Annotated in this window: 107 protein-coding genes and 1 pseudogene (2 of these 108 running past the window's edge); 60 read left to right on the top strand and 48 right to left on the bottom strand. The window is 34.4% G+C overall.

Annotation, left to right across the window (positions count from 1 at the left end; translation table 11 throughout):
* Window positions 1–295, top strand: the end of a protein-coding gene (locus P177_RS18860; RefSeq protein ID WP_036157331.1) for a glycerol-3-phosphate dehydrogenase/oxidase. 1,373 nt of this gene lie to the left of the window's left edge; the window shows 295 of its 1,668 coding nt (coding positions 1,374–1,668); its start codon lies beyond the left edge, outside the window; it ends in the stop codon at window positions 293–295.
* On the opposite strand, the gene P177_RS18855 is transcribed toward P177_RS18860, so the two are convergent.
* On the bottom strand, window positions 292–1,293 hold the full coding sequence (locus P177_RS18855; RefSeq protein ID WP_036157330.1) for an NAD(P)H-dependent glycerol-3-phosphate dehydrogenase: 1,002 nt from the start codon (window positions 1,291–1,293) through the stop codon (window positions 292–294). The genes P177_RS18860 and P177_RS18855 overlap by 4 nt on opposite strands.
* A 110-nt stretch (window positions 1,294–1,403) precedes the next feature.
* Here P177_RS18855 and P177_RS18850 point away from each other — a divergent pair, with 110 nt between their 5' ends.
* Entirely contained in the window at window positions 1,404–2,318 is a 915-nt protein-coding gene (locus P177_RS18850; RefSeq protein WP_036157327.1) for a hypothetical protein, read from the top strand.
* Between the two features lie 49 nt (window positions 2,319–2,367).
* Here the strand turns inward: P177_RS18850 and P177_RS18845 are convergent, their stop codons facing one another.
* On the bottom strand, window positions 2,368–2,895 hold the full coding sequence (locus P177_RS18845) for a DUF421 domain-containing protein (RefSeq protein WP_036157325.1): 528 nt from the start codon (window positions 2,893–2,895) through the stop codon (window positions 2,368–2,370).
* 124 nt (window positions 2,896–3,019) lie between these two features.
* Window positions 3,020–3,868, bottom strand: a complete 849-nt coding sequence (locus P177_RS18840) for a helix-turn-helix domain-containing protein (RefSeq protein WP_036157322.1) — start codon at window positions 3,866–3,868, stop codon at window positions 3,020–3,022.
* Window positions 3,869–4,014: 146 nt separating this feature from the next.
* On the opposite strand from P177_RS18840, the gene P177_RS18835 reads away from it, so the two are divergent.
* Window positions 4,015–4,989, top strand: coding sequence for a phytanoyl-CoA dioxygenase family protein (locus P177_RS18835; protein WP_036157320.1), 975 nt, complete (start codon window positions 4,015–4,017; stop codon window positions 4,987–4,989).
* Window positions 4,990–5,071: 82 nt separating this feature from the next.
* Window positions 5,072–6,703 (top strand): SulP family inorganic anion transporter, encoded by a 1,632-nt coding sequence (locus P177_RS18830; RefSeq protein ID WP_167333130.1) that lies wholly within the window; start codon window positions 5,072–5,074, stop codon window positions 6,701–6,703.
* Window positions 6,704–6,724: 21 nt separating this feature from the next.
* Here P177_RS18830 and P177_RS18825 read toward each other — a convergent pair whose 3' ends face one another.
* Window positions 6,725–7,000: a hypothetical protein gene (locus P177_RS18825; protein ID WP_036157318.1), complete on the bottom strand. Its 276-nt coding sequence runs from the start codon at window positions 6,998–7,000 to the stop codon at window positions 6,725–6,727.
* Window positions 7,001–7,161: 161 nt separating this feature from the next.
* Between P177_RS18825 and P177_RS18820 the strand changes: the two genes are divergently transcribed.
* Window positions 7,162–8,265: a lactonase family protein gene (locus P177_RS18820; RefSeq protein WP_036157316.1), complete on the top strand. Its 1,104-nt coding sequence runs from the start codon at window positions 7,162–7,164 to the stop codon at window positions 8,263–8,265.
* Here the strand turns inward: P177_RS18820 and trxA are convergent.
* The 5 genes from trxA to P177_RS18795 form a co-directional block, all read right to left on the bottom strand.
* Window positions 8,262–8,558, bottom strand: a complete 297-nt coding sequence (trxA, locus tag P177_RS18815) for a thioredoxin (protein WP_036157315.1) — start codon at window positions 8,556–8,558, stop codon at window positions 8,262–8,264. The genes P177_RS18820 and trxA overlap by 4 nt on opposite strands.
* Before the next feature lie 44 nt (window positions 8,559–8,602).
* Window positions 8,603–9,292, bottom strand: coding sequence for a DsbA family oxidoreductase (locus P177_RS18810; protein WP_036157313.1), 690 nt, complete (start codon window positions 9,290–9,292; stop codon window positions 8,603–8,605).
* A 135-nt stretch (window positions 9,293–9,427) separates the two neighbouring features.
* Window positions 9,428–9,907 carry a c-type cytochrome gene (locus tag P177_RS18805; RefSeq protein WP_036157311.1) on the bottom strand — a complete coding sequence of 160 codons (480 nt, stop codon included), beginning with the start codon at window positions 9,905–9,907 and terminating at the stop codon, window positions 9,428–9,430.
* Between the two features lie 157 nt (window positions 9,908–10,064).
* Window positions 10,065–11,027 carry a YheT family hydrolase gene (locus P177_RS18800; protein ID WP_036157309.1) on the bottom strand — a complete coding sequence of 321 codons (963 nt, stop codon included), beginning with the start codon at window positions 11,025–11,027 and terminating at the stop codon, window positions 10,065–10,067.
* Between the two features lie 25 nt (window positions 11,028–11,052).
* Window positions 11,053–12,027, bottom strand: coding sequence for an NAD(P)H-dependent flavin oxidoreductase (locus tag P177_RS18795; RefSeq protein WP_036157307.1), 975 nt, complete (start codon window positions 12,025–12,027; stop codon window positions 11,053–11,055).
* A gap of 122 nt (window positions 12,028–12,149) precedes the next feature.
* Between P177_RS18795 and P177_RS18790 the strand changes: the two genes are divergently transcribed.
* Window positions 12,150–12,623 carry an acyl-CoA thioesterase gene (locus P177_RS18790; protein ID WP_036157305.1) on the top strand — a complete coding sequence of 158 codons (474 nt, stop codon included), beginning with the start codon at window positions 12,150–12,152 and terminating at the stop codon, window positions 12,621–12,623.
* 107 nt (window positions 12,624–12,730) lie between these two features.
* On the top strand, window positions 12,731–13,348 hold the full coding sequence (locus tag P177_RS18785) for a GntR family transcriptional regulator (RefSeq protein WP_036157303.1): 618 nt from the start codon (window positions 12,731–12,733) through the stop codon (window positions 13,346–13,348).
* Here P177_RS18785 and P177_RS18780 read toward each other — a convergent pair.
* Both P177_RS18780 and P177_RS18775 read right to left on the bottom strand, forming a co-directional pair.
* Window positions 13,345–14,247, bottom strand: a complete 903-nt coding sequence (locus P177_RS18780; RefSeq protein WP_036157301.1) for a DMT family transporter — start codon at window positions 14,245–14,247, stop codon at window positions 13,345–13,347. The genes P177_RS18785 and P177_RS18780 overlap by 4 nt on opposite strands.
* Window positions 14,244–14,597: an arsenate reductase family protein gene (locus P177_RS18775; protein WP_036157299.1), complete on the bottom strand. Its 354-nt coding sequence runs from the start codon at window positions 14,595–14,597 to the stop codon at window positions 14,244–14,246. The genes P177_RS18780 and P177_RS18775 overlap by 4 nt, the downstream gene beginning before the upstream one ends.
* Window positions 14,598–14,730: 133 nt before the next feature.
* On the opposite strand from P177_RS18775, the gene P177_RS18770 reads away from it, so the two are divergent.
* Window positions 14,731–15,195: a DinB family protein gene (locus P177_RS18770; RefSeq protein WP_262493323.1), complete on the top strand. Its 465-nt coding sequence runs from the start codon at window positions 14,731–14,733 to the stop codon at window positions 15,193–15,195.
* On the opposite strand, the gene P177_RS18765 is transcribed toward P177_RS18770, so the two are convergent.
* Entirely contained in the window at window positions 15,192–15,935 is a 744-nt protein-coding gene (locus tag P177_RS18765) for a DUF3298 and DUF4163 domain-containing protein (RefSeq protein ID WP_036157295.1), read from the bottom strand. The genes P177_RS18770 and P177_RS18765 overlap by 4 nt on opposite strands.
* An 84-nt stretch (window positions 15,936–16,019) precedes the next feature.
* On the opposite strand from P177_RS18765, the gene P177_RS18760 reads away from it, so the two are divergent.
* From P177_RS18760 to P177_RS18745, 4 genes are all read left to right on the top strand, one after another.
* Entirely contained in the window at window positions 16,020–17,174 is a 1,155-nt protein-coding gene (locus P177_RS18760; protein ID WP_036157293.1) for a cystathionine gamma-synthase, read from the top strand.
* Window positions 17,175–17,334: 160 nt separating this feature from the next.
* Window positions 17,335–18,678, top strand: a complete 1,344-nt coding sequence (gdhA, locus tag P177_RS18755; RefSeq protein ID WP_036157290.1) for an NADP-specific glutamate dehydrogenase — start codon at window positions 17,335–17,337, stop codon at window positions 18,676–18,678.
* A gap of 124 nt (window positions 18,679–18,802) precedes the next feature.
* Entirely contained in the window at window positions 18,803–19,531 is a 729-nt protein-coding gene (gene recO / locus P177_RS18750) for a DNA repair protein RecO (RefSeq protein WP_036157288.1), read from the top strand.
* Window positions 19,524–21,935, top strand: coding sequence for a TonB-dependent receptor plug domain-containing protein (locus P177_RS18745; protein WP_051941918.1), 2,412 nt, complete (start codon window positions 19,524–19,526; stop codon window positions 21,933–21,935). The genes recO and P177_RS18745 overlap by 8 nt, the downstream gene beginning before the upstream one ends.
* Window positions 21,936–21,988: 53 nt before the next feature.
* Here the strand turns inward: P177_RS18745 and P177_RS18740 are convergent, their stop codons facing one another.
* Window positions 21,989–22,405, bottom strand: coding sequence for a hypothetical protein (locus tag P177_RS18740; RefSeq protein ID WP_036157284.1), 417 nt, complete (start codon window positions 22,403–22,405; stop codon window positions 21,989–21,991).
* A 188-nt stretch (window positions 22,406–22,593) separates the two neighbouring features.
* Between P177_RS18740 and ileS the strand changes: the two genes are divergently transcribed.
* The 4 genes from ileS to P177_RS18720 all read left to right on the top strand — a co-directional run bounded on the left by ileS (window position 22,594) and on the right by P177_RS18720 (window position 27,744).
* Window positions 22,594–25,992, top strand: coding sequence for an isoleucine--tRNA ligase (gene ileS / locus P177_RS18735; protein WP_036157283.1), 3,399 nt, complete (start codon window positions 22,594–22,596; stop codon window positions 25,990–25,992).
* A 3-nt stretch (window positions 25,993–25,995) separates the two neighbouring features.
* On the top strand, window positions 25,996–26,379 hold the full coding sequence (locus tag P177_RS18730) for a TraR/DksA family transcriptional regulator (RefSeq protein WP_036157281.1): 384 nt from the start codon (window positions 25,996–25,998) through the stop codon (window positions 26,377–26,379).
* A gap of 102 nt (window positions 26,380–26,481) precedes the next feature.
* Complete coding sequence (locus P177_RS18725) at window positions 26,482–27,039, top strand: DUF4097 family beta strand repeat-containing protein (protein WP_051941917.1); 558 nt, start codon at window positions 26,482–26,484, stop codon at window positions 27,037–27,039.
* Between the two features lie 33 nt (window positions 27,040–27,072).
* Window positions 27,073–27,744, top strand: a complete 672-nt coding sequence (locus tag P177_RS18720) for a lipoprotein signal peptidase (protein ID WP_036157277.1) — start codon at window positions 27,073–27,075, stop codon at window positions 27,742–27,744.
* Here the strand turns inward: P177_RS18720 and P177_RS18715 are convergent.
* Window positions 27,723–28,292: a 5-formyltetrahydrofolate cyclo-ligase gene (locus tag P177_RS18715; protein ID WP_036157275.1), complete on the bottom strand. Its 570-nt coding sequence runs from the start codon at window positions 28,290–28,292 to the stop codon at window positions 27,723–27,725. The two genes, P177_RS18720 and P177_RS18715, sit on opposite strands and share 22 nt — an antisense overlap.
* Window positions 28,293–28,780: 488 nt before the next feature.
* Here P177_RS18715 and uvrC point away from each other — a divergent pair, with 488 nt between their 5' ends.
* From uvrC to P177_RS18675, 8 genes are all read left to right on the top strand, one after another.
* On the top strand, window positions 28,781–30,574 hold the full coding sequence (gene uvrC / locus P177_RS18710; protein ID WP_036157272.1) for an excinuclease ABC subunit UvrC: 1,794 nt from the start codon (window positions 28,781–28,783) through the stop codon (window positions 30,572–30,574).
* A complete protein-coding gene (locus tag P177_RS18705) occupies window positions 30,552–32,843 on the top strand; it encodes a patatin-like phospholipase family protein (RefSeq protein WP_051941916.1) in 2,292 nt (763 codons plus the stop codon). The genes uvrC and P177_RS18705 overlap by 23 nt, the downstream gene beginning before the upstream one ends.
* Before the next feature lie 358 nt (window positions 32,844–33,201).
* Complete coding sequence (locus P177_RS18700; RefSeq protein WP_036157270.1) at window positions 33,202–33,981, top strand: DUF3108 domain-containing protein; 780 nt, start codon at window positions 33,202–33,204, stop codon at window positions 33,979–33,981.
* A 7-nt stretch (window positions 33,982–33,988) separates the two neighbouring features.
* Window positions 33,989–34,960 (top strand): tryptophan 2,3-dioxygenase family protein, encoded by a 972-nt coding sequence (locus P177_RS18695; protein WP_036157269.1) that lies wholly within the window; start codon window positions 33,989–33,991, stop codon window positions 34,958–34,960.
* Window positions 34,960–36,258 carry a M23 family metallopeptidase gene (locus tag P177_RS18690; RefSeq protein ID WP_036157267.1) on the top strand — a complete coding sequence of 433 codons (1,299 nt, stop codon included), beginning with the start codon at window positions 34,960–34,962 and terminating at the stop codon, window positions 36,256–36,258. The genes P177_RS18695 and P177_RS18690 overlap by 1 nt, the downstream gene beginning before the upstream one ends.
* The gene (gene pgi, locus P177_RS18685) at window positions 36,245–37,882 is read left to right on the top strand and encodes a glucose-6-phosphate isomerase (RefSeq protein ID WP_036157265.1); all 1,638 of its coding nucleotides are present in this window, start codon (window positions 36,245–36,247) and stop codon (window positions 37,880–37,882) included. The genes P177_RS18690 and pgi overlap by 14 nt, the downstream gene beginning before the upstream one ends.
* A gap of 172 nt (window positions 37,883–38,054) precedes the next feature.
* Window positions 38,055–40,853 carry a TonB-dependent receptor gene (locus P177_RS18680; RefSeq protein WP_036157263.1) on the top strand — a complete coding sequence of 933 codons (2,799 nt, stop codon included), beginning with the start codon at window positions 38,055–38,057 and terminating at the stop codon, window positions 40,851–40,853.
* Between the two features lie 92 nt (window positions 40,854–40,945).
* Window positions 40,946–41,386 (top strand): hypothetical protein, encoded by a 441-nt coding sequence (locus tag P177_RS18675; protein ID WP_036157261.1) that lies wholly within the window; start codon window positions 40,946–40,948, stop codon window positions 41,384–41,386.
* A gap of 57 nt (window positions 41,387–41,443) precedes the next feature.
* On the opposite strand, the pseudogene P177_RS20435 reads toward P177_RS18675, so the two are convergent.
* Window positions 41,444–41,572: pseudogene (locus P177_RS20435) on the bottom strand (endonuclease/exonuclease/phosphatase family protein); the annotation flags it as partial.
* 165 nt (window positions 41,573–41,737) lie between these two features.
* Here P177_RS20435 and P177_RS18670 point away from each other — a divergent pair.
* The 4 genes from P177_RS18670 to P177_RS18655 all read left to right on the top strand — a co-directional run bounded on the left by P177_RS18670 (window position 41,738) and on the right by P177_RS18655 (window position 46,472).
* Window positions 41,738–43,060: a protein kinase domain-containing protein gene (locus tag P177_RS18670; RefSeq protein ID WP_036157259.1), complete on the top strand. Its 1,323-nt coding sequence runs from the start codon at window positions 41,738–41,740 to the stop codon at window positions 43,058–43,060.
* On the top strand, window positions 43,057–43,770 hold the full coding sequence (locus P177_RS18665) for a PP2C family protein-serine/threonine phosphatase (RefSeq protein ID WP_036157257.1): 714 nt from the start codon (window positions 43,057–43,059) through the stop codon (window positions 43,768–43,770). The genes P177_RS18670 and P177_RS18665 overlap by 4 nt, the downstream gene beginning before the upstream one ends.
* 421 nt (window positions 43,771–44,191) lie before the next feature.
* Window positions 44,192–45,094 carry a TonB-dependent receptor gene (locus P177_RS18660; RefSeq protein ID WP_051941915.1) on the top strand — a complete coding sequence of 301 codons (903 nt, stop codon included), beginning with the start codon at window positions 44,192–44,194 and terminating at the stop codon, window positions 45,092–45,094.
* Window positions 45,095–45,110: 16 nt separating this feature from the next.
* Window positions 45,111–46,472: a DUF5689 domain-containing protein gene (locus P177_RS18655; protein WP_036158805.1), complete on the top strand. Its 1,362-nt coding sequence runs from the start codon at window positions 45,111–45,113 to the stop codon at window positions 46,470–46,472.
* Window positions 46,473–46,474: 2 nt separating this feature from the next.
* Here P177_RS18655 and P177_RS18650 read toward each other — a convergent pair whose 3' ends face one another.
* The 3 genes from P177_RS18650 to P177_RS18640 all read right to left on the bottom strand — a co-directional run bounded on the left by P177_RS18650 (window position 46,475) and on the right by P177_RS18640 (window position 49,648).
* Window positions 46,475–46,882, bottom strand: coding sequence for a response regulator (locus P177_RS18650; protein WP_036157255.1), 408 nt, complete (start codon window positions 46,880–46,882; stop codon window positions 46,475–46,477).
* 156 nt (window positions 46,883–47,038) lie between these two features.
* Window positions 47,039–47,446, bottom strand: coding sequence for a response regulator (locus P177_RS18645; protein WP_036157253.1), 408 nt, complete (start codon window positions 47,444–47,446; stop codon window positions 47,039–47,041).
* A gap of 6 nt (window positions 47,447–47,452) precedes the next feature.
* On the bottom strand, window positions 47,453–49,648 hold the full coding sequence (locus tag P177_RS18640; protein ID WP_036157251.1) for a PAS domain-containing sensor histidine kinase: 2,196 nt from the start codon (window positions 49,646–49,648) through the stop codon (window positions 47,453–47,455).
* 119 nt (window positions 49,649–49,767) lie between these two features.
* On the opposite strand from P177_RS18640, the gene P177_RS18635 reads away from it, so the two are divergent.
* Entirely contained in the window at window positions 49,768–50,232 is a 465-nt protein-coding gene (locus P177_RS18635) for an ankyrin repeat domain-containing protein (protein WP_036157249.1), read from the top strand.
* A gap of 3 nt (window positions 50,233–50,235) precedes the next feature.
* Window positions 50,236–51,024: a nitrilase family protein gene (locus P177_RS18630; protein WP_036157247.1), complete on the top strand. Its 789-nt coding sequence runs from the start codon at window positions 50,236–50,238 to the stop codon at window positions 51,022–51,024.
* Here the strand turns inward: P177_RS18630 and P177_RS18625 are convergent.
* Together P177_RS18625 and P177_RS18620 are read right to left on the bottom strand one after the other, a co-directional pair.
* The gene (locus tag P177_RS18625) at window positions 51,008–52,624 is read right to left on the bottom strand and encodes an Ig-like domain-containing protein (RefSeq protein WP_036157245.1); all 1,617 of its coding nucleotides are present in this window, start codon (window positions 52,622–52,624) and stop codon (window positions 51,008–51,010) included. The two genes, P177_RS18630 and P177_RS18625, sit on opposite strands and share 17 nt — an antisense overlap.
* Before the next feature lie 51 nt (window positions 52,625–52,675).
* On the bottom strand, window positions 52,676–53,377 hold the full coding sequence (locus P177_RS18620) for a ComF family protein (protein WP_036157243.1): 702 nt from the start codon (window positions 53,375–53,377) through the stop codon (window positions 52,676–52,678).
* 40 nt (window positions 53,378–53,417) lie between these two features.
* Here P177_RS18620 and P177_RS18615 point away from each other — a divergent pair, with 40 nt between their 5' ends.
* Together P177_RS18615 and P177_RS18610 are read left to right on the top strand one after the other, a co-directional pair.
* The gene (locus P177_RS18615; protein ID WP_036157241.1) at window positions 53,418–54,317 is read left to right on the top strand and encodes a hypothetical protein; all 900 of its coding nucleotides are present in this window, start codon (window positions 53,418–53,420) and stop codon (window positions 54,315–54,317) included.
* Between the two features lie 37 nt (window positions 54,318–54,354).
* On the top strand, window positions 54,355–55,899 hold the full coding sequence (locus P177_RS18610; RefSeq protein WP_036157239.1) for a glycine--tRNA ligase: 1,545 nt from the start codon (window positions 54,355–54,357) through the stop codon (window positions 55,897–55,899).
* 1 nt (window position 55,900) lies between these two features.
* Here the strand turns inward: P177_RS18610 and P177_RS18605 are convergent, their stop codons facing one another.
* Window positions 55,901–57,988 (bottom strand): TonB-dependent receptor family protein, encoded by a 2,088-nt coding sequence (locus P177_RS18605; RefSeq protein ID WP_036157237.1) that lies wholly within the window; start codon window positions 57,986–57,988, stop codon window positions 55,901–55,903.
* Between the two features lie 26 nt (window positions 57,989–58,014).
* On the bottom strand, window positions 58,015–58,539 hold the full coding sequence (locus P177_RS18600; protein ID WP_036157235.1) for a DUF3575 domain-containing protein: 525 nt from the start codon (window positions 58,537–58,539) through the stop codon (window positions 58,015–58,017).
* 115 nt (window positions 58,540–58,654) lie between these two features.
* On the opposite strand from P177_RS18600, the gene P177_RS18595 reads away from it, so the two are divergent.
* Together P177_RS18595 and P177_RS18590 are read left to right on the top strand one after the other, a co-directional pair.
* A complete protein-coding gene (locus tag P177_RS18595) occupies window positions 58,655–59,419 on the top strand; it encodes an exodeoxyribonuclease III (protein WP_036157233.1) in 765 nt (254 codons plus the stop codon).
* Between the two features lie 70 nt (window positions 59,420–59,489).
* Window positions 59,490–60,530 (top strand): aldo/keto reductase, encoded by a 1,041-nt coding sequence (locus tag P177_RS18590; protein WP_036157231.1) that lies wholly within the window; start codon window positions 59,490–59,492, stop codon window positions 60,528–60,530.
* A gap of 104 nt (window positions 60,531–60,634) precedes the next feature.
* Here P177_RS18590 and radA read toward each other — a convergent pair whose 3' ends face one another.
* The 6 genes from radA to panC all read right to left on the bottom strand — a co-directional run bounded on the left by radA (window position 60,635) and on the right by panC (window position 65,636).
* Window positions 60,635–61,996 (bottom strand): DNA repair protein RadA, encoded by a 1,362-nt coding sequence (radA, locus tag P177_RS18585; protein WP_036157230.1) that lies wholly within the window; start codon window positions 61,994–61,996, stop codon window positions 60,635–60,637.
* Window positions 61,997–62,068: 72 nt separating this feature from the next.
* Window positions 62,069–62,239 carry a hypothetical protein gene (locus P177_RS20155; protein WP_157486616.1) on the bottom strand — a complete coding sequence of 57 codons (171 nt, stop codon included), beginning with the start codon at window positions 62,237–62,239 and terminating at the stop codon, window positions 62,069–62,071.
* A 54-nt stretch (window positions 62,240–62,293) separates the two neighbouring features.
* Complete coding sequence (locus tag P177_RS18580) at window positions 62,294–63,436, bottom strand: alpha/beta hydrolase (RefSeq protein WP_036157228.1); 1,143 nt, start codon at window positions 63,434–63,436, stop codon at window positions 62,294–62,296.
* 26 nt (window positions 63,437–63,462) lie between these two features.
* Window positions 63,463–64,428 (bottom strand): lysylphosphatidylglycerol synthase transmembrane domain-containing protein, encoded by a 966-nt coding sequence (locus P177_RS18575; protein WP_036157225.1) that lies wholly within the window; start codon window positions 64,426–64,428, stop codon window positions 63,463–63,465.
* Between the two features lie 3 nt (window positions 64,429–64,431).
* Window positions 64,432–64,782: an aspartate 1-decarboxylase gene (gene panD, locus P177_RS18570; protein WP_036157224.1), complete on the bottom strand. Its 351-nt coding sequence runs from the start codon at window positions 64,780–64,782 to the stop codon at window positions 64,432–64,434.
* A gap of 8 nt (window positions 64,783–64,790) precedes the next feature.
* Window positions 64,791–65,636, bottom strand: coding sequence for a pantoate--beta-alanine ligase (gene panC / locus P177_RS18565; RefSeq protein WP_036157221.1), 846 nt, complete (start codon window positions 65,634–65,636; stop codon window positions 64,791–64,793).
* Window positions 65,637–65,738: 102 nt separating this feature from the next.
* Here panC and P177_RS18560 point away from each other — a divergent pair, with 102 nt between their 5' ends.
* From P177_RS18560 to P177_RS18530, 7 genes are all read left to right on the top strand, one after another.
* Complete coding sequence (locus P177_RS18560; RefSeq protein ID WP_036157219.1) at window positions 65,739–66,548, top strand: glycogen/starch synthase; 810 nt, start codon at window positions 65,739–65,741, stop codon at window positions 66,546–66,548.
* Between the two features lie 5 nt (window positions 66,549–66,553).
* The gene (locus P177_RS18555) at window positions 66,554–68,476 is read left to right on the top strand and encodes a DUF4270 domain-containing protein (protein ID WP_036157217.1); all 1,923 of its coding nucleotides are present in this window, start codon (window positions 66,554–66,556) and stop codon (window positions 68,474–68,476) included.
* A gap of 148 nt (window positions 68,477–68,624) precedes the next feature.
* On the top strand, window positions 68,625–70,469 hold the full coding sequence (gene glmS / locus P177_RS18550) for a glutamine--fructose-6-phosphate transaminase (isomerizing) (protein WP_036157215.1): 1,845 nt from the start codon (window positions 68,625–68,627) through the stop codon (window positions 70,467–70,469).
* A 289-nt stretch (window positions 70,470–70,758) separates the two neighbouring features.
* Window positions 70,759–73,548, top strand: coding sequence for a TonB-dependent receptor (locus P177_RS18545; protein ID WP_036157213.1), 2,790 nt, complete (start codon window positions 70,759–70,761; stop codon window positions 73,546–73,548).
* 18 nt (window positions 73,549–73,566) lie between these two features.
* Window positions 73,567–75,195: an SGNH/GDSL hydrolase family protein gene (locus P177_RS18540; protein ID WP_036157211.1), complete on the top strand. Its 1,629-nt coding sequence runs from the start codon at window positions 73,567–73,569 to the stop codon at window positions 75,193–75,195.
* A gap of 167 nt (window positions 75,196–75,362) precedes the next feature.
* Window positions 75,363–76,871 carry a F0F1 ATP synthase subunit beta gene (gene atpD, locus P177_RS18535; RefSeq protein ID WP_036157210.1) on the top strand — a complete coding sequence of 503 codons (1,509 nt, stop codon included), beginning with the start codon at window positions 75,363–75,365 and terminating at the stop codon, window positions 76,869–76,871.
* 78 nt (window positions 76,872–76,949) lie between these two features.
* The gene (locus P177_RS18530) at window positions 76,950–77,228 is read left to right on the top strand and encodes a F0F1 ATP synthase subunit epsilon (protein ID WP_036157208.1); all 279 of its coding nucleotides are present in this window, start codon (window positions 76,950–76,952) and stop codon (window positions 77,226–77,228) included.
* 54 nt (window positions 77,229–77,282) lie between these two features.
* Here P177_RS18530 and P177_RS18525 read toward each other — a convergent pair whose 3' ends face one another.
* From P177_RS18525 to P177_RS19560, 10 genes are all read right to left on the bottom strand, one after another.
* Complete coding sequence (locus tag P177_RS18525; protein WP_036157206.1) at window positions 77,283–77,489, bottom strand: helix-turn-helix domain-containing protein; 207 nt, start codon at window positions 77,487–77,489, stop codon at window positions 77,283–77,285.
* Window positions 77,490–77,491: 2 nt separating this feature from the next.
* Window positions 77,492–78,004, bottom strand: coding sequence for a DUF2975 domain-containing protein (locus P177_RS18520; protein ID WP_084684732.1), 513 nt, complete (start codon window positions 78,002–78,004; stop codon window positions 77,492–77,494).
* 10 nt (window positions 78,005–78,014) lie between these two features.
* Entirely contained in the window at window positions 78,015–78,542 is a 528-nt protein-coding gene (locus tag P177_RS18515; RefSeq protein WP_036157201.1) for a DUF2975 domain-containing protein, read from the bottom strand.
* Window positions 78,543–78,757: 215 nt separating this feature from the next.
* The gene (locus P177_RS18510; RefSeq protein WP_036157199.1) at window positions 78,758–79,444 is read right to left on the bottom strand and encodes a hypothetical protein; all 687 of its coding nucleotides are present in this window, start codon (window positions 79,442–79,444) and stop codon (window positions 78,758–78,760) included.
* Between the two features lie 5 nt (window positions 79,445–79,449).
* The gene (locus P177_RS18505; RefSeq protein ID WP_036157197.1) at window positions 79,450–79,782 is read right to left on the bottom strand and encodes a hypothetical protein; all 333 of its coding nucleotides are present in this window, start codon (window positions 79,780–79,782) and stop codon (window positions 79,450–79,452) included.
* Window positions 79,779–80,486 (bottom strand): hypothetical protein, encoded by a 708-nt coding sequence (locus P177_RS18500; RefSeq protein WP_036157195.1) that lies wholly within the window; start codon window positions 80,484–80,486, stop codon window positions 79,779–79,781. Before P177_RS18500 ends, P177_RS18505 begins: the two co-directional genes overlap by 4 nt.
* A 166-nt stretch (window positions 80,487–80,652) precedes the next feature.
* The gene (locus P177_RS18495; RefSeq protein WP_036157193.1) at window positions 80,653–81,186 is read right to left on the bottom strand and encodes a GNAT family N-acetyltransferase; all 534 of its coding nucleotides are present in this window, start codon (window positions 81,184–81,186) and stop codon (window positions 80,653–80,655) included.
* Window positions 81,187–82,986: a M61 family metallopeptidase gene (locus tag P177_RS18490; protein ID WP_036157191.1), complete on the bottom strand. Its 1,800-nt coding sequence runs from the start codon at window positions 82,984–82,986 to the stop codon at window positions 81,187–81,189.
* Between the two features lie 75 nt (window positions 82,987–83,061).
* Entirely contained in the window at window positions 83,062–83,472 is a 411-nt protein-coding gene (locus P177_RS18485) for a response regulator (RefSeq protein WP_051941914.1), read from the bottom strand.
* Window positions 83,469–86,123 carry a PAS domain S-box protein gene (locus P177_RS19560; RefSeq protein WP_051941913.1) on the bottom strand — a complete coding sequence of 885 codons (2,655 nt, stop codon included), beginning with the start codon at window positions 86,121–86,123 and terminating at the stop codon, window positions 83,469–83,471. Before P177_RS19560 ends, P177_RS18485 begins: the two co-directional genes overlap by 4 nt.
* Window positions 86,124–86,429: 306 nt before the next feature.
* Here P177_RS19560 and P177_RS18470 point away from each other — a divergent pair, with 306 nt between their 5' ends.
* From P177_RS18470 to bioD, 3 genes are read left to right on the top strand one after another with little or no spacing between them, the layout of a single operon-like run.
* Window positions 86,430–87,587 carry an aminotransferase class I/II-fold pyridoxal phosphate-dependent enzyme gene (locus tag P177_RS18470; protein WP_036157190.1) on the top strand — a complete coding sequence of 386 codons (1,158 nt, stop codon included), beginning with the start codon at window positions 86,430–86,432 and terminating at the stop codon, window positions 87,585–87,587.
* Between the two features lie 5 nt (window positions 87,588–87,592).
* Window positions 87,593–87,976: a putative signal transducing protein gene (locus P177_RS18465; protein ID WP_036157187.1), complete on the top strand. Its 384-nt coding sequence runs from the start codon at window positions 87,593–87,595 to the stop codon at window positions 87,974–87,976.
* A gap of 6 nt (window positions 87,977–87,982) precedes the next feature.
* A complete protein-coding gene (gene bioD / locus P177_RS18460; protein ID WP_036157185.1) occupies window positions 87,983–88,600 on the top strand; it encodes a dethiobiotin synthase in 618 nt (205 codons plus the stop codon).
* Here the strand turns inward: bioD and P177_RS18455 are convergent.
* Window positions 88,595–90,031, bottom strand: a complete 1,437-nt coding sequence (locus P177_RS18455) for an ArnT family glycosyltransferase (protein ID WP_245233065.1) — start codon at window positions 90,029–90,031, stop codon at window positions 88,595–88,597. The genes bioD and P177_RS18455 overlap by 6 nt on opposite strands.
* A 108-nt stretch (window positions 90,032–90,139) precedes the next feature.
* On the opposite strand from P177_RS18455, the gene bioA reads away from it, so the two are divergent.
* The 4 genes from bioA (at window position 90,140) to P177_RS18435 (ending at window position 94,769) form a co-directional block, all read left to right on the top strand.
* A complete protein-coding gene (gene bioA, locus P177_RS18450; RefSeq protein ID WP_036157181.1) occupies window positions 90,140–91,414 on the top strand; it encodes an adenosylmethionine--8-amino-7-oxononanoate transaminase in 1,275 nt (424 codons plus the stop codon).
* Between the two features lie 8 nt (window positions 91,415–91,422).
* Entirely contained in the window at window positions 91,423–92,634 is a 1,212-nt protein-coding gene (locus tag P177_RS18445; RefSeq protein ID WP_036157178.1) for a beta-ketoacyl synthase N-terminal-like domain-containing protein, read from the top strand.
* Window positions 92,635–92,736: 102 nt separating this feature from the next.
* Window positions 92,737–93,831, top strand: coding sequence for a biotin synthase BioB (gene bioB / locus P177_RS18440; protein WP_036157176.1), 1,095 nt, complete (start codon window positions 92,737–92,739; stop codon window positions 93,829–93,831).
* Window positions 93,832–93,908: 77 nt separating this feature from the next.
* Window positions 93,909–94,769, top strand: coding sequence for a cupin-like domain-containing protein (locus tag P177_RS18435; RefSeq protein WP_036157174.1), 861 nt, complete (start codon window positions 93,909–93,911; stop codon window positions 94,767–94,769).
* Here the strand turns inward: P177_RS18435 and P177_RS18430 are convergent.
* From P177_RS18430 to P177_RS18410, 5 genes are all read right to left on the bottom strand, one after another.
* Window positions 94,766–95,242: a regulatory protein RecX gene (locus tag P177_RS18430; protein WP_036157172.1), complete on the bottom strand. Its 477-nt coding sequence runs from the start codon at window positions 95,240–95,242 to the stop codon at window positions 94,766–94,768. The two genes, P177_RS18435 and P177_RS18430, sit on opposite strands and share 4 nt — an antisense overlap.
* 26 nt (window positions 95,243–95,268) lie before the next feature.
* The gene (locus tag P177_RS18425) at window positions 95,269–96,078 is read right to left on the bottom strand and encodes a DUF3667 domain-containing protein (RefSeq protein ID WP_036157170.1); all 810 of its coding nucleotides are present in this window, start codon (window positions 96,076–96,078) and stop codon (window positions 95,269–95,271) included.
* Between the two features lie 128 nt (window positions 96,079–96,206).
* Complete coding sequence (locus P177_RS18420; protein WP_036157168.1) at window positions 96,207–97,394, bottom strand: hypothetical protein; 1,188 nt, start codon at window positions 97,392–97,394, stop codon at window positions 96,207–96,209.
* 89 nt (window positions 97,395–97,483) lie between these two features.
* Window positions 97,484–99,031 (bottom strand): Rne/Rng family ribonuclease, encoded by a 1,548-nt coding sequence (locus P177_RS18415; protein ID WP_036158795.1) that lies wholly within the window; start codon window positions 99,029–99,031, stop codon window positions 97,484–97,486.
* Between the two features lie 258 nt (window positions 99,032–99,289).
* Entirely contained in the window at window positions 99,290–99,580 is a 291-nt protein-coding gene (locus tag P177_RS18410) for an HU family DNA-binding protein (RefSeq protein ID WP_027065813.1), read from the bottom strand.
* Between the two features lie 127 nt (window positions 99,581–99,707).
* On the opposite strand from P177_RS18410, the gene mutY reads away from it, so the two are divergent.
* Genes mutY through P177_RS18385 form a run of 5 tightly spaced genes read left to right on the top strand, consistent with a single transcriptional unit; the run spans window position 99,708 to window position 104,112 of the window.
* Entirely contained in the window at window positions 99,708–100,757 is a 1,050-nt protein-coding gene (gene mutY / locus P177_RS18405) for an A/G-specific adenine glycosylase (RefSeq protein WP_036157166.1), read from the top strand.
* 27 nt (window positions 100,758–100,784) lie between these two features.
* Entirely contained in the window at window positions 100,785–101,255 is a 471-nt protein-coding gene (locus P177_RS18400) for a single-stranded DNA-binding protein (RefSeq protein ID WP_036157164.1), read from the top strand.
* 21 nt (window positions 101,256–101,276) lie between these two features.
* Window positions 101,277–102,605, top strand: coding sequence for a gliding motility-associated protein GldE (locus tag P177_RS18395; RefSeq protein WP_036157161.1), 1,329 nt, complete (start codon window positions 101,277–101,279; stop codon window positions 102,603–102,605).
* Window positions 102,595–103,155, top strand: coding sequence for a gliding motility lipoprotein GldD (gene gldD / locus P177_RS18390; protein ID WP_036157160.1), 561 nt, complete (start codon window positions 102,595–102,597; stop codon window positions 103,153–103,155). The genes P177_RS18395 and gldD overlap by 11 nt, the downstream gene beginning before the upstream one ends.
* A gap of 9 nt (window positions 103,156–103,164) precedes the next feature.
* Complete coding sequence (locus tag P177_RS18385) at window positions 103,165–104,112, top strand: pyridoxal-phosphate dependent enzyme (RefSeq protein ID WP_036157158.1); 948 nt, start codon at window positions 103,165–103,167, stop codon at window positions 104,110–104,112.
* Window positions 104,113–104,122: 10 nt separating this feature from the next.
* Here the strand turns inward: P177_RS18385 and P177_RS18380 are convergent, their stop codons facing one another.
* Together P177_RS18380 and P177_RS18375 are read right to left on the bottom strand one after the other, a co-directional pair.
* Window positions 104,123–104,545, bottom strand: coding sequence for a hypothetical protein (locus P177_RS18380; protein WP_036157156.1), 423 nt, complete (start codon window positions 104,543–104,545; stop codon window positions 104,123–104,125).
* A 1-nt stretch (window position 104,546) separates the two neighbouring features.
* The gene (locus P177_RS18375) at window positions 104,547–104,900 is read right to left on the bottom strand and encodes a heavy-metal-associated domain-containing protein (protein WP_036157153.1); all 354 of its coding nucleotides are present in this window, start codon (window positions 104,898–104,900) and stop codon (window positions 104,547–104,549) included.
* Window positions 104,901–105,057: 157 nt separating this feature from the next.
* Between P177_RS18375 and P177_RS18370 the strand changes: the two genes are divergently transcribed.
* Window positions 105,058–105,942, top strand: a complete 885-nt coding sequence (locus tag P177_RS18370) for a DMT family transporter (RefSeq protein WP_036157151.1) — start codon at window positions 105,058–105,060, stop codon at window positions 105,940–105,942.
* A 74-nt stretch (window positions 105,943–106,016) separates the two neighbouring features.
* Window positions 106,017–106,760 carry a head GIN domain-containing protein gene (locus tag P177_RS18365; RefSeq protein ID WP_084684731.1) on the top strand — a complete coding sequence of 248 codons (744 nt, stop codon included), beginning with the start codon at window positions 106,017–106,019 and terminating at the stop codon, window positions 106,758–106,760.
* Between the two features lie 70 nt (window positions 106,761–106,830).
* Here the strand turns inward: P177_RS18365 and P177_RS18360 are convergent, their stop codons facing one another.
* Both P177_RS18360 and P177_RS18355 read right to left on the bottom strand, forming a co-directional pair.
* Window positions 106,831–108,903 (bottom strand): M16 family metallopeptidase, encoded by a 2,073-nt coding sequence (locus P177_RS18360; protein WP_036158789.1) that lies wholly within the window; start codon window positions 108,901–108,903, stop codon window positions 106,831–106,833.
* Window positions 108,904–108,911: 8 nt separating this feature from the next.
* Entirely contained in the window at window positions 108,912–110,234 is a 1,323-nt protein-coding gene (locus tag P177_RS18355; RefSeq protein WP_036157149.1) for a M16 family metallopeptidase, read from the bottom strand.
* Between the two features lie 270 nt (window positions 110,235–110,504).
* On the opposite strand from P177_RS18355, the gene P177_RS18350 reads away from it, so the two are divergent.
* The 5 genes from P177_RS18350 to P177_RS18330 all read left to right on the top strand — a co-directional run.
* The gene (locus P177_RS18350) at window positions 110,505–110,873 is read left to right on the top strand and encodes a DUF4199 family protein (RefSeq protein WP_316930799.1); all 369 of its coding nucleotides are present in this window, start codon (window positions 110,505–110,507) and stop codon (window positions 110,871–110,873) included.
* A gap of 96 nt (window positions 110,874–110,969) precedes the next feature.
* On the top strand, window positions 110,970–111,635 hold the full coding sequence (gene rplU / locus P177_RS18345; RefSeq protein WP_036157147.1) for a 50S ribosomal protein L21: 666 nt from the start codon (window positions 110,970–110,972) through the stop codon (window positions 111,633–111,635).
* Window positions 111,636–111,676: 41 nt separating this feature from the next.
* On the top strand, window positions 111,677–111,937 hold the full coding sequence (rpmA, locus tag P177_RS18340) for a 50S ribosomal protein L27 (RefSeq protein WP_036157145.1): 261 nt from the start codon (window positions 111,677–111,679) through the stop codon (window positions 111,935–111,937).
* Window positions 111,938–112,140: 203 nt separating this feature from the next.
* The gene (locus P177_RS18335; protein ID WP_036157143.1) at window positions 112,141–113,736 is read left to right on the top strand and encodes a tetratricopeptide repeat protein; all 1,596 of its coding nucleotides are present in this window, start codon (window positions 112,141–112,143) and stop codon (window positions 113,734–113,736) included.
* Between the two features lie 172 nt (window positions 113,737–113,908).
* On the top strand, window positions 113,909–115,343 hold the 5' portion of the coding sequence (locus P177_RS18330; protein ID WP_084684774.1) for a TonB-dependent receptor. It continues 1,427 nt past the right edge of the window; only the first 1,435 of its 2,862 coding nucleotides appear in the window; the start codon lies at window positions 113,909–113,911; its stop codon lies beyond the right edge, outside the window.

The raw sequence follows: 115,343 nt of genomic DNA, 5'->3' as shown, positions 1-115,343 counted from the left end.
GACAATTCTTGAAAATTATAAGGGTATTGTAGAAGCGGATAAATATGTGCGTTTAGCTAAAGCAGAATTGGCTTTCGGTATTGATTATGAAATGGTGCAAACCCCTATGGATTTCTTCATTAGAAGAACAGGTAGGCTATACTTTGACATAGATAGTATTAGAACGCTAATGGAACCACTGATGGCAGAGTTTCAGAATAGGTTTAAAGTAACGGATGACGTAGTTGAAGAATGGAGAACAACCTTGAATGAAGAATTAAAAGAACATTCAGATTTTTCGTTAGAAAGACGTTAATCTAATTGATCGGTTAAATCAAGAAACACCTTTTTAGGATTTTTATTCTCATAGAGAACTTTATAAACAGCGTCAATAATAGGAGTTTTGACCTTTTTTGTAAAGTTCTCTTTTATGTTATAAGCACTTTTGGCGGCATAATATCCTTCGGCAATCATACTCATTTCCATTTGAGCACTTTTTACGGTGTAACCTTTACCGATCATATTACCGAACATTCTATTACGGCTAAAAATAGAATAACCGGTTACTAATAAATCGCCTAAATAAGCAGATTTATTAATGTTACGGTCTATTTTATGAATGCGTTTGGTATACCGTTTCATCTCACGTATAGCATTACTCATTAATACACTCTGAAAGTTATCTCCATAACCCAATCCGTGTGCAATACCCGCCGCTATAGCATATATATTCTTTAACATAGCAGCATATTCAGTACCAATAATATCTTTACTAATGCTGGTTTTAATATAATTACTGGCAAGATTATTGGCAACCAATTCTGCCTTTTCAGTATCTGCGCAAGCAATGGTTAAATAAGATAATCGTTCCATAGCCACTTCTTCAGCATGGCAAGGACCGGTAATAACACCAATATTTTCAAAAGGTATCTCGTACGTGTTATGAAAATGCTCGCCTACTATCAATCCAGATTCTGGAACAATACCTTTAATTGCTGAAAAGATGATTTTATCCTTCAACGAAACCGTTAGTTTTTCTAACTCACCAACTAAAAAAGCAGAAGGTATTGCAAAAATTAAAACATCGGCATAATTAACAGCTTCATTAATATCGCTTGTCAACACCAATTGTTCTGTCTTAAACTCTACAGAAGTAAGGTAATTTGGGTTGTGCTTTTGAGTTTTAATATGGGCAATTGCATCGGTATTACGCATATACCAGCCAATTTTTTCTTGGTTATTGGTCAGCATTTTCACAATAGCCGTAGCCCAACTTCCACCACCTAAAACCGCAAATTTCGCATTCTCGTTCATGGTGCAAATTTACCAATTATTTGTATGATCATCATATGATTAGAATCAGTCTCTTAAAAATTTTGGCATGGAGATTGTTTCTAGTTAGACAACCTATTAAATGAAATCTTATGAAAACACTAAAACTACTTACGGGATATTTCCTATTGGCAACTTTAATGGTTTCTTGTTATACAGAAGTAATTATTGAAGATGATTTTATAGAAGAGTCTGCATTCAATACCGATCAAGTTTTGCAAAGTTATGATTTATGGTATGTAGATATTAATGCAACTAGAGGTAATGGCGAGGTGCCATTTTTACAAAGGGCATTTACGGTTTCTTTTGATCGCGGAGTGCTTTATGCGAATAATAATATCGTGGGAATTGGTAAAACCGGTGGTGGCTATGGTATTGATGTAGGTACTTATGGTACACTAAGAGGTACGGTAGATATTGCTCATGATATTGACGGGTCTTGGTTCTTGGAAGTGTATGCGGTAAATAATAATACTATTGAATTGTATGATGCTAGTACAGATACCTCTTATTACTTAATAGGATATCAGACTAACAATTTTGATTATGACACGGTTTTCTATGACAATATCAATTATTTCATACAGGAATATGATGCTTGGGAGAAAATATACACCAGTGAAGCAGGAGCGTTAAATGACTTTGACAACGAAAATTACTTGCAGTTTTTACCAAACTTTTTCAGGTCTTCAGTAAATACGCCAAATACCAATGTTTCTAATTTACAGTGGGATTTTGAAGGGGAATATCAAGTCTATGATGTACAAGGAGATAACTCATTAAAAACGTTGACCTTAGATTATGATTTCTTTGGTAACGATTATTTTGAACTATATGTTATTAACGATGCTACTATAGAATTGTATCACCCAGATAGCGGTACAACTTATGAATTTAGAGGTAGAGGATACCAAGAGTATTTAAAATCTGCAAAAGGTTCAGAAAGTAAGAAAAGAATAAAATCTTCTAACCCTACTATGAATGTAGAACGTAAGAAGGAAAAATAGTTTTTAGGTTGATTGTCTCAAAAGTGCCCTATGTGTAGTAGGGCATTTTTTATACGGTAGATTTAACGTCTTCTACAATAACAGCATCAATATCAATAGGCTTATCTGAATGAAGAACCGATATATCTCCAGTAGTTTCAAAAATAACTGCTTTTACTTGTGACAATTGTAAAACATTTGCCTCTCTAAGTTTTCCCATTAGGTCTGCTTTGCTTACCAATGCTTTGTTTAAATTTTCTTTTAAAATGGCACCATTTTTCATTAGAAGAATTGGGCTATTGGTTATTACTTTTTGTGCTGCATTAGACGATGATAACAGCTTAGCGAATAAAGCTTGTAGACCCGCAAGTAATGCTATAGAAACCATAGCGGGCATTAAGCTTGCAACAGGTTTGTTGACCGCATCGGCTAAGATAGATCCCATGGCAATAGTAACGGCAAAATCAAAACTGGTCATTTTAGCGAATGTTCTTTTACCTGTTACCCGTGTAATGAACATCATGTATAAATAGATAAAAACCGCAGCTACGCATATTTGCAAAACGGTTTTTAGTGAAAGTGGGTCAAAAATTTCCATAGTTAAGTTTTAGAAGTTATACCTGGTCCTTTTGAAGGGTGTATTCAGGTTAAAAATGTACTCCTCTAAAAATAACAGTATCTCGTTTTAAATGTTTCCTCTATTACTTAGAGTTCTAGTTCGTTTAATCGCGCTGCAATCTCTTTTTAAATGCTGATGGATTTTCCCCTGTTACTTTCTTAAAGGTCCTGTTGAAGTAGGAGAGGCTTTCAAATCCGCATTCAAAACATGTTTCGCTTACATTCTTGCCAGTAAGCAATAAACGTTTAGATTGACTGATGCGATATTGATTTAAAAACTCTATAAAAGTACTACCCGTGGCTTTTTTAAAATAGCGACAAAAAGCAGGCTTGGTTAAATTACAGAATTTAGCGACCTCATCAACCGATATTTTACCTTGGTAGCGTTCATCGATCAAGGCATAAATATCACGAATTCTACTTTGCTCCTTTTTGCTGTATTTATTCTTATAAGGTTTCTTGTGTAGCAATTCAAACTCATTACTTTGAGAAAGTCTTTTAAGAATATTCATGATTGCCATAAAATATTCAAAAGGTTTTAGGGTATGTAGCTCCTTTAGTAATTCACCTACCACTTTTTTGGTTTCTCCGTGAAAAGCAATGCCGTATCTAGAAAGATCTAATAGTCTATTTAAATTTTTTAATTCAGGTATAGGATCTACAAAAGTGCTCTTAAAAGAAGGCTTAATATGTAAGACTTCTTCTCTGTAGGAAGTCTTTACTCCGTAATCGAAATTTAAATGTGGTATGTTAGATCCTATAAGAACCAAATCGGTTTCTTCGTATTCAGAAATATGATCGCCTACATGTCTTGTTCCATTAGCACCTTCAATATAAACGATTTCATATTCAGGATGAAAATGCCAATAAAATAGATGGCTCAACTTGGGGTCGTGTAATAGTCTGAACGGACTTTTAGATGCAGGGTCAATGGTTTCTAGTTCAATCTTCATGTGCTAAATGTAACAAAATTGCATATAAATTCTATATGGAGTAGCTATAAAATCAATATTGTTCAAATTTAGGTCAATATTACGGTAGCCCAAAATGCTTGCCTTCAGTAGTTTTGCTTTATACAACAACTTAAAATTAATGTACTATGCAGCAAATAAACAATAAGGTTGAACAAGGTAATAAAGCGCATAAAGAAATACCAGGAAATCCCTCAACGGCAACAAGCAGTAAGCAAAAATTGAATGATCGATCTAACGGTAAACCACTTCGTGTACTCAGCGAGGAAGATTGGAAATTCTGGATGGAAAATGGATATATCGTAATAAAGAATGCGGTACCCTCAGAGCAAGCAAAAGCTACGGCAGATTTTCTTTGGGAGTTTGATGAAAAGAGTCCTACGGATTCTTCAACATGGTATGCACCACCAAGAGCAGAAATGCAAATGAAAGAGTTGACAGGTACAGGTATGGTTGAGGTTTACAACCATCAACATTTATGGAACAATAGACAAACGCAAAGAGTATATGATGCTTTTGTAGATGTTTGGGGAACAGAAAAACTTTGGGTGACAATAGATAGGGCAAATTTAAATTTTCCGTTACCACCAGGGGTAGATAAGAAAGGATTCATTCATTGGGATTATGACCCTGAGACCAAGCCTCAAAACGTACAAGGAGTATTGGCATTAGCTGACCAAGATGACGAGAATATGGGAGGCTTTCAATGTATACCTTGGTTATACCGTAATTACGATTCCTGGAAATTGACACAGCCAGAAGATAGAGATCGCTTTCAGCCATCGTTAGATGGTTTGGAAGATAAAATAGTAAAAGTGAAAATGAAGGCAGGTGATCTGTTAATTTTCAATAGTACGGAACCTCATGGTATAAGACCCAATAAATCAAAAGATAAAGTTCGTATAGCGCAGTACATTTCAATGATGCCAGCAGAGCCTGAAAATGAAGAAATGCGTCATTGGAGAGTCAATTCTTGGAAGAACAAAATAGCCCCAGAAGGGTATGCATTTCCGGGTGACCCACGTAAATGGGAGCAAACCAAATATGATACTGCTAAATTATCACCTTTAGGAGAGAAATTACTAGGGCTAAAAGACTGGTAGAGAGATAATATGGTAATAATCTGCTAGTTAGTGGCGAGGGCAATAAATATGACTTATTTTTGCGCCCTTAAATTCATCGGGCATGCAGAAGTACCTCAATATTTTCGATTTCAACCAGAAAGTAGATTACAAAAATGAAATTTTAGCAGGATTAACAGTTGCAATGACAATGATCCCAGAATCATTGATGTTTGCTATTCTTGCTGGGTTTTCGCCATTAGTAGGTTTGTATGGTGCTTTTATCATGGGCTTGGTTACGGCGATTTTTGGTGGAAGACCAGGTTTAATTTCTGGTGGTGCCGGGGCAACGGTAGTTGTACTAATGGCATTAATGAACTCTCATGGTTTAGAATATGTTTTTGCAGCAGTTGCTTTGGCAGGTGTTTTTCAATTGGTCGTTGGTTTTTTAAAGCTTGGAAAATTTATTCGCTTAGTGCCTCAGCCTGTAATGTTTGGGTTTGTTAATGGTTTGGCCATCATTATTTTTATGGCACAAATGGATCAATTTAAAGTAGGCGTAGGCGATGCTGCGGTTTGGTTAACAGGTACAACATTGTATACTATGGTTGGCTTGGTGCTGTTTACCATTGCAATAATCGTTTTTGTTCCCAAACTTACCAAAGCGGTACCGGCTTCATTGATAGGGATCATTGTAGTTTTTCTAATAGTGTATTTTTTAGATATAGAAACCAAACAGGTAGTAGACATTATCAATCAAGATACGTTACCGGGAGAAAAATTGAAGTCGCTTAGCGGATCTCTGCCTTCTTTTCATATCCCGACTATTCCCTTTACCCTTGAAGCCTTTAAGATTATTTTACCTTACGGATTAATAATGGCAGCGGTAGGACTTACCGAAGGGTTGTTAACCTTGAACTTGGTAGATGAGATTACCAATACAAAAGGTAACAGTAACAGAGAGTGTTTGGCACAAGGTGGCGCGAATATTTTGAACGGTTTCTTTGGTGGTATGGGTGGTTGCCCAATGATTGCACAGACTTTGGTAAACCTGTCAGCAGGTTCAAGGGCAAGATTATCTGGTATCATTGCTGCTTTGACCATATTGCTGATTATATTGTTTGGTGCACCGGTAATAGAACTGGTGCCTATTGCGGCATTGGTAGGTGTTATGGTAATGGTTTCTGTTGGTACATTCGAGTGGGCAAGTTTTAAAGCTTTAAGAAGAATGCCAAGGTCAGATATTTTTGTAATGATATTGGTTACTTTAATTACCGTAGTACTTCATAATTTGGCATTAGCGGTATTGATAGGGGTAATTATATCGGCATTGGTATTTGCATGGGAAAGTGCCAAGAGAATTAGAGCAAGAAAATATGTAGATGAAAACGGGGTAAAGCATTATGAAATTTATGGTCCTTTATTCTTTGGCTCAACTACGCTTTTTAATGAAAAATTTGATGTGCAAGGTGATCCAAGTGAGGTGATTATCGATTTTAAAGAAAGCCGTGTATCAGATATGAGTGGTATAGAGGCTTTAAACAAGATTACAGAACGTTATGCTCAAGTGGGTAAAAAAGTTCATTTACGTCACTTGAGTAACGACTGTATACGTTTATTAGCTGCCGCAGATGATATTATAGATGTAAATGTTATGGAAGATCCTACCTACAAGGTGATGGTAGACAAACCTCTTTCAAAATCTAAAGAAGATGAACCCGAAACTAAAAATCCATTTAAGTTGTGGGGGCTATAAGAGCCTGCATATGGGAGCTTGTTATGATGCATACATATAGATAGCATAAAAAGCTGCTAAGACTATTGTTATGGAAAGGATATAAGCTCCTATTTCTTGAATACTGTCTTTTTTAGCTTGTGCTATTATTTTATCACGTACCACTTTACGTTCTACATCTGTAAGTTGCTTAAAATGTAATTTAGTTTCTTTCGAGTAGTCTAGATAATCTTTACGCAAATCTCTAAAGCTTTTACTTTTTTTAAGTAGCGCCCTATTTGCCTTTATTACTTTCATTGGTTGTCCGCCGTATCCCATCGTTCTTTCTTTCTTATATGTAGTAAATTCGAAGGTTTTGTTACATAAAATTGAATTATTCTTATTTTTTGAACAATTCTTTAATACATTTATTGATTTTAATGCAAGATTGATTTTTCTCTTTATGGAGTGGAGTTGTAATAGATTAGAGTATCGGAAATATGAATAGTAAAGTAAGTTTGCTTATCGCAATTATCGGATTGATTATTTTAAACAGTTGTAAGGTGGAAGAGTCTAAAAACGAAGAGGTCCTTTTCGTAGGAACGTATACGGATAATGGTAGCGAGGGAATATATAAATTCAATTTAAACTTAGGTACTGGCGAATTGACAAACCAAACTTTAGTTGCTAAGATTAAAAACCCATCTTACATATCATTTTCTCCGGATAGAAATTCTTTATATGCCGTAAGCGAAGTAGATGATTATAAAAAGGACGATGGTTCAATTACCACATTCAGAGTAAAGGATACTTCTCTTATATATGTAGAAGAACAATCTACACATGGCGCAAACCCATGTTTTGTAGGTGTTAGTAAAGATGGCAATCTAGTGGCAGCAGCAAACTATTCTGGTGGTAATGTTGCAGTGTATAATGCGTTGGAAAATGGAAATCTAAAACCTTCTCCTCAAGTTATAGATCATAAAGTTTTAGATTCTACTAGGAAAGCTCATGCACATATGGCATTATTCTTAAACGGAGAATTAGTGGTGTCTGATTTAGGTCTTGACCGAATAAAAAAGTACACAGCGTCCAATAATAATTTTGTTCCAAGCGATCAAAAAGAGTTGGTGGTTGCTGAAGGTGCAGGACCAAGACATTTTGTTGCTTCTAATGATGCAGAATTTCTTTATGTAATCAATGAATTAAAGTCTACCATAACAATGTTTCAGAAAGAGGAGGGCAAGTATTACGGTAAGCAAACGTATGATACTGTAGCATCAAATTTTGAAGGTGAGAGTTTTTGTGCCGATCTTCATTTATCACCAGATGGTAAATTTCTATATGGAACAAATAGAGGGGAGAATACAGTAGTAATATTCAAGGTTGATGATACTACCGGAAAATTAGAATTGGTAGGTAGAGCATCTGTTAAGGGCGATTGGCCAAGAAACTTTACTATTGACCCTACTGGTAAATATGTACTGGTAGCAAATCAACGTAGCAACAATATTGTTGTTTTTAATAGAGATGCAGTAAATGGCACTCTAAGTTTTGTAAGCCAAGTTGATTTGCCTAGTCCAGTATGTTTAAAATTCTATTAGTTAGAATTTATAATTTGTAATAAGTCATTTTTTGGCACTACCCCAGATTGTCTCCAAACCTGCTTTCCATCTTTAAAAAGAATCATAGTAGGCACACCTCTAACTTGGTATTGAGATGCCAATGTTTGATTTTTATCTACGTCGATTTTTACGACTTTAATAGCGTCTCCTAAATCGGTTTTCACGTCCTTTAGAATAGGAGCTAGCGTTTTACAAGGTCCGCACCAGTCAGCAAAAAAGTCTACTAAAACCGGAGTGTCCCCTTTAATGATATCAGAAAATGATGCTTTCATATCTTTTGTTTTATATTTAATAATAATTTTCAGCTAGTATTAAATTAGCAAATTCCTGTAGAAGGATCACAACTATCACCCGTAGCAATTATTTTTAATGGTGCTACTTGTTGAAAAGCTTCTAAAAAAGCTGCAGGTGGTTGTGCACCACTAATACCGAACTTGTCATTGATAATAAAGAAAGGCACACTGTTGACACCGCGTTGCTGGTAATGCGCAATTTCTTGTTTTACTGCATAGGCAATAGCGTCGTCATTTATAACTTTTTCTGTTTTTTCTGCCGTCCAAACATATTCTGCCATAATAGAGCTTAGAACGGAAACATCGTTTAAATGAAGATTTTCATCAAAGTATGCTTTCATAAAACGTTCTTTAAGAGCGTCTTTGAAGCCCTCTTCACCTGCCACATGTAAAAGTTGATGTAACGGTAATGTATTTACCGCCAACCATTCCTTTCCAAAGTTGAAGTTGATACCTTCTTCTTTTCCGCTTTCTTCTAAACGTTTCGTCATTTCCAGAGGTCCGTCTACACTACCAAATTTATTGGTAAGGTAAGTATCCCTGTCTAGTCCTTCCTTTGGTATATTTGGATCTAATTGAAATGGGTGCCACTCAATTTCTATCTCGGCGCCATCCCATTCTTTTATTGCTTTTTCTAATCTTTTCTTACCAACATAACACCATGGGCAAGCAACATCAGAAACTATATCTATTTTTATTTTATCGTTTTGCATATATCAATCATTTAATACCTAATTGGTCGTAAAAAGTAGTAAAAACATACTTTATAAAATGACAACGAGTAATGGGTAAAAGAAAACCCTTTCATGAACATGAAAGGGTTTTCGATATTAGGTTGGCGTTTAACTTTATAGCGTACGCAAATACTCTGCTAAGTTACGAGCTTCCTCTTCATTTAAATTCTGATTAAGCATAATTGCATTGTTGTATTCTTTCAATAATGCTTTAGCAATAGGATCTTCTTTCAACATTTTATCAGGATTGATAATCATGTTCATTACCCATTCTGGGCTTCTACGTTCGTAAACACCTTTCAATGCCGGACCGATCATACGTTGCTCTGCCATGTGGCAAGCCGTACATATAGCTTGAAATTTTTCTTTACCTGCAGCGGCCATTTCTTCGTTTACTGCCTCGTCAAAAGTAACACTGGTTATTGGGCCAACACCTTTGTTATCTAAATCAACAGGAACGCCTTCACTTGCCGTTTCTTTTTTAACTTCTTTTTTGGTTCTGTTCATTTCAAAACCATCTTTTTTCTCTTCCTTCTTCTCACCACAACTAATGATCATTGTGCTAAGAGCTAATAAAGTGAATAATTTGCGCATACGTTACTATCTTTTAAGTGTTGTCTGTAAATGAGCAACTAATATATGAATTTTTGCGGGTTGAAGTATGTTTTAATATGTATGTAGTTAAGTTTTTAACTAATATTTTTAAGTAAGTAACAATTTGTGCGAGCGATTTTATATTTGTGCGCTAACCTTAGTTTATATTATCTAAGAATTCTAATGTACGCCGCTCCGCGTAGGTTAAGTTATTGGTGCCGTAGAAACCAACATGACCACCATACTTAGGCATTTCAAGAAAAAGTTTGCTGTGGTGTTTGGCAATTTCTATAGGATAACACTGGGCCCCTAAAAAAGAATCGTTTAGTGCATTGATTATTAGAGTAGGTACTTTGATCTTGTCTAAGAACTGAAGACTGCTGCTTTTGGCATAGTAGTCCATTGCATCTTTAAAACCATGTGCTCTACTGGTGTAAAAATCATCAAAATCTTTAAGTGTTTTAATGTTTTCGATATCTGTATCAGAAATAAGGTCAGGATATAATTCTTGCTTTAGCTTCAGTTTTTTTATGAGGTTTCCCTTAAACCTTTTGGCATAAATTGCATTCTTAAACTGAAGTAACTGGTGCAGTGAATCTGCTAATTGGCAAGGCACCGAAATGGCAACTGCTCCTTTAATTTCATTAGCCCTTTCTCTTTTTTCACCTAAATATTTTAAAAGTAGGTTGCCACCAAGGCTAAAACCATTAAGGTAAATACTTTGGTATTCATCTAAATTTAGAACATGTTCAATAACCGCTTGTAAATCTTCGGTTGCTCCAGAGTGGTAAGATCTAAATAGTTTATTGGCTGTACCGCTGCATCCTCTTAAATTAATGGCGCAAACGTCATAGCCAGATTGTGTTAAAACTTTAGCACTACCTTTTATATACGCTCTCTTGGAACTTCCTTCCAGACCATGGATTATGATAACCAATTTTTGGGAAGGAGATGAAGCATAGCTCCAGTCCGTGTCTAAAAAATCAGAATCTGGCAGAGTGATACGAATGCGTATTTGCTCTACATCGGCTACTTTTCTAACTAAACCGGAATATATGGTAGATAGGTGTCCGTTTTTGAAAAACAACGGCGGGTCATATGTAGAGTCAATTAAAGGCATCTATTTGTAAAAGCTAAAATGATATTTACTTAGGGTATGTTTCCAAAACTTTAATTTGCTCTTCTATAGCCTCTTTAAATTCCGTTTTTAGATGGGATACTAATTCAGTAACAGCTATAGAATCGTCAATGAGTGCAGAACCTTGACCTGCAGACCAAATGGTTTTCCAAGCTTTGGCTTCAGTATTCATTTCTTTTCCAAAATCAATTTTTACATCTTTTTTAAGGTCTTCTTCTGTGATACCCGCAGCTTTTAAACTAGCACCTAAAAAATTGGCGTGTACACCAGAAATTGAAGCAGTATAAACCACATCGCTGGCACCTGCATCAATAATCATTTGTCTATATTCAGGGTTGGCTTTGCTTTCATTTGTATTTATGAATCTGGTACCCATATAAGCCAAATCAGCACCCATTTGTAGGGCAGATGCAATGTCTCTCCCTGTACTAATACAACCTGAAAGAAGAATAGTCTTATGGTAGAATTTCTTTATTTCAGCAACCAATGGCATTGGATTGATTGTACCTGCATGACCGCCGGCACCGGCAGCTACAAGTATTAATCCGTCCACACCGGCTTCGGCTGCTTTCTCTGCATGACGCTTTTTAATGATATCGTGAAAAACCAGGCCACCATAACTGTGAATAGCATCTACTACTTCAGAAACAGCACCTAACGAAGTAATGATCAATGGTACTTTGTGCTTAACACATAATTTTACATCTGCTTCTAATCTTGGGTTTGTTGCGTGTACAATTAAGTTTACACCAAACGGCGCAGCTTTCTTCCCTGTTTCTTCTTCAAAGGTCTTTAAGGCAGATTTTATTTCAATAAGCCATTCTTCAAAACCTTCGCTAGTGCGTTGGTTCAATGCAGGAAAAGTACCAACTATGCCATTTTTACAACATTCAATGACCAATTGCGGTCCAGAAATTAAAAACATTGGAGCTGCAACTGCAGGCAAGGATAACTCTTTAATGAATGTGGGTTTATTTGACATAGTGATGTAAATTTTGAACGTGATTTAAAAATAACTATAAAAAACGATGTTCTTTAGTTCTTACATTTCAAAACTATGGTATTTTTATAAAGTATTATGCATGCATAGCAAAAAATATTAGAATGTATACAAAGGATTTTGAAGTACGCTGGAGTGATATTGATGCAAATCGTCATTTGGCGAATTCGGCGTTTGTCAACTTTATGAGCCACACAAGGTTGGCTTTTTTAATGGAACTTGGTTTTGATCAAAAGACTATGGTGGACTATAAAATAGGTCCCGTGGCATTCTATGAACATATGTATTATTTTAAGGAAGCCTTCTTAGGAAATAAGATTAAAGTTTCTTTGGATATAAAAGGGTTGAGTGAAGATGGAAAGTTTTTTGAATTCAATCATGATTTTTATAATGAAAAAGGAGAGAATATAGCGCGTTGTGAAATGATGGGGGCATGGATTAATCTTGGGACTAGAAAACTAACAGGATTAACCGAAGAGTTGTTGAATAGATTTAGTGGAATAGAAAAAGGAGAAGGCTTTAGGGTGTTAACAAAAGAGCACACCAGAGAATTTTTAAAAATTCCTGAAAATTTATAAGTATCGTAATGTTAAATACTTTATTTTTAAATAATTCAAAGAATTACAGTTAGTCCCCCTATTAGACTGTTGAGTAATCAATAACCACCAATACTAACATATTTTTTATGGTCAGTCTACCAGAAGAAATTTTTCAAGATACATATGGTAAAATAAAAAAGTTGATTGTAACCAAGAAATTGGTGCCAGGGCAACTTATTACTGAACATAGGCTTTCACATACATTAAATATTAAAGACGACACTGTACCAGTAGTACTCTTACAATTAATACAAGAGAGTCTTTTAGTGGGTAGTTTAGATCAAGGTCTTTCTGTTAGAGAATTGTGTGAGCATGAAATAGTAGAAATGTTCAATTGTAGAATAGCATTGGAAACTATGGCAGTAAAGCTGTTTACATTAAATGCACCACAATCTAAAATTGACGATTTAAGAAGTCTATTGGTGCCATTTGAAAATGGACCAAAAAACGGATATGTGTTCTATAAAATTGACCGATATTTTCACGAATATATTGTTAAGAATTGTGGTAATAGAACGTTATATCAAATGTACAAGTCGGCTAAAATATTGTCATTTATGGACTTGGTCGGTTTAAATAGACCTTTACATGTAATTTTGCAAGAGCATCTTGATCTGGTATCTGCTATGCATCACCGAGATGAAAACAAAGCTGTTGAAGTGTTGTCTTTGAATTTAGAAAACGCAAAAAAATCACATATTTAATATTCCTGAGGTTGTCTTTTAGGTTTTTTGCTAGAAAGATACACGCCAACCAATACAAAACAAGCGGCAACAATTTTCAGGGTTGTAATAGAATCTTGACCTGTAAGAACTGCATAAGCTATACCTAGTAATGGTTGTACGTATACAAAGGCGCTTAATGTAGAAGCTTTCAATTGGGTAAGCGCAAAAATATTGAATAGGTACGTGCAAAAGGTGGTTCCTATAATTACAAAGCCAATTCCAAAATAAGCTTCAAAAGGTAATGTGCTCCAAGAAATTTCCATGAATTCTTGGTATCCAAAAGGAAGGCAAATGAGCACACCTAAAGAAAATAACCATTTCATAAATGTAAACGGATGATACTTGCTGATCAGCACTTTAACAAGTACTAAATAAGATCCATAAAACATAGAATTCAAAAAGATCAGAAAATTTCCAAGGGGAATATTAGGAGCGTCTTGTCTAACTTCAGCACTAAATAGTATGAGACCTAGTGCACCTAGCAGGCCTATTGTAATACCAATGACTTTTCTACTGGAAATTTTTTCCTTTAAAATGACCGCAGACAGTATAAGTACAATAATTGGTGAAGTTGTAATCAATACTGCACTATTAATAGGAGTTGAAAGCGATAGGCCTTTAAAGAAAACCAACATGTTAAAAGCCATGCCCAATAGCGCACAAACTAGCATTCTAAGATAATCTTTACGGTCTATACGTTCTTTTGGTCCTAAAGGGGAGATCAACCAAAATAAAATTGCAGCACCTAGAACTCTAAGAATAATAAACCCAAAAGGTTGCACATAATGGGGCATAACCCCTTTTGCAATGGTGTGGTTTAAAGCATATATTGTTGTAGCTCCAATAGCGGCAAATATGGCTAACAGTCTTTTACTCACGAATGAATTGCCGTTTTAGCGGCTTCAACCACTTTTTTGCTATTACCAATAAAAATTTGGTCACCAACAATGATCACTGGTCGTTTTAAAAAAGTGTATTGTTCTAAAATCAACGCTTTAAAATCGTCTTCAGAAAGGTTTTGTTCTTTAAGGTTACGTTCTCGGTATAAAACAGCTCTTTTGCTGAATAGCGCTTCATAGCTGTTAGAAAGCTTATGCATTTCTTCAAGTTGAGAAGTGGTTATAGGTTCTGTTTTTATGTCTTGAAGTTTAAAATCAGAAAGAGGTTGCAATTCTTTAATGATACGTTGGCAAGTAGAACAAGTGCTTAAGTGATATATTTTTTTCATGGGTATGATTTGTAAGGAAGATGCTTTTTAGTCTTTCCGAAAGTAAAACACCTTTGTTTGATGTATACTTTGGAAATACAAAGAAACCTAAATATCATTAATTGTGCTATTTTTACCAAGTATAAAATGTGAAATGATGACTGAGAATTTATTTGGTATAATGTTACAAAATCGTAAAAATTTGCATACGATATTAACAGAGACTCCTAAAGAAAAACTGCTTCAAATACCTGAAGGATTCAATAACAATGTTTATTGGAATATAGCTCATACGGTAGCAACGCAACAACTTCTTATCTACAAGTTAAGTGGTTTGCAAATGCGAATTCCAAATGAGCTGGTGGCAAAGTTCGCGAAAGGTACAGTGCCAGATGGTACAGCAACCGAAGAAGAGATGATGGTGGTAGCAGATTTTTTAATTTCTACGGCAGAATGGCTTGTTGAAGATTACAATACGGCACTTTTTCAAACATTTAACGAGTATACCACAAGTGCACGAGTTACGCTTAAAAATGTTGATGATGCAATAGTATTTAATTTGTTGCACGAAGGGTTACACCTTGGGCAGATTAGTCTTTTGTTAAAACAATTGTCTTAAGTTTTACTCGGGTACTTTAAAAAAGTATTTGCTTCTTCATAAGGTATGGTCAATATAATTGGACCATCTGCAAAAGATGCTATTTCGTACGGTTCATAAAATAGGAGTAGTCCGTTTTCTGTATACCCCATATTATCGGGTAAATAAAAACGCTCTGTTTCGAACATAAAACCGGTATCGTTTATAGAACCTTCTGTGGGTATGCTTTCTTGTTTTCTGAAAAGTGTTTCGGCATACGTTTTAAAATCGTCTAAGCTGTTAAACAAATCTTCTTGGTATAACTCTTTACCGCTAATTTTATCAAAGTTGAGAAATCGGTTGGTGCCGTAGCCATGAGCGCCACCCGTATAAATGTAAGATGCTAGTTTAATGGTGATGATACTGTCGTTTTCAAAAGTGATATTTCCTTCAACAGTAGCTTCCCAAGGCATGGATTCTTCTGGAAATTTTCCGTTTAACTCTTTGTAATCATCTAGAAACGCTTCTTTTGCTTCTTCAAGATTTTGAGCATTACTTTCCTCATCAAAATTCAGTAATGCTATAATTTCACCTTCTAAGGCATTGTTAATGGTTTTGCTAAGTTTTGTTGCTCCGTTCGCTTTTGGAATTTCTATACGTACAGACGTACAATTCTCACAAGAATCCGTAGTGATGGTTAACGGTTCAAAAGAAACAGAATTCTTGTTATTACAGGCAAAAAATAAAAAACAAAGGAGTAGGCAGGTAAGCTTAGATTTCATGGAGAGATTAGATTTAATGTAAAAATACAGCTTCATTGTATTCCCCGAAAGATAACTATACATTTGTGTAGTAAATACTTAATTATGGCTTCTAAAAACTCAAAATTTAATACCAAGACCATACATGGAGGTCAGCAACCAGATGAGGCTTATGGAGCGGTTATGCCACCAATTTATCAAACATCAACTTATGCACAAACTACACCAGGAGGACATAAGGGGTATCAATATTCTAGAAGTGCCAACCCAACCAGAACAGCTTTAGAAAATTCATTGGCAAGTATTGAAGGGGGAGCATATGGTTTAGCTTTTGGTAGTGGCATTGCGGCAATAGATGCGGTCATTAAATTATTGGCGCCGGGAGATGAAGTAATTTCTACAAATGACCTTTATGGAGGAACGTATAGAATATTCAAAAAGATTTTTGAAAAATTTGGTATTGTTTTTCATTTTGTAGGTATGCAAGGAACAAATGCCGTGCGAAAACAAATAAATTCAAGGACAAAATTAATTTGGGTAGAAACACCAACTAACCCAATGATGAATATTATAGATATTAAAGCGATAGCTGCTTTAACTGTGAATACTGAAATTTTGCTGGCGGTAGATAATACATTTGCTACCCCATATTTACAAAAGCCTTTAGAATTGGGTGCAGATATAGTTATGCATTCCGCTACCAAATATCTTGGTGGTCATAGCGATACCGTTGTTGGGGCTTTAGTGGTAAAAGATAAAGAATTGGCAGAAAAGCTCTATTTCATACAAAACGCAAGTGGTGCCGTTTGTGGGCCTATGGATAGTTTTTTGGTTTTACGAGGAATAAAAACGCTGCATGTACGTATGCAACGACATTGTGAAAATGGAAAAGCAATAGCAGAATATCTTAAAAACAATCCTAAAATTGAAAAAGTATACTGGCCAGGTTTTGAGGATCACCCTAATCATCTTATCGCAAAGGAACAGATGAAAGATTTTGGAGGTATGATTTCATTTGTGCCTAAAGGAGGTAGTTATGAAGATGCGATTAAGATTGTAGAAAAGTTACAGGTATTTACGTTAGCAGAGTCTTTAGGTGGCGTAGAAAGTCTGGCCGGTCACCCCGCAAGTATGACCCATGCAAGTATTCCAAAAGAAGAACGACTTAGTAGTGGTGTGGTTGATGCTTTGATAAGATTAAGTGTTGGTATTGAAGATGTTGATGATTTAATTAAAGATATAGAACAAGCGATAGGATAATGCCCTAAATGTTAAATTAAATGTAGCAAGTATAGGTAGTTTGTTGTCAAAACAACAATTTTTATCGAATTTTAAAAAAATAAGCAATCAAATTACACAAATAGCATAATTTTGACGTTATATTTTGAAATCAATAATTTAAATAAGTTTAAATAGCTTTATGGAGAATAAAATAAAAGCATTTATGGACGAGGTTATTTCCAGAAATGGACATGAGCCAGAATTCATTCAAGCGGTGCAAGAAGTTGCAGAAACAGTTATACCATATATTGCAAGTCAAGACATATATAATGGTAAGAACATTCTTTTAAGAATGGTTGAGCCAGAGCGTTTAATTTCTTTTAGAGTTGCTTGGGTAGACGATGATGGTGAAATTCACGTTAACCGAGGTTATAGAATTCAAATGAATTCTGCTATTGGACCATATAAAGGTGGTTTACGTTTTCACCCTACCGTAAATGCAAGTATCTTAAAATTCTTGGCTTTTGAGCAAGTATTTAAGAACAGTCTTACAACATTGCCAATGGGTGGTGGTAAAGGTGGTTCTGATTTTGATCCTAAAGGAAAATCTGATGATGAGGTAATGCGTTTTTGCCATGCCTTCATGTTAGAATTAAATAGACATATTGGTCCAAATACAGATGTGCCTGCTGGTGATATTGGTGTTGGTGCTCGTGAAATAGGATTCCTTTTTGGTATGTACAAGAAGATTAGAAATGAGTTTACCGGTGTATTAACTGGTAAAGGACTTTCTTGGGGTGGTTCCAAAATTAGACCAGAAGCAACAGGTTATGGTACCGTATATTTTGCACAAAGTATGTTGAAGACCAAAAACGAAAGTTTTGATGGTAAGACGGTAGTAATTTCTGGATCAGGAAATGTTGCACAGTACGCTGCTGAAAAAGCAATTTTATTAGGTGCAAAAGTGGTAACACTTTCAGATTCTAGTGGTTACATCTACGACAAAGATGGTATCAATGATGAGAAGCTTGCTTTTGTAATGGACCTTAAGAATAATAGAAGAGGTCGTATTTCTGAATATGCAGATAAATATTCATCTGCAGAATTTCATAAAGGTAAAACTCCGTGGGATGTAAAATGTGATATTGCATTACCATGTGCTACTCAAAACGAATTGAATCAACAAGATGCTAAAAATCTATTGAAGAATGGTTGTATGTGTGTTGCAGAAGGCGCAAATATGCCTTGTAATACCGATGCTGTTCATGAATTCAATAACGCAAAAATATTGTTTGCACCTGGTAAAGCTTCAAACGCTGGTGGTGTAGCAACATCTGGATTGGAAATGTCTCAGAATTCATTAAGAATTAGCTGGACACGTGAAGAAGTAGATGAGCGTTTAAAAGATATTATGGAAGATATTCATGATTCTTGTATTGAATTCGGTAAAGAAGAAGATGGTTTCTGTAACTACGTAAAAGGAGCTAACATTGCTGGTTTTGTTAAGGTTGCAGACGCAATGCTTGCACAAGGGGTAATCTAGAAATTAGATTAGCTAAAGCACACAAATTTGTAATGCGAGGTTCTGTAGTAGAGCCTCGCATTTTTTTATACCTTTTCATTACCAAACTTCAATCAACTATCTTTGTTGAAACAGATGTTATAATATGCAGGTAACCACAAAGGCGATAGTATTTTCTGCACTAAAATATGGGGATACAAGCCTAATTGTAAAAGCCTTTACAGCATCTGACGGAATTAAATCTTATCTATTACGTGGTGTGTTGTCTTCTAAAAAAGGGAAATTGAAGACTGCTTATTTTCAGCCTTTAACTCAGCTAGAGATTGTAGCCAATCACAAAAACAAGGGTACTTTAGAAACACTGAAAGAAGCAAAGGTATTCTATCATTACCAAACATTATATGCAGATATGGCTAAAAACGCCATGACCCTGTTCTTGGCAGAGCTATTGAGCAATAGTATTCGTGAGGAGGAAATGAACGAAGATTTGTTTCATTTTCTAGAAGCATCATTACAATGGTTGGATATACACAAAGATGTTGCTAATTTTCATCTCTATTTTATGCTGTCATTGACACGGTATTTAGGTTTTTACCCAGATGTATATCAGATAGATAGGCCTTATTTTGATTTGTTAGAAGGTGAATTTGCTGCAGTGGAATCATTGAATCCTATGTTGAGAGGCGAAAATATTTATTATTTCAAGACCTTATTGGGCACAAATTTTGATGCAATGCATACCGTAAAGATGAAAAAAGCCAATCGCCAAGAATTACTAAAATCCCTAATACTTTATTTTGAATTGCATTTACAGGGGTTTAGGAAACCAAAGTCGCTTGCCGTTTTAAATGAAGTTTTCAATACATATGTATAAGTATTTATTTATAGCACTTTTTTTATGTTGTTGTCTTGGAAATGCTCAAGAAATTGTCGTTTTAGATGCCGATAATGGAGAAGAGATTTCTAATGTTGCCGTATACAATAAAGACAAATCTAAGATTGCATTATCAAATTTTGATGGGGTTTTTGATGCTTCTGTATTTATGGGCAAAGAGCGCATCACCTTAAAACATATTGGGTATCAAGAATTTAAAACCACAAAAATACAACTGTTAAGGCAAGGAAAAAGAGCTTACTTGATAATGAAGGCTCAACAATTAGATGAAGTGGTAATGTCGGTTTCTAAATGGGAACAGCAAAAGAGAGATATCCCAAACAGAATAATCTCTCTAGATGCCAGGTCTATCGCCTTTTCAACACCTCAGACTTCTGCAGATTTGCTTCAAAATAGTGGTAAGGTCTTTGTGCAAAAAAGTCAAATGGGCGGTGGTAGTCCAATGATACGTGGTTTTGCTACTAATAGGTTATTATTGTCGGTAGATGGAGTAAGAATGAACAATGCCATATTTAGAGGAGGTAATGTCCAAAATGTAATATCTATAGACCCTTTTACCATTAAAAATACAGAGGTCATATTTGGACCGGGTTCCGTTATTTATGGAAGCGATGCCATTGGAGGTGTGATGAATTTTTACACTAAAAAACCAATATTATCTGAGAATGATAGTCTCTTAGTGCATGGTAATGCCAATTATAGGTTTGCATCGGCAAACATGGAAAATACGCTTCATGCAGATATTAATTTAGGAAAAAAAACATGGTCTTCGCTAACTAGTGTGACCTATAATAATTTTCAAGATTTAAGAATGGGATCACACGGTCCAGATTCTTATTTAAGAAATACATACGTGCAAACTGTAAATGGTATTGATGAGTTGGTAGTAAATGATTCTCCTAAAAAGCAAGTGCCAACGGGGTATGATCAACTGAATTTAATGCAAAAATTTCTGTATAAGCCTAATGCGAAATGGGATTTAAACTTAGGGGCATATTATACTGAAACGTCAGACTATTCTAGATATGATAGGTTGATAAGGCCATCAAGCGATGGTTTGGGTTTGCGTTCAGCAGAATGGTACTATGGTCCTCAAAAATGGTTTATGGGTAATGCCCAAGTACAGAAAAAAGGAAACGGAAAAGTTTTTGATGGTTTAAAGTTAGGTTTAGCATATCAGCATTTTGAGGAAAGCAGAATTAATAGGGATTTTCAAGATGAGATAAGAAATTCTACAAAAGAAAAAGTAGATGCTGTAAACTTTAATATGGACTTTGAGAATAAGAAAATTGGAGATTTTAAGCTATATTATGGTACAGAGTATATTTATAACAAGGTAAGGTCTACAGGAAATGACTTTAATATTGTAACTGAGGAAAAAACAAATGCGGCTTCCAGATATCCAGATGGTTCAACTTGGCAAAGTTTGGCAGGTTATGTAAATGGGGAATACAAAGCAAAACCTAATTTCACGATTATGTCCGGCTTAAGGTATAGCCATGTTTGGGTAGATGCGGTATTTGATGATACTTTCTATGATTTTCCTTTTGAGACAGCAGATTTAAGTACCGGCGCATTAACTGGGAGTTTGGGCTTTAGCTGGTTTCCAAGAGCTAATCTGCAAGTCACTTTAAATGGATCTACAGGTTTTAGAGCACCTAACATAGATGATGTAGGTAAGATATTTGATTCTGAACCGGGATCAGTAGTAGTGCCAAATCCAGATTTGGAACCTGAATATGCTTATAATGCTGAAATTGGGGTTCAGCGTAATATTAATGATAAGATAATTTTAAAAGGAACGGCGTATTACACTTATTTGGTAGATGCTTTGGTGAGAAGAGATTTTAGTTATAACGGCATTTCTGAAATAGAGTATGGTGGTGAATTAAGTAATGTACAGGCAATTCAAAATGCGGCTAAAGCCTATGTCTATGGTTTTGAATTTGGATTGGAGGCTTATTTGACCGAGCAGTGGTCATTATCGTCTAACTTAACATTGACAGAGGGCGTTGAAGAGGAAGATGATGGGTCTGACACTCCTGCACGTCATGCGGCACCAACGTTTGGTGATTTTCATGTGGTATGGAAAAATCAACGTTTACGAACAGATGTATTCTTGAATTATAACGGAGAGATAGCAAACGAAGATTTGGCGGTATCAGAACAAGCTAAAGAATATATATATGCAGTAGATGAAAACGGTAATCCGTTTTCTCCATCTTGGTATACTTTAAATTTTCGTTCTCAATATGATGTTACCAATAATTTTAAGGTCACTACCAGTCTAGAAAATATAACCGATCAGCGGTATAGAACCTATTCATCTGGTATAGTGGCGCCAGGTATAAATATTATTCTTGGAGTAGGATATCATTTTTAAACAAAAAAAAGACCCGCTATTAACGGGTCTTTTAATATTATAAAAAATGGTTGTTAGTGTTTAACCGCATTTTTTACATCTTCAGCTTTTTGAGCAGCTTTGTCAGCTGCACTATTAGCAGCATCTTTTACATCGTTACCTGCATCTTTTACAGCGTCCATACCATCTTGACCCGCTTTCTTAGCAGCATCCATAGTATCTTCACCTGCTTTTTTAGCGGCATCCATACCTTCTTGACCAGCTTCTTTTACTGAGTCAGCAGCATCACCAGCAGCATCCATTGCTCCTTCGCCAGCTTCTTTAGCTGCATCCATTGCACCTTCGCCAGCTTCTTTTAAATCTTCACCAGCATTTTCCAATGCAGCTCCAGCCTCTTCCGTTGCAGATTTTGCTTTATCGGCTGCATCTCTACATGAAACTGACATACTAAGTGCTAAAATTGCTAGTGATCCTAAAATTACTTTTTTCATTTGTGTAAACTTATAATGGTTAATTGTTCGTGGTAATATACGTAGAAATTTAACTTTTGGATGTTTATGCCATTAAAAAAGCCATTAATACATGGCTTATAGGTATTTCAGTACACTCAATACACTCCTTTTTGATCAAAATTTTATAATTTTGCAGCCTTTTAAACCCAGTACTATAAGCATTTTGTATGAAGTTCACAGAATATCAAGGATTGAATTTACCAAAGGTCGCAGAAGAAATACTTGACTACTGGTCAAAGAATGCCATTTTTGAAAAAAGTATATCTACTCGTGAGGGTAAAGATAGTTATGTATTCTATGAAGGTCCGCCATCAGCAAATGGTATGCCGGGTATTCATCATGTAATGGCTAGAACCATTAAAGATATCTTTCCGCGGTACAAAACCATGAAGGGTTTTCAAGTAAAGCGTAAAGCAGGTTGGGATACTCATGGTCTTCCTATTGAATTGGGTGTTGAAAAAGAATTGGGTATTACCAAAGAGGATATCGGAGTTAAAATTTCGGTTGAAGAATATAATGCTGCTTGTAAAAAAGCGGTAATGAGGTATACCGATGTTTGGAATTCTATGACTGAACAAGTTGGGTATTGGGTAGATATGGAAGATCCATATATCACATACAAATCCAAATACATGGAGACGGTATGGTGGTTGCTAAAACAAATTTATTCTAAAGATTTAATTTATAAGGGATATACCATACAACCATATTCCCCAAAAGCTGGTACAGGATTAAGTTCTCATGAGTTAAATCAGCCAGGTACATACCAAGATGTTACAGATACTACGGTAACCGCTCAGTTTAAAGCGGTAGAAGAAACATTACCGGATTTCTTGCAGAATGAAGGCACCGTTTACTTTTTGGCTTGGACAACCACTCCTTGGACTTTACCGTCTAATACGGCATTGACCGTAGGTTCTAAAATTGATTATGTATTGGTTGAATCTTACAATCAGTACACTTTTGAGCCTATGAATGTAGTGCTTGCCAAGAATTTGGTAGGGAAACAATTCTCAGGTAAATTTAAAGAAGTATCTGAAAAATCAGATTTGTTAGAATATAAGTCTGGCGATAAAAAAATTCCTTTCTATGTTGTAAAGGAATTTAAAGGAAAAGATTTATTAGGGATTAGGTATGAGCAGTTAATGGATTATGTACTGCCCTATGAAAATGCAGAAAACGCTTTTAGAATAATTGCAGGTGATTTTGTAACTACAGAAGATGGTACAGGTATTGTTCATACCGCGCCAACTTTTGGTGCAGATGATGCTTTTGTTGCCAAGCAGGCAGTTCCAGAAATTCCGCCAATGTTGGTGTTAGATGAAAATGCAAATTTGGTTCCTTTGGTTGATTTGCAAGGAAAGTTCAGACCTGAGTTGAAAGAATTGGGAGGAAAGTATGTTAAGAATGAATACTATGATGATGGTGAAGCTCCAGAGCGTTCTATAGATGTTGAAATTGCCATTAAATTAAAAGAAGAGAATAAAGCTTTTAAGGTAGAGAAGTATGTGCACAGTTACCCTAACTGTTGGCGTACGGATAAACCAATATTATATTATCCGTTAGATTCTTGGTTCATTAAAGTGACGGATGTAAAGGATAAAATGTTTGAATTGAACCAAACCATAAACTGGAAACCAAAAGCAACTGGTGAAGGTAGATTTGGTAATTGGTTGGCAAACGCTAATGATTGGAACCTTTCTAGATCGCGTTATTGGGGTATTCCATTACCAATTTGGAGAACAGAAGACGGTAAAGAAGAAATTATCATTGGTTCTGTAGCCGAGCTAAAGTCAGAAATGGCTAAGGCAGTTGAAGCGGGGGTGTTGGAAAAAGATATTTATGCGGACTTCATTGTTGATGATATGTCTGATGAAAACTATGATAAAATAGATCTACATAAAAATATTGTTGATCAAATTACTTTAGTTTCGGCATCAGGAAAACCAATGAAACGTGAGAGTGACCTTATCGATGTTTGGTTCGATAGTGGTTCTATGCCTTACGCCCAATGGCATTATCCGTTTGAAAATAAAGAGCTGATAGATGAGGGTAAAACATTTCCTGCAGATTTCATAGCGGAAGGCGTTGATCAAACACGTGGTTGGTTCTATACCTTGCATGCAATTGCAACTATGGTCTTTGATTCTGTTGCATATAAAAATGTAGTTTCTAATGGACTCGTTTTAGATAAGGACGGTAAGAAAATGTCTAAACGTTTAGGCAATGCCGTTGACCCTTTTGAAACGATGAACGAGCATGGTGCTGATGCAACGCGTTGGTATATGATCAGCAATGCCAACCCTTGGGATAACCTAAAGTTTGATACTGAAGGTATAGCCGAGGTGAAACGTAAATTCTTTGGAACCTTATATAATACCTATTCATTTTTTGGTTTGTATGCTAACCTAGATGAGTTTACGTATTCAGAAGAAGATGTACCAATGGAACAGCGAACAGAAATTGATCGTTGGATTCTTTCTGAATTAAATTCACTGATAAAGGTTGTAGATAGTGCTTATGCCGAGTATGAGCCAACACGGGCTGCTAGGGCAATAGCAGAATTTGTTCAAGAGAACCTAAGTAACTGGTATGTTCGTTTATGTAGAAGGCGTTTCTGGAAAGGCGAGTATGCTACAGATAAAATTGCGGCTTATCAAACTCTTTACACTTGTTTAGATGTTGTAGCCAAACTCTCTGCGCCAATTGCACCGTTTTTTATGGACCGTTTATATTTAGATTTAAATAAAGCTACCGTAAAAAATGGTTTTGAAAGTGTGCATTTGGCAGATTTTCCTGTGGCAGATGAGTCTCTAATTGATGAAAGCTTAGAGGTGAAGATGCACAAAGCGCAAGTAATATCATCTTTGGTGTTATCCATTCGTCAGAAAGAGAAGATAAAAGTGCGTCAACCTTTGCAAAAAATTATGATTCCTGTGCTAGATAACAAGGATAAGGAAGAAATTGAAGCAGTTTCAGAATTAATTAAATCTGAAGTTAACGTTAAGGAAATTCAGTTGCTAGATGATGCATCTGGTATATTAGTAAAACGTATTAAGCCTAATTTCAAGACCTTAGGTCCAAAATTTGGTAAAGAAATGAAACAAATTGCTCAAGTTGTTAATGGTTTTGGTCAAAATGATATCCAAAAAATTGAGCAGGATGGCGAATTAACAATTGAATTAGAAAATAAAAGTATTACTTTACAGTTACAGGATGTAGAAATCTCTTCTCAGGATATAGAAGGTTGGATGGTAGCAACCTCTGGTAAATTAACTGTTGCTCTAGATGTAACAATTAATGAAGAGTTGAGAAATGAAGGAGTTGCAAGAGAGTTGGTGAACAGAATTCAAAATATTAGAAAAGATTCTGGTTTTGAAGTAACTGATAAAATTGCAATTGAAATATTGAAAGATGGTTTTGTTGAAGTTGCTGTAGAAAATAATGTAGATTATATTAAAGCAGAAACATTAACGGCTAAACTAAACTTTGTAGAAAAGTTGGAAAAAGGCATAGATATTGCTTTTGACGAGGTGAACACTAAATTGTTTATTGAAAAACATTAAAATATGGCAGAAGATTTAAAAGTAAGGTATTCTGACAAAGATTTGGCAGAATTCAAAGTATTGATCGAAGAAAAGATAGAAAAGGCTAAAAGCCATTTAGAGCTATTGAAAAGTGCTTATATGAACGATGGTAATAATGGTACCGATGATACGTCGCCTACCTTTAAAGCTTTTGAGGAGGGTTCAGAGACTATGAGCAAAGAAGCGAATACACAGTTGGCTATTAGGCAAGAAAAGTTTATTCGTGATCTTAAAAATGCCATGTTGCGTATAGAAAATAAAACCTTTGGCATATGCCGTGTAACAGGTAAGTTGATTAATAAAGAGCGATTAAAACTTGTACCACATGCTACTTTAAGCATTGAAGCTAAGAATATGCAATCATAATTTAAACGCCTTTAGGGGCGTTTTTTAATAGCCTTTATTTTGAGAGTTTCCCTATTATGTTTCATGTTTTTACTTTGTTTTGGGCTAAGTGCTCAGAAGAAGATGTATAGAAATATATTAGCAGGTCATATTAGTTTGATTCAGGTCGATGCTACTAATTGTTTTGTTGTTGAGGTGAATACAAGTAAAGGTGATGAAATTAGTATTGAAGCCGAGATGGAAGGTGAATATAGTAAAGATTTGGAATTAGAAGTTTCAACGAATGGATCCACGCTAATTGTTGACACGGGCTTTGCTCCTAATTTTAAAAATCCAAATGATAAATTAAGTGCCCACAAAGTAGTTTCCATCTTATTAAGATTAACCGTACCTTCTTATAAGAATTTAGATATCTATGGTACAAATGTCAGGGTGGTTTTAGATGGTAATTATAACGAACTACAAGTGTCCTTGGCTGATGGTACATGTGTACTGAACAGTGTTGTAGGTGATGCGGACATAAAAACTCAAAGTGGGAATATTAAAGTATATTCAACAGCGGCTGCTATTGATGCTACTAGTAAATACGGAGCGGTTTCTATCAACAGAATACCAGCAGGAAATTCATCTTTTAAACTACAAACCGTAACCGGAAATATAGATCTCTTTAAAACCGAATAATATTTATATTTTTGCGCTCATTGATGAAAGCCCATGAACATTAAAAAATCTGTACTATTTATTCTATTGATATTGATTATTGATCAATGGAGTAAGATTTATATAAAAACCCATTTTGTTTTGGGTGAATCTGTTGAAGTATTTAGCTGGTTTAAAATTCTATTTATTGAAAATGAAGGTGCTGCTTGGGGTGCAAAACTAAGTGATGTGTTGCCTATTTCAGATAATATAGGGAAGTTGGTACTTACCGTGTTTAGGTTGTTTGCCATTTTTGGTATTGGATATTGGCTTTTTGATGTCATTAAAAAGAAAGCATCAAATACTTTAATTTGGGCGGTTTCTCTAATATTTGCAGGAGCATTGGGTAATATTTTGGACTCCGTTTTTTACGGAGCTATTTTCAATGAAAGTTATAATGAGGTTGCAACGCTATTTTCCCATGAGCCTTACGGTAAGCTATTTTATGGTAAGGTAGTAGATATGTTATACTTTCCTATGGTAGATTCTACTTGGCCATCTTGGATGCCTATGGTAGGCGGTCAGAATTTTAGATTCTTCGAGCCTGTATTTAATATTGCGGATACGGCAATAAGCACAGGCGTTGGTATATTATTGGTTTTTAATAAAAGAGCTTTTAATAAAGAAGAAGAATTGTCAACAGAAGAAAATGAGGCACTTCAAAATCAAGAGATCTTAAAGGAGTAGACTTTATTTGGTGTAATACAATAGTCTAAAGGTATATCTGTAGCATCTACATCTTCGATATTGCTTTCGGCTTCAAAAAATGATAAACCAATTTTAATAACGTCATCTTTACATTCACTTAGAAAACGATCATAGTATCCTTTCCCATATCCTATTCTATTTCCTAGCTCGTCAAAAGCTAAAAGCGGAATAAAAACGACATCTAATTTATTTGGTGCTATAGTAATACCATCTACGGGTTCAGGTATGTTTAAGCTATTGGTAGTGAATTTGGTGTTATCGGTAAGAAGGTAATGTTCTAAAGTGGTATCCGTAATAATTTTAGGTACAATGACATTTTTGTCTAGACCTAAAAGTATTGAAATAATACCTTCTGTGTCTATCTCGACTTTTTGTACTATAGGTAAAAAAATATGAAAATATTGATTCTCCCAAATAGGTAATTTTAAGACAGAATTCGCAACTGCAATACTTTGTGAAGATACTTGAGCGGGTGTTAGGGAACTACGAAGTTTTAAATATGTTATGCGTAAATCTTTCTTCAACATAGTGAAGTGATTTTAACATATTGATATTTCAATTTATTCCTTACCTGCAACGGCAAAAAATACTTTAAAAAATAACATTAAAATAAGGTATGTTCCTAATGTGATGATATAACTATCCATAATCTAGAATTTGTAAATGAGCCAATAATTGTTGTTGTTGAGTTAAAAATAGGTAAAATAATTAACACAACATCTTTGAAATGCACTTTTTAATCGTTGAAATACACTTTTTTATAATAAAATTAACAATTTCATTCATATAACGAAACATGTATACTTTTAATTGCTTGTAAATCAAAGTTTTAAATATTTAGGTGTTTTTTAAATTATTAATAATACAATATGAGCACCTATGTATTGTCTAGATAAAAATTTGTAAGACGATAAAATATCATATTCATAATTTATGATTAAGGGTTATCTATAGAATTATCCATGAAGACATATTTTAAAATGGCATTAATAGACTAATTTAGTAGTATTAAATTATGACAGAAATTCCTATAAAAATACAGTTGAGTGCATTGCCTTCGAGTCCGGGGGTATATCAGTTCTATGACAGCAATGACGGTATATTATATGTAGGTAAGGCGAAGAATTTAAAAAAACGGGTTTCATCATATTTCAATAAAAATCATGAATATGGCAAAACGAGGGTTTTGGTTAAAAAGATACGTTCTATAAAACATATAGTAGTGCCAACGGAGTCAGATGCGCTGTTGTTAGAGAATAATTTGATAAAGGAGTTAAGGCCTCGGTATAACGTATTGTTGAAAGATGATAAAACCTATCCTTGGTTATGCCTTAAAAATGAAAGGTTCCCAAGATTATTTCCAACCAGGAGAGTAATCAAAGATGGGTCAGAATATTTTGGTCCGTACACTAGTATGAAAACGGTACGGGTACTGTTAGATTTAATCAAGAGTGTTTATCCGTTAAGAACCTGTAATTATGATTTGTCTGCAGAGAAAATTAAAGCAGGAAAATATAAAGTGTGCTTAGAATACCATTTGGGTAATTGTAAAGGACCATGTGAGGGGTATCAATCTATAACGGAGTATGACAGGCAAATAGATGATATACGTGAAATTGTAAAGGGTAATTTTAAATCTTCAATAACTTATTTCAAAAGTCAAATGAAAGCATTGGCGGAAGAAATGAAGTTTGAAGAAGCTCAAGAGATAAAGGACAAGATAGATGTTCTAGAGAATTATCAGGTGAAATCAACTATTGTTAATCCTAAAATTAGCAACGTTGATGTGTTTAGTATAATATCCGATAATGCTTTTGCTTATGTGAATTTTCTTCAGTTGTCACATGGATCTATAATAAGGTCACACACAATGGAGATTAAGAAAAAGCTTGAAGAGAAAGATGAAGATTTGCTTGAGTTGGCTATTGTGGAAATTAGAGATCGATTTAAATCAGATTCTAAAGAGCTTTATGTGCCTTTTGATATTGCCGTTTCGCCTGGTTTGAAAGTTACGGTACCGAAATTGGGCGATAAAAAGCGGATTCTAGACTTGTCTGAGCGTAATGCAAAATTCTTTAGGCAAGAACGTTTTAATCAAATTAAGATTATTGACCCTGATCGCCATACGAATAGGATAATGGCGCAAATGAAAAAAGATATTCGTTTATCTGCTGAGCCTAGACATATAGAATGTTTTGATAACAGTAATATTCAGGGGAGTAATCCTGTAGCAGCATGTGTAGTGTTTAGGGACGGTAAGCCATCAAAAAAAGAGTATAGACATTATAATATAAAAACAGTTACGGGTCCAGATGATTTTGCGTCAATGGAAGAAGTGGTGTACCGTAGGTATAAAAGACTGCAAGAAGAACTGCAGCCATTACCACAGTTAATTGTAATTGATGGTGGTAAAGGTCAGTTATCATCGGCTTTAAAAAGTTTAGATCTATTAGGGTTGAGAGGTAAAATTGCTATTATTGGTATAGCAAAAAGATTAGAGGAAATTTATTTTCCAGAAGACCCAATACCGTTATATTTAGATAAGAAGTCCGAGAGTCTTAAAATAATTCAATATTTAAGAAATGAAGCCCATAGATTTGGTATTACATTTCACAGAAACAAAAGAAGTAAAGGAGCAATTAATTCTGAATTGGAAGGTATTGATGGTGTTGGTGAAAAAACGGCGCAACAATTATTGAAGAAATTTAAATCGGTTAAACGCATAAAAGAAGCTACTGTAGAAAGTCTAAGTGAAGAAGTAGGTGTTTCAAAAGCAAAGAAGATATATGAATCTTTTCGTAAAGAATAATTTTAGTAAAATACCAATGGTATTTTCGGTACTCTTATTAAGTGCCGGTTCTTTGGTTGCTCAAAATAAAGAGGAACAGAAAAAACCTAAAATTGGCTTAGTATTAAGCGGTGGTGGTGCAAAAGGAATGGCGCATATAGGTGCGTTAAAAGTTATTGAAGAGGCTGGTGTTGAGATAGATTATATTGGTGGTTCAAGTATGGGGGCTATAGTTGGGGCAATGTATGCGGCTGGTTACACGGCCAATGAATTGGATTCTTTGTTCAAAGCAACTAATATAGGGTCATTGATTCAGGACAATTTACCCAGAAGTGCCAAAACTTTTTATGAAAAAGAAGATTCTGAGCGTTATGCATTGACATTGCCATTCAAGAATTTTAAGGTGACAGTGCCTCCTGCAATTTCTGGAGGTCAAAATATATATAATGAATTTGTAAGACTGTTGTATCATGTTAAGGATATTGATGATTTTAATGCGCTGCCAACGCCGTTTGTGTGTATTGCGACTGATATTGAAACAGGTAAACAAGTGATTTTAGATTCAGGCTACTTGCCAGAAGCTATTTTGGCAAGCGGAACCTTGCCGTCCCTTTTTGAGCCTACGGTAATTAACGATAAAGTATTAATTGATGGCGGGGTGGTCAATAATTACCCAATAGATGAAGTTAGGGCAATGGGAGCTGATATAATTATTGGTGTAGATGTTCAGCACGATTTGTCTGATCGCGATGCGTTGTTGTCTGCGACAGAAATTTTGTTGCAGATTAATAATTATAGAACCGTTGCTGATATGGAAGTAAAGTCTAAAAAGACAGATATCTATATAAAACCGAATATTGAAGAATATTCAGTAATAGATTTCAATAGACTGGGAGAGATTGTTAAAACGGGCGAAGATGCTGCAAATTTAAAAATAGAGGAACTTAAAGAATTGACAACGGGTTATAGAAAAAATGAAAATACAATATCCGTAATAGAAGCAGATGAGCAGTTGACTGTTAATAGGTTGTTAATAGATGGTAATACCGATCATACTAGGGGGTATGTAAAAGGTAAGTTGAGGTTTAGTCTTGACGAACCTATTAATTTTAAGAAGCTACAGCAAGGTATCAGTAATTTATCTGCTACAGGTAATTTTAGGACAATCAAGTACAAGTTGTTAAATAACATGAATGGAGGTGAAGACTTAATTTTACCGCTTAATGAAACTAAAAACACATCTTTTTTGCGATTAGGCGCTCATTTTGATGATTTATATAAAAGTGCAGCGCTTATAAATATTACAAAAAAGAGAATATTGTCAAAAGATGATGTAGCCTCTTTTGATTTTATATTAGGTGATAACTTAAGGTATAATTTTGAGTATTATGTTGATAAAGGTACCTATTGGAGTTTTGGGATCAATTCTAGATTCAATGATTTTGAGCAAGAGATTGATTTTGATTTAATAGAAGGAAATTTTGAAGTAGGTACAGGAACAGCACTTAATAGGATTAATTTAAATGTATCTGACTTTACGCATCAACTTTATATACAGACGGTAGTAAAGGAAGAGTTTGCATTTACCGTTGGGGCTGAGTTTAAGCATTTACAATATAGTACAAGAACATTTGGTGACACTCCAGGTGTTATTACGCCAGGCACTACATCTAGCAATGGTAGAACATATTTTGAGAGAAGTAACTTTATAAGTACGTATGCTTCACTAAAATTAGATACCTACGATGATAAATATTTCCCTTCTAGAGGCTTATATTTTAATGGAGACATGCATTACTATATTCTGTCATCTGACTTCAATGACAATTTTAAAGATTTTTCTGTTTCAAAGGCTCGGTTGGGTATGGCGGTGCCAATAATCAATAAGTTATCTATAAATGTAGAAACAGAAGGAGGATTTAAATTAGGGACATCAAATGTAACATCGTTCGATTTTCTTCTTGGAGGTTATGGTACGGACTTTATTAACAATTTTGTGCCATTTGTAGGGTATGATTTTATTAGTTTACCGGGTAATAGTTTTGTAAAAGCCTATGCTAGATTGGATTATGAAATTTTTAAAAAAAACCATTTACTGTTTAGTGCAAATTTTGCTAATGTGGATGATGATCTTTTTAGAACAGGAGACTGGTTTAAAGCGCCAACATATTCAGGCTATGGAATAGGGTGCGGTTGGGAGTCGTTTTTGGGTCCTATAAACCTTATGTATTCTTGGACACCAGAAATAGATAAGTCTCAATTTTTTGTAAGTATAGGCTATTGGTTCTAATGTTGTCTTACTTGAGATAAGTTTTTAAAAAAGACTATTATCTTCCTTGATTTCTTAATAATTTCCCAATTATTAATTCTAAGTGTGAATAACTGTTAAGGTTATCATTAAAGTAAGTTAAACCGTACTGTGGGTAGAATAATGTGCCTTAAATTTACATCAGCTAAGGGGTGGTTCCCTTACAACTTTAAGTAGTGGTTTTTCATAATTTAAAGTTTGGTTGGTTATTTAGGAAAAGCCCAGTTTTTAAGCTGGGCTTTTTTTATACAACAATACTTTGGAATAAATTTTGTTTAAGATATTGTAATGAAAGTAATCGATAACTATCTATTACTATTTTTACATTAAACTAAGGACTATGAAAAAAATATTCTTACTTACCCTTATCTTAACATATTTTGGTGTCCAAGGTCAAAGTTCTCATTCTGCCTTTAAGACAGGGGAATGGTTAAAGTTTAGAATGCATTATGGATTCTTAAACGCAAGTTTTGCGACCCTGCAGGTAAATTCAACCACACTAGATGATAAACCTGTATATCATGTTGTTGGGCATGGGGAAACTACTGGTGTAGCTAGTTGGTTTTTTAAAGTAGATGATACTTATGAAAGTTATTTTGATAAGAAAGATGGTAAGCCATATAAGTTTGTTCGTAAAATTAATGAAGGTGGTTATACCAAAGATGTAGAGATAAACTTTGACCATAATGCGTCTAATGCAGAACTTAATGATAAGAAAAACAAGAAAAAGCTTAATTTTACATTAGAGAACAATATACAGGATTTAATATCCGCTTTTTATTTTTTAAGGAATAACTATAAAACAGAAGACCTTGAGGTAGGAAAAGCGATTACCCTGAAAATGCTTTATGACGATGATGGTATATTTAACTTTAAACTTAAGTATTTAGGTTTAGAGGTTTTAAATACAAAATATGGTAAAGTAGAATGCTTAAAATTTAGACCTCTAGTTCAATCTGGGCGTGTATTTAAAGAGCAAGAAAGTTTATCGTTATGGGTTTCAAACGATGATAATCGAATTCCTATAAGAATTAAAGCAGATTTAGCCGTAGGTGCTATAAAAGCAGATATTGATGGGTATAATGGTCTTAAGCATCAGTTTAAAATTATAATGGACTAGACCCTAAATGGAAGATAAAGAGAAGATCAAATCCCAAATCTCTAAATTAGAAGAAAAGTACAAAGATTCAGGGCAAGATCTTAGCTCTTATTTAGATGGGCTGTTGCACCAACGTTATCTTACTTATTGGGACTATATTCATCTAGATACATTATTAAGTCTACAAGTACCAAGAACGCATTTTCCAGATGAAGAGATTTTCATCATGTATCATCAAATTACCGAGCTTTATTTTAAGTTGATTTTGCATGAGCAAAAACAATTGGTAGATGATAAAAGCGACAACTTAGATTTTTTTGTTGAAAAAGTTAGAAGGGTCAATAGCTATTATAAAGTTCTAATATCTTCATTCAGTGTAATGATAAAAGGTATGGAGCGTGAGCAGTTTTTACAGTATCGTATGGCATTGTTGCCTGCAAGTGGTTTTCAATCTGCACAATTTAGAATGATTGAGCTGTATGCTACACCTTTAGAAAATTTGGTTCATGTTTCAGAAAGAGCTCAATTTTCATCAGAAACTACTATAGAAGAATTATATGAACATATCTATTGGAAAAAAGGGGCTACGGATATAGAAACTGGAGAAAAAACCTTGACCTTAAAACAGTTTGAGTATCGTTATACGCCTAGACTAATAAGAATAGCAAAACAGGTAGAGAATTCCACAATATATCATAAATACTTAAGTTTACCCAAAGAACAGAGAGAGGACAAAGCTCTGGTGGAAGGGTTAAAGACATTGGATGTAAATGCCAATATAAATTGGCAGTTAATGCACATGGGATCGGCTCATAGATATTTAAGAAAAGACACAGGGGATATTGATGCAACGGGTGGTACCAATTGGAAAGAGTATTTGCCGCCTAGTTTTCAAAAAATCGTTTTTTTTCCAGGATTATATACAGAACAAGAATTAAATAATTGGGGTAAACAATGGGTAGACCATATGCTGAACCCAGATAAATCAAGAGTAGAATAATGCAGAAGTATTGGGGGGTATTATTGGCATTAACAGTAATTGCATCATGCAAAGACGCCGATAATGAGAAGAAAGATATAGCTCAAGATGTAAAGGTCATAGAAGTACCAGAGGTCAATGAGAGATTTGGTTTCAATTTAGATGAATTCAATGTTAAATTTGATACTGTTAGGTATGGAGATAGCTTTGGTGAGTTAATGCAGGATAACAAAGTAGCTTATCCAAAAGTACTGGAGGTTTCAGAGAATTTTAGAGATAGTTTTGATGTACGTAAAATTCGCGTAGGTAAGCCATATACAATTTTACAGTCTAGAGATACTACGGCGCAAGCTCAGGTATTTATTTATGAGAACGATCCAATAAATTATACGGTAGTAGATTTACGAGATAGTGTAAAGGTGTATAAAAATAAAAACAAGGTTAAGTTTGTTCAAAGAGAGGTTTCCGGGGTTATAGAATCTAGTTTGTCTGAAGCCATATTAGATCAAGGCGTAGATTATAATGTTACGCACAATTTAGCAAACGTATATGCTTGGACTATTGATTTTTCTAGATTGCAAAAGAACGATAAGTTCAAGATTGTCTATAATGAGAGATTTATAAACGATACGGTGTATGCCGGTGCAGAGCCAATTGAAGCCGCATATTTTGAGCATAATGGTAAACCTATTTATGCTTTTGCTTATGAAAACGATTCGTTAAGAAGTTTGGTTGATTATTTCGATGAAAATGCAAACAACCTAAGGAGAACTTTTTTAAGAATGCCGGTAGAGTACGGTAGGTTATCATCTAGATATAATCTTAAAAGAAGAATTAAGTATTATGGTTACAAATTGCGCCCACATAAGGGTACGGATTATGCCGCACCTATAGGAACACCAATTATGGCCACTGCAGATGGTACTGTCGTAGAATCAACAAGAAGAGGTGGTAACGGTAAATATGTAAAGATTAGACATAACGGAACGTATTCTACCCAGTATCTTCATATGAAAGCCCAAAAAGTTAAAAAGGGAGAATTTGTGCGTCAAGGAGACGTAATTGGTTGGATCGGTATGACGGGAAATACAGGAGGACCACATGTATGTTATCGTTTCTGGAAAAATGGTAGGCAGGTTGATCCTTTAAAAGAAGAATTACCACAAGCAGAACCTTTGCATGATTCGTTAAAAGAAGAATATTTCGCATATATTTCAACATATAAAGAACAGTTGGATTGTATTATATATCCAAAAGTTTTAATTGAAGAAGAAGACGAGGATTTACTAACACTTAATCAAGAAAATGGCACTAAATAAAATAAACCCACAGCAAACTGATATTTGGAATAAACTAACGGCACATTATGAAGAAACTAAAGGTGAGCATTTAAGAAGTTTGTTTTCTTCGGATGCAAAAAGAGCTGAAAAGTTTACGCTACAGTGGAATGATTTCTTGTTTGATTATTCAAAGAACAGAATCTCTGAAGAGACCATGCAAATGTTGTTCAAGTTAGCGGATGAGGTAAATTTAAAAGGTGCTATCAAAGATTATTTTGGTGGAGATTTAATTAACGAGACGGAAGGTAGAGCAGTACTTCATACTGCATTACGTGCTAAAAAAGATGATGTGGTTTTGGTTGATGGCGAAAATGTAATGCCAGAAATCTATGAAGTAAAAGAGCATATCAAAGAATTTACGGATTCGGTAATCAACGGAGATTTAAAAGGATATACGGGTAAAGCCTTTACAGATGTAGTTAACATAGGTATTGGTGGTTCAGATTTAGGACCGGCAATGGTGACCGAAGCTTTAAAATTTTTTAAGAATCATTTATCTATTCATTTTGTTAGTAATGTAGATGGTGATCATGTTCATGAAGTTTTAAAGACATTAGATCCTGAGACAACGCTGTTTGTGGTAGTTTCTAAAACCTTTACAACTCAAGAAACGTTGAGTAATGCCACTACTATTAAGAAGTGGTTTTTAAATCATGGAACGCAGCAAGATATTGCAAAGCATTTTGCCGCAGTATCTACGAATAGTGAGAAGATTGCTGAATTTGGTATTGATGCTGCAAACGTTTTCCCAATGTGGGATTGGGTAGGTGGTAGATTCTCATTATGGAGCGCAGTAGGTTTAACTATTGCCTTGGCTGTTGGTTATGAAAATTTCGATGCTTTGTTGGAAGGAGCCAATGAAACGGACGTCCATTTTAAGGAAACTGATTTTTCAGAGAACATACCTGTAATAATGGCTTTGGTTAGTGTTTGGTATAATAATTTTTATGGTGCAGAAACAGAAGCCATTATTCCTTATGCACAGTATTTAAGTAGATTCTCTGCTTATTTACAACAAGGTATCATGGAGAGTAATGGTAAGAGCGTAGATAGGGCTGGCAATACAGTTGGTTATGAAACAGGTACTATTATTTGGGGAGAACCGGGTACCAATTCTCAGCATGCTTTTTTTCAATTAATACATCAAGGTACTAAGTTGATACCTACAGATTTTATTGGTTTTAAACATTCCTTGCATGGAGATAAAGATCATCATGATAAGTTGATGGCAAATTATTTTGCCCAAACAGAGGCTTTAATGAATGGTAAAACCAAAGAAGAAGTTGTTAAAGAATTAAAAGAAAAAGATTTATCTGAAGCGGAAATTGATAAGCTTGCGCCGTTCAAGGTTTTTGCGGGTAATAAGCCTACAAATACTATTTTAATTGATAAACTTGCGCCAAAAAGCCTTGGCTCATTGATTGCATTGTACGAGCACAAAATATTTGTACAAGGTATAGTTTGGAATATCTTTAGTTATGACCAATGGGGTGTAGAACTTGGTAAACAGTTGGCCGGTACTATTCTTAACGATATTAAAAATTCAGATATTTCTGATCACGACAGTTCTACATTGCGACTTTTACAATATTTTAAGAAATAATTTTTAATACGATAAAGATTCTTTTAAAAGGATAACTATTTCATTTTCAAGTAAATTATGTAAACTTTTTGGGTATTTTTGAAGAGCTGATTTAACGTTGTCTTAACGTTGGAGGTTTTAAAATATAGGACTTTTGCAGCAAGTTAAAATAACTAACAAATACTCGAAGAAAATGAAAAAAATGTATTTTGCATTAGCGGCATTTTTAATGACCGTAACTGCTTTTTCACAAGGACCAATAACTGGTACTGTATTAGATGGCGACTCAAATAGTCCGTTACCAGGTGCTACGGTAATAGTAAAAGGAACAACAAATGGAACATCAACTGATTTTGATGGAAATTTTACAATTAATGCAAGTGCTGACTCAGGAACTTTAGTAGTTTCTTACATCGGTTTTAATTCAAAACAAATAGCTTTCACCTCAACTGGTAGTATTGGTTCAATAGTATTGGAACCTAATGCAGAGGAATTAGAAGGTGTTGTTGTAACTGGAGTTATTGATATAGCTAAGGATAGAGAAACGCCTGTTGCTGTTTCAACTATTAGAGCTGCTGAAATACAAGAAAAATTAGGGTCTCAGGAATTTCCTGAAATATTAAAATCTACCCCTTCAATTTATGTTACTAAGCAAGGTGGTGGTTTTGGAGATGCACGTATTAATATTCGTGGTTTTGATACTAACAACTCTGCAGTAATGGTTAATGGTGTGCCAGTTAATGACATGGAAAACGGAGCTATTTTTTGGAGTAATTGGGCTGGTTTAAGTGATGTTACTTCTGCTATTCAAGTTCAGAGAGGTCTTGGGTCGTCAAAATTGGCTACATCTTCAGTCGGTGGTACTATTAACGTTGTTACTAAAACTTCTGATCAAAGAGAAGGTGGGTCGGTTTCAACTAGTTTGGGCAATGCAAATTATTTAAAAACAGTAGTGTCTTACAACACAGGATTAATGGACAACGGTCTTTCTGCATCTGTATTATTAGGTAGAACTGCGGGTGATGGTTATGTAGATGGTACAGAGTTTGAAGGTTTTAATTATTTTATTGGTTTAGGGTATAAGCCTAACGAAAAACATGACTTACAATTTATTGTAACGGGTGCGCCTCAACAACACAACCAAAGAAGTTTTGCCCCAAGTTTAAATAGTTATTTACAATTTGGAAGTAATGGAACGGATCCGAACATTAAGTATAATAGCGATTGGGGAATTAGAAATGGTAAGGAAGATACATTCGGAGGCAATTTCTATCACAAACCTGTAATTTCTTTAAACTGGGACTATGCTATTTCTGATAAATCCAAATTTTCAGCAATTGCTTATGCTTCCTTTGGTCGTGGTGGTTCTATTGGTTCTATTGGTAGAATTAATGGAAACCAATCATTCTCTTCTACTTTTCAAACTGCTGACGGTACTATTCGTTTTGATGATATTGTAAGTTACAATGGAGGTCAAAGTGTACCTGATTTTGGAACACAAAGAGAAACTTATACATCTGGCGGGCAGTTGTCTAACCAAGGGCTTTATGTAAATGGAGGTAACAGTTCTTTTGGTTTTGAAGATGATAGTGCTTTCGTTAACGGAGGTGAGAATGGTATTTCTCAAAGATCTTCTGTAAATTCTCATAACTGGTATGGTACTATTTTAAACTTTCATAATGAAGTAAATAGTGAGTGGAGTTTTGATGTTGGGGTAGATGCTAGAAGCTATAAAGGTTATCACTATAGAAGATTAGTAGATTTACTTGGGGCTGATGCTTATGTTGATAATGATAATATAAACAATACATTCCGTACGGTAACTGAAACATATGCACCAACTGCAGGTAATGCATTTAATGTATTTAGTAATATCGATGACGAAGAGAAAATCGACTATTACAATATTGGTTATGTACGTTGGTTAGGTGCTTTTGGTCAATTGGAATATAAAGCGGATAAAATATCTGCCTTTTTACAAGGGGCTTTTTCTAATCAAGGTTTTCAAAGAGAAGATTTATTCAATTATTTAGATTCTGATCCAGAACAAAAAACAGATTGGGTAAACCAAACTGGAGGTAATGTAAAGACTGGTATTAATTACAATATCAACGAAAAGCACAATGTTTTTGCAAACGCAGGTTATTATGTGAAACAACCGTTGTTTGATGCTGTCTTCTTAAATTTTGTTAATGATATTAACCCAGATTTGGAGAATGAGAAAATTTTAGGTTTCGAATTAGGTTATGGGTATAGATCTTCTGCCTTTAGTGCAAATGTTAATCTATATAGAACAAGTTGGAAAGATAGATTCCTGAGCGACGGTATAACAGTTAGTGATATTGATGGAAATATTTTGTTTCAAGGAACAGCAAACTATTCTGGTATAGAACAATTACATACAGGTCTTGAAATTGATTTTATGGCAAAAGCTACACCTATATTATCGTTTAATGGTATGGTTTCGGTTGGTAACTGGGAATATACAGGAAACCCTACTGGTACAGTATTAGATGATGGTCGTAATGTACTAGGTACTGCAGAGTTGATTCTTGATGGTGTTAAAGTAGGTGATGCTGCTCAATTCACAGCAAGAATTGGAGCAGAATTGGAGCCTGTGGAAAGATTAAAGTTTGATGCTAGTTATTACAGAGCTGATAATCTTTACGCAGATTTTGATGTATTATCTTTTCAAGATAACGATTTAGATGGAATTGCTGATAATGATGGTTTTCTTCTTGAATTACCTGGTTATGATTTAGTTGATGCTGGTGTATCTTATAAAATGTTAGTAGGTAAGGATGATGATAAGTCGATTAGTTTAAGACTTAATATAAACAATGTTTTAGATGAGACTTATATTTCAGAATCAGAAACAAATGTTAGTCCTGATGCTGATCCATTAAACAACTATAACGGTATAAATTCTGGTAACCGTGTATACTTTGGTTTTGGTAGAACTTGGAACTTTACACTTAATTACAGATTCTAAACCTAGAGTAGTATAAACATTAAACCCTGACTTTACAGTCAGGGTTTTTTTATGCTCAAAATTCATTACTTTTAAAACCTAAAATCACAACTATGTACGAAACTATTCACATGCTACATTCATACTTGGCCTATATAGCATTGGCAGTATTGATATTAGCCGTTATTAATGCTATTTCAGGACTTGTAGGTAAGCGAATCTTTAATATGGGAAAAGACCTAAGATTAAGTCTTTTTGCGCTAATTTTGTGCCATATTCAATTATTGGTAGGGCTAATATTATATTTTGTTTCACCAAGTGGACTAAGTGCTATACAAGAGTTTGGTATGGGTGGTTTAACTTCTGCTGCGCGTTTGTTGGCAGTTGAGCATCCTTTCATTAACATACTGGCAATAGCAGCTATAACCATTGGTTGGTCAAGGCATAAGAAATTTGTTGACGGGGCTAAAAAATTCAAAAGCATTGCTATTTTCTATTCAATAGGCTTACTTCTTATTCTAAGTAGAATTCCTTGGGGACAATGGTTTAACTAAGATTGTAGTATTTAAAAAATTATAAAGAACCTAATGCATTAGTATTAGGTTCTTTTTTTATTTCTGAACTTTTTTAATAAGGTGCAGGTATACAGGAAAGTGGTCGCTATAACCGCCAATATAACTTCCGCCTGCATAAGTCCGTAATGGGTAACCTTTGTATTTCCCTTTTGGGTCCATTAAATATTCTGATACTCTATTTTTTTAAAATTTTCTAAGACTCAATAACCCTGTGCTGAAACTTTATTTATAAATAAAATTTATCCATATTAATCAATTTTAAAATTTGGCACCTATAATAATTGGACATCAAGCAAAGTCTCCGTTATTTTGTATTTAAATTGAAAGAAAATGAATATTACTTTTATAAGGAATATCGGTTATGGTGGTTTCAGTATAGTCGATTTGGTTAGGGACGATGCGGGAAAGGAATATGCTAGAAAAACTTACGAATTTAATCAACAAGGTGATTTTTCAGAAGCTTTCAAAAATAAATGTAAAATTAGATTCAAAAGGGAGGCCCAATTTTTAGAAGAAATGGTTCATCCAAATATTGTCAAAATTTTACATAAAAACTTGGAACATGATCCACCTTATTATCTGATGCCTGTTGCAGAGGCAGTTTTAGCGGATGAACTAAGGGTGGATGAAACCTTGGGAGGCAATCGAATTACGGTTATTATGGATATAATAGCTGCTATCGAAGAACTTCATTCAATTAGCAAGTTTCATAGAGATTTAAAGCCAGGTAATGTCCTCAAGTTTCTTGATGATGAAGGTAATCCATATTATGCTGTATCAGACTATGGTCTTATGAGGGATAATTTAACCAAGAACACTATTTTGACAACTGTAGAAACTCAGAAAGGATCTGATGATTATACTGCACCTGAGCTGTCAAATGATATAAGAAATGGTAGTGCGCAATCCGATATTTACTCTTTAGGTTGTATATTACATGATATGTACGGCATTGATCCTCGTACACCATTTACAGAAATAAGTGAAAATTCTGAATTCGGGCCAGTTTTTAGGAGTTGTACAAAGGTTAATGACGATTCTAGATTTGATAATGTTTCAGATTTAAGGGATGAAATAATGTCCATTTATGAATCTCTTGGGTCTGAACAATCTTCAAGTGATGAAATTAATAGAATTCTTGAAATTCAGGAATTGGACGAAAAAGAAGCAAAATTTTTAGCAAAGTATATAGATGATAATAGGGGAGAGGACGAAGGGCGTTATGTTTTGGCAAGAATAAATATTGCACACATCGAGAAAATTTATCAGTTAGCGCCTAAAAGATGGCGTATTCTAGCAAAAAATTATTGTGAATGGATTTCTAACAATTCTTTTAATTTTGAATTATGTGATGGTTATGCAAATAGACTTCTTGCCTTTTATAAACTAGGTGGTTTGGATATAAAAGTAGAGTGTATTAAAGCTTTACTTTGTATGGGTACATCCCACAACAGATATTATGTAGAAAGAAAATCAGTTGCCTTAATTGATAATTCTATGGAAGAGAATTTGGCTAGAAGTCTTAAAGTGGACTATATGACAGATAAATCAGGATTCCTGCGTATTATAAATAGGCTTAAGACATCGATAAATTATGACATCGAAAAATTGCATCCACTATTAAGAATGGCATACATTGAGCTTAGTAAATGAATTACGAAATAGAAATTTATACTGAAAAAGGACCTAGGAAAGATAATCAGGATAGAATAGTTGCTAAAATACTTGACGAAGGTTATGTTGCTGCTTCAATAGCAGACGGTGTTGGCGGAAACGTTCATGGCGACTATGCAGCTGAATATGCTAATGAACTTTTTTTAGATTTAATATATAGTTCTAAAAAAAGACGTTTGTCACAAATTTTCTTGGAGATCAATAAAATTGTTAGTAATAAGGCAAACAATAATCCTGAATTTAAAGGAATGCTTACAACTCTATCTTCATGTGTGATAGGTCCCAAGAAACTTTGGTTTTCGCACGTAGGTGATACCCGGATATATGTGCTTAACTCTACAGGTGTAAAAAGGATTACAGAGGATCATTCTGAAGCGTATAAGTTAATAAGAGAAGGTAAATTAAAAGAAGAAGATTTAGAATTTTATCCAAGGAAAAATGTATTAACTGATGCGATAGGTTTAGAGAGAACGCCTACAATACAATCTGGTACTTATTCATTGTCTAAAAATGATGTTGTGTTATTGACTTCGGACGGTGTACATGGTGTTGTTGATGACAATGTGTTAAATGAAATTTTTGAGAAATCAAAAAGTCTTTTGGATTTAAAAAAGAATTTAATAAAGGAAATAAAAATCAGTAATCCAGCAGATAATTATTCTTTTATATTAGTTAAAGCACTACAATAGTTAATAAGTCTATAACCATAGGACATCTACTTTTTATATTATAATTGATTATTTACTAGGAGCAGCTTATCATCGTGACATAGATACGTTTTCAGAAACTTTAAATGATGTTTCAACGGAAACTAATAAACTAGAGGGAGAAATCTTTAATTATAATTATGATTTAAACGGAAGTAATAGCGATGTCTATATTCAGTTAAATGCCCATTATAATAAAGTAAAGGTATTTGTTGCTGGTAAGTATACTTTAGTTGATTATCAAAGAGAAGGTTTATTTAAAAATGAACGATTTATAGACAACTCATTAGGTAAGAGCGAAAAGGTCAAATTTTCAAATTGGTCATTAAAATCAGGCGCATCTTATACAATAACAGGTAGGCATTGGGTTTCTGTCAATGCCGCGATTATAAATAAAGCGCCTGTGTTACAAAATGTATTTATAAACCCTAGGGAGAACAATACTGTAGTCCCCAATTTACAAAGCGAAACCATTACTAGTGTAGATGCTAACTACTTTCTTAGAATGCCAAAATTAACGGGCAGATTTACAGGGTTTTATACTCGTTTTCAAAATACCAACGATGTCAATTTCTTTTTCGTTGATTCGGGTGTTGGCTCAGATTTCGTACAAGAAGTACTCACTGATTTAGATAAATTACATATGGGTGTTGAACTTGGTTTAGAATACCAAGTATCTAGCGCTGTTAAATTATCATTAGTTGGCTCTGTGGCAAAACATGAATATGCAAGTAACCCATTTGTGACAATTAATTTTGATACAGCAGGTGCAACCGAAGATTTAATTGATATTTCCGGTTCTAAATTTTTGGGAGAATCTGCAGTTAAAGGGTATAAGTTAGCGCAAGGTCCGCAGAAAGCAATTGCGGTAGGTATAGAATATAGAGATCCAAAATATTGGTGGGTAAGTGCTTCAGCAAATTACTTGGGTAATAATTATGCCAATATTTCTACGATAACCAGAACCCAGAGTTTTTTAATTGATCCAGAAACCCAACTAAGGTTCCCTGATGCAACAGATGAAAATGTTCAAAAATTACTAAAGCAAAAACCACTGGATAATTTTTATTTATTGAATATGGTAGGCGGTAAGTCGTGGCTTAAGAAAGGGAAGTATATAAGTGTCTTTGCGAGTGTTAATAATCTTTTTGATACCACTTATAGAACGGGTGGTTACGAGCAGAGTAGAAATGGAAATTATGGTCAGCTAAAACAAGATAATTTTAGTGGTAATCCGTCTTTTGCGCCTAAGTATTGGTATGGTTTCGGTAGAACCTATTTTTTAAATTTTGCCTTTAGTTTTTAAAAATGAAGTAATCTATATGAATTTTAAGAGTAACAAATACTTTCTGATTATTATTGTTGTCATGCTTATCTCATGTGTGAAGAATAGGGAGTTTGATGCACCAGAAGTAGAATGTTCAGATTCAGATTTTGCCTTTATAGCTATATCAGAATTAAAGAATATGTATAATGGTGAGACTTTTCAAATTCAGGAAGACTTGGTTGTAAAGGGTTATGTAATATCTTCAGACAAAGAAGGTAACTTTTTTAATACGATATATTTTCAAGATGAGTCTAGTAGCCCATCGGATGGAATGCAAATAGAGTTAGAATTAAGGGATTCTCATTTGTTCTTTAACGTAGGTCAGCAAATTATCATTAAGCTAAAGGGGTTGTATTTAGGTAAATCTAATGATACATATAAAATTGGTGGTGTGTTTACCTCTTTTGGGAATCGTAGTGTTGGTAGGTTGCCTAAAAATGTTGTTTTTGACCATGTTTTGATTTCTTGTGAACCAAATAATGGTATAGAGCCTACTTTAGCTGTTATTCCAGGATTAAACGATGCTATGTTAAATACCCTTGTAGTAATAAACAGCGTGGAAATTAAGCAAGAAGAACTAGGGGAAGCTTTTGCTGTTAAAGAAGAGGAAACATTACGTACCCTTGTAGATTGTATGGATAATGAATTGGTTATGGTAAACAGTGGTTATGCTGATTTTCAATCAGAAATTTTACCAGACAAAATGGGAGCCGCCACAGGGTTGTTGACTAAAGATAACAATCAATATCAGCTAATCATCCGTGGCGTAAATGACCTCGAATTTGAACAAGAACGGTGTGAAGATTTTATAGATGAATTTACTTCTCCGTCAATTTTTATATCTGAGATTGCCGACCCAGATAATAACGCTGGGGCAAGGTTTGTGGAGCTTTATAACGCATCAGAAGAAAGTCTATCTTTAAATGGGTGGAGTTTGGAACGTTACACTAATGATAACACTGCCATTAGTTCAAGCATAAATTTGTCTGAATATGAAATACTTGGCAGAGGTTTCTTAATAATTTCTCCTAATTCAGAAGAGTTTAAAAATGTATATGGCTTTGATGCTGATGTTACAGTAGGCACAAATTCACCGGCAGATTCTAATGGAGATGATAATCTTGTTTTAGTAGATCCCTTTGGTTCTGTTGTGGACATTTTTGGAATAATTGGTGAAGATGGTAGCAATACCAATCACGAATTTGAAGATGGAAGGGCTGTTAGAAAAATAGAAGTAGATACTAACAATGCTATTTTTAATTCAGCGGAATGGTTAATTTACAATGATACTGGTGCTGATGGTACAATTAATGAGCCGCAAAATGCTCCGTTAGATTTTAGTCCGGGTATTAGATGAAATTATGTTATGTCTTTTGAATCGATAATTTTTTGAACGATATTTTGGGTTAATGGCTTTACGATATAGTCCTTAACCAATTTGTAATCTTTGGCTTTTTCCATGTATTTAGGGCTTATGAAAGAACTGGTAATATAAATTCTAATGTGCCCTATTTTATCTTCAGGTAGTTCTTCAAATTCTTCTAAAAAAGACCAGCCATCTCTATTGGGCATATTTAAATCTAAAAAGATGATTTCGGGTAATTTAATGTTCTCAACTAGCAACCCAATAAGTCCGTCAAGAGCTTCTTGGCCACCCGAGTAATATAAAATATTATTACTGAAATTGTTAAGTTTTAAAGTATTCTTTGTGCTAATAGAAAAAAATTCGTCGTCATCTATAATACAGCAACTAGAAAATACGCTCATTTTAAATAATTCAATTGTAAATCTTATTTAGATTTGTTAATGGTTTAATTATCTATTGTGGACTAAGTTAGATAAATTATTGAATGCTATTATTGTTAAAAACCGGTTTCACCTATTCTTATTAACAATGGTGTTTTTCTGAGTGAATTATCTGGTTTAACTTTCCACTTTGGCGCCCAGTATTTTAGAAAGGTCATCAGGGGTGATGGGTTTTAGTATATACGTATCCACTTGTGCATAATTCTTTACACGTTCTAAGTCTCTAGGGTCAACTGAAGAACTTATGATATAGATTAAAATTTTCTTTGATTTGTGGTTTTGAAACTTTTTAAACTCATCTAAGAACTCCCATCCATTCATTATAGGCATGTTTAAGTCCAAGAAAATAACATCTGGTATTGGTTCTTTGTTTTTGCTTCTTTCCACTAACCCTTCAAGCGCATCTTGACCATTAGGATAAACTATCACGTTTTCTGCAAAATCTACTTCTTTAATAATTCTTTTAGTGCCGTATACAAAAATAGGATCATCATCTATTAAACAGCAAATATCAACTTTTTTCATAATTAATTAGCCTTGGTTAAGTTCAATGTACATAGTAGTGCCCATGTCGACAGTACTTTCAATATTAATAGAGCCATTCATTGATTCAATTTGGTTTTTGGTAATAAATAAACCTATACCTTTTGCTTCTTTATGTTTGTGGAAAGTTTTGTACATGCCAAAAATTTTATTGCCATGTTTGTTTAAATCTATACCTTGACCATTATCAGTGAAGGTAATTAAAATTTTATCTTTCTTAAGCCTTGATTTTATTGTAATAAGGGGTGTTCTTTTAGGTGAACTATATTTTAGCGCATTGGTAAGAATATTTAGGAATATACTTTCTAAATATGCTGGTACGGCATTTACGAAATGAGTTTTTGAAATATCAATGTCTAAACATGCATTTTCTTCTTCCAGTAAACCATTTATGCTGTTGGTTATATGATTGATGGTATTAAGAACACTAATGCTTTGTAACTTTTCAAGAGCTCCTGTCTTAACTTGAACCACGTCGTTTAAATGAGCAATTGTTTCAGCTAAACTTTCTGAGGCACTGGTTATCATTCTATTTAAATTTTTGATTTCATCTTCATCTTCTTCTTCATTTAAAAATTTAGTTAGCATTGTCATATTTGTAGAATGCGAACGAAGGTTGTGAGAAACGATATGGGCGAAATTAGTAAGACTTTCATTTTGGCTCTTGGTGACATTTACTAATGCCTCTAATTTTTTTTGCGACTCAATTCTATTGGTAATATCTAGAAATTGAGTTATTACATGGCTTAAATTGCCGTTAACGTCTTTTACAGGAGTTGCTCCAATAATGGCATGAACAATATTACCGTTTTTGTGAAAGTATCTTTTTTGAAATTGTAAATTTTCATTTGCGCCTTCAATAATTTTGTCTTTAAAAGAAAGGCTGTCCTTTAAATCATCTGGATGTGTAATATCTGTAGAAGATAATTTCAATAATTCTTCTTCAGAATAACCTAAACTATTGCACAGGCTTTTATTTACTTTTAACCATTTAAGTTTTGGACTTACTAATGCCATGCCAATAGCTGAATGCTCAAAGGTTTCGGCAAATGATTTGGTACTTTGTGCTAATTTAATTTCAGTGCTACGTAGCTCTGTAATATCCCAGTTAGCCCCAGTCATTTTAATGGCGTTGCCATTTATATCTTTAATAGTTTTGGATAGTCCTTTTATATGTTTGATTTTTCCATTTTGATGAATGATTCTAAATTCTTCGTCAAAATCTTTAATACCCTTAATCGCGTTATTGGTTGCAGCTAAGGCTATTTCTTTGTCATTTGGGTGTATGGTAGATGACCAAGCTTCAAAAGCTCCTGAGAATTGATTTTTATCTACATCGAATATTCTGTACATTTCGTTATCCCATTCTAATTCGTTTTCAATGAGATCATAATTCCAGGTACCTATTTGTGCGGTTTGTGTGGTGATTTTTAATCGTTCAGAGATTTCTTGATGAGCTAGTTCAATTTTTTTTTGCTCATCAATATCTTGAAATGTACCAACAAGCCGAACAGCTTTACCGTTTAATATTTCAACTTCGCCCTTGGCACATACCCACAATTCATTTCCTTTTGCAGTTATAATTATGAGCTCGGTATCAAAAGGTTTTCCTTCGGCAATAGCATTGCTAACTAAATAGGTGATTTTGTCACGGTGAACGCCTTCTTTATAAAAATTTATACCTTCTTCTAGATTTGGAACAAAATCTTGGTCTACTTCGTGAATGTCTTTAGTTGTTTTTGTCCAATTTACAGTATTATTCAGTAAATCTAGTTCCCAGCAACCTATACGTGCAACTTCTTCTGCTTTATGTAGTAATTCTATTTCTTTTTGTTCAGTAGTAATATCATCTAAAAATATGATAGCACCGTCAAAACCATGGTGCTCAATTTCAGAAGGTATAATTTTCCATTTTAACCATTGCAGCGTACCATCTGGCAAAATAAATTTTTGCCCGGTATTAACATGCTCTTTACCGAGTATACCATCGTTGACGGCTTTTTTGAAAGAGTTGGGTGTTTCTATTATGTTGTCAAATAAATTTTTATTGACGTTATCAGTTTTGCTTAAACTAAATTTTTCTTGCCACTGGTTAGAGTAACTAATAAAGTTTAACTTAGTATCCACGATAGCAATTGCATTGGGGGACTTTTTCAAAAGAAAGTCAACGGCTAATGTTTTCAAAAGTTATTGATTTAAAATTAAAGGTACGTATTTCCTTTAAAGTAGGAAAAAATAGTTGAATGGTAAGAAAATACTTCTTGTCAAATTCTGTTTTTTTAAATATTTAAAATTTCAAGACTATGAACGAGTTTTTTTTTAAAGTAATCAGGGAAGGTAGCATTAACGAAGTGAAGTCGATGTTAGAAAAAAATCCTGTGCTTGTCAATAGCAAAGATGCTAGAGGTTCTACACCATTAATTTTGGCTACATATTATGACCAAAAGGATATTGCCATACTACTTCTTGATAAAGGGGCAAAAATAGATGCGGTAGATGCATCTGGTAACACTGCATTAATGGGCGTTTGTTTTAAAGGGTATGCTGACATAGCCAAAATGTTGATTGAAAATAATGCGAAATTAAATGAACGTAATGCAATGGGCGCTACGTGTCTCATATACGCTGCGCAATTTAATCGTTTAGAGATTGCAAAATTGTTAATAGCGAACGGTGCAGATAAAACAATAAAGGATAACAGAGGAAATAGTGCATTTGATCATGCTAAAACACAAGGTCTAAGTGCTTTTATTGATATGTTGGAGTAAAGTATGAATGAGATTCTAAATGAAAGTCTGAAAATTGCCTTAATTCAATCTTCTTTGCACTGGGAGAACCCTTTAGCTAATAGAGAGATGTTCAATTCCAAAATTGAACAAATTAATGATTCTGTGGATATTATAGTGTTACCGGAAATGTTTACTACCGGTTTTACGATGTCACCCAGAAACATTGATAAAAGGGAAGGAATAATTACTCTAGAATGGATGAAAAAAATGGCTGCTGCTAAAAATAGTGCGGTTGTTGGTAGCATAGCATTTAGTGATAAAGGCAAAAACTATAATAGATTGTTTTTTGTAGAGCCAAACGGAGAATATCAAACTTATGATAAGCGTCATACTTTCACTTTGGCAGGCGAGAATAAAGAATATACGGCAGGTACAGAAAGGTTAATAATAAATTATAAAAATTTTTCTATTTGCCCTTTGGTGTGTTATGACCTCCGTTTTCCTGTATGGAGTAGAAATACAGAAAATTTTGATGTGTTATTGTATACGGCAAATTGGCCAACGCCAAGAATTAATGCTTGGGATGCACTTTTGAAAGCAAGAGCTATTGAAAATATGGTGTACTGTATTGGTGTTAATCGTATAGGTGAAGATGAGGTTGGGCATAAATATCCAGGGCATTCAAGTGTATATGGTCCTCTTGGAGAGTTGGTTATTCTTTCTGGTAAAGAAGAGGTTTCTGTAGTTGAAATTTTTAAAAACGAAGTTGATATTGTTAAAAATAAGCTGCGTTTTTTAAATGATAGAGATGAGTTTAATCTATCAAATTAAATGTCTCAATTTTTTCCCAATTAGCTCGTAATTCAATTAAATTTGGGTAGTAGCTAATTTTTTCAGGTTGCCTTTTTTCTAAAAAGCTACCGGTATCCCATTCACCATTTCCATTCTTGTCAAAAATAACGCGTGCTTGGTATTTGCCCGGACTTAGATTATCGAAAACGTAAGCTTGCGATTCTTTAGAGTAAATTTCGCGTTGCAAATCGCCCTTTTCATTGGTTAATTGTACAATTATGGGGTATACAATATTGTTGCCATTTAAATTTAAGGTTAGATTACCATAATCAGCAAGACTTTTAGTTCTAAATGAATATGCTACGGAGTCGTTTGTGGTTTCAAAAAAATCTGTAACGGCACCTGGTACTAATTCCATTCTATAGCTTTGGTCAGGATTGATTTTAAATTCAAAATTTATAAGGTTTTCTAAAGTGTCTAGCTTTAAGTTGTAAGCAACTTCAATAGAATCTTTGTCCATTAATTTTATTTTGGTACTGTCGTAGCGCACTATTGGAGTATTGCTTAAGAGATGTATGGGCTTATCCATTTCTATATTACCATTTTGACTCATAGAAATTTTTAAAGAGTCAAACGCAACTTTTCTGTTCTTTACCTTAAATGTGTCTTGGATTTTTAAATTTTCATTGGTAATGGTAAAAAGTAAGGAGTCCATCTCATATGGTGTAAACCAAAAGTTTAAGGTGTCTTTTTCTCTTTCTTTTAAAATTTTTGTTCTAACGGTATCTGGTATTTCGGTAATTGTTTCGATTTTGATGTCGTCACCTTTGCCATAATATCCAAAGCTTATTCTATTGCTTGCCTCCATACTAGGTACTGCAACACCGTAATCTTGCACTTCCTTGAAAAGATTCAATAAATAAATTGAATCGGTAGGTAAACTTATAGTGTCTTCTACAAAGCCTATTTTATCTGTTTTTTGGTCAAATAAATTATCACTAGAAGCATCTTTGATACCAAATAAAGCGTATTTACCTTCCTTTAAATTTTTAAGCTTAAATATTACAGCACTATCTAGTGTGTTTGTTATATAGTTAGGCGGTCTCTTGTAAACTGTAGAGTCATTATAAGTGCTATCGATCTTATAAAGCATAACGCTAACAAAATCATCTGCTTTTTTATTGAAAGCATCTTTAACAACACCAGAAAGCTCTAGTGAATCTATATAATCGCCTGTTGAGAAAACATAGGTAAAAAAGGATTTTGGATTTTCTTCGTTGTTGTCAACAATACCTTGTCCAAAATTAAAAGTATAGGTGGTATTTGGTTCAAGTGTATCTTTAATGGTAATCTCCACATATTTATTTGCATTACCAATTGGTGAAAGTACAGGTGTGTTTTTTAAAGGAGGAGATATGATAAGTTGTTTTTGAATGTCTTTTAATTTCACTAATTCGTCAAAATAGAATCTAATTTTTTGTCCGGTAAAGTTAGTGGTTAGGTTAGGAGGTTCAGCCCTAGTTAATTCTGGTGGGGTAATATCTTTTGGTCCGCCAGTAGGTGTACCTCGTTGTGCACATTGGTATGAAACCAATACAATCACAAAAATAAATATAAAACCTAGAATTTTTCTTCCCATCAGTGTGCTTATCGACCGCAAAGTAACAACATATTTTATAGAAATCTAATTCTATGGAACAACTGCCATACTAGAGATATAAATCTCAACACCTTCAATATCTTTAAAAGTGTTAGCGCATATTTCCATAGTAGCACCGGTGGTGATTACATCGTCAACTAACAGTATGGTTTTGTTAACTAATGTTTCTCCGTTTTTAATTTCATATAAAGATCTATTGTCATACCATCTGCTTATTCTATTTTTTTTGGTTTGCGTTTTTGTATTAGCGGTTTTCAACAAGATATCATCATTGTATTCGGCATTGATATGAAAAGCAATTTGCTTAGCAAAAAGTGCCACTTGGTTATAACCTCTCTTTTTAAGTTTTTTTCTGTGTAAAGGAACAGGTATTACAAAGTCGATTTTTGGTAAGTGACCTTGCTCCTTTAATATTTGACCATGCCAATCGCCTAAAAACTGCCCAATACCTTCTTGGTTCTTATATTTTAAAAAATGTATGAGGTTTTTTACGATTCCAATTTCGGTAAAGAATAAGAATGAATTTGCTTTTTTTATGTTAATTCGACCATAAAAAATACGGTCAACCGCATTTTCATCGTTAAAAGTATACTCGGTAAGCGGTAATTGATGTCGGCAAGATGTACAGATGAGAACCTCTCCTCTGTATAATCGTGCATTACATCCAAAACATGATATAGGTAAGAGTATGTTGGTAACATCCTTTAGTATATTTGAAATTCTGTTTTTCATCAAATTTTACAGATTAAATAACCTACAGCCTACTTTTTAAATGGACAGTCAAGATAATAAATTCAATTATAAAATAATACTAGCAGCATTTGTTGCGGTTCTGTTAGCATTGTTAATTGCGTTCTACTATAGTTATGCCCAGTCAAATGCTCAAATAGAATTTTTGGAGCAAGAGAAAGAGATTTTGGTAAGGGATCTAACAATAATGAAAGCTGATGTAGATCGGTTATCTGCAAAAAGCGAAATGAACGAAATTGAATTACAAGATTCTAAGTATAAAGTACAAGAGCTTTTAGATTCTGTAGGGCGTTTAAACTTTACGGTTCAAAAGTTAAGAGAGTTTAAAACAGAATTACGTAGGTTAGAATCTAAGAATGATAGTTTACTTCTAAAGAACAACTTCTTACGTTATAATAACATGTTGCTTACAGATAAGTATGATGAGTCTCGTAAGCAAATTGAAAATCTAAGGGCAAATAGTAATTCTTTGGCAGAGGCGGAAGCGCTGCAGAGAAGAAAAATTTTAGAACTTAATCAGAAATTAAAAACAAAGAGCTATTTGAAAATGGCTAATGCTGAGGGTAGTGGTTTTAGATTAATTCGTGGTACAAAACCAACTAAAACGAACAAAGCATCTATCATTGAAAAATTAAGAGGTTGTGTAACCGTTTTGGCAGATGAAAGCGAGGCTAATAGCGAGAAAGTAATTTATCTACAATTTTTAGATCCTAACAAACAAATTGTAGAAGATAATGCGAATACAATTACTGTAAATGGTAATGTCTATAGTAAAAGAGTAGAGTTTGTCTTTACTGGGCTAGACCAGTTTTTATGTGAGTCTATTACCATACCAGAAGGCTCGTTGATGGAAGGATATTATACATTAAATGTATTTGAAGATGAGCGTTTAATTACTTCTTCAGAATTTCAATTGAAATAATTATAATTTTTTTAGGCTATTACCCTATTTTTGTACAATGGCAAAGCAAGAAGACGATTTTAAGCGTGTAATTTCTCACGCAAAGGAATACGGATATGTATTCCAATCTAGTGAAATTTATGATGGTTTAAGTGCTATTTATGATTACGGTCAAAATGGTGTTGAGCTTAAAAAAAATATAAGGGACTATTGGTGGAAAGCCATGGTACAGCTCAATGATAATATTGTTGGGTTAGATGCTGCAATTTTTATGCACCCGTTAACATGGAAAGCTTCTGGACATATAGATGCTTTTAATGATCCGTTAATAGATAATAAAGATTCTAAAAAAAGATATAGAGCAGATGTTTTAGTTGAAGACTATGTCGCTAAAATTGATGCAAAAATTGAAAAAGAGGTCAAAAAAGCGGCAAAACGTTTTGGAGATGCTTTTGATAAAGAACAGTTTCTACAGACCAATCAGCGTGTAGTTGATTATCAAGAACAGGGAAAAACAATCTTGAGCAGATTGGGTAAATCTTTACAGAATGAAGATTTAGCCGATGTAAAAGCACTTATTGAAGAATTGGATATTGCATGCCCAATGTCTGGTTCTAAGAACTGGACAGATGTTAAGCAGTTCAATTTAATGTTCGGTACCAAATTAGGTGCTAATGCAGAAAGTGCGATGGATTTATATCTAAGACCTGAAACTGCACAAGGTATTTTTGTAAACTTCTTAAATGTTCAGAAATCTGGTCGCATGAAGCTTCCTTTCGGAATTGCCCAGACCGGTAAGGCTTTTAGAAATGAAATTGTAGCAAGACAGTTCATATTTAGAATGCGTGAATTTGAACAGATGGAAATGCAATTCTTTATTCAGCCAGGTACACAGAAAGAGTGGTATGAGGTTTGGAAAGAAAAAAGAATGAAGTGGCACTTGTCTCTTGGTTTAGGTCAGGACAACTACCGCTTTCATGACCATGAGAAATTGGCGCATTACGCAGACGCAGCAGCAGATATAGAATTTCGTTTTCCATTCGGGTTCAAAGAATTAGAAGGAATTCATTCTCGTACAGATTTTGATTTAAGTAGTCATGAGAAATTTTCTGGTAAGAAATTACAGTATTTTGATCACGAAGTAAATAAGAACTATGTTCCTTACGTATTAGAAACTTCTATTGGTTTAGATAGAATGTTTTTGGCAGTATTCTCTAACTCGCTTCAAGAAGAAGAATTGGAGAATAATACAACAAGAACCGTACTTAAGCTACCAGCTGTTTTAGCACCTGTAAAAGCTGCTATTTTACCTCTACTTAAAAAGGATGGTTTGCCAGAAATCTCGCATCAAATTATAGATGACCTTAAGTGGGATTTTAATGTTATTTATGATGAAAAAGATGCTGTAGGTAGACGTTATAGAAGACAAGATGCTAATGGTACACCATTCTGTATTACCGTTGATCACCAAACTTTAGAAGATCAAACTGTTACTATTAGACATAGAGATTCTATGGAGCAGGAGCGTGTTGCTATATCAGCGTTGAATGGTATCATTCATAATGCTGTAGATATGAAAACGTGGTTAAAGAAAATGGAATAGATTAAAGGGTGTAATTTAATTTTACGCCACCATAATAGTTGATATTGTTCCCAGGGTAGAAATATCTTGGGGCATTTCCACCAAAACCTGTAGCATTTATTAATACAGACTGTGCGTACTTTTTATTCGTGAGGTTGTTGATTCCAAAATCTAAACCTACACGTAATTTATCTGTAATTTGTTTTTTATAACCTGCCTTAATATGTAATAAGTTGAAGGAATCGCTGTAAAGGGAATTTGCATCTGTTAAAGGAATTTCATCTACAAATTGGTGGGTGATATTTACAAACAAACCATTTCCAAAATTAGTTTGAATTCCTGAATTCAATTTGTTTTTAGGTACACCTGTTAAAGAATTTTCAGAATAATCTTCATCGGCTTCTTCATCTGTGAAATCAACGAATTTATGGTTACTATAAGTGTAACTTATAAATGGTGAAAACATAATTTTATTGGTTAGGTTAATGCGGTAGCTCCAATCAAAATCAATACCTTGGTGTTTTGTTTTACCTGCGTTTCTGCCTATATATTGGTTGTCTCCTACACGTTTGGCAACCAAAAGATTTTTAATGGGCATGATATAAGCAGCGACTTCTAGCTTTAGTTTTTTGTCTTTGCTTTTATGTATAATGCCTAATTCATAATTAGTGCCTGTCTCTTGAAGAATGTCAGGATTGATAACCCCATTAGGGGTTAACGTTTCTTCCAAGCTTGGGTTTGAAAATCCGCGGCTAATATTTGCATACAGTTGGTTTGTTTGCGAAATAGCATAGTTTACATCTAAACTTGGTAAGAAAAGGGTGGTAAAATCCCTATTGGCACTAGTATTGCTTTCGCCTATGTTGAAAAGATCTCTAAAATCGTACTGGGTTTTATTGATATTTAACCCTAATTGAGCTGTAAGTTTATCTGTAAAAGAATAGGATGCTGTAGCAAAACCATTTAGTTGGTTTCTAAATTCTTTATTTTGAGAAATTCTTTCACCTTGCAAGCTTCCATTTCCATTATTTTCTTGATATAGGTTATCAAATGTTCCCCAAGAATATTCATCCTTATAAAGTTCGCCGCCAAAAGTGTATGCCAGTGTATTATCTAAAATAGCAACGTTGCCAGAGAACAAGGTTCTAAAACCATAACCATTGGTGTATTCATCTAAAATATTAAACGGTGCAGGTTCATAATGGTCTAAATAGGTATAGAATAGGCTGGTGGTGTTTTTTAAGTTGGAATTAGCATAGTAAGTATGAGAAAGTCCTATTAGGCTATAGTTGTTGTCTTCGTATCCTTTTGCTGCATTCCAAGTAAAGGCGGCTTGAGTAGGGTCTTCATCAAAATCTTCTTGACTTATAGAGCTGGCTATTTGAGCCGAGTAATCAATATGATTTACCAAAAGCCCAATTTCACTTTTTTCTGAAAGTTTGAAAATGGTGTTAAGAAGAAATCCGTCACGTTCAAATCTATTGTTTTCGCGGTAACCATCTATTTCCATATGACCATATTGAAAGGTCATATAAAAATCTTCTTCTGAATGAGTAAATCCTAAACTGTTTTTAAATAGTCCGTAAGAACCTACCGTAGTATTATTGGTAAACTTGGTAGATTGTTTACTTGTTTGTTTCGTGTTTAAGATAATTGCTCCGCCTAAATTAGTTCCAAATCCTGTTCCCTTGGGTCCTTTAATTACTTCAATTGAAGTAAGGTTTTCCAAATCAAAAGCTTCTATGGTTGACGAGCCTGTTCCGTTTGTAATGGGAATGTTGTTGTAGTAAAGTCTTAACTTGTCTGTGCCGTATAATGTTCTAGAACCAACACCTCTAATTGTTATTCTATTGGTATTCAGTGCTCCAGATAAGGCATAAAGACCGGAAACTTGATTGATGGAGCTAATGAAGTCTACAGGACTATAATTGGCAAACGTAGTAGCGCCAATAATTTGTGAAGGTATAATGCCAATAGCATTTTTAGCCGTTAGCGTATCTACAACAATAACTTCGTTTAATTGGGTAACACTGTCGTTTTTTATAGTGTTTTGTGCAAAAAAACTTGAGGTAAATGATATAAATAGTAATAAGGGGTATATTCTTTTCATAGGTAGTTAAACCTCAAAAATACCTATTAAAAGCGATAACCTAAAGATAAACCGGCTCTGAACATGAAGTCATCTTGAAAATCTTCTGGATTAATGTTTCTTCCCAGTCCTCCATTTAATTCAATAGTGAATTTTTGACTTCTGGTTGCCCATTTATAACCGCCACCAAGACCAAGGGCTATAGTAGAGTAATCGTAATTTCTGCTCCCCAGATTTGCAGTGCTTTCATCATCATCTTCACCAGTGTAATATAATCCGAATACTTCAGCAAAAAGACCGCTTTTTGGTCCGTAACCAAAATAAGCTCTTAAGTTAGGTCCTATTCCAAAATTACCATTGTAATCAGTTGGCTTTCCATCAAAATATAGCGTTCCTCCAATACTTGTATCTTCGTTTATGTAATATTCATAGCCAAATTCAACAGTAGTGGTTACTAGGAATTGACCAATGTTCAACTTCACTTCATGGCTATTTTCATCATTATAATAGGCTTGAGAAAAGGAAGAAGTTGTAATGAATACTAAAAGAGCTGAAAAAATAAACTTGTTCATGAGATGCGTTTTAAAATGCAAATATATTTTTAAAGCTGTGAAATTATGATTTTAATGGAAAGTATGCACCTTTAATCTTTAACTCTTTTTTATTTTTAAGCCAAAATGAATAGAGATGAAGATCATATCCTATAATGTAAATGGCATAAGGGCTGCAATAAGAAAAGGTTTTTTAGAATGGCTTAATACAGTCTCTCCAGATGTTGTTTGTCTGCAGGAAATAAAAGCAAATGAAGATCAGTTAGATATGAGTTTGTTCGAAGATGCGGGTTACAAATATAATTATTGGTATAGTGCTCAAAAGAAAGGCTATAGCGGTGTTGCTATACTCTCTAAAACTGAGCCGGATAATGTAGTTTTTGGTACAGGTATAGCGTATATGGATTTTGAAGGAAGAAATATTCGAGCAGATTTTGGAGATATCTCCATTATGAGCATGTATTTGCCCTCAGGTACAAACATGCAGCGGTTAGATTTCAAGCTTACCTATATGGCAGATTTTCAAGAGTATGCCAATAGTCTAAAAAAGACAAATCCTAATCTAATAGTTTTAGGAGATTATAATATTTGTCATGAAGCCATAGACATTCATAATCCTGTGGGGTTAAAAAACGTATCGGGATTTTTACCTGTAGAACGAGAATGGATCGGAGATTTCATGAAAAGCGGATTCATAGATAGTTTTAGAGAATTTAATTCTGAACCAGATAATTATACCTGGTGGAGCTATAGGGCAAACGCAAGAAATAACAATAAAGGTTGGCGTTTAGATTATGCTATGGTAGCTTCGACACTAAAAGACAGATTGTCTAGATCTGTAATTTTATCAGAAGCTAAACATAGTGATCACTGTCCTATATTAATTGAGTTAGAGAGTTAACGAAATAGATACCATCGCCCTGAATATATTTAGTAGTTTTGCGTTTTTATGTTTCAAAATTTTAAGCTAAATGATCTATACCAATTTACCGCACACAGATTTAGAAGTAAGTAAGATATGTTTAGGTACAATGACCTGGGGTAATCAAAATACCGAAGAAGAAGGTCATGAGCAAATTAATTTTGCGCTAGATAAAGGAGTCAATTTTTTAGACACTGCAGAATTGTATCCTGTTCCAGCACACAAAGATAGATATGCCGCTACTGAGAAGGTTATTGGTAATTGGTTCAAGAAAAATGGTAATAGAGAGGATATTGTACTAGCTTCTAAAATTGCGGGTAAAGCGGAAATGACGAAGTTTATTCGTACTAGTGGTTTCACTAGAGAATCTATTATTGAAGCTGTAGAAGGAAGTTTGCAGCGTTTGCAAACAGATTATATTGATTTGTATCAATTACATTGGCCGGATAGGAGCACCAATTATTTTGGTCAAAGAGGGTATAAGCATGATATAACTGATCATTGGGAAGACAATATTCACCAGGTTTTAGAAACCATGCGTGATTTAATTCGAGAAGGTAAAATCAAGCACGTAGGTATTTCTAATGAAACACCGTGGGGAACCATGCGCTTTTTAGAGGAAAGTAAAGTTCATGGAACATTGCCAAGAACAATAACCGTTCAAAATCCATATAGTTTATTGAATAGATTGTTTGAGGTTGGTATGGCTGAAATTTCTATGAGAGAACAAGTTGGTTTGTTAGCTTATTCTCCAATGGGGTTTGGAGCTTTAAGCGGTAAATATTTAGGTGACCGTATGCCTGAAGGTTCGCGTTTAAGTTTGTTTCCGCAATACAATAGATATATTGGTGAAACAGCAGTAGAAGCTACTAAAAAATATTACGAATTGGCACAGACAAATGGATTGACTTTGGCACAAATGGCACTTGCTTTTGTGAATACAAGACCTTTTGTTACAAGTACAATTATAGGTGCAACAAATTTGCGTCAATTAGAAGAGAATATTGGTAGTATTGATGTTGATCTGTCTGATAATTTGCTAGAAAAAATAGAAGCCATTCATAATTCAATACCAAACCCTGCGCCATAAATGGGAAGTTTAGTTTTGCTTAAGGTCGGGTTTGGACAAATAGTTCTGATTATTGTAGTGATTGTAATTATTATGGTTTTGGCTAGAATAATGCGAGATAAGCGCTAGTTAAATAAATTATTTGTAACCTCTTCGATTTTGGACGCTAATAATATTTTAATTTTTGTCGATTTCAGACCTATTTTATTGCTTTTTGAAATTATAATGGTGTCATAACCTAGTTTTTCAGCTTCTAAAATACGTTGCTCCACGCGCTGTACAGGTCTAATTTCTCCGGCAAGTCCAACTTCGGCAGCAAAGCAAATTCCTTTATCAATAGGTATATCCTCATTACTGGATAAAATAGCAGCAATGACGGCCAGATCAATAGCAGGGTCATCTACAGATATACCTCCGGTAATATTCAAGAAAACATCTTTAGCGCCCAGTTTAAATCCTGCACGTTTTTCTAGTACTGCCAATAGCATATTTAATCTTTTGACGTTATAGCCCGTTGTAGAACGTTGAGGTGTCCCATAAACAGCTGTGCTAACTAATGCTTGAATTTCTATAAGTAGGGGGCGCATACCTTCTACGGTAGAGGCAATTGCAGTACCACTTAAGCCGTCGTCATTTTTGGAAATCAATACTTCAGATGGATTATTGACTTCGCGCAATCCACTACCTTGCATTTCGTAAATACCTAGTTCTGCAGTTGATCCAAATCTATTTTTCAGCGACCTCAGAATACGATAAACATAATTACGGTCTCCCTCAAACTGAAGTACAGTGTCTACCATATGCTCCAATATTTTGGGTCCGGCAATAGAGCCGTCTTTAGTAATATGCCCAATAAGTATAACAGGTGTATTGGTTTCTTTTGCAAATTTTATAAGTTCGGTAGTACATTCTCGTATTTGAGAAATACTACCCGCAGCAGATTCAATATAATCTGAGTGGAGCGTTTGTATAGAATCGATAACAACAATATCCGGTTCTGTAGCTTCTATTTGTTTGAAAATATTTTGTGTTTTTGTTTCTGTAAGAATAAAGCAGGTTTCACTGTTAGGCTGTATTCTATCGGCACGCATTTTAATTTGTTTTTGGCTTTCTTCACCAGAAACATAAAGCGTTTTATAAGGTAATTTTAATGCTATTTGAAGAAGTAGGGTGCTTTTGCCTACACCAGGTTCACCGCCTAGAAGTACTAATGCACCAGGAACCAAGCCACCACCAAGAACTCTATTGAACTCAAGATCAAAAGTGTTTAGGCGAACTTCTTTCTCAATACTGATTTCATTCACCAAAAGAGGTTTAGAAACTCTTTTAGTTGTTTGGGTAGGAGTTTTCCAGCTAGTCTTCTCTTCTTTTTGGACAACCTCTTCTACAACAGTATTCCATTGTTTACAAGCGGAACATTGTCCTACCCATTTTGCATACTGAGTACCGCAATTTTGACAAAAAAAGGCAGTTTTTGTTTTGGCCATCTTTAGCTTTTAAAAAGTGGCTAAAGGTAGCAAGAAGTTTGAAATGAGTAAATTCTAGAGTGAAATTATAGCTTAATTTTCACCTGATCTTTCTTTTTTAAATGCACTAAAGGCGAGGAAAAATGATGCCCACGCCATAAATAGGGCTATACCGTTATAGGTTAGGATAAATTCTCCTTTCAATCCAAAATAGGTAAAGAGTACTCCGGAAAACACGAAGTACATTGCGTCAATTTTAATCATAATTAAGTAGGTTGGGCTAATTTGGGACTAGCCGTTTATTTAATATAATAATCTTTAAAAACCGAAATCGGCTTTTAGTGCATCCATTTTTTCAAGGGCCATTTCTTTGGTTAAAAAATCTATTTCTTCCATTTGAAATGACTTTTCAAATGTTCTTAACGCTTTTTTAGGTTCGCCTAATTGTTCATAGTACTCAGCTTCAAAATAAAAACCTAACATTGTTTCTGGGTATTCTTTCTTACATAAATCAGATAAAGGCTTTAACGACTCAAAATCTTCTTTCTTTCTAGATGCCGCATATATTGCCATAATGTCATTTAATTCAACAGGCTTGCTAAAACCGAACATGTCTACAATACCTTGGTATTTGTTTTCTAAGTACTCATAAACCGGCTCTTCGCTAGTTAATATTTGAGTTTTATATTCTTTTGGACTAATAGGTTTAAACATGCCAAAGATATTATCAAACGCTTTTCCTATGCCATAGGTAGCAACAGAAATGTGATCTGCATTAGAATATTCATCAAAGAAATAATGTAAAGATTCTTTTTTAATGGCTTTTAGGTCCTTGTCCATCGTTAAAATTCGCTGTTTATCATTGCTGGCTTCCCCTTCAACAATTAACTGGTAGAATATTTGATTTTCAAAAGTGCCTAAGCGCATAGGTACTCTGCTTTCCATTTCTGGAGCAAGAGTTGGTGAGATACTGACATATCCGTCAAAAATAGAATTGTCTTTAAATAACCAATAATTCAAGAAATTAGCTGTAATATCATACCCAACAATCATTTTAAATGGGGCGGTGTTATAGTTAAGATCCAGGTAAGGAATAAGCTCCATACCTATAAACTCATAAAAACTTTTTCCTTTTTCAGATGGTAGGCCGTTATCTGGGTCAAAGGCGCAATCTTCATATCTTAAATCATTTTCGCTTTGATTAATACCAACGATAATACTTTGTGGCATGCCATGAAAACGACTGTAATATTTTGAATTTGCCACTACCTGTTCAAATAGATATTCACCGTCAAGTACAATTATTAAAGGGTACTTTTTGGTGTCATCCATGTTTTCGGGAAAGTAGTAACTTACATCTCTTCGTTCTTGAAGTTTAAAAGATTCGAAGATTTCTTGTGTCACTTGTGCATAAGAGGTTATCCCAAATAAAAGTGCGAAAATTAAAGCTGCATAGCGCATAAAAAGAAATTGTTAGTTGTTAGAAACTATTTACTACGGTTTAATAACGGTAATAAAAGAAAAGATATTGCGCCAAAAACAACTATCATTAGTGTCTGGGCTATCCATATAATCCAACCAAAGGCATCACCAGATACTGCACTTATTCCAAAGATGGCAAGAGCGCTACTCACTGCAATAGGGTAAAGACCTATGCCGCCATTGGTTGTTGCCATGGCGAAAGCCCCAGCCACAAAGGCAACCAAGAGTTGGCTAAGCGTAAGTGATATGGTTTCTGGAACCGTAAATTTTATAATCCAAAGCATGCCAATATAGCAACCCCAGATGAAGAAAGTATGAAAAATAAACAACCATTTATTTTTCATTTTAAAAATGCTGAAGACTCCGTCAAGAAGTCCTTTTACGAATGTTTTTATTTTTAGGGCAAATGCATTCTTGGATTTTTTTATGATAAAAATGAAAACAAAGAACAAAGCTATGCCGCCTAATCCAAGAAATATGAGTCCGGTTGCATTGAAACCACGTTCTTGGAGAATGCCCATGATAACATCTGTTTGTAGTAAAAATGCAATGGTTACTACTAAAAGCAACATAATTACATCTATAACTCGTTCGGTTACAATGGTTCCAAAGCCTTTTTCAAAAGGTACGTTTTCGTATGTGGTTAGTGCTGTGGCCCTTAATATCTCACCAGTTCTAGGAATACCTAAATTGGCAAAATAAGAGGTTAAGATTATAAGGATATTATTGATGAGTTTTGGCTTGTAACCCAAAGGTTCAAGAAGGTAATTCCATCTAATTGCTCTAGAAATATGGCCTAAAATACCTAGTAAAATAGAAAGAGAAACATAAAGCGGATTAGCCTCTCTAATATAAAAGATTATTTCTTTTCTATTTTCTGGTGTTGTAGAATTGTAAGAGTACCAAACTAAAAAAACTCCCAATGCTATTGGGAGTATGGTCTTAAGACTTTTTTTTAAGGAATTTTTCAACTTCTACGTTAAAAGATTATTTGCTTCGTTAGGAAAAACTAAAGAGGGATTAAATTTTTTCGCATCTTCAATATCCATCCAAGTATAAGAAATTAAAATTAAAATATCACCTACAGCCACTTTTCTCGCAGCTGCACCATTTAAAGTGATTTCTCCGCTTTTTCTTGGACCGGGTATGATATAGGTTTCTAATCTTTCGCCATTATTGTTATTAACGATTTGAACTTTTTCACCACGAATAAAATTTGCGGCATCCATTAAATCTTCATCGATTGTAATGCTGCCAACATAATTAAGATCAGCACCAGTAACTTTTACACGGTGTATTTTTGATTTAACTACTTCTATTTGCATATCTTATTTTAATTTAGGGCTATATTATCTATAAGTCTTACGTCTTCCACATAAACGGCAATAAACGCCCTGTATTTTACATTATTTATTTTGTTCTTTATTGGGGTCAATGTTTCAACATCGGTAATGTCAAAATATTCTAGTTGAAAATCATGGTTGTTTTCAAATTGATCAATCACCCAATCTTTAAGGTTTAATGCATTTTCCGTGCCAAATTTATTTTTGGCAGTCTTTAGTGTTTCATAAATAAACGCTGCTTTTTGTCTTATATTCTTACTTAATCTTTCATTTCTAGAACTCATTGCCAAACCGTGGTCTTCCCTAACAATTTCGCAACCTATTATTTCTACGGGTATATGCTGTATTTCGGTAAGTTTTTGAATAATGCGTAATTGTTGAAAATCTTTTTCACCAAAATAAGCTTTTGAAGGTTGTACGACATTTAGCAATTCTTCAACAATAGTACCAACTCCGTTAAAATGGTCATCCCTAAATTCCCCTTCCATAACTTTGTCCAAACCTTCAAAATCATAGGTTTTTGGAACAATAGTATCGGGGTATATTTCAGAAACTGCCGGGGTAAATACGATGATTTTATCTGAAATTGCAGAAATCAGTTGAATGTCGGTGTCTATTGTTTTTGGGTATTTATCTAGGTCTTCTTTATTGTTAAACTGTGTAGGGTTAACAAAAATGCTTACCACAACATTCTCATTTTGATCTACAGCTTTTTTAATAAGCGATGCATGCCCCATATGCAGTGCTCCCATAGTGGGTACAAGACCTAGGTCTAGTTTGTTGCTTAAGTTATTAAGTTCTTTTTTTAGCTTGGTTTTGGTCTGTATTACCGGCATTGAAAAGTTCATTAGCGAGCAAACTTACTATAATTACCGCTAATCTCTATATTTTTTGTAATTTTGCAGTTGCGTTCCAGTGAAAAATAAAATATAACCTTTATGAATGGTAAAAAGATATTATTTGTATCTTCTGAATTAGTTCCTTACTTACCCGAAAACGAAGTTTCCCTAATGTCTTATGAAGCACCTAGAATGGTCAACAGCAATGGTGGTCAGATTAGGATTTTCATGCCTAGGTACGGGAACATTAATGAGAGAAGGCATCAATTACACGAAGTAATTAGATTATCAGGTATGAACTTGGTCATTAATGATATGGATATGCCATTGATTATTAAGGTGGCGTCTATACCAAAAGAAAGAATTCAAGTTTACTTTATTGATAATGAAGAGTACTTTAAGCGTAAGGCTACGTTTACAGACAAACAAGGTAATTTGTTTCCGGATAATGACCAACGTGCAATCTTCTTTGCAAAAGGAGTTATGGAGACGGTTAAAAAATTAAATTGGTCACCAGATATAATCCATGTTCATGGATGGATGGCAAGTTTATTGCCATTGTATTTGAAGAAATATTATGCTGACGAGCCTTTATTTGCAGACAGTAAAATAGTTTTATCCGTTTATGGTAAAACATTTGAAGGGTCTTTGGATAAGGATATGATCAAGAGAATATCTTTTGATGGTATTCCAGAAGAAGAAATTGCATCTTTAGGTGAACCTACCTATAATAATTTGTTAAAGGTGGCTGTTGATTATTCTGATGCTGTTATTTTAGCTTCGGAAGAAATTCCTGATGAATTAGAAAACCATATATCTAGCCAAGAAAAACCAGTGTTGCCATATGTGCCTGTTCAAGAGTTTGAAGAGGAATATGCTAATTTTTATAACACAGAAGTTTTAAAATAATCTGAATGAATTTTATTGCTAAGTCCGCTGTCCCTAAGTTTTTAGGGTTGTTATTGTTATTGGGTGTTTTGGTTTCATGTGAGCAAGATTTAACTACTGTAGGGTCGGGTGTTGTTGGTAACGAGCCTTTTACTACCGGTACAGAAGTATATGATGTTTTTGCATATAACAAGAACATTGAGGCGGTTCAGACCAATAAACTTGATATTTATCAAATAGGTACATATAATGACCCTGTTTACGGTAAAACAGAGGCTTCTGTAACTTCACAAGTCTATTTAAGTACGGCTAACCCATCTTTTGGTAGTTTTTCTCAAGAAAAAGAGGATAGAGCCGGTACTACAGATGAGGCAATAACTACGGTTCAAGAAAATGAAACTATTAAAGAAGTTTATCTTTATATACCATTTTTGACAAATGCTAGCTCGTTGGATACTGATGGTGATGGTGTTGAAGATGAATTTGATCTTGACCCAGACGATAGTAGTAATGACAATGATGGTGATGGTGTTTCTAATATTATAGAGACGGCATCTAATACAGATCCTTTAGATGGTTCTAGTGTTGATGAGGATCGTGATGGTATTAATGATCTTGATGGTTCAACCATTTTTTCTGATAATTTTGCGGAAAAAGTAGAACTAGACAGTATCTATATTAATGGTGTCAACTATGATGACGTTGCTAAAACCCCACTACCTTCTTTCAATTTAAAGGTAGAGCGTTCAACCTTTTTCTTACGTGATTTAGATCCAAATGCCAGCTTTCAAGAAGTGCAACAATATTATTCAAATCAAGTGTTCTCTCCTGATTTCGTAACAGGTGATCCTTTGTTTGAAGGTGTAGTTGAGATTATTGATGAAGAAATCTTAATTCAGAATGAAGATGACGATTCAACTGAAGATGTAGATGAATCTCAAACTTTCACAAAATTACAGCCAGGTATTAGGGTTGCGTTGGATAATGAATTTTTTCAGACAAATATATTAGACAAGGAAGGGAGTTCGGAGTTAATTAGTCAAGCTAACTTCACTGAGTTTATTAGGGGGCTTCATTTTTCTATAGAAGATGAATCTGGTAACGATGTGCTTTTTATGTTTAACTTAAATAGCTCTAATATTACTATGACTTATAGTTATACCAATTATGATACTAATGGTACAACTGATGATACTAGTGATGATAATCCTAATAATATATTGGAGACTGATTTTACTTTTTCATTTTTGACATTGAGTACAACTGGCGTTGTTGCCGGTAATGCAGTAAATACTATTATAACTGAAGACTACGGTCCTCAAATTCTTCAAACTTTAGATAGCGATGAAAATGTTTCTAGAATTTATTTAAAAGGAGGTCCTGGTACTTATGCTGAAATTAATTTATTTGAAGAAGATGGCGGTGAAAGTATTATTGAACAAATTAAAAGTGAGAATTGGGTAATTAATGAAGCTAATTTGGTTTTCTATATAGATAGAGATCAGTTAGATGCTGTAGGTAGTACATTAGAGCCTCCAAGATTATATTTATATAATGCTGAGAATAAATTTCCTTTAATAAATACAGCTACAGATGTGGCATTTGCCGAAACAGGGATCCCAAATTTATTTGCATTTTATCCAGATTATGATGGAGTTATAGAGAAATCTAACGGAAAAGGAATTCAGTATTCGGTAAAGATTACAGATCATATAAATAATTTGATTGTAAGAGATTCTACAAATGCTACTTTGGGTTTAACACTTACAACAAATATTCAAAATTGGAATATTGCCGATGCAAAGGTTACTAATGGAGAAGAAGAATTACCTATTACGTCAACAGTGACTCCGCTAGGAACGGTATTGTTTGGTAGTAATGTAGATGTTGCCGACCCTAATTATGATAAGAGGTTGAAATTAGAAATATCTTATACTAAAGCTCGGTAAACCATTTAATAGTGATTTTTGTCATTTAAGCAATTGTTCACATACCACTTCTACATTATTAACGTTGTATAACCTAAATGGCATAAATCTTGAGTTTATTTTTTAAGCTAAAGGTTTTAAATTAATTTTTTCAAATAGAAACATTAATATGTGTGGAATTGTTGGTTACATAGGTCATAGGGAAGCTTTCCCTATAGTTATAAAAGGACTTCAGAGATTAGAATATCGTGGTTATGATAGTGCAGGTATTGCATTGTTTGATGGTAATCAAATCAATTTATCTAAAACAAAAGGTAAGGTTGAAGATTTAAAAAATAAAGCAAAAGAAATATCTCAGGCAGGTAGTATTGGTATAGGTCACACACGTTGGGCAACCCACGGTGTGCCAAATGATGTCAATTCTCACCCTCATTACTCTAATTCAGGAAATCTTGTTATTATACATAACGGTATCATTGAAAATTACGAGTCTATAAAACAAGAACTTACAAAACGTGGATATACATTTCAATCAGATACGGATACTGAGGTATTGATTAATCTTATTGAAGAGGTAAAGAAAACCGAAGATGTTAAGCTAGGTAAGGCGGTACAGATTGCACTTAATCAAGTAGTAGGGGCATATGCAATTGCTGTTTTTGATAAGGAAAAACCAGATGAAATTGTGGTAGCTAAATTAGGTAGTCCTTTGGCTATTGGTATTGGCGAAGAAGAATTTTTTATAGCCTCAGATGCTTCGCCATTTATAGAATTTACTAATAATGCTGTTTATCTTGAAGATGAAGAAATGGCAATTATTAGATTAGGAAAAGAAATTAAGCTTAGAAAAATTAAGGATGATGCGGTAGCTTATCCAAGAATTTTAGAGCTTCAAATGAATCTTGAAGAAATTGAGAAAGGTGGTTATGATCACTTTATGTTAAAAGAGATTTATGAACAACCTAGAGCTATAAAAGATACTTATAGAGGTCGTTTATTGGCAGATCAAGGTTTAATTAGAATGGCGGGGATTGACCTTAACATGGAAAAATTCTTAAACGCTAATAGAATTATTATTGTAGCATGTGGTACTTCATGGCATGCCGGTTTAGTTGCTGAGTATATTTTTGAGGATTTGGCAAGAATTCCTGTAGAAGTAGAATATGCATCAGAATTTAGATACAGAAACCCTGTTATTACAGATAAAGATGTTTTAATTGCAATTTCACAATCTGGTGAAACTGCAGATACTTTGGCAGCTATTAAATTAGCGAAAGAAAAAGGAGCTTTTGTATTTGGTGTTTGTAATGTAGTAGGTTCTTCTATTGCAAGGGAAACGGATGCTGGAGCTTATACGCATGCAGGACCAGAAATAGGAGTAGCTTCTACAAAAGCTTTTACGACTCAAATTACTGTTTTGACGTTAATGGCTTTAAAATTAGCGAAAGCAAAAGGTGTTTTCTCGGAGACAAAATATCGCGGATATTTATCTGAACTAGAAACTATTCCTAGTAAAGTAGAAAAATCTTTGGAATCTAATACACTAATAGAAATTATAGCAGATGTTTATAAAGATTCAACTAACTGTCTTTACTTAGGGAGAGGATACAATTTTCCGGTAGCATTGGAAGGCGCACTTAAATTAAAAGAGATAAGTTACATTCATGCAGAAGGATATCCGGCAGCTGAAATGAAGCATGGTCCTATTGCATTGATTGATGAGCAAATGCCAGTTTTTGTAATTGCGACTAAAAAAGGGCATTATGAAAAGGTGGTAAGTAACATTCAAGAGATTAAATCCAGAAAAGGGAAAATTATTGCAATAGTTACAGAAGGTGATGAGCAGGTGAAGGATTTAGCGGATCACGTTATTGAGGTTCCTGAAACTTTAGAAAGCTTAACTCCGTTATTAACGACAATTCCTTTGCAATTACTTTCATATCATATTGCTGTAATGAGAGGTTGTAATGTGGATCAACCTAGAAACCTTGCCAAATCGGTTACGGTAGAATAAGAAAAATTATTTTTAATAGATATAAGGGGCATGATTCATTTCATGTCCCTTTTTTAGGGGATAAAATTAAAATAATATGCACATAAAATCTCCTTTTTATAAGGGAATGGTGGATTTTGGATATATTTTTTACATTATGTTATTTAAAAGTTAATTGCGTATATCCCAATAAATGAATCATTTAATTATTAAAATAATACTATGCATGCATAATTTTTTTCAAATTACTATAATCCATGTGAAATAATCTGTATCTTAACCCTCAACTAATTTTAAACTTTGATAAAGAATGAGAGCAATACTTCTTTTAGCATTGATGATTGTGGGTACTTTTGGGTACTCTCAAACAAATATCAATGGTAATGTTGTTGACCAAAACAATCAGCCCATTCCTGGGGCCAATATTGTTATCGTTGGCAAAACCATTGGAGCAGTAACAGATTTTGATGGTAATTTTAATTTGGCTACGTCCGAAGTGCCACCTTTTAAGATAGAGGTGTCAAGTATTGGATATATGAGTACTACAGAAAGTATTACAAGTGCAAACCAAACTATTACGATCACCTTAAATGAATCGCAAACCTTTTTAGATGAAGTTGTTATTTCGGCTTCTAGAACTCCTGAACGTATTTTTGAATCGCCAGTTACTGTAGAGCGTATTGGTATTTCTGAAATTAAGAATTCTACTGCTGCAGATTTTTATGGCGGATTGGAAAATTTAAAAGGGGTTGATGTAAATACGAACAGTTTAACGTTTAAGTCGGTAAACACAAGAGGTTTCGCATCTTTTGCGAATACGCGCTTTATGCAGCTTGTTGATGGTATGGACAATTCTACACCAGCATTGAACTTCCCTATCGGTAACTTAGTCGGGTTAATTGAACCAGATGTATTAAGTGTAGAATTGTTGCCAGGAGCATCTTCTGCACTATATGGTGCAAATGCGTTTAATGGTATTTTGTTTATGCGTAGTAAGAGTCCGTTTGATTATGAAGGTATAAGTGTTTCCATTAAACAAGGGATTACTTCTCAAAAGGCGGCTGGTGACAACTCATATACTGATTTTGGTATAAGAGCGGCACATAAGTTCAGTGATAAATTTGCTGCAAAGGTTAATTTCGGATACTTAAAAGGTACTGATTGGGCGGCTAATAATACAGATGATAAAATAACTCCAGGTGGCACAAGAGATAACTTGAATTATGATGGTGTCAATGTATATGGAGATGAAGTTTCTACAAATATTAAGGAAGTTGCACTTACTTTAGAAGGTTTAGGTGTTTTGCCTTCAGGTGCAAATGCTTTGGTGCCTTCTGAAATTGTAAGTAGAACTGGGTATAACGAAAGTGATCTTACCAACTACAATGCAGAAAGTATTAAAGCTGATTGGGGCTTGTATTATAGACCAATTGAAGATAATAGTTTAGAGATTTCTTATGTAGGTAAAGTAGGTACAGGAAATACAATTTATCAAGGAACTAACAGGTATAATATAGCTGGATTCTTTCAGGAACAACATAAACTTGAAATCAAGAACGATAACTTTTTTGTAAGAGGTTATGTGGTTGGAGATAAGGCAGGTGATTCTTATGATATGGTGTTTACTGGTATCAACATCAACAGATCTTGGAAAGATGATAATACTTGGTTTGGTGAATATACCGGTGCTTATGTACAGGCAACTTTGGCAGGTGCTACTGACCAACAGGCACATGCAGCAGGTAGAGCTCAAGCTGAATCTGGTAGACTGTTGCCGGGTACTCCAGAATTCGAAGCAGCTTTTAACAAGGTTATAAAAGATCCAGATTTAAGTGTTGGGTCACAGTTTTATGACCAGTCTAAATATTATCATGCTGATGGTAACTATAATTTTAGTCATTTAATTGATTGGGCAGAAATTCAGGTTGGTGGTTCTTTTAGAGAGTATAGTTTAAATTCTTTAGGAACTATTTATACGGATTCTGAAGAAGACGGTCCAATAGATTATTCTGAATTTGGAATTTACTCACAGGTTCAAAAGACATTACCTATGTCTGGCGATAAAAGTTTAAAATTAACAGGGTCTATTAGATATGATAAATCTGAATTTTTTGATGGCTTTTACTCTCCTAGATTATCCGCAGGTTACACGTTGAATAGGAATCATAATATTAGAGCATCTGCTCAAACTGGATTCAGAAACCCGACTACCCAAGATCTTTTTATTGGATTGGATGCCGGTAGAGCAATTTTGGTAGGGTCTGCACCTGATAATCTAGAGCAGTATTCAAGAGATTTTGATGTAAGTGCCTCAGGACAGTTGTTAGGTCAACCTTCGTCAGTTACTCAAACTGGTACCGCGGCGTACACCAATTCGTACTCTGCAGCTTCTGCTACAGCTTTAGCTGAGACAGGAGACCCTACAGTACTTGAAGTTGCTAATCCAGATTTGGTCAAGCCAGAAAAAGTAACATCTTTTGAAATTGGGTATAGAGGTAAAGTGGATAAAGTTGTAATTGATTTTAGCACATATTATAATAGTTATGAAGATTTTATTTCTCAAGAGGTAGTTGTTGCTCCGTACTACGGCGAAGTGGGTGATGGCGGACTTTCTATTGCAGCAATAGCGAATGGAGATTTTCAAGCATATAGTACATACACAAATACCGATGCCAATGTAAATTCTTATGGTGCATCTTTAGGTCTTGATGTTAAGGTTTTAGGTAATTTTGATTTAGGAGGTAGTTATACTTTTACGAAATTAGATTTCGATCGTGAGGCAAACCCTGACGTAATGTTGAACTTCAACACGCCAGAGCACAAGTTCAAGGCATCTTTTGGAAACAAAGAATTATTCGAAAATTTCGGATTTAATGTTTCATATAGATTTAGTGATGATTATTTCTGGGAAGCTACTTTTGGTAATGGTGTAATTCCAGAATTCCACGTGGTAGATGCTCAAATTAACTATGATGTGCCAAGTATTAAATCTTCTTTCAAATTAGGGGGTACAAACCTTACTAATAAAGAATATTATACGGCATTTGGTACAGGGTTCATAGGTTCTATGTACTACTTATCTTGGACTATTAACAACTAATTAAAATCAAAAGTTGAAATGAAAAACTTAAAATATTTATATATTTCTTTAGGTATCTTAGCTTTTACGGCTTGTAATGACCCTGAAGATGTGGATCTTGAGCCAGAAGTTATGGCAGAAGAATTACCGGCGTTAACTGCTGGATCGGCAGATTTCTCTAATTATGTCTCTTTAGGGAATTCGTTAACGGCAGGTTTTACAGATGGCGCATTATTTCAAGCAAGTCAGACGCTGTCCTTGCCTAACTTACTATCTCAGAAATTTAGTCTTGTTGGCGGTGGTAATTTTACCCAGCCTATGACAAGTGACAATTTTGGTGGTTTAGCAGTGGCAGGTACAAGAATCCAAGATCCAAGATTGGTCTTTGGTGGTGCGGGTCCGGTTTCTTTAGAATCCATAATTGGTGATGTAACCGTATCAACGGATATTGCGTTGAACAACCCAACTGGACCTTTTAATAATTTAGGGGTGCCTGGAGCTAAAAGTTTTCATCTATTGGCGCCTGGTTATGGTAGTTTAGATAATTTTCCGACAGCTGCAAATCCTTATGCAATTAGAATCACGGGAAATACCAGCGCGTCTATTTTAGATTTGGCGGTAGATCAATCACCTAGTTTTTTCTCATTGTGGATAGGTAATAATGATGTATTGGGATATGCCACTACTGGTGGTGATGGTACGGATCCTATTACACCGGTGTCAGGTGCTCCAGGTCAAGGTTTTGATGGTAGTTATGGAGCTTTAATAGCTACCTTGACTGCTAATGGGGCTCAAGGTGTAGTAGCTAATATTCCTAACGTAACAGACGTTCCTCATTTTACAACGGTACCACACAATCCTTTGGACCCTACAAATCCCGATTTTGGAGATCAGATTGCGACCCTGAATGGTATTTTTGGGCAATTGAATCAGGTGTATGAGTTTTTAGGTGTTCCAGAAAGATCAATAGAGTTTTCTGCAACCGCAGCTAGTGAAGTGGTGATTAGAGATGAAACTTTAGTTGATTTGTCTGCTCAGATTGCAGGTGTACTAGGGGCTAGTCCTACATTTCCTGCTTTTGTGCAATCATTCGGTTTGCCTGTCGAAGCAGCACCATTGGTTGCAGGTTTATTGGGTAGTACATATGGGCAAACAAGAGAGGCAACGGCAGACGATTTATTTGTATTGCCAAGTTCATCTATTATAGGTACGGTAAATACAGAATCGGTTGTAGCTCTTATGTCTGCAGGCTTACCTCAGGCATTGGCAGGTCAATTTTCTGTTGAGGGTATATCGTTGCCTTTAGAGGATAAGTGGGTTCTTCTGCCTAGTGAGCAAGAAGAAATTGCTGTAGCAACAGCAGCTTTCAATCAAATTATTGAGGCTACTGCTAGTCAGGCAGGTTTAGCTTTCGTAGATGCTAATAGCTTGTTGAATCAATTGGCAAATGGAGGAATCACTAGTGGTGATTTTACTTTAACATCTAGTTTGGTGACGGGTAGTGCTTTTTCTTTAGATGGAATTCACCCTACAGCTAGAGGGTATGCATTATTAGCAAATGAGTTTATGAAATCTATTGATGCAACGTATGGTTCAAATTTTGAGGCTTCGGGTAGTTTTTTGAACGTAGGTGATTATCCTACGAATTACTCACCAACACTACAATAATTGTAACTAAAATAGTTAGAATTTAAAGGTGCCGAACGGGCACCTTTTTACTTTTGTAAAAAAGGAAAAAAACTATTTTTCATTAAAATTGAAAACTATATCTTTGCAGCCTGAAAATGAGAGCATTTTTCAGGTTATATTAAACGTATTAAATAAACATATAAGTAATGTCAAAAGTTACAGGTAAAGTTTCGCAAATCATTGGGCCCGTGGTTGATGTAGAATTTCAGTCAGGTGCTGATCTTCCTAGAATCTATGATTCCTTAGAAATTGTAAACAAGGATAAGTCGGTTTTAGTATTAGAAGTACAGTCTCATGTTGGTGAAAACACGGTAAGAACCATCTCAATGGATTCTACTGATGGTTTAAGCAGAGGTGTAGAAGTAGTTGCTACAGGTAGTGCGATACAAATGCCGGTAGGTGATGACGTATATGGTCGTTTGTTCAATGTTATCGGTGATGCTATTGATGGTTTAGGTGATTTGCCTAAAGCAGGTAAAGATGGTCTTCCAATACATAGGGAAGCACCAAAATTCGAAGATCTTTCAACTTCTACAGAAGTTTTATTTACAGGTATTAAAGTAATCGATTTGATTGAGCCTTATGCAAAAGGTGGTAAAATTGGATTATTTGGTGGTGCTGGTGTAGGTAAAACGGTATTGATTCAAGAATTGATCAACAACATTGCAAAAGGTCACGGTGGTCTTTCTGTATTCGCAGGTGTTGGTGAAAGAACTCGTGAAGGAAATGATTTACTTCGTGAGATGTTAGAATCTGGTATTATAAAATACGGTGATGATTTCATGCATTCTATGGAAGAAGGCGGATGGGATCTTACCAAAGTTGATAAAGAGGCAATGAAAGGTTCAAAAGCGACTTTCGTTTTTGGTCAAATGAACGAGCCACCAGGAGCACGTGCTAGAGTTGCACTTTCAGGTTTGACAATTGCTGAGTATTTCCGTGATGGAGCAGGTGAAGGTCAAGGTAAAGATGTACTTTTCTTCGTAGATAACATTTTCCGTTTTACACAAGCAGGTTCAGAGGTATCGGCACTATTGGGTCGTATGCCTTCAGCGGTAGGTTACCAACCAACTTTGGCAACAGAGATGGGTGCTATGCAAGAGCGTATTACATCAACAAAAAGAGGTTCTATTACATCTGTACAGGCGGTTTACGTACCTGCGGATGATTTAACGGATCCAGCACCGGCAACAACGTTTGCTCACTTAGATGCAACAACGGTATTGTCTCGTAAAATTGCCGAGTTAGGTATCTACCCAGCGGTAGATCCATTAGATTCTACATCAAGAATTTTAACAGCTGAAATTTTAGGAGATGAGCATTATGCTTGTGCACAAAGAGTAAAAGAGCTTTTACAACGATATAAAGAGCTTCAAGATATTATTGCCATCTTAGGTATGGAAGAATTGTCTGAAGAAGATAAATCTGCCGTAGGTAGAGCAAGACGTGTACAACGTTTCTTATCTCAACCTTTCCACGTAGCAGAACAATTTACAGGTCTTAAAGGTGTGTTAGTTGATATTAAAGAAACTATCAAAGGATTTAACATGATTATGGATGGTGAATTAGATCACTTACCAGAATCTGCTTTTAACCTTAAAGGTACGATCGAAGAGGCTATTGAAGCTGGTGAAAAAATGTTGACTGAAGCGTAATTAAGTTCAGAGTTCAGGGTTCAGAGTTCAGAATTGTAACTCATAACTCATAACTCATAACTCATAACTAAAAGAGATATGTATTTAGAAATTGTATCACCAGAAGCAACATTATTTGCAGGTGAAGTAACTTCGGTTACGGTACCAGGTATAAATGGTGAGTTTCAAATGTTAAAAGACCACGCCCCAATTGTATCATTGTTACAAGAAGGTAAGGTTAAGATTTCAGGTAATATTTCTTTAGATGAAGAATATGCCTCTAAGTTTACTAAAGATGCTAGCGGTAGTACAGTTTTACAGATTTCTAGCGGTACTATTGAGCTTAAGAATAATAAAGTAATTGTACTTGCAGATTAGTAAGTAGAATCCGTAATAAGTTTTAAAGGCTACACTGAAAAGTGTAGCCTTTTTTTATTCCTTTTCATATGCTAGAATATCTGCAGGCTGACAATCTAAAGCTTTGCAAATAGCTTCTAGAGTAGAAAAACGAATGGCTTTAGCTTTACCTGATTTTAGAATAGAAAGGTTAGCTTCCGTTATACCAATCATTTCGGCTAGCTCTTTGCTTTTCAAATTTCGCTCTGCTAATACGGTGTTTAAGTTTACGACGATACTCATAGTTATATGGTTAGGTCGTTTTCTGATTGTACGGTATACCCTTTCTGAAATACATAGGTTAGAAACAGGGAAATCATTCCAAATATAATCAGGAGAATAAGATTGTGAATATTTCTAAATTCAGTCTTATGCATTATTGGATAATGAATAAGAAAGTATAAAAGCGGACCAATAATTAAATTTAGGATAGTTAAGAGTTTCAAATTTTTGATGATGCCCTTATTAAAAATGACCGTTTTTTTAAGCGCTTTAAAAATGTTAGAAAGTAAATAGAGCAGTAGAATCCCGAAAATTAAAATTAGGGTAATCGTTAGGATGTCGCTAAACTGATAATCACCTTCTATAGAACTTCCAATAAGGGGAATTTTCATGTCGAATCTACCGTCTTCAACTGTAAATTTATCTGTAATAAAAGCAAATTCCATATAGGTTAGAAAAGCTAAGAGTACAATTGAAATACTTCTGAATATATAATAGAAGAAGGTAGAAAGTGATTTTGGACCGAATATTTTCATGGTATTCTTTTTATATAGTTAAGTCATTTTCTTGTTTTAGATGATAGCCTTCTTTAATTAATTGGGCTATAATAAGTAGAAAAATAGCTATTACTAAAAGTGATATTCTTCCGCTTAATGCCGTTCCAAAATTTTTGCCTAAGGTATATGAAGCAGAAACACCATATTCTAAAGTTATTTCAAAGGATTTTTCTATTAACCTTATAAAGAAAATTAATATAGAATAGATTATAAGTCCGTTACCGACCTTTCTAAAAACAGCACTATTATTTTCTGTAAATATTGTATCGGTTTTAAATTCAGGTATTACTTTTCTAAATTTCAAAAGAAGCCAGAATATATAACCTTGTAATAAAAAAGTTAGTAAAGGAATTAGAAGCATTAGTATCCAGCTATTTTCTCCACCGGAATATTCAAGCAAATCAAATTTTGTAAGAACATATTTTGATAATTCACCTAAGTTTATAATTATAGATATTAGTACGGAAAAAATTAAAAAATTAATAAGCCATTTGAGTGCAGTAAGAAGATTTTTCATATAATTTAATTATTGTTTAACGATAACAAATATATTAAAATTATCGAAAAACAATAATTAAATTTAAAAAAATGATTTTTGTTATCTTTCCTTATCAGTAAAACTACAGAGAGGTATAGATTAAATTTGAATCTTAATTACGTATTCAAATTCTTACTGTTATAGATGTAAGAGCGTGACGCTTGCGATAGCGGTTAGCAACAAAATCTTATATTTTACACACTTTTGTAATATGGGTAAAGAGGCTCTACTGTTTTAAGGCGATCCTTTAACGTATTATAATAAGAATGCCAGATTTTATATTTTGATTGATATATAACGCTATCCCATTTTTCAAATTTCATATTAAAATTAGGATCATCGCATAATTTAGAAATGATTAATCCTCTAAACAAGTGATCTATCCCACCTACCAAAATCTCCTTCCAATATTTTCCTTCTGCCTCTAAGCGGTCCATTTCTTTTAGTACGTTGGGCAGGTAGGAGTAGGTATCTATAAAAGCCTTGCCAGGACCTTGGGCATAATCAACAATTAAATGGCCCCATTGGCGGAATGATAAAAGAGTGTTAAAATTAATGTCATTTAGTTCTGATTCATAGTAGTTTGGTAGACTATCTTTAACTGTGCGCCAAGAAACATTTCCTGAATCAGAAAAATTCGGTTTACCTATTTCATTAATTAAATTTTCCACTGGTTCATGAAAAATTGAAAAGGGCAATAACTTATGTAACGACGATTTTGTTTTGAAGTCAAATATCAATAGAATTTTTACATGCTTTAAGTTTAACGAGTATCCAACTCCTGTTTTCTTAGCATCATTGAATTTATAACCCTTGTCCTTGAAGTAAGGATTTGTTACAGCAAATAATTCTTTTTTTCCTTGAGAAAGTTTTATGGACATGATTATTATTTATTTGAATCTTTTATAAACTCGATATCTGATTTTCGAATGGTGTTAATGTCATTAGTACCGTAATCATTCGATTTTATCATTTCAGATTGCTCTAAATTAAAGCTTTCATTTGCGTTAATGTCAATAGATTTATTATCAAACTTCACTTTAAACTCCACCGCACCGCTAGAGGCTTCTTTTACCTGTTTAAACTTGGTCGTTTGTGCGGGGGTAAAAAGGTTGCCGGGGCTTAGTTTGTTCTCGATGGCGATAATGTCTTTAATAAACAGGATTATTAAGTTAATGTTTTTCTTTCTGCTATAGTAGGCAAGAGTTTTAAACTTCAATTTTCTTTTTTAACGATAACCTCATAATCCAAATCATAAAAGGTAACATCTGTCATGCCAGCTTCTTCTATGGCGTTTCTTAATCGTGCGGATACAATATAATTATAACGGTCAAATAAAAAATCAAAAGGTTCATTTACGCACCAAATATGCGGTTTGAATTCATGAGTCATCATATATGGCTCTGATTTATCAAAATATTCTTCCAAATCATTATACGCTACAATTTCTACATCTGATTTGTCTTTAATTCCAATTTTTTTAAATTCAGATTTTTTAATTTCTATAAATCTGTAATTAACTATTGGATAGAATAACCAATATTTATGCGTTGTTTGCTTTTGGTAGTTTTTAATCTCTAATTCTAAAAACTGTTCGTTAGTTAAATTGAAATTTTTAAATATTTTATATAATTCATCAATAATACACATGCCTGTAATAAATGGCGTGAAGGCAGCTTTATGCCATTTGCGACTTCCACCACCGCTAGACCATAACATGGTATTACGTAATATGGGTTCATTAAATTCTAACTGTTCATGATCTGGAACATTAGTATCTACATACAATTGAATAGGTTTAGGGTTTTCCCACCTTTCTCTATTTCTTAATAAATGGACATCTAATTGTAAACGAGCAGTTTCTTCTTGGCTACAATACAAGTTCCATTCTCTGCCATAGCCACCTAATTGATAATATTTCATTTTAATTATATCTATTTAAAATATCTTGAACTGGGGTAATTTTAATAGGCGTATCATCAGCTGCCGTTATGCCAAACAAATCATTTACATTGGTATTTCCTTTTACAGATTAATCTAACAATACTTTAAGTTATAACTTTTAAGTCATAGACTTAACATGTTTTAATCAACCAGTCTTCAAAGAAATCAATTCCCAATCTTGCCCTAAAGAATTGTAAGTACAAATTTTCTCAAATCCTACGGCGTAATGTGCGCCTAAAGAGCGGGAGTTGGTTGCGTCAACCTCAGTGATAATGGCATCGTATTTTGGGTAAGAAGCAATTTTCATAGCATTATAAAGTCCGCGGAAAATTCCCATTTTCCTATGGGTTTTTGCAACACAGATTTGCCCCATAGTAATAAAATTTTGAATGTTTACGTTTTCTAATTCGGTAAACATAGGTCTTAAAACAGAGATTTCATCTTTAAAGTCATCGGTCATTGAAAGGGCGTAGCCAACTACCTTGTCTTCATCTTTCGCAATAATATGCGGACAAGCATTATTCATTCTAGTAAGTACATCTAAAGTGTGGTGTACAGTAACGAAACCTTCTTTTTCCATTTCATCGCTAGAAACAGAAGATTTCAAATTCATCTGCTGTAAAGAAAGAATCTGTATTAATTCTTCATTCGTGGTGGCGGTGGTATATATCAAATTCATTTAGTCAACTTTTAACCAAGCTTTGCGGGCTTTTAATACTTTTTTTGAAGGAGCTTCTTCATTTTTCTCAATCAAACTAATAGTGTAGTTAGGGTCAGCGGTCAAGGTGACTTCGGTTTTCCTTTCCATACCATCCCGTAAAAAGCTTATTGAAAGTTTGTCATTTGGCTTAAATTCATTTTCTATGAATTTGATGAACTGTATGCCGTTAGGGAATTTTTCGCCATTAATAGCAGTAATGATGTCATCTTTATCTAGCCCTGCGATATAAGCGGGACTCCCAATTTTGGTATTGCTTCTAATTTTACCGTTTAAATCGTCTGTTATAGATACAGCAGCGCCAAAATAAGCAGCCTCTTTGTTTTGAGATAAACTTACCCCAACAGTTTTAAATAGTTCGGTATAGCTTGGCATTTCGCTTTTGTAGATGAAGCTATTAAAGAAGTTATTACCAAAATCTTCGCCAGCGTAGGTGTTTAAAGTTTTATTCAAGTTTTCAATGGTATATGGACTTTCAGATTTCCCGTAGATATTCCAAACCAGTTTCATGAAATCATCTAGATTTAAACCTTTCTCTCTTAAAGAAAGGTCTAGGGCTAAACCTAATACACTACCATAAGAATAATAAGAAATAAATGTGTTCTCTCTATTCACCGGGTCTACAGAGGTTGCCGCATCTACAAAAGGAGCTTGGTTACTCATTTCAATTGGGTTAAAAAACTGCCTTGCGGGTGAATTCCAGACATAATTGAAAGTACCTGTTAACCCTTCAACATATTTATTAGGTGTAATTAATCCTGCTCTGCAAAGTATCAGGTTGGTGTAGTAGCTGGTAAAACCTTCTGCAAACCAAAGCTCACCGCTCATGTTAGCTTCTTCAAAATTAAAAGGTTCTAAAGATTTTGGTCTAATACGTTCAACGTTCCAACTATGAAAAAACTCATGAGAAACCGTACCAATATTACCATCCATGCCGCCATTTGCCAAAGTCCTAGTACTGGTTAAAATCGTAGAATTTCTATGTTCCATACCGTCACCAGATGCATTTGGCATATAGGAGGCAAGAAAAGTATAGGTGCCATAATCAAATGTAGGTAACTCCCCAAAAACAGCTTTTTCGGCAAGCACAACTTTCTTCACTTTTTCAAAATAGGCATCGGCTTCTTCTTCATTAGCTGGATCCAATAAGGCTAGTTTAATAGTTTGCCCATCTACCTTGAACTCTCTCACTTTGTGATTGCTTAACAGCGTTGGACTATCCATAAAATAATATAGATTGGGTGCGCTATAGACATTACCGCTTACTTGCGGTAATTGAGTTGCTATTTTCCAATTTAAGTCTTCCCTCGATTTAAAATTTACCTCGATTTTTCTTTCGCTTAGTGATGGGGCATACATAAAAGTAGCCGGTATATTTAAGTGTGCATTAGTTTCGTTAATCTGTGAATAGGTGCCGTCTGCTCTATTAGCAAATAAAATGTACTCTATTTTTACTGTTCCATCATGTCCAGAGACTTTCCATTCGTACGGGTTGGTTCTTGTGACCTTCAGATGGTTTCCTTCACTGTCTATAGCCTTAAAGCTATATACGTTTTTAGCAAATTCATGAAGTGCATACCTGCCAGGCGATGTTCTGCTCATTCTCAGGGATAAAGTATCTGATGACACTTTTGGAAATGTAGCTGAGATATTTGCCTCATGATGTTGGGCATTCTCAAAAGAGATAGTGTAAGAATTGGTCTGAGCAAATAATTGAACAGATTGGAGTCCACAGAATAATAGAATAAAGAGGTAGCGCATACTTAGATTTTTTAGCTAAGATAATGAAGCTATTTCATGTATGAATCTACAATATTTTAATTATTGAAATGTGGGTTAGATGGTCTGGTTTTGTTCAAACTTATCATCTATACTTTCTTTTATTCCTTTTAATAAAAATTCCGTAATGGGTTTGGTAACAAAATCTACTACTAGGGGTTTTTTCTTTAGCTTTTCTATATCATTTCTATATGCGGAAGATGTAAGGATAAAAACCATGCAGTTATCTGTAGAAGCAAAAGATTCTAGCTGATCCATAAATTCCCAACCGTTCATTACGGGCATATTAAGATCAAGAAAAATGATGTAGTTTTTCTGGTCTGAATATTCGTTTTTTAAAAATTCTATTGCAGGTTTTCCATTAGAAAAATTAACTGTATCACCCTTTAAATCGGCATGTTTAATACCTTTTTCGAGTAAAAAAGTAAATATAGGGTCGTCCTCAATTAGTAATATTTGGTAACTCATTTAATATCTTCTATATCAATAGCATTAATAGTATTTTCAACAATGTCTTTAATTACATGGTCAATTTCATCTGCAGAAGTAATTATAAAGTTAAGAATTTGTTCTCTTTCTTCGATTTTTAATTTCTCTTTATCATCTCTCAATAAATCTACTAAGCCCATTAATCTAGCAACAGGAGCTCTTACAATATGGGATTGGGTCCATGCAATTTTTTTAAGTTGAGTATTCTGCTCTTCTATTGCTTTTAAGTGCTGCACTTTGGTGGTCACATCTTTTGAATTAACTACAATTCCTTTAATTGTGGGTTCATCAAATTTATTGGTGATAGCAGTTTCTAACCATACCCAATGACCGGCACCGTGTCTAAATCTAAATGGTTTAATGTTTACTTGCTGTACATCTAAGATTTTTATGAATTCATTGTATACAGTATCATAATCATCTGGGTGAACATAGTCGAATGCATTAGTGCCAACAAATTCTTCTGGTGTAATTTCTAAAACCTTTGTAGAGGTAGGGCTGGCATATGAGAAATTTGCCTTTTCGTCAATAATGCAGATCATATCACTGCCTTCTTGAACTAAAGTTTTATAACGACGCTCACTTTGTATTAATTGCTCTTTTGCATTTCTAGTTTCATGTATGTCTCGAGATGTAACAACAACACCTTGAATTGAGGGCTCATTTAATTGGTTAGATACATTGGCTATAAACCATCGCCATTCACCTAATTTATTTTTAAATCTAAAAGGAGCTATTTGAACTGATTTTCGTTCAGATATTAAATCAAAAGATTTTGCAACCTGTTCAATATCATCTGGGTGAACAAAGTCAAAAGCATTTTTGCCAATTAATTCCTCAGGACTTATCTGAATAACTTTTGTTGAACTAGGACTTACATATTTAAAATTACCTTCAAAATCTGAAATGGAAATAATGTCACTACTTTCCTGAACTAACGTTTTAAAGCGGCGTTCGCTGTTCTCTAATTGTAGTTCAGCTTTTTTCTTTTCGGTATTATCTCTTGCAATGCAGTAATAAATACCCTCTTTTTCATCCCAATTAGATGACCAAAGCATGGGTACTATATGCCCGTCTTTATGAATATACCTATTTTCAAAATTCACCACTTTTTCTCCAGAAGAAACAGCGGCGGCAGAACTTTTTGTATCTGGCCTGTCATCTTCATGAACAAGTTCAATATAATTAGTACCAATAATATCTTTAGGATGATACCCCCAAATGGCTTTACTGGCTTGGTTAACACTTAAAAAGTATCCTTCCTCATCTAGCGTACAAATAATATCTAATGAAGTATCCATTATTTTTTGCATTTCTTCTTTAGCACTGATCAGTACTTGTTGCGATAATACTTCTGAGGTTATGTCTTTTGAAAAACAGGTAATGCCAGTTGTTTTCCCTTCTTTATTATACATGAGGTCAAAAGAGGTAAGACCGTAAGTGGTCCAAAACTTTTTCGGGTTTTGAATTTTCTGTTTCACTGAAAACCTACCTATGCTTAATGCTCTTTTGTAATATGATTTCCATTTGTCGGTTACTTGTTTTGGTACGGCATCAGAAAATACAGGGTCACCTTCCTTAAAAGGGTGTCCTTGAATTTTTTCAACCAAATCATGAAATGCGGTATTTGCAGTAATAAGATTAAAATCAAGATCTATAGACCACATTAAATCTCTGGTACTGTTGATCATTGCGTCTTGGTTATTTTTAACCCTTTCAAGCTCAGTGGTGTATCTTTTCTTTTCAGTAACATCTTGTATGGTTCCATACATTAACAAAGGTTCTTTGTTATCACTCCATTTCAGCACCTTTCCTTCTTCATATATCCATTTATAGCTGCCATTCTTTTGTAACAGTCGGTATTGCACATTACAGCCAACGGAAGGGTAATTTAAGCAATCGTGCATTTTTTTCTTTACCTGTGGTAGATCATCTTGGTGAATACGGCTAAACCAATCGTCGGTTTTAAAATCTTTTAAAGCCTGTTCGTCTAAATTAAATATTTTAAGTCCTTGGTCATTTAGACTTAAGCTGTCACTGGCAAGATTACGTTCCCATATACCTATACCTGTTGCAGAAACAATGTTATCCAATAATTTGCCTTTTCTCTCTAGGTCTAGTTTTTGGTCTATTTCTATCTTTTTAGACTTTCGTAATTCAAATAAATGAACTACTTGTTTAGCAAGAGTTTGTAGTCCTTCTAGCTGATTTTCATTAAGTTGTCTAGGTTCGTAATCTATTACACAAAGTGTACCAAGTCTATGACCGTTTTCTGTGGTTAAAGAGGCACCGGCATAAAAACCAATATTTGGATCACCTTTTACAAGGTTATTATCGTAAAATCGTTTGTCATTGTGAGTGTTTTCTACAATCAATATATCAACATTATCACTAATAACATGCTTGCAGAAAGAATCCTGAATAGGTGTACCGGTACTATTTAATCCGAAATGAGATTTAAAGAATTGTCTTTTATCATCAACCAATGAGATTAAGCTTGAAGGGGTGTTGCAGATAGATGCGGCCAATGATGTAATTTCATCATAGATAGCCTCAGGATGTGTATCCATAACATCGAATGACATCAATGTTTTTAACCTATTTGTATCTAAAATATTACTCCCTTTCATTATTATCTAAGCAATAAGATATGTACTTAATTTAACACTTTAATATCAAAGTAGGAAATTTCTCCAAAAAAAGACGCAAAAATAAGATATAACTTTGTTCTTTAGTCATATTGTTTAATTTTTTATCGAGGTTATGAGAATTTTATGATTTCGTAAATAGTTATTAATCAGATTCATAAAACAAATTTTGCAACTATTTTGAGATTCAAATGAATTACTCTCGTTAATTATGGAAAACTCTTAGAATATTTTCAGGAAATCGTTAATTCGTTTAAAATCATTTCATAGAAAGGCTATTTTTGTGATATGACCCAACTGCCCAAAAAATTACAGTGTGTTTTAGCAGCTCGTAAAAAAGAAGAAACTTTTCGCACGTTACATTCTATAGAAGGTTTAATTGATTTTCTTTCTAATGATTATTTAGGTTTTGCAATAAATGAAACTTTGTTCTCTAAAACCTTTCAATTGTTACTTACTGAAAGTGTAGCATCAAATGGATCTGGAGGATCTAGGTTGCTTTCTGGCAATCATAAATTGTACAACAAATTAGAACCGTTGTTGGCTAATTTTTATAAATCTGATGCTGCATTGGTATTTAATTCTGGTTATGATGCTAATATGGGGCTGTTTAGTGCTTTGCCCCAAAGAGGGGATTTAGTGTTTTACGATGAATATGTTCACGCCAGTATACGAGAAGGTATACGAATGAGCCATGCAAAAGCATATGGTTTTTTGCATAATGATTTATCAAGCTTAAAAGAGAAAGTGGATTTAAATACGGCCAGAAACGAACAAAAAGATAGTACTGTTTACATTGTTACTGAAAGTGTTTTCTCTATGGATGGAGATACGCCAGATTTAAAAGCTTTTGCAAAATATGCAAAGTCTAATGGTTATAATTTAATAGTCGATGAAGCACATGCTGTTGGTGTATTGGGAAAAATCGGAGAAGGATTAATACCTGAATTAAAACTTGAGAAAGATGTTTTCGCAAGAACGGTAACTTTTGGTAAAGCATATGGTTGTCATGGGGCAGCAGTTCTGGGTTCTAATGATTTAAAGGATTATTTGGTGAATTTTGCAAAACCGTTCATTTATACCACAGCATTAACGCCCCATACTTTAGCAACGATTATTACTGCTCATGAGCATATTGAAGATTTAAGAAAAGAGCCCAAAAGATTGTTGAGTGAGAATGTTCAGTTTTTTAAAAAGCAGTTAGGTGCGCATAAAATAGAACAGCACTTTATAAAGAGTGATACGGCTATACAGGGTTGTGTTATTCCTGGTTCAAAGAAGGCAAAACAAGTTTCTAATAAACTAATGGACAAAGGTTTCAATATAAAAGCAATTCTTTCGCCTACCGTTCCAGAAGGTCAAGAAAGATTAAGAATATGCTTACATAGCTATAATTCTAAAGAGGAAATAGGCTTGTTGGTGAAATTATTGGCTAGTTTTATTTAAATAGGATGAAAGATAAATTTTATCAGCTGGCTTCATTTGAGTATGTTGCCGATGTACAGATTGTTAAAGGTAAATTGGAGTCTGAGGGTATACCGGTATTTCTTAGGGATGAAAATACTTTAAATTCTGACCCACTTATAAGTAATGCAATTGGCGGAGTTAAATTGCAGGTGTATTCAAAAGATAAAGAAAGGGCAATTGCAATTTATGACGAAATTAGGGCTTATGCTGTGGATATTGAGGGTAACCCCATCATTTGCCCTAATTGTAAAGCTCAGAAATCTGAACCGTATTATAACAGTAAGGGGGTATTTTATAAACTTTTCCCTTTTTTTGAGAAAAGAAAATATAAGTGCCTAAATTGTGGAATGATCACTAATTCAAACTAAAATAGAATGCAAAAGATATTTGTAACAGGAATTTCAACTGAGGTTGGTAAAACTATAGCATCTGCAATTTTTACCGAAGCATTAAACGCAGATTATTGGAAGCCTGTACAAGCTGGTGATTTAGAAAATACGGACACTGATAAAGTGAAAGCACTTATTTCTAATGATACCTCTAAATTTCACCCAAGTAGTTATAATTTAAAATTACCAATGAGTCCGCATGCAGCGGCTGAGATAGAAGGTATTAGAATTGATAGATTTCATATTAATGAGCCAGAAACGGCTAATGATTTGGTCATTGAAGGTTCGGGTGGAATTCTGGTACCGTTAAATGAGGAAGATACCATGTTCGATATTATTATGCCAGATTATAAAGTTGTAGTGGTTTCTAGAAATTATCTAGGTAGTATCAATCACTCATTATTGACAATAAACTGGTTGTTGCACAAAGGGTATGAAGTGGCGGTGATTTTTAGCGGTGAAGAAAATAAGTATACAGAAGATATTATTCTTCAAAAGACCGGTGTATCTCTAATTGGTAGGGTTGATGAAGAAAAGGAATTCACCAAAGAGGTCATTAAAAAATATGCCGATAAATTTCAAGGTGTTTTAAGAACCTTATAGTCGCTGTAAAATTTGGGCATTGTCTACTGTAGCAATTACTTTATAATTTTTAGCTAAATAGGCGTCTATATATTCGTTTTCCTCAACTTCTTTTTTATCGAAAATTCGCTTTTCTTTTCGAATAACCACTGTTTGGGGTCGTAATTCATGCATGATATATTTAATTTCTTCAACAGAGTTTTTTCTAGGATTACCGTAAAAGGTAAATAATTCATTTCTACAAATATTACTTGGGTGAGTAGAAGCAGTTGTAGGTGGTAAAGTGTCTAAATTCCAATAGCCAATATGATACTCAAAAAACATTATGTTTTCGGTATCTAAATTATGTTCTAAAATATACTGCGGTGCAGCAAAGCCTTCTCCATTGAAGAATGTGCCCTTTTCAAATTTATTTTGTAAAACGTTCACATATTCCAGATAACTTTCAGCGGGTATCAATAATGCGATAAATGCGGCATAAACTGGTAGTTTAGGTTTGTACTGTATTACTAAGTTGTAGCTAACTATCGCAACCAGAATAAGTAACATGGGATGCAATTGAATAAGGTAATGACCGTTGATTCTTCCTCCTTTTGCAAAAGAGAATAATACACCGATCATGGCAATTAATAGCAGTTGTACGGTTCTGTTTTTAAAATCGAGCTTTTTATTTTTGTAGGCATAAAGAATAAAAAGTCCTGTAATGACGAAAATAGGTGACAGTTTAAAAATAGAATATCTTCTTGCTCCGGTATATTCTAATGGTGCCAATACTACAGACTCCCACCAGATATAAGTTTGATCGGTTATAAAGTATGGTACAATAGTCGCTAAAATTACTGTGATAACACCCGTTCCAAATAGTAAAACATGAAACAGAGATACGCTTGTCTTTTTAAAAATAGCCTCATATGTCAAGAATATACCAATGAATAGAATGGGAAAAGCCATGTTTAATTTTACCATAACAGTTGCACCCATTAATAGTCCTGCAAAGAAAATATAACCGAGAGACTTTTTAGTTTGCAAAAGATAAATGGCTGGCACAAAAAGCGCAATACAAATATGTTCGGACATTACACCTTGTAGACTACCAAATAAACTTAGTAGAAAAATGCAGCATATCCCAACTATTATAGAGGCTTTTTTAGATATGGTTTTTAATGAAATTTTGTAAGTGAAATAGGTAGTAATAGCCACTAGAAGAGCGCCGGCAAACCTAATGGCGACAAAACTTTTACCGAAAACAGAAATAATTGCGGCAAAGAATGCAAAAGTTAGCGGTGGCTTCAAATCCCATAATTGTGTGTAGGGTAGAAAACCATTTGCCCAAGATTGCCCTAATAGTATAAACGTGCTTTCATCGCGATCTATGTAATCTCTAAAGAAGAAGGGAAATCGTATAAAAAAGGTGATTAAAGAAAGAATGAGAAATACAGTAGTATTTTTCATTTGGGAAAAATTTAAAAAGGCATTTTTGTTTCTTTCTAGAGGCATCTATTTATTGCAATTTATTTCCCGATCTTTGCAAGATAGATAAAATGAAGAATTATAAATTCTATGAAAGTGGAAAATCTATCTAGTCGAGATAAAAAATATTTATGGCATCCATTGACCCAGCATAAGTTGGGTAAACCACAGTTACCAATAACTAGGGCAAAGGGTGCTTTATTGTTTGATGAGGAAGGAAAAGAATATATTGATGGTATTGCATCTTGGTATACCGTAATGTATGGTCATGCAAATGATGATATAATCTCGGCAATGAGCCAGCAAATGCAGAAGTTAGATTTTGTAATGTTCAGTGGTCTTACGCACGAGCCGGCAATAGAATTATCAGAAAAATTAATGGCCATTTTGCCGGATAATCAAGCAAAGCTATTCTTCAACGATAATGGTTCTACCGCTATTGAAGCTGCGATAAAAATGTCGCTTCAATATTTTCATAATAATGGGGAGAAAAGAGATACGTTAATTGCTTTTGAAGATGGTTTTCATGGCGATACATTCGGAGCTATGAGTGCATCCGGTCTGTCATCTTATAACGGTCCGTTTGAAGATTTCCTGTTAAAAGTGGTGCGAATACCTGTTCCGCAAGAAGATAATATTGAAGAGGTAAAAACCACGCTTTCTAAAATTTTAGATGAAAATGATTGTGCGGCATTTGTTTTTGAACCTTTAGTACAAGGAGCTGCCGGTATGAAATTTCATTCTGCAGAAGGATTAGATGCTTTAATAAGTCTATGTCAAAAACATGAGGTGTTATGTATTGCCGATGAAATAATGACCGGTTTTGGTAAAACAGGAAAGAACTTTGCATCGGATCATTTATCGAACAAGCCTGATATTATTTGTCTAAGTAAGGCTTTAACGGCTGGTATGTTTCCTTTGAGTATTACCAGTTGTTCACAGAAAATTTATGACCGTTTTCTTAGTGATGAGGTGCATAAAGGTTTTTTTCATGCGCATACTTTTAGCGCGCATCCTTTAGGTTGTGCAGCTGCTTTGGCAGGAATTGAACTTTTAAATTCACCAGAAATTATAGAAAGAAGAAACTATATTGAAAATGCTCATAACGCATATGCTAGCAAAATTCAGAATCATAAAAAAGTAAAAGAGGTTAGGGTAATGGGTGCTATTCTTGCCATAGACCTTGAAATAAAAATGGAACGTTATGGTAGCTTGCGAGACGAACTTTATAATTTCTTTTTGGAAAGAGGGGTGTTGTTAAGACCTTTAGGTAATACTATTTATACGTTACCACCTTACGTAATTACAGATATTCAACTTCAGAAGATTTACGACGCAATCACTGAGGCTTTAGATACATTTTAGATTAGAATTTGAAAGAAAAAATATCCATAACAGCAATAGCTTCAATGTCACCTTTAGGTAGTACGTTAGAAGAAGCTTGGCAATCATATCAGAACGATGATCATTACTTTTCTTTATCAGAAATAAATGGTTCTGAAACTTGGGCGGCACCCTTATCTACATCTGCAAGATTACTAGTAGAAGAACTAAGGGAGTCTGATAGTAAATACAGAAAATTAGATGACAGTGTGTTATTTGCAATGGTAGCTTCAAGAATGGCGGTGAAGCAATCTGGTTGGGAAAATACAGCTGAATTCGGTATTAACATGGGCTCTTCTAGAGGGGCTACAAAGTTGTTTGAAGAATATCATGCTGAATTTTTGGATACTGGTATTTCATCTACATTAAGTTCACCTACTACCACACTTGGTAATATATCATCATGGGTATCGCATGATTTAGGAGCCACAGGTCCAGAAATATCACATTCCATTACTTGTTCCACAGGCTTACATTCGGTATTGAATGGAGTGGCGTGGCTAACAAGTGGTATGTCAACTAAATTTTTGGTGGGTGCCAGTGAAGCTCCATTGACCAATTTCACCATTGCCCAAATGAAGGCATTAAAGATTTATGCAAAAGCACCTGAGTCGAATACAGATTCAGTAGTCGATAACTTAGTGGTAACTGAGCGTAGCCGAAGTTATCCTTGCCAAGCATTAAACATGGAAAAACATTACAATACCATGATATTAGGTGAAGCAGCCTCGGTGGCGTGTTTAGAAACGGGTATTGTAGAAAATGCTTTAGCAGTGATTGAAGGCGTAGGGTTTGCTACGGAAATATTAAAACATAATACTTCCATTTCCGCGAACGCCGTTTGCTTTCAAAAATCCATGAAAATGGCTTTGGGTAATTTAAATCCTGCTGAGGTAGATGCTATTGTAATGCATGCGCCAGGTACTATAAAAGGAGACTCATCAGAATTTAATGCCATTAAAGATATATTTGGTGAAAATATGCCTCAATTGACCACTAATAAATGGAAGATAGGTCATACGTTCGCTACATCCGGAATGCTAAATCTAGAATTAGCGATTTTAATGTTGCAGCATAACAAGATGATTTCAGTACCTTTTGTAGCATCAGAATCTACGAATAGTAATCTTAAAAAAATACTGGTAAATGCTGTAGGTTTTGGTGGAAATGCGGTAAGTATTTTGATATGTAAAAATGAATAATCAACTTTAGACAACGCGGTAAGTTATTATTTTAAAAACATCCAATTATTTTTTCAGTATAAATTCCGTTATTTTTGAACCCTGGTAACAACCTAAGATTATATGAGCAAAGCAAGACATAATTGGTCAAAAGAAGAAATCCTAGAAATATACAACAAGCCTTTAATGGAGCTACTTTATGAAGCTGCAACCGTACACAGGAAAAATCATGATCCCAATACGGTACAAGTTTCTACATTGCTTTCTATTAAAACAGGTGGTTGTCCAGAAGATTGTGGCTATTGTCCGCAAGCAGCACGTTATCACACGGATATTGAGGGTAACGATCTTATGGCTGTTTCTCAGGTAAAAGCTCAGGCGCTAAGAGCAAAAGCATCTGGTAGTTCTCGTGTATGTATGGGTGCTGCGTGGAGAAACGTAAAAGACGGACCTGAATTTGATCAAGTATTAGAAATGGTACGTACCATTAACAAGCTTGATATGGAGGTTTGCTGTACGTTAGGTATGATTACAGAGAATCAGGCAAAACGTTTGGCAGAGGCAGGTTTATACGCTTACAACCACAATTTAGATACTTCAGAAGATTATTATAAAGATGTTATTTCTACACGTGCCTTTGAGGATCGTTTAGATACTATTGAAAATGTTCGTAAAAGTAATGTAACCGTTTGTAGCGGTGGTATTATTGGGATGGGTGAAGCATTGGAAGATAGAGCAGGTATGTTAGTTGCTTTGACATCATTGAATCCGCAACCGGAATCAGTGCCAATTAATGCATTGGTTGCCGTAGAAGGTACACCTATGGAAGATATAGAGCCAGTTTCTATATGGGATATGATCCGTATGGTAGCTACTACAAGAATAGTAATGCCAGAGACGCAGGTACGTTTATCTGCAGGTCGTACGGAAATGAGTAGAGAAGGACAGGCAATGTGTTTCTTTGCCGGTGCCAATTCTATTTTTGCAGGCGATAAGTTATTGACGACTCCAAATCCTGATGTAAATGAAGATATGGCGATGTTTAAAATGTTAGGTCTAAATCCGCAAAAGCCATTTACAAAGGTATCACAACCTAAAACTGTAGAAGCAGAAGATTCTCAGATTGAATCTTTAGGTGAAAAACCAAAATGGTCTAGACCCGGTCATTCTATTGAGCGTAATGAAACTGCGAAGCAAAAAGCCAAAATTGTTGAATAATACTACATTATTACATTTTTAAGAAATTATTTTCTTAACGTTAATTACCTTTGTTTTCCCTAAAAAACCATGTGTAATTGAAGTTAGCAGATATTCCAAGGGTAAAACATATTACCAAGGAGCACTTTATTAAAGATTACTTTAAACCTCAAAAGCCTGTTGTGTTAGAACAGGCTATTGAAGATTGGCCTGCTTTTAAAAAGTGGAATCTAGATTATATTAAGGAAATAGCTGGTGATATCACGGTGCCTTTATATGATGATAGACCTGTGCAGCATAAAGATGGTTTCAATGAACCGCATGCCAAAATGAAAATGTCGGCATATGTGGATTTATTGAAGAAAGAGCCTACCAAGTATAGAATATTTCTTTGGAATATTTTGAAGGAAGTACCAGCACTGCAAAAGGATTATAAGTTTCCTGATTTCGGATTAAGACTTTTAAAAGGGGTGCCAATGATGTTTTTTGGCGGACGTGACTCTTACACTTTTATGCATTACGATATTGATTTGGCGAATATATTTCACTTTCATTTCGATGGAGAAAAAGAGGTAGTGCTGTTTCCGCAGTCAGAAACGGAAAATCTATATAAGGTACCACATTCGTTAATTACCCATGAGAGCATAGATTTCTCAAATCCGGATTATGACAAGTGGCCGGCATTAAAAAATGCAAACGGATTTAAAACAACCCTCTCTCATGGAGAAGTTTTATATATGCCAGAAGGTTATTGGCATTATATGAAATACAATACTCCGGGCTTCTCAATGAGTTTACGTGCATTGGCGCGTAATCCCAAAAACTTGGCGAAAGCATCGTATAATATTCTTATAATGCGTTATTATGATGTGCTTATGCGAAAGCTAAAAGGGCAAGATTGGATAGATTGGAAAAATGAAAAGGCTATTTCTAGAACGAATAGTACGTTAAAAGCTTAAGGAATCAATTCCCTTAATTTCTCATAAACCAAGTGACTTTCCCAGCCTCTGTATAATAAATAATCGGCTAGTTTTTTTCTACGCTTTTGAATATTGGTTTCGGTAATTTGCTGCAATCTTTTATGAGCTAAATCATCTAAAGTAGTTAGGTATGCTTCAGGTTCAATTTCTTTTAAGGCAGTAGTAATATTGTATTTAGAAATATTTCTGAATTTCAGTTCTCTGACAATTCTATTTTTTCCCCATTTTTTAATGTTGAATTTGCCACGAGCAAAACTCTTTGCAAAGCGTTCTTCGTTTAAAAACCGGTCTTCAATAAGTTGGGCAATAATGGTATCGACTGCTAATGGGATCATACCCATGTCTTTCAATTTTGAAACTACTTCTTTATGGCAGCGATCTTGGTAAGCACAGTAGCTTTCTATTTTTTTAGTAGCTTCCTGAACAGTGTAGCCTTTAGTTTTTTCGTTCAAATTAGAAATTTAGATAGTATTTAAAATTAAGACGATAATGCTGCAAGAATATATCCAAAACCAATGGACAAAATAAAAAATATAATTAAAGTCCCTGCAAGAATAGCCATAAATAGTAAAACTTTAAGAATTGATTCTGCAACGCTTAAATTGTAAAGTTTTCCATAAGCGTATGTATAATAAAAAACTAAAAAGAATACTGTTATAAGATAAACAGATGGCGATGTAAAAACTGAAATTGTAAAGATTATTGATGTAACTATAAAAGAAATGCTTTGTATGTAAGAGTTAATTATCAAATGTTCCGCATAATTATAGGGTTTTCGGTAAACAAGAAAAGCCATATAGGTGTAAAGTGGCATTAATAAAATTACTAACAAGTTGAAATACTTGAGCATGAATGAACTTGCATTAGTATTAATTTCTAGGACTTCTTTTTCATATGCTACTTTGTCAAAACTATCTCCTATTTGTTTCTCCATCATATTTGACATTATGGAAATTGATTGCTTACTTGATTCTAGGTTGAGAGCTAGGTATTGATCCGCGAAAAAATTGAATAAAAATATGGCTATAGCAGTTGTTAATCCTAGAATGGTAAAAGGATTCATATAGCGCTTTCTTGTGCCGCCAAGATATTCTCTGAAGACAACATGGGGTCTTAATAATAAGTTTTTTATGGTAAAGAAAAATTTATTGTCCCAGCCAAGAAGATTATTCGAAAGGTCGGTGGCTAGTCCTTTTATAGTTAATCTATCATTAACAATTTTAGCACCACATTGATTACAAAATAAAGAATAGTTTACTAGAGTTGAAGAGCAGTTTTTGCAGGACATTTACTTTGGTTGGTTAGGAAATTGATGGTTAAAATACATAAAAACCTAAAACAAAAAAAGCGACTCTGTTTAGAGTCGCTTGGTTTTTTATATTAGTAAAATACAAATCTACTTTAAACTATTACCTCTTATAAAAAGTTATAGCCAAGTACTATAGAAAGCACTTTGTAATCAGACGAAATAGCTGCATAGTTACTAAGTAATGCTCTTCTAGGGTTGTAGTTTAATTTAATGCTAGCATTTTTGCGAGCAAAACCTAGTCCAAAATTAAATGAAGTTCTTGGTTTAATTTCAAAATCACTACTAGATTCGAAATCTATTTTTGAATCTAAAGCTGTATCTATTTGAAATGCTGTATTTATAAATATTCTGGAGTCTGAATTAAGAAAAAAGTAATGCCTAACTCCAATAGATGTTTCAATTGATTTATAGTCTACCGAAACTTTTTGAAACTCTAATTGTTCTTTACCATCAAAGCTTTGATACATAGGTTGAATAAACAAAGACCATTTATTTTTATTAAATGGTAATACAGCTTCAAGTTCGACACCAAACCTTATACTTGAGTTGTTTTCAAGTTCAAAATTAGTACTTGATTGAGGCGACTTAAAATCCACAGAGGCAGAATTTAAACCAGCACGTATGCCTAAATTAAATACGTTTTTATTGTTGTTTTGTGAGGTGGTAGAGTTTACATAGTTAGGATTCTTGCATTTATTGTATAAGGTAAAAAACGAAAGTAATTCAGATTTTCTATAATCAGTAGATTTTACATCATTAAGAGATAAATTTCCGCATTTTAAGTCATCCCACAATTGTTTTTTATATTCAGTATTCTCTCCAATACGATTGTTTTCTGTGAGATACTTTTTATAAATTAATTGTGTTGTAGAAGCGTTGTTTAAGTTGTAAAAGAATCTTATTAGATTACTGTCTTCATAATAAAATAAATTTGCATCACCTTCGGCTAGCTGTTCAAGAAATAAGGTTTCTTGGGTGAATTCAGCTTCTTTTATCTTGCTTAATCTTTTAAGAATCGACTTAGACCTATCTATTTTTGTGTCTTTTCTTATATACTTTTTTCCGTTTTCAATAGAGAATTCGGCTATGTTGTAGATTCCACCTTCTTGAACTTCAGCATTAGAGTCAATTTTATATTCAAATTTTGTTGGGTTGTTTTTCCAGCCATTGTTCTTAATAAGGCAATTTATCTTTTCTCCGGAATTATTAATAATATATCCTGGTTCAAAGGTAATTTGGGCAAAGGTGTTGAAACTCAAAAAAGTCAATAGTAACACAGATAGATATTTTTTCATCTTCAATTGAAATGGTTAAGATTAGTTAATATGCTTCATTCATTTTTGGCAACAAAAAAAGCGACTCCTTAAGGAAATCGCTTTTTTCATTAATATATTGTTTTGCCGTCTTTGTTTTTAAAACGGTATTCTAGATACGTATACGCATCCCGCGGTTGAATTTTAATCCATTTTTTGTACTCTAAGAACCATTTTGTTCTCATTGATGGAAAACCTTTTGTAATATAGGCTGCTATAAAGGGATGTATATTTAAAGTTATACTGCTGTCCTTTTTAGGGCCTTTAAGAAGTTTTTCAAGGTCCGCTGTAATTTTATCTATTAAAACAATAGGTGCTTCCACCTGTTTCCCTGCATTGTTAGGGTCCTCTTCAGTTGTTTTAATATTCATTTCAGGTCGTACCCTTTGTCGGGTAATCTGAATTAAACCAAATTTACTAGGAGGTAGTATTTTATGTTTGGCACGATCATCTTTCATCTCATCTCTAAGATGTTCAAAAAGCCTTTTTCTATGTTGTGGTTTTACCATATCGATAAAATCTACCACTATAATTCCGCCCATATCACGAAGACGTAGTTGTCTTGCAATTTCAGAAGCGGATAAAAGATTTACCTCTAAGGCAGTATCTTCTTGATTTTTAGCTTTGTTTGATCTATTACCACTATTAACGTCTATAACATGAAGTGCTTCAGTATGCTCTATAATTAAATAGGCTCCTTTGCTCATAGCTGCAGTACGGCCAAAAGACGTTTTAATCTGTCTTTCAATACCAAACTTTTCAAAAATAGGTACGTTGGTGTTATAGTGCTTTACGATGCTCTCTTTTTCTGGAGCGATCTCTGCCACATAATCCTTAATTTCATTAAATAAGGTGGTGTCATCCACATGTATTCCTGTAAAACTATCATTGAATACATCTCTTAATATAGAAGATGCTCTATTGAGTTCTACAAATACTTTTGATGGTGTTTGAGCACGATGTAATTTTTTACACATTGCTGTCCATTTGTTCAGCAAGTTTTCTAGATCTTTGTCCAGTTCTGCGACTTTTTGTCCCTCTGCAACTGTTCTAATGATAACACCAAAACCTTTGGGTTTAATGCTTCTAACGAGTCTTTTTAACCTGTCTTTCTCTTCTTTGCTACCTATCTTTTGAGATACGGATACACGATCAGAAAAAGGAACCATTACCAAGTAACGCCCAGCTATTGATAGCTCAGAACTAATTCTTGGTCCTTTAGTAGATATAGGTTCTTTTACAATTTGAACCAATAATGATTGGTTCGCTTTTATAACATCGGTAATAATACCGTTTTTGTCAATATCGGTCTCGAACGGGAAATTTTCTAAAGTGTAATCCTTTAGTTTTCCTGTGCTCACTTGTTTAATGAACTTAAGCATAGAAGATAACTGCGGGCCAAGGTCATGATAATGCAAGAATGCATCTTTTTCATAACCAACGTTTACAAACGCCGCATTTAAACCGGTAACCGGTTTTCTGATTTTGGCAAGAAATATATCGCCAACAGAAAAGTCGTTACTGTTTTCCTCTTTATGTAGTTCAGTGAGTTTTCCGTCCTTTAGCAAGGCAAAGTCAACAGATTGGGAACTAGATCTTACGATTAATTCTCTATTCACCTGAATATTTTTTTGTCGTTCACCTAAAAAACAGGTAACGAACTGATTAAACAATACCATAGACAAATACATATGTATCTGCCGAAATCCAAATTTTGGATCTCTATGTCAATGAACGTATTTTAAAAAGAAAAAGTAGTTATAAAACTACTTTTTCTTGTGTCGGTTAGCTCTTCTACGCTTCTTGCGCTTGTGTGTAGCTACCTTATGTCTCTTTCTTTTTTTACCGCTTGGCATAAAGTTCTTTTTTTAAGTTAATTATTTTACGTGTACGTTGCTCTTAACTCCTTCTACAAAAACCTTGGCAGGTTTAAATGCTGGAATGTTGTGAGCGGGTATTTTAATAGTTGTGTTTTTGGAAATATTTCTACCGGTTTTTTCGGCTCTAGTTTTAATGATAAAACTACCAAAACCTCTTAGGTAAACATTATCACCACTTTCTAATGATGTTTTTACCTCTTCCATAAAAGATTCAACAGTTGCCTGTACATCTCCTTTTTCAATTCCCAGCTTATCTGAGATCTTCGATACAATTTCCGCTTTCGTCATCTTTCAATATTAGATTTTCTGTATGTTTTTTCGGGTTGCAAATATATAAATTAAATTCAATCTTTCTTTCTAATGGGTTAATTTTAAGTGTATAAACTGCTACTTTTATAACTTAGTATCAAAGAGCATGTCATTTTCGGGTAAAATTTTAGATTGGTATCATCAAAATAAGCGCAGTTTACCATGGCGCGAGACCTCTGATCCATACAAAATATGGCTATCGGAAATTATATTGCAACAAACACGTGTGGCTCAGGGAACCCCGTATTACTTGAGTTTTGTAGCAAATTTCCCAACTGTTAACGATCTTGCGAGTGCTAAAGAAGAACAGGTGTTAAAACTTTGGCAAGGGCTTGGTTATTATTCAAGAGCTAGAAATCTTCATGCCGCTGCAAAAATGGTCGTTAAGGAGTATGAAGGTAAGTTTCCTGATAACTATAAGAAACTTTTAACACTAAAAGGGGTGGGTGACTACACTGCTAGTGCTATTTCGTCTATATGTTTTAACGAACCACAGGCGGTAGTTGATGGAAATGTATATAGAGTGCTCGCTAGATATTATGGTATAGATACACCTATTAATAGTACTAGTGGTGTCAAATATTTTAAAAGCTTGGCCCAAAAAGTAATGGATCCTGCTAATATTCGAGATTATAATCAAGGTATTATGGAGTTTGGGGCAATACAATGCTCGCCAAAAAAACCTTTATGTTTACTTTGTCCTTTAAATGATAGTTGTGTTGCCTTAGAAAAAGGCTTGGTAGATGCCTTGCCGGTTAAGTTAAAAAAGACAAAAGTGCGAAATAGGTACTTCAATTATCTTATACCTATATATAAGGATACTGATGGGAATCAATTTACAAGTCTAAATCAAAGAACGGGCAAAGGCATTTGGCAAAACTTATGGCAGTTTCCTTTGTTAGAATCAAAAGAGGTATTAGAAATAGAGGATATTACTATAAGGTATAAAGAAGCGCTAAATGATATAGATGCTAATGAAGTTCTATGTTTCAATGAGAATGCTGTAGTACATAAATTATCACATCAACATTTACATACAAAGTTTTGGTTGGTCTATACGAATGACAATTTCAATGACATGATTCCGGTTGAAAAAATAACCGATTTTCCGGTACCGGTTTTAATTGCAGATTTTATCAAAGCATTTAAATTTTAGTACTTTTGAATTTTATATCTTTAAGTTATGAGCGGTACATTGAATAAGGTAATGTTGATTGGGCATTTAGGTGATGAAGTTAAAATGCATTATTTTGAAGGAGGCGGTAGTATTGGTAGGTTTCCAATAGCTACTAATGAGACATATACCAATAAATCTACTGGTGAGCGTGTTACAAATACAGATTGGCACAATGTGGTGGTTAGAAATAAAGCTGCTGAAATTTGTGAAAAATATTTAAGTAAAGGCGATAAGGTTTATGTAGAGGGCAGATTGAAAAATCGTCAATGGCAAGGTGAGGATGGTAATACCAGATATTCAACTGAGGTACATGTGCAAGAATTTACTTTTTTAACTACTAAGAAAGAAGGTATGCAGAATAATGGTGGTTCAGCTCCTACTGCTCAGAAACCGGCAAGTACTGAAACTAAAGCACCGTCTAAAGCTGCTGCTCCTGCACCCGCAAGTCCAGAAGAGGATGATGATTTACCGTTCTAAATATAATTTAAATAGTAACTATTGGACCCAGACCCCTTACCGTTATTAATGACAACATTGGTTGTAAACGGTGTTTTTGCAATGAATATAGTTGTACTATGTGTACTGCTTATTTGCTCTGCACTTATTTCTGGTGCTGAAGTAGCCATGTTCGGCTTATCTACGACCGAAATAAAAGAACTACAAGATGAAAAATCTGCTAAGAGTTCCATTTTAATAAAACTTCTTGAACGACCTAAAAAACTATTGGCAACCATATTGATCGCAAATAATGCTATTAATATTGGAGTAGTATTACTGTTTAGTATTATAGGGGATACCCTTTTTGAAAATGTCAACCAGGTATTATTTGGTATAGTATCGGTACGCTTTTTATTAGAAGTCGTGGTTGCTACTTTTCTAATTTTAATGTTCGGTGAAATATTACCCAAGGTCTATGCCAATAGAAATAGAATGAGCTTTGCGCATTTTATGGCATACCCATTGAGAGTGTTAGATTTTATTTTTGCTCCATTGAGTTTGCCCATGCGATCAGGTACCCTGTTTTTGTATAATAAGCTTGGTAAGCAGAAATCTAGTTTAAGTGTAGATCAATTGTCTCAGGCATTGGACCTGACATCTCAAGGCGATACCACAAAAGAGGAGAAAAAGATTCTAGAGGGTATTGTAACCTTTGGTAATACGGATACCAAACAGGTAATGCGACCTCGTATAGATATTTTTGCTCTTAATGAACAGATGAAATTTCCTGAAGTGCTTGGGGAAATCAAAAAACATGGATATTCAAGAATTCCGGTTTTTGGTGAGAATATAGATACCGTAAAAGGAGTTCTGTATGTGAAGGATCTATTGCCATATTTAGACCGAAAGACCTTTAATTGGATGACCTTGATAAGAGAGCCTTATTTCGTTCCCGAAAATAAAAAACTAGATGATTTATTGGGTGAATTTCAAGAGAAGAAAAACCACCTGGCTATAGTTGTAGATGAATATGGTGGTACTTCTGGGTTAGTTTCATTAGAAGATATTATTGAAGAAATTGTTGGGGATATTAGTGATGAATTTGATGATGAAGATTTAATATTTTCTAAGTTGGATGATTTTAATTATGTCTTTGAAGGTAAAACACCTCTAAAAGATTTTTATAGAGTTATTAAGTTAGAGGATAATGATTTATTTGAGGAAAATAAAGGAGAATCTGAAACCTTGGCAGGCTTTGTTTTAGAAAAAGCAGGTAGTTTTCCAAGACGTGGAGAAAAAATAATGTTCGAGTCCTATACCTTTGTGGTTGAAGCGATGGACAAAAAAAGATTGAAACAAATAAAAGTTACCTTACCACATGAAGAGTAAGTCATTCGTTACGTTTTTAGTAGTATTTCTTTTGATGGCCAGCTGTAAAGATGAGCAAGTACTACCCAAACCAAAGGCTAAAATGCGATTAGAGTATCCGCAGGGAAAATTGGCGGATTTAGAAACAGAGAACTTTAGATTTAAATACAATCAACTGGCAAATGCAGAGCCAAATGGAGATCAGGCCTATACTATCTCTTATCCAGAGATGAAAGGTGCTATTTTTTTAAGCTATAAAAAGATTAATGGTAATTTGTCTCAGTTGATCAATGATTCTAAAAGACTTAGTTATGAGCATGCTGCAAAAGCAGATAATATCGTAGAACAACCGTATGTGAATCCAGATGAGAGAATCTATGGCGCTTTATTTGAAGTACAAGGCAACGCAGCATCTCAATCGCAATTTTTTGTAACCGATAGTACAGAGCATTTTCTAACAGGTTCCGTTTATTTTTATACGAAACCTAATTATGACTCTATTTTACCTGCAGCATCATATCTTCAGAATGATATAAGGGGAATTATTGAAACCTTAAGGTGGAAAAAATAAATACGCATGATGACAAAGCAAGACCTTTTAGATTGTCACGAACGAATAACTCCATTTATTCATAATACGTCAGTTCTAACATCAAGATTAATTGACAAGGAAGTCAATGCAAAGGTATTCTTCAAATGCGAGAATTTTCAAAGAGCAGGAGCCTATAAAATGCGAGGGGCTACCAATGCAATCCTGCAATTATCCGAAGAACAAAAGAAAAGTGGCGTAGTCACACATTCGTCAGGTAATTTTGCACAAGCTTTATCATTAGCCGCTCAGAGTGTAGGTGTTACGGCGCATATTGTAATGCCAAATACAGCTCCGGAAGTCAAAAAAGTAGGGGTTAGAGAGTATCTGGGGAAAATTTATGAGTGTGAGCCAACAGTAGAAGCAAGGCAATCTTTAGCGGATGAAATAGGACGGAAAACGGGAGCAATTTTTGTGCACCCTTCAAATGACAATGATGTTATTTTAGGTCAAGGTACGGCAGCATTGGAATTATTGGAAAAGCAACCGGATTTAGATTTTATATTTTGCCCAGTTGGTGGTGGCGGTCTAATTGCCGGTTCTGCTTTGGCGGCTAAATATTTTGGTGATGATTGTAAAGTTTATGGTGCTGAGCCTTTTGAGGCAGATGATGCTTATCGTTCTTTACAAAGTGGAAAAATAGAAAGTAATGATACCACGAATACCATTGCAGACGGGTTAAAAACAATGTTGGGCGATAAGAATTTTCCTATTATAAAAGAGCTAGTTAGTGGTATTGTTAGAATTACCGAAGATGAGATCGTAACTGCTATGAAATTGGTTTGGGAACGTATGAAAATTATCATAGAACCCTCTAGTGCGGTAACCGTGGCTGCAGTTTTGAAACAATCAAAAGAGCAGCCAGAAGTTTTTCAGAATAAAAAAATCGGTATTATCATTTCAGGCGGTAATGTAGATCTTTCTAAATTGCCCTTTTAGTAAAAGTTGGTTATTGCTTAGCAAGAATATCTTCAGCACGTTCAATACTAGAATTAATATTTTCTTTTACTTGTTGTACTTTCTCTTCTTCTTCATTTAGCCATTCTTCCTTTTCATCAGAAAGTTCTTTGCCATTCATAATTTCATCAGCATCAAAACGGTCTCCAAAACCTTGCATCCAATCCATCATAGATTTATTGGCTTCTTGTAGGTCTTTCATTGCCTTTGCTTCAACTGATTCGGATCCTAATGAATCTGCCATTGGTTTCAATTGACCTACTAATTTTCCTAAAGTTCCCATTTTTGGCATTACCTCATCATGAATGCTCATTACGTGCTCCATTTTAGAAGGCTCTTCCTCTTTTTTGGTTTCCTTGCAAGAAGTGAATGTTACTAATGCAGCTATGGCAAGTGTGTAAAGTATCTTTTTCATCTTAATTAGCTTGTGGGGTAACAGAATTTATAGTGTATTTATAATCTTTTACTTTTGTGCCGGTAATAATAGATTTTACTTCGTCAATAGAAATTAAAGAAGGGTCAAAAACAATTAGACCATTTTTATTGTCAAAGCTAATATCGGCAGAAATAACCCCGTCTTTCTCTTTTAGGTTAGAGGCAATTTTATCTGCGCACCCTTCTTGGCAGGCCATGCCGTCTATTCCAACTTCTACTGAATTCGTTATTCTGTTTTCAAGTTTGATAATATTGCTAGATTTTTCTTGAGCTAACGAAATGGTAGTAGATAAGGTGAATGCGGTTATAAAGAGAACTAATATTTTTATTTTCATAACAATAGATTTAACGTATGCGGATCATAAGCATATCTGGTTATAGTGTAAAGATACCAAATATGTAAAACGCATTAATCAATGAATTGTAAAAATAACTAGTTAAGAGGTTGATTTATTTGGAAAAAAGCTCACTTTTGTTTTAAAATTATCAGCATTGAAAAATATAGATCAAAAATGGATTTACCTAGTAATTCTATCGCTTATCTGGGGTTCTTCCTTTATATTGATAAAAAGGTCTTTGGTTGGGTATACGCCTTTGCAGGTAGGTGGGTTAAGAATTTTATTTGCATCGGTACTGTTATTTATATTGGGTTTTAAGTCTTTAAAAACACTTTCAAAAACCGATTGGAAATGGATAACTATCGCAGGGTTATGTAGTTCATTTTTTCCACCATTTTTCTTTGCATTGGCACAAATGGAAATAAGTAGTGGAATTACGTCTATTTTAAATTCTGTTGCACCTTTGTTTACCACCTTGGTTGGTATTGCGCTTTTTGGACTTTCGCTTAAAGGAAGACAAGTGTTGGGCGTTCTTATAGGTCTTCTTGGAACTGTGGTGTTAATTGCTGCGGGGATGGAGAATAATGTAAACCAAAACTATTGGTATTCATTGTTCATAATTTTTGCGGCGTTGGGTTATGCTTTTAATATTAATATCATTAAGAAGTATTTATCTCATTTAACCCCCTTGGCGGTAACGACGGCTAGTTTCGGTGTTGCCTTCTTTCCAGCATTGGTTATTTTGATGTATTCGGGGGTGTTTCAGCAATTTTTGGGTGACAGCGCTATGCACGAAGCAGTGTGGTATATAATGGCATTGGCTTTTTTAGGTACGGCATTGGCAAATATTCTATTTAATAAACTGATAAAGCTATCCAGTCCCGTATTTGCGGCTTCTGTTACCTATTTGATACCACTTGTGGCAGTGCTATGGGGCTTTTTGGATGGTGAAAATATTAGTTTTCTTCAGTTGTTAGGCGGTCTAATTATACTATTTGGGGTATGGCTGGTAAATAGAAAAAAGACAGTAACTAGGTAGAAATAGTAATATCTACTGTAACAAAATGATTTTTGACTTGTCTTTGTATAGAACTAATCAAAAAAACGGAAATCATGAAAAAAATATTAGTAGCACTACTAGCGGTAACAATGACTGTTGGCGCAATTCAGGCTCAAGAAAAATCATTCAACGTAAAATCTTTTGATAAATTAATTGTTAGCCCGCACATAGCTGTTAATCTAGTTGAAGGGGAAGAGGAAAGTGTTGTTATAGAAAATGCAAAAGTTTCTTTAGATAAAATAAATGTTGAGGTAGAGGGCAGAACGCTGCGTTTGTATTTAGACGGTGCCAAAGTGGTGACAAAATCTGAACGCATTTCAACGGATCAATGGCGTGGTAGTAAGTCACTTTATAATGGTACAATGGCAACTGCAACCGTTACCTATAGAAAGTTGGAAAATCTATCAATAAGAGGGGAAGAGGTAGTGAGATGTAAAAATCTTTTTAATGCCGATGATTTTAAAATGTCTTTATATGGCGAGGCAAAAGTGTATTTTAATTCGGTTTCCATAGATGAATTAACAGTAGCTATCTATGGTAGCAGTTACTTGGAAATAGGGGAAGGTACTGTGGCTAGACAAGTATTTAGAGCATACGGAGAGAGCGAAGTAAATACAGTAGGTATGATGGCAGATGAGACTAAAATTACAGCCTATGGTGAAAGTAATTTTAGGGTTCATGTAAAAGATAGGTTAAAGGTAACTTGCTACGGAGAAACAAATGTGAATTATATGGGTAGCCCAGAAGTGGATAAAGGATTGATTTTTGGCGAAGCAAGAATAAGAAAAATAGGATAAGCTTAACCTATAAATTAGAAAACAAAAAACCCGCTCATGAGCGGGTTTTTCTTTTTAGATAAAATTTTAGTTATTCAAAATCGGTAGGTGATACACCATCATTTACTTTGATTTCAGAAACTATAAACTCAAAAGATTGAGGACCTACGGTTTGTAGTATTTTAAAAGGAAATAAAATACCAGAAACTTCTTTGTAATCTTCAAAGTTAGAAGTGCTGGCAATTTGTTGCCCCTGCATTTCGGTTATGGTAACCTCTTGTAGTTTAAGTCCGGTTTCGGCATCAAAGAAAGCAGATTTATTTTCTCCAACCTTTAGTTTGTAGGTATTTTTATCGCCTACCATTTCCATACCTTCTATAACTACAGATTCATCGTTAATTAATTGAAGTTCAGTGAAAGGAGCAGATTCTTTTTTAATAGCTTTCAATTCCTTTTCTTCAAGATCTTTACGCTGACCTTGCATCACCATATAGCCTTTATCACCGTTTACAACTTGTTTGCTTACGGAATTACCCATCATTTGCACATCTTGCATAAGTTGATTGCTAGATGTTTTTTTAACGTTTAAGTCTAATTTCATTCCTTGCATTTCTGCTGCGGCCATCATGGCTAAGGTATTTACGCTCTCAAGTTTATCTTTTCCGCCAATAGCTGTAATATACTTTTCAAGTATGGACTTAGCTGAAACATCGGTTGGTACGGCGGCATTGTAATCTGGAGTTTCAACTCTGTCGGCAGTTTTGGAATACGCAAGAACCGGAAGTTTTTTGCCTTTAAATTCTACATTCTGAAGATTAGAAAGGACATCACTTCCTTTACCAACTACGATAACTCTGGCGTTGTCAACATTGAAATACTTTTTCGCGGCACCTTCAACATCTGCTTTGTTAACCTTGTCAAGCTTCTCGAGAAAGGTTTTGTAAAAGTCTTTAGGTAGATTCTCTTTTTCAATATTCAAGGCATATCGCGCAATAGTTTCGGGATCTTCTAGCGCCATTATAAAACTACCGGCATATACGGCTTTGGTATTTTTTAGTTCCTCATCGGTAACAGGTTTAGTGACGATAACATCAAGCTCTTTTAACATTTCAACTACAGAACTATCGGTTACCATATTTCTGACTTCTGCAGATGCACTAAATCTAGATGGACCATATTTGTCGTTGCCAATAGATGAATAGGCACCGTAAGTATAACCCTTGTCTTCTCTAAGGTTGGAATACAATCTGCTGTCAGCTCCACCGCCCAAAATCTCATTGGCTAAAAGGGCAGCGATATAATCATCGTCCTTCATTTTTAGGTTAACGATATTTTGAACCGTTATCTCTGATTGTACGGCATTTGGCATATCAACAAAATTAATTTGCGTATTAGGTACATTCTTAGGTTGAGAATAAGAGAAACTTGGTGGTACGGCTTTTGTCCAAGAGGTAAAGTAAGTCTCGGTCAATGTTTTCACTTCTTCAAGGTTAACATCCCCAATTACGATCAAGTAGGCATTTGCGGGAACAAAGTAATCTCTGTAAAACTCTTCAACATCACTAAGAGTTACATTGTTTACGGTTTCTTCTGTAGTGAATTCACCATAAGGATGATTTTTACCATAAGCTAATGCTCTTTGAACTCTACTTGAGATGGACGAAACTACTTTCTCTTCAGATTTTAACCCTGTGATAAGTTTATCTTTTTCCTTGTCAAATTCCTCTTGTGTAAAATTTGGATAAATAGCGGCATCTGCCATAAGCTCCATCATTCTAGGGAAATATTTGGAAAGTGATTGGGCGTATGCACGTTGAGCGCTAAAATAAAGTCTAGCTCCTAAAAAATCTATTTCTTCATTGAATCCTTCTTTGCTAATATTTTTAGAACCAAGCCCTAAAAGACTACCTGTTAAGCTCGCAACACCAGCTTTGTCACCTTCTGATATTGGCGGGTTATCTATAGACAATTGCATGGAAACTCTAGGTAGTTTGTGATTTTCCACCACAAGAACCTTTAATCCGTTGTTGAGGTTGAATGATTGTGGAGCTCCTAGATTAATTTCAGGTGCAGGTCCTGGTTTGGGCATAACCGTACGGTCTACCTGTGCTTGTACAGCAATAAAGGAGAATAATGTTAGTAGTAATATATATGTATTTTTCATAATCATTTTTAGTTTGCGGTATTTTGTTCAGGTAAATATTCTAGAACCAATCTTTGGTTAGGCTTTAAATACTTGTTAGCGACCTCTTTAATCTCTTCTCTGGTAATAGATCTATATACTTCTATTTCCTTGTTTATAAGAGATGTATCACCATAAAGCGCATAATACTCTGCAAGAGATTCTGCAATACCCTCAATACTGGCATTACTGTTTACAAACTGATTTTCAAACTTGTTTTGTAGTTTTTGATAATCATTTTCAGAAATAAGTTCATTTCTCAATTTCTCTACTTCTGTCTCAATAGAAGAGTTTAGTGTATTTAAACCAGTTTCGCCTACCGGAAGTGCAAAAACGATATACATGCCATAATCTTCTAAAGTAACTGGTATTGCTCCAATTTGTAAGGCCTGCTTCTCTTCGTCTACCATTTTCTTATAAAGTTTAGAAGAAGGTCCGTCAGATAAATAGGTAGAAATCATTTCTAATACTTGGCTATCTCTATTTTTAAGACCGGGAGTTCTATAGGCGATCATAGTAGCCGGTATTTGAATATTAGAGTCGTAAGCTTTTGCATTGATTTCTGATGTGAGAGGAGTTTCTTTAGGGAAGGTTCTTGTAAGTTCTGCTCCCTTTGGAATATCCTTAAAATAATCTGATATCAATTTTTTAGCATTTTCCTTCTCAAAATCGCCTGCAATGACCAAAACGGCATTGTTCGGAGCATAGAATTTTTTCTGGAAAGCTATAAATTCATCTAAAGTAGCGGCATCCAAGTCTGCCATTTTTCCAATAACCGTTTCTTTATAAGGATGGCTTTGAAAAAGGTTCTTTTTTATGTTTTCAATGAATTTTCCATAAGGAGAATTATCAACGCGAAGTCTTTTTTCTTCCTTGACCACTTCATTTTGAGTGTCAACACCTTTTTGATTGATAACAGGGTGAAGCATTCTTTCAGACTCTAGCCAAAGTCCTAATTCTAAATTGTTAGAAGGAAAAACTTCATAGTAATATGTTCTATCTTCATTGGTAGTGGCATTACCTGATCCGCCGTTTGCAGATACTATTTTGTCCCATTCTCCTCTTTCGATATTTTCAGTTCCTTCAAAAAGTAAGTGTTCAAAAAAGTGAGCAAAGCCTGTTCTTTGTGGGTCTTCGTCTTTTGATCCTACATGGTAAAATACGGAGATGGAAATAATTGGTGCGGTGTTATCTTGATGTAAAATAACGTGTAAATCGTTTTCAAGGTTGTACTCTTCGTAAGCAACCTCTTGTGCGAGTCCGGCAAATCCAATAACGGATAGTGCCGAAACCAATAGTAATTTCATTTTCATTTAAACTGTTTTAGGTTCGTGTTTAATTGTTCTGTTCTATTAGAGTCCATTCAAATTAAAATGTTACACTGAATTTTAAATTTTGTAAGAACAATCTTCAATATAGGAATTCTTTAACAGTTATTATTTTCATATATTTTGTTTAATGATTATATTAAATGTCTAAACAAAAAAATCTTTATTATGAAAAATTATGCCTTACCCCTTAGATTTGGTGTTGCCGCCAGTGGTTCTTTAATTGCTTATTTCTAAATACTATCATTACTTGGTTTGCATGTTAATGTCTTCTATAGTCTATTTAATGCGGTAATTACCGGTTTTGCCATTTTTGAGGCAATTAAATATTATAAGTTAAAAAAGGGTAGCGAATTTAGTTATGCAGGTGGTTTCATGGCTGGTTTGATAACCGGTGGCGTAGCAACACTTATTTTTACGATCTTTTTTGCATTTTATTCTACAGAAATACAGCCAGGTTTTTTAGAAGAACTATCAACAAGATGGGCAAACACATATAGAAGTTTTGAAGCCATTGTTTTTCTAGTGGTAGCTACTATGGGTTTTACCAGTAGCGTTGTTTTGACCCTTGCATTTATGCAACTATTTAAGACTTCGAACACTAGAATACTAAAGACTGTTTAAAAATCGCAAAAAACACTTGTAAATTCACGATTAAGATCTATATTTGCACCCGCCTATGGAAAAAATCCATCAGGTTTAATCATTACATTTAACAATATGTACGCAATTGTAGAGATGGCAGGGCAGCAGTTTAAAGTTGCAAAAGACCAGAAAGTGTACGTTCACCGTTTACAAGCAGAAGAAGGTAAGAAAGTTACTTTTGACAATGTTCTTCTTTTAGCTGATGGATCGAACGTTACTATCGGCGCCCCGGCTATAGACGGTGCCGCAGTAGAGGCTAAAGTCGTTAAACACCTTAGAGGTGACAAAGTAATCGTTTTTCACAAGAAAAGACGTAAAGGTTACAGAAAGAAAAATGGACATCGTCAGTCTCTTACAGAGATTGTAATCGAATCTATTATTTCTAAAGGAGCAAAGAAAACTGAAACTAAGAAAGCTGAACCAAAGGCTAAAAAAGTAGAGGAAAAAGCAGCTCCTGTAGCACCAAAAGCAAAAGCTAAGAAAGCTGGTGCTAAAGGTGATGATTTGAAAAAAGTTGAAGGTATCGGTCCAAAAATCGCTGAAACTTTGAATAATGCAGGTATTTCTACTTTTGCTGAATTAGCAAAAACAGACGCAGCTAAAATTTCTGAAATTATAGCAGACGTACGTGGAAATCACGTAACTGACACATGGCCAAAGCAAGCTGAATTAGCTGCTGAAGGTAAATGGGACGAGTTACAGAAATGGCAAGACGAATTAGACGGTGGTATAGCTAAATAAGCTGAACCATTAAAGTATAATAATATTTAAAACCTCAGACAATGGCACATAAGAAAGGTGTAGGTAGTTCGAAAAACGGTAGAGAATCAGAATCGAAACGATTAGGAGTTAAGATTTATGGTGGTCAAGCTGCTATCGCTGGTAACATTATCGTTAGACAGCGTGGAACAAGACACAATCCTGGTGAAAATGTTTACGCAGGAAAAGACCATACTTTACACGCACGTGTAGATGGTTTAGTGAAGTTTACCAAAAAAGCTGGTGGAAAATCTTACGTTTCCATTGAGCCTTTTGAAGCTTAAATAAAGTTAAGTTTACAATATTTAAAGCCTTTGCATTCAGTTGCAAAGGCTTTTTGTTTTGGACATTAAATTATCTTTAACGATAACTTAATATCCTTTTTTATTGTTCTAAGTATATCTATAGGCATATTTACTGGTTTAAATTTTGCTGAACAAGCAATGTTCTTTATTGGTAAAGTTTAAATGCTCAGTTAATAGATATTATGTATTCTAAATTTTTGCATGTAGTACTAATAGTAGCCTTTTCATTTTCAGGTTTGTTATCTGCGCAAAAGAAACAAGAACTTCTACTTTTTGATAGAAAAGAGCTCGATTCAACCTTTCTATTTTACAAAAATCAACTGAAAATAGCCCAAGATCAAAATGATGATTTTAAAATAGCAACGAGCTATTGGAAGTTAGGAGAGTTTTATTTTAGGGTAGGCGTATATTCTGAGGCTACAGATCAGTTTAATAAGGCGTTGCTCATATTACAGAAAAAGCCGAACGATACTTTGCACGTACATATAAACAATGCACAAGGTGGTATGCATCTTGCATTAAAAAATTACGATAAAGCCGAGGCGAGTTTCTCTAAAAGTTTGAAACTATCAAAGGTTATTGATTTCAAAAAAGGACTAGCAAGATCTACTGGTCTACTTGGTAGTTGCTATGAAAAGAGAAAAGAGTATAAAAAGGCATTGGCTTTTGAAAAGCAAAGCTTGATGGAATTTAAACTGCTGCAGGATACTATTGGTTTGGCAACGACCAATGAAAATATAGGTAGTATTTATGAAGATTTAGAAAATTTTGATCTGGCCTCGCAATTCTTCAACAAGGCTTATGGTTATACCAAGGGAAGAAATAATCCTTTAGAGGCTAACATACTGAACAATATTGGCGATGTGTTCAGAAAACGTGGGTCTTATGAACAAGCTGTTGTATATACGACCAAGGCTATGCATTTAGCGAAAGAGATTAATGACAAGAATAGATTGTCAAGTGCATACAGAGATCTATCAAAAACTTACGCACTGTTAGGTAAGTATAAAGATGCTCTTGAATATTTAGAATTGGCCGAGCAAATAACTTCCAATATTTTTAATGGGCAGAATAGCAATCAAATAAATGTTCTACAAACGGTATATGAAACCAATCAAAAAGAAACGAGGATAATGCTTCTCGAAGAGGAGAATAAAGTCGCAAAGGCAAATAGAAATTTTTGGATCGTTGCCGTGATTTTAATTTCTATTATAATTTTTGTTTTGCTTTTATTCAGGGCAAAAAAACGCAAGGAAGCATTTAGGATGCAACAATTTCAAAAACAGTTATTGCAAGCTCAATTAGAAAAAAAAGCAATACTGCAAGAAAACTTGCGTAATGAGGTGCAATTAAAAGCTTCTGCTTTATCTAAGTATAGTCTACATCTTTCGCATAAGAATAAATTATTATCTGATCTAGCTTCCACACTTTTAAAGCTTGCAGATAGAAAGAATATGGACAAGTCGGCTAAAATAAAGCAACTGGCCAATGATATTAATGAAAATGTGAAGCAAGACAAAGAAGCAAGACAATTTCAAAACTACTTTAGTGAAATACATCCTGAATTTGGGAAAAAGTTGATTGATGTGTGTAAAGAAAAGTTGTCTCAAACAGAAATGCGTTTGGCTATGCTGTTACGCTTAAATTTATCATCTAAGGAAATTGCTTCAATTCTACGGGTTACACCAGATAGTGTGCGTGTGGCAAGATATAGATTACGTAAAAAACTACGTATAGATCCAAAGGCAAATCTGATACATTTTTTACTTCAATTGTAATTGATTTTAGGTGTTCTTATGTGTATGGTTAAGGTCATGTTAATTTAGTGTGATTGTTGCCTTCATGTTTCCTTTAAAAATGAAAATGTTTACGCTTTGTTAGAATGGGCTTAACCTTGTAAACAGCTGGTATACATATTTTTGTCTTAGTTCTAATAAACCTAAAATGAAAATGAAAAACCAACTGAATTTATTTTTTGTAACGCTATTATGTACAGTTTTTAGCTCAATGGCGGTTGCGCAATCTGGAAATATTCAAGGTACAATTTCAGATGAAAATGGACTTTATTTACCTGGGGCAAGTGTAATGATTTCTTCATTGTCTAAAGGTGCAATTTCAAATTTCGATGGCAAATTTACACTGGTAGATATACCAGAAGGCACCTATATGCTAAAGGTTTCTTATTTGGGATACGATGATACCGAAAAAGAGGTTGTTGTCAACAATGGTGAAACAACCGATGTCGCCATATTTGTAGCACCTAAAACCACAGAACTTGAAGGTGTGGAAGTAACGGCATATGGTTTGGGAGGAACATCTAAAGCTTTAAATACCCAGAAAAACAACATTAATATTACCAATGTGGTTTCAACAGATCAGATTGGTAAATTTCCCGATGCTAATATTGGTGATGCCGTAAAACGTATACCAGGAATTACAATGCAAGTGGATCAAGGTGAAGCAAGAAATATTATTATACGTGGGCTTTCTCCTCAATTAAATTCGGTTACTCTTAACGGTAGTAGGGTTCCTTCAGCGGAAGGAGACAATAGAAATGTACAGATGGACCTAATTCCTTCAGATATGATACAAACCATAGAAGTTAGTAAGGCGGTTACTCCAGATATGGATGCCGATGCATTAGGTGGGTCGGTAAATTTAATTACCCGTACGTCACCACAAGGTTTTAGATTGTCCACTACCCTTGGTTCTGGTATTAACCTTATTACAGATAAGGCAATACTCAATGGTTCTTTTATTATTGGAGACCGAAGTGAGAATGGAAAATTTGGATGGATGGCTTCAGCTTCATTTAATGACAATGATTTTGGGTCGGATAATATAGAAGCGGAATGGACAGATGAATTTGAATATTATACAGGTGTAGATGATGCTGAAGGGGAGCCTATTTTAGAGGAAGTGGACGTTGATCCTTATGCCAATGTGTTTGAACAGAGAAAATACTTGGTGCAAAGGGTGAGAAGAAGTTTTTCGGTAAATATGGATTATAAGTTCAATGCCAATAATACTATATTTCTTAAAACGATGTACAATTGGCGAGATGATAGGGAAAATAGATTTGCACTCGGACAAGAAATTTTAGACGCTGAAGATATTGAACTTGGAGATTTTACCATAACCGATGGTGTGCCAACAAGGTTTCCGGCAGAAATTGTAAGACAATCTAAGGGAGGTATAGATAATGATCGAAATAAGAATCGTAGGTTGGAAGATCAGCGTATGCAAAATTATAGTTTGGGCGGTGATCACCTTTGGGGGTCATTAAAAGTAGATTGGATGGCTTCTTATGCCAAGGCTTCTGAAGAAAGACTAAATGAGCGTTATGCTGAGTTTGAAAGTGAATATATCGTTAATAGCGATGTAA

The sequence above is a fragment of the Maribacter forsetii DSM 18668 genome (assembly GCF_000744105.1).
Lineage (GTDB): Bacteria > Bacteroidota > Bacteroidia > Flavobacteriales > Flavobacteriaceae > Maribacter > Maribacter forsetii.
The sequence above is the reverse complement of the archived record's forward strand: the minus strand, read 5'-3'. Positions and strand labels throughout refer to the sequence as shown.

Coding starts and splice junctions, on each gene's coding strand:
- mutY (WP_036157166.1), top strand. CDS start 99,708: ATGTCATTTTCGGGTAAAATTTTAGATTGGTATCATCAAAATAAGCGC.
- P177_RS18420 (WP_036157168.1), bottom strand. CDS start 97,394: ATGAAAAAATATCTATCTGTGTTACTATTGACTTTTTTGAGTTTCAAC.
- P177_RS18705 (WP_051941916.1), top strand. CDS start 30,552: ATGAATCTTTTCGTAAAGAATAATTTTAGTAAAATACCAATGGTATTT.
- P177_RS18490 (WP_036157191.1), bottom strand. CDS start 82,986: ATGCGCTACCTCTTTATTCTATTATTCTGTGGACTCCAATCTGTTCAA.
- P177_RS18560 (WP_036157219.1), top strand. CDS start 65,739: ATGAATGGTAAAAAGATATTATTTGTATCTTCTGAATTAGTTCCTTAC.
- P177_RS18740 (WP_036157284.1), bottom strand. CDS start 22,405: ATGAAAAAAGTAATTTTAGGATCACTAGCAATTTTAGCACTTAGTATG.
- P177_RS18670 (WP_036157259.1), top strand. CDS start 41,738: ATGAATATTACTTTTATAAGGAATATCGGTTATGGTGGTTTCAGTATA.
- glmS (WP_036157215.1), top strand. CDS start 68,625: ATGTGTGGAATTGTTGGTTACATAGGTCATAGGGAAGCTTTCCCTATA.
- P177_RS18595 (WP_036157233.1), top strand. CDS start 58,655: ATGAAGATCATATCCTATAATGTAAATGGCATAAGGGCTGCAATAAGA.
- gdhA (WP_036157290.1), top strand. CDS start 17,335: ATGGAGAATAAAATAAAAGCATTTATGGACGAGGTTATTTCCAGAAAT.
- P177_RS18515 (WP_036157201.1), bottom strand. CDS start 78,542: ATGAAAAATCTTCTTACTGCACTCAAATGGCTTATTAATTTTTTAATT.
- gldD (WP_036157160.1), top strand. CDS start 102,595: ATGAAGAGTAAGTCATTCGTTACGTTTTTAGTAGTATTTCTTTTGATG.
- P177_RS18400 (WP_036157164.1), top strand. CDS start 100,785: ATGAGCGGTACATTGAATAAGGTAATGTTGATTGGGCATTTAGGTGAT.
- P177_RS18525 (WP_036157206.1), bottom strand. CDS start 77,489: ATGAGTATCGTCGTAAACTTAAACACCGTATTAGCAGAGCGAAATTTG.
- P177_RS18840 (WP_036157322.1), bottom strand. CDS start 3,868: ATGAAGATTGAACTAGAAACCATTGACCCTGCATCTAAAAGTCCGTTC.
- P177_RS18720 (WP_036157277.1), top strand. CDS start 27,073: ATGAACATTAAAAAATCTGTACTATTTATTCTATTGATATTGATTATT.
- P177_RS18425 (WP_036157170.1), bottom strand. CDS start 96,078: ATGTCCTGCAAAAACTGCTCTTCAACTCTAGTAAACTATTCTTTATTT.
- P177_RS18610 (WP_036157239.1), top strand. CDS start 54,355: ATGGCAAAGCAAGAAGACGATTTTAAGCGTGTAATTTCTCACGCAAAG.
- bioA (WP_036157181.1), top strand. CDS start 90,140: ATGAAAGTGGAAAATCTATCTAGTCGAGATAAAAAATATTTATGGCAT.
- P177_RS20155 (WP_157486616.1), bottom strand. CDS start 62,239: ATGATTAAAATTGACGCAATGTACTTCGTGTTTTCCGGAGTACTCTTT.
- P177_RS18615 (WP_036157241.1), top strand. CDS start 53,418: ATGGACAGTCAAGATAATAAATTCAATTATAAAATAATACTAGCAGCA.
- P177_RS18635 (WP_036157249.1), top strand. CDS start 49,768: ATGAACGAGTTTTTTTTTAAAGTAATCAGGGAAGGTAGCATTAACGAA.
- P177_RS18845 (WP_036157325.1), bottom strand. CDS start 2,895: ATGGAAATTTTTGACCCACTTTCACTAAAAACCGTTTTGCAAATATGC.
- P177_RS18600 (WP_036157235.1), bottom strand. CDS start 58,539: ATGAACAAGTTTATTTTTTCAGCTCTTTTAGTATTCATTACAACTTCT.
- P177_RS18700 (WP_036157270.1), top strand. CDS start 33,202: ATGAAAAAAATATTCTTACTTACCCTTATCTTAACATATTTTGGTGTC.
- P177_RS18540 (WP_036157211.1), top strand. CDS start 73,567: ATGAAAAACTTAAAATATTTATATATTTCTTTAGGTATCTTAGCTTTT.
- P177_RS18805 (WP_036157311.1), bottom strand. CDS start 9,907: ATGCGCAAATTATTCACTTTATTAGCTCTTAGCACAATGATCATTAGT.
- P177_RS18590 (WP_036157231.1), top strand. CDS start 59,490: ATGATCTATACCAATTTACCGCACACAGATTTAGAAGTAAGTAAGATA.
- P177_RS18810 (WP_036157313.1), bottom strand. CDS start 9,292: ATGCAAAACGATAAAATAAAAATAGATATAGTTTCTGATGTTGCTTGC.
- bioD (WP_036157185.1), top strand. CDS start 87,983: ATGCAAAAGATATTTGTAACAGGAATTTCAACTGAGGTTGGTAAAACT.
- P177_RS18500 (WP_036157195.1), bottom strand. CDS start 80,486: ATGAAATATTATCAATTAGGTGGCTATGGCAGAGAATGGAACTTGTAT.
- P177_RS18770 (WP_262493323.1), top strand. CDS start 14,731: ATGATGACTGAGAATTTATTTGGTATAATGTTACAAAATCGTAAAAAT.
- P177_RS18485 (WP_051941914.1), bottom strand. CDS start 83,472: ATGAGTTACCAAATATTACTAATTGAGGACGACCCTATATTTACTTTT.
- P177_RS18335 (WP_036157143.1), top strand. CDS start 112,141: ATGTATTCTAAATTTTTGCATGTAGTACTAATAGTAGCCTTTTCATTT.
- P177_RS18470 (WP_036157190.1), top strand. CDS start 86,430: ATGACCCAACTGCCCAAAAAATTACAGTGTGTTTTAGCAGCTCGTAAA.
- P177_RS18690 (WP_036157267.1), top strand. CDS start 34,960: ATGCAGAAGTATTGGGGGGTATTATTGGCATTAACAGTAATTGCATCA.
- ileS (WP_036157283.1), top strand. CDS start 22,594: ATGAAGTTCACAGAATATCAAGGATTGAATTTACCAAAGGTCGCAGAA.
- rpmA (WP_036157145.1), top strand. CDS start 111,677: ATGGCACATAAGAAAGGTGTAGGTAGTTCGAAAAACGGTAGAGAATCA.
- P177_RS18455 (WP_245233065.1), bottom strand. CDS start 90,031: ATGAAAAATACTACTGTATTTCTCATTCTTTCTTTAATCACCTTTTTT.
- P177_RS18765 (WP_036157295.1), bottom strand. CDS start 15,935: ATGAAATCTAAGCTTACCTGCCTACTCCTTTGTTTTTTATTTTTTGCC.
- P177_RS18835 (WP_036157320.1), top strand. CDS start 4,015: ATGCAGCAAATAAACAATAAGGTTGAACAAGGTAATAAAGCGCATAAA.
- panC (WP_036157221.1), bottom strand. CDS start 65,636: ATGCCGGTAATACAGACCAAAACCAAGCTAAAAAAAGAACTTAATAAC.
- P177_RS18605 (WP_036157237.1), bottom strand. CDS start 57,988: ATGAAAAGAATATACCCCTTATTACTATTTATATCATTTACCTCAAGT.
- P177_RS18375 (WP_036157153.1), bottom strand. CDS start 104,900: ATGAAAATAAAAATATTAGTTCTCTTTATAACCGCATTCACCTTATCT.
- P177_RS18760 (WP_036157293.1), top strand. CDS start 16,020: ATGGCTTCTAAAAACTCAAAATTTAATACCAAGACCATACATGGAGGT.
- P177_RS18695 (WP_036157269.1), top strand. CDS start 33,989: ATGGAAGATAAAGAGAAGATCAAATCCCAAATCTCTAAATTAGAAGAA.
- recO (WP_036157288.1), top strand. CDS start 18,803: ATGCAGGTAACCACAAAGGCGATAGTATTTTCTGCACTAAAATATGGG.
- P177_RS18555 (WP_036157217.1), top strand. CDS start 66,554: ATGAATTTTATTGCTAAGTCCGCTGTCCCTAAGTTTTTAGGGTTGTTA.
- P177_RS18800 (WP_036157309.1), bottom strand. CDS start 11,027: ATGCCTTTAATTGACTCTACATATGACCCGCCGTTGTTTTTCAAAAAC.
- trxA (WP_036157315.1), bottom strand. CDS start 8,558: ATGAAAGCATCATTTTCTGATATCATTAAAGGGGACACTCCGGTTTTA.
- P177_RS18355 (WP_036157149.1), bottom strand. CDS start 110,234: ATGAAAATGAAATTACTATTGGTTTCGGCACTATCCGTTATTGGATTT.
- P177_RS18655 (WP_036158805.1), top strand. CDS start 45,111: ATGAATTTTAAGAGTAACAAATACTTTCTGATTATTATTGTTGTCATG.
- P177_RS18850 (WP_036157327.1), top strand. CDS start 1,404: ATGAAAACACTAAAACTACTTACGGGATATTTCCTATTGGCAACTTTA.
- P177_RS18825 (WP_036157318.1), bottom strand. CDS start 7,000: ATGGGATACGGCGGACAACCAATGAAAGTAATAAAGGCAAATAGGGCG.
- P177_RS18725 (WP_051941917.1), top strand. CDS start 26,482: ATGTATAGAAATATATTAGCAGGTCATATTAGTTTGATTCAGGTCGAT.
- P177_RS18745 (WP_051941918.1), top strand. CDS start 19,524: ATGTATAAGTATTTATTTATAGCACTTTTTTTATGTTGTTGTCTTGGA.
- P177_RS18545 (WP_036157213.1), top strand. CDS start 70,759: ATGAGAGCAATACTTCTTTTAGCATTGATGATTGTGGGTACTTTTGGG.
- P177_RS18530 (WP_036157208.1), top strand. CDS start 76,950: ATGTATTTAGAAATTGTATCACCAGAAGCAACATTATTTGCAGGTGAA.
- panD (WP_036157224.1), bottom strand. CDS start 64,782: ATGCAAATAGAAGTAGTTAAATCAAAAATACACCGTGTAAAAGTTACT.
- pgi (WP_036157265.1), top strand. CDS start 36,245: ATGGCACTAAATAAAATAAACCCACAGCAAACTGATATTTGGAATAAA.
- P177_RS18650 (WP_036157255.1), bottom strand. CDS start 46,882: ATGAGCGTATTTTCTAGTTGCTGTATTATAGATGACGACGAATTTTTT.
- P177_RS18620 (WP_036157243.1), bottom strand. CDS start 53,377: ATGAAAAACAGAATTTCAAATATACTAAAGGATGTTACCAACATACTC.
- P177_RS18495 (WP_036157193.1), bottom strand. CDS start 81,186: ATGAATTTGATATATACCACCGCCACCACGAATGAAGAATTAATACAG.
- uvrC (WP_036157272.1), top strand. CDS start 28,781: ATGACAGAAATTCCTATAAAAATACAGTTGAGTGCATTGCCTTCGAGT.
- P177_RS18855 (WP_036157330.1), bottom strand. CDS start 1,293: ATGAACGAGAATGCGAAATTTGCGGTTTTAGGTGGTGGAAGTTGGGCT.
- P177_RS18830 (WP_167333130.1), top strand. CDS start 5,072: ATGCAGAAGTACCTCAATATTTTCGATTTCAACCAGAAAGTAGATTAC.
- P177_RS18625 (WP_036157245.1), bottom strand. CDS start 52,624: ATGGGAAGAAAAATTCTAGGTTTTATATTTATTTTTGTGATTGTATTG.
- P177_RS18410 (WP_027065813.1), bottom strand. CDS start 99,580: ATGACGAAAGCGGAAATTGTATCGAAGATCTCAGATAAGCTGGGAATT.
- P177_RS18360 (WP_036158789.1), bottom strand. CDS start 108,903: ATGAAAAATACATATATATTACTACTAACATTATTCTCCTTTATTGCT.
- P177_RS18675 (WP_036157261.1), top strand. CDS start 40,946: ATGTACGAAACTATTCACATGCTACATTCATACTTGGCCTATATAGCA.
- P177_RS18385 (WP_036157158.1), top strand. CDS start 103,165: ATGACAAAGCAAGACCTTTTAGATTGTCACGAACGAATAACTCCATTT.
- radA (WP_036157230.1), bottom strand. CDS start 61,996: ATGGCCAAAACAAAAACTGCCTTTTTTTGTCAAAATTGCGGTACTCAG.
- P177_RS18465 (WP_036157187.1), top strand. CDS start 87,593: ATGAAAGATAAATTTTATCAGCTGGCTTCATTTGAGTATGTTGCCGAT.
- P177_RS18365 (WP_084684731.1), top strand. CDS start 106,017: ATGAAAAAAATATTAGTAGCACTACTAGCGGTAACAATGACTGTTGGC.
- P177_RS18510 (WP_036157199.1), bottom strand. CDS start 79,444: ATGTCCATAAAACTTTCTCAAGGAAAAAAAGAATTATTTGCTGTAACA.
- P177_RS18790 (WP_036157305.1), top strand. CDS start 12,150: ATGTATACAAAGGATTTTGAAGTACGCTGGAGTGATATTGATGCAAAT.
- P177_RS18775 (WP_036157299.1), bottom strand. CDS start 14,597: ATGAAAAAAATATATCACTTAAGCACTTGTTCTACTTGCCAACGTATC.
- P177_RS19560 (WP_051941913.1), bottom strand. CDS start 86,123: ATGAAAGGGAGTAATATTTTAGATACAAATAGGTTAAAAACATTGATG.
- P177_RS18730 (WP_036157281.1), top strand. CDS start 25,996: ATGGCAGAAGATTTAAAAGTAAGGTATTCTGACAAAGATTTGGCAGAA.
- P177_RS18380 (WP_036157156.1), bottom strand. CDS start 104,545: ATGAAAAAGATACTTTACACACTTGCCATAGCTGCATTAGTAACATTC.
- P177_RS18580 (WP_036157228.1), bottom strand. CDS start 63,436: ATGCGCTATGCAGCTTTAATTTTCGCACTTTTATTTGGGATAACCTCT.
- P177_RS18680 (WP_036157263.1), top strand. CDS start 38,055: ATGAAAAAAATGTATTTTGCATTAGCGGCATTTTTAATGACCGTAACT.
- bioB (WP_036157176.1), top strand. CDS start 92,737: ATGAGCAAAGCAAGACATAATTGGTCAAAAGAAGAAATCCTAGAAATA.
- P177_RS18630 (WP_036157247.1), top strand. CDS start 50,236: ATGAATGAGATTCTAAATGAAAGTCTGAAAATTGCCTTAATTCAATCT.
- P177_RS18520 (WP_084684732.1), bottom strand. CDS start 78,004: ATGAAAATATTCGGTCCAAAATCACTTTCTACCTTCTTCTATTATATA.
- rplU (WP_036157147.1), top strand. CDS start 110,970: ATGTACGCAATTGTAGAGATGGCAGGGCAGCAGTTTAAAGTTGCAAAA.
- P177_RS18820 (WP_036157316.1), top strand. CDS start 7,162: ATGAATAGTAAAGTAAGTTTGCTTATCGCAATTATCGGATTGATTATT.
- P177_RS18795 (WP_036157307.1), bottom strand. CDS start 12,027: ATGTCAAATAAACCCACATTCATTAAAGAGTTATCCTTGCCTGCAGTT.
- P177_RS18645 (WP_036157253.1), bottom strand. CDS start 47,446: ATGAAAAAAGTTGATATTTGCTGTTTAATAGATGATGATCCTATTTTT.
- P177_RS18785 (WP_036157303.1), top strand. CDS start 12,731: ATGGTCAGTCTACCAGAAGAAATTTTTCAAGATACATATGGTAAAATA.
- atpD (WP_036157210.1), top strand. CDS start 75,363: ATGTCAAAAGTTACAGGTAAAGTTTCGCAAATCATTGGGCCCGTGGTT.
- P177_RS18665 (WP_036157257.1), top strand. CDS start 43,057: ATGAATTACGAAATAGAAATTTATACTGAAAAAGGACCTAGGAAAGAT.
- P177_RS18715 (WP_036157275.1), bottom strand. CDS start 28,292: ATGTTGAAGAAAGATTTACGCATAACATATTTAAAACTTCGTAGTTCC.